Annotated in this window: 111 protein-coding genes, 2 rRNA genes and 1 pseudogene (2 of these 114 running past the window's edge); 51 read left to right on the top strand and 63 right to left on the bottom strand. The window is 70.5% G+C overall.

Annotated features, from left to right (window positions below; genetic code table 11):
* Positions 1-208, bottom strand: partial view of a CarD family transcriptional regulator gene (locus OHO83_RS25055; RefSeq protein WP_003953493.1) — the beginning only. The gene continues 275 nt to the left of window position 1, outside the view; the window shows 208 of its 483 coding nt (coding positions 1-208); the start codon lies at positions 206-208; the stop codon falls past the left edge of the window.
* Between the two features lie 675 nt (positions 209-883).
* Here OHO83_RS25055 and OHO83_RS25050 point away from each other — a divergent pair.
* Positions 884-1,528 (top strand): DUF461 domain-containing protein, encoded by a 645-nt coding sequence (locus tag OHO83_RS25050; protein WP_266671849.1) that lies wholly within the window; start codon positions 884-886, stop codon positions 1,526-1,528.
* A 92-nt stretch (positions 1,529-1,620) separates the two neighbouring features.
* On the opposite strand, the gene OHO83_RS25045 is transcribed toward OHO83_RS25050, so the two are convergent.
* Together OHO83_RS25045 and OHO83_RS25040 are read right to left on the bottom strand one after the other, a co-directional pair.
* On the bottom strand, positions 1,621-2,301 hold the full coding sequence (locus tag OHO83_RS25045) for a response regulator transcription factor (RefSeq protein WP_018527980.1): 681 nt from the start codon (positions 2,299-2,301) through the stop codon (positions 1,621-1,623).
* The gene (locus OHO83_RS25040; protein WP_266671851.1) at positions 2,298-3,575 is read right to left on the bottom strand and encodes a sensor histidine kinase; all 1,278 of its coding nucleotides are present in this window, start codon (positions 3,573-3,575) and stop codon (positions 2,298-2,300) included. The genes OHO83_RS25045 and OHO83_RS25040 overlap by 4 nt, the downstream gene beginning before the upstream one ends.
* A gap of 189 nt (positions 3,576-3,764) precedes the next feature.
* Between OHO83_RS25040 and phoU the strand changes: the two genes are divergently transcribed.
* The gene (gene phoU, locus OHO83_RS25035) at positions 3,765-4,448 is read left to right on the top strand and encodes a phosphate signaling complex protein PhoU (RefSeq protein ID WP_266671853.1); all 684 of its coding nucleotides are present in this window, start codon (positions 3,765-3,767) and stop codon (positions 4,446-4,448) included.
* Positions 4,449-4,537: 89 nt separating this feature from the next.
* Here the strand turns inward: phoU and OHO83_RS25030 are convergent, their stop codons facing one another.
* The 4 genes from OHO83_RS25030 to OHO83_RS25015 form a co-directional block, all read right to left on the bottom strand.
* Complete coding sequence (locus OHO83_RS25030; RefSeq protein WP_266671855.1) at positions 4,538-4,687, bottom strand: hypothetical protein; 150 nt, start codon at positions 4,685-4,687, stop codon at positions 4,538-4,540.
* Between the two features lie 61 nt (positions 4,688-4,748).
* Complete coding sequence (locus OHO83_RS25025) at positions 4,749-6,317, bottom strand: APC family permease (protein WP_266671857.1); 1,569 nt, start codon at positions 6,315-6,317, stop codon at positions 4,749-4,751.
* 86 nt (positions 6,318-6,403) lie between these two features.
* Positions 6,404-7,756: an aminotransferase family protein gene (locus OHO83_RS25020; RefSeq protein WP_266671859.1), complete on the bottom strand. Its 1,353-nt coding sequence runs from the start codon at positions 7,754-7,756 to the stop codon at positions 6,404-6,406.
* A gap of 83 nt (positions 7,757-7,839) precedes the next feature.
* On the bottom strand, positions 7,840-9,303 hold the full coding sequence (locus tag OHO83_RS25015) for an aldehyde dehydrogenase (RefSeq protein ID WP_266671861.1): 1,464 nt from the start codon (positions 9,301-9,303) through the stop codon (positions 7,840-7,842).
* Between the two features lie 115 nt (positions 9,304-9,418).
* On the opposite strand from OHO83_RS25015, the gene OHO83_RS25010 reads away from it, so the two are divergent.
* Positions 9,419-10,033, top strand: coding sequence for a TetR/AcrR family transcriptional regulator (locus OHO83_RS25010; RefSeq protein WP_266671863.1), 615 nt, complete (start codon positions 9,419-9,421; stop codon positions 10,031-10,033).
* On the opposite strand, the gene OHO83_RS25005 is transcribed toward OHO83_RS25010, so the two are convergent.
* The 6 genes from OHO83_RS25005 to OHO83_RS24980 all read right to left on the bottom strand — a co-directional run bounded on the left by OHO83_RS25005 (position 10,011) and on the right by OHO83_RS24980 (position 15,309).
* A complete protein-coding gene (locus OHO83_RS25005; RefSeq protein ID WP_266671865.1) occupies positions 10,011-11,159 on the bottom strand; it encodes a M20 family metallopeptidase in 1,149 nt (382 codons plus the stop codon). The two genes, OHO83_RS25010 and OHO83_RS25005, sit on opposite strands and share 23 nt — an antisense overlap.
* 5 nt (positions 11,160-11,164) lie before the next feature.
* Positions 11,165-11,842, bottom strand: coding sequence for a DUF1028 domain-containing protein (locus OHO83_RS25000; protein WP_266671867.1), 678 nt, complete (start codon positions 11,840-11,842; stop codon positions 11,165-11,167).
* Complete coding sequence (locus OHO83_RS24995; RefSeq protein WP_266671869.1) at positions 11,839-12,261, bottom strand: RidA family protein; 423 nt, start codon at positions 12,259-12,261, stop codon at positions 11,839-11,841. Before OHO83_RS24995 ends, OHO83_RS25000 begins: the two co-directional genes overlap by 4 nt.
* A complete protein-coding gene (locus tag OHO83_RS24990; protein WP_266671871.1) occupies positions 12,258-13,730 on the bottom strand; it encodes a 4-hydroxyphenylacetate 3-hydroxylase family protein in 1,473 nt (490 codons plus the stop codon). The genes OHO83_RS24995 and OHO83_RS24990 overlap by 4 nt, the downstream gene beginning before the upstream one ends.
* Positions 13,727-14,263, bottom strand: a complete 537-nt coding sequence (locus tag OHO83_RS24985; protein ID WP_266671873.1) for a flavin reductase family protein — start codon at positions 14,261-14,263, stop codon at positions 13,727-13,729. The genes OHO83_RS24990 and OHO83_RS24985 overlap by 4 nt, the downstream gene beginning before the upstream one ends.
* Before the next feature lie 137 nt (positions 14,264-14,400).
* On the bottom strand, positions 14,401-15,309 hold the full coding sequence (locus tag OHO83_RS24980) for a LysR family transcriptional regulator (RefSeq protein ID WP_266671875.1): 909 nt from the start codon (positions 15,307-15,309) through the stop codon (positions 14,401-14,403).
* A 169-nt stretch (positions 15,310-15,478) separates the two neighbouring features.
* On the opposite strand from OHO83_RS24980, the gene OHO83_RS24975 reads away from it, so the two are divergent.
* The 3 genes from OHO83_RS24975 (at position 15,479) to OHO83_RS24965 (ending at position 19,223) form a co-directional block, all read left to right on the top strand.
* Positions 15,479-16,915 (top strand): purine-cytosine permease family protein, encoded by a 1,437-nt coding sequence (locus OHO83_RS24975; RefSeq protein WP_266671877.1) that lies wholly within the window; start codon positions 15,479-15,481, stop codon positions 16,913-16,915.
* 480 nt (positions 16,916-17,395) lie between these two features.
* A complete protein-coding gene (locus OHO83_RS24970) occupies positions 17,396-17,746 on the top strand; it encodes a hypothetical protein (protein ID WP_266671879.1) in 351 nt (116 codons plus the stop codon).
* A gap of 193 nt (positions 17,747-17,939) precedes the next feature.
* Positions 17,940-19,223, top strand: a complete 1,284-nt coding sequence (locus tag OHO83_RS24965) for a serine hydrolase domain-containing protein (RefSeq protein WP_266671881.1) — start codon at positions 17,940-17,942, stop codon at positions 19,221-19,223.
* 155 nt (positions 19,224-19,378) lie between these two features.
* Here OHO83_RS24965 and OHO83_RS24960 read toward each other — a convergent pair whose 3' ends face one another.
* Positions 19,379-20,353 (bottom strand): magnesium transporter CorA family protein, encoded by a 975-nt coding sequence (locus OHO83_RS24960; protein ID WP_266671883.1) that lies wholly within the window; start codon positions 20,351-20,353, stop codon positions 19,379-19,381.
* A 239-nt stretch (positions 20,354-20,592) separates the two neighbouring features.
* The gene (locus tag OHO83_RS24955) at positions 20,593-21,354 is read right to left on the bottom strand and encodes a phosphoglyceromutase (protein ID WP_266562789.1); all 762 of its coding nucleotides are present in this window, start codon (positions 21,352-21,354) and stop codon (positions 20,593-20,595) included.
* 211 nt (positions 21,355-21,565) lie between these two features.
* On the opposite strand from OHO83_RS24955, the gene OHO83_RS24950 reads away from it, so the two are divergent.
* Positions 21,566-22,840, top strand: a complete 1,275-nt coding sequence (locus tag OHO83_RS24950; RefSeq protein ID WP_266671885.1) for an MDR family MFS transporter — start codon at positions 21,566-21,568, stop codon at positions 22,838-22,840.
* A gap of 17 nt (positions 22,841-22,857) precedes the next feature.
* On the opposite strand, the gene OHO83_RS24945 is transcribed toward OHO83_RS24950, so the two are convergent.
* From OHO83_RS24945 to mshA, 3 genes are all read right to left on the bottom strand, one after another.
* Entirely contained in the window at positions 22,858-24,531 is a 1,674-nt protein-coding gene (locus OHO83_RS24945) for a glycoside hydrolase family 55 protein (RefSeq protein WP_266676456.1), read from the bottom strand.
* Positions 24,532-24,671: 140 nt separating this feature from the next.
* Complete coding sequence (locus OHO83_RS24940) at positions 24,672-25,166, bottom strand: YbjN domain-containing protein (protein WP_266569343.1); 495 nt, start codon at positions 25,164-25,166, stop codon at positions 24,672-24,674.
* A 7-nt stretch (positions 25,167-25,173) separates the two neighbouring features.
* Positions 25,174-26,523, bottom strand: a complete 1,350-nt coding sequence (gene mshA / locus OHO83_RS24935) for a D-inositol-3-phosphate glycosyltransferase (protein ID WP_266671887.1) — start codon at positions 26,521-26,523, stop codon at positions 25,174-25,176.
* Positions 26,524-26,708: 185 nt separating this feature from the next.
* On the opposite strand from mshA, the gene OHO83_RS24930 reads away from it, so the two are divergent.
* From OHO83_RS24930 to OHO83_RS24920, 3 genes are all read left to right on the top strand, one after another.
* Entirely contained in the window at positions 26,709-27,503 is a 795-nt protein-coding gene (locus tag OHO83_RS24930; protein WP_266671889.1) for a class I SAM-dependent methyltransferase, read from the top strand.
* 246 nt (positions 27,504-27,749) lie between these two features.
* Positions 27,750-28,787: a C40 family peptidase gene (locus OHO83_RS24925; RefSeq protein ID WP_266671891.1), complete on the top strand. Its 1,038-nt coding sequence runs from the start codon at positions 27,750-27,752 to the stop codon at positions 28,785-28,787.
* Between the two features lie 271 nt (positions 28,788-29,058).
* On the top strand, positions 29,059-30,357 hold the full coding sequence (locus OHO83_RS24920; RefSeq protein ID WP_266671893.1) for a PP2C family protein-serine/threonine phosphatase: 1,299 nt from the start codon (positions 29,059-29,061) through the stop codon (positions 30,355-30,357).
* A gap of 43 nt (positions 30,358-30,400) precedes the next feature.
* On the opposite strand, the gene OHO83_RS24915 is transcribed toward OHO83_RS24920, so the two are convergent.
* The 5 genes from OHO83_RS24915 to OHO83_RS24895 all read right to left on the bottom strand — a co-directional run bounded on the left by OHO83_RS24915 (position 30,401) and on the right by OHO83_RS24895 (position 33,505).
* On the bottom strand, positions 30,401-30,742 hold the full coding sequence (locus tag OHO83_RS24915; RefSeq protein ID WP_116512297.1) for a DUF2516 family protein: 342 nt from the start codon (positions 30,740-30,742) through the stop codon (positions 30,401-30,403).
* Positions 30,743-30,870: 128 nt separating this feature from the next.
* On the bottom strand, positions 30,871-31,467 hold the full coding sequence (locus tag OHO83_RS24910; RefSeq protein WP_266671895.1) for a hypothetical protein: 597 nt from the start codon (positions 31,465-31,467) through the stop codon (positions 30,871-30,873).
* 28 nt (positions 31,468-31,495) lie between these two features.
* Positions 31,496-31,924, bottom strand: a complete 429-nt coding sequence (locus OHO83_RS24905) for a helix-turn-helix domain-containing protein (protein WP_266671897.1) — start codon at positions 31,922-31,924, stop codon at positions 31,496-31,498.
* Positions 31,925-32,009: 85 nt separating this feature from the next.
* On the bottom strand, positions 32,010-32,474 hold the full coding sequence (locus tag OHO83_RS24900; RefSeq protein WP_266671899.1) for a helix-turn-helix transcriptional regulator: 465 nt from the start codon (positions 32,472-32,474) through the stop codon (positions 32,010-32,012).
* Between the two features lie 71 nt (positions 32,475-32,545).
* The gene (locus OHO83_RS24895) at positions 32,546-33,505 is read right to left on the bottom strand and encodes a sigma factor (protein WP_266671901.1); all 960 of its coding nucleotides are present in this window, start codon (positions 33,503-33,505) and stop codon (positions 32,546-32,548) included.
* A gap of 107 nt (positions 33,506-33,612) precedes the next feature.
* Here OHO83_RS24895 and OHO83_RS24890 point away from each other — a divergent pair, with 107 nt between their 5' ends.
* The 4 genes from OHO83_RS24890 (at position 33,613) to OHO83_RS24875 (ending at position 37,100) form a co-directional block, all read left to right on the top strand.
* Positions 33,613-34,383: an SDR family oxidoreductase gene (locus OHO83_RS24890; protein ID WP_266671903.1), complete on the top strand. Its 771-nt coding sequence runs from the start codon at positions 33,613-33,615 to the stop codon at positions 34,381-34,383.
* An 81-nt stretch (positions 34,384-34,464) separates the two neighbouring features.
* Positions 34,465-34,950, top strand: a complete 486-nt coding sequence (locus OHO83_RS24885; protein ID WP_266671905.1) for a MarR family winged helix-turn-helix transcriptional regulator — start codon at positions 34,465-34,467, stop codon at positions 34,948-34,950.
* A 162-nt stretch (positions 34,951-35,112) separates the two neighbouring features.
* A complete protein-coding gene (locus OHO83_RS24880) occupies positions 35,113-36,561 on the top strand; it encodes an MFS transporter (RefSeq protein ID WP_266671906.1) in 1,449 nt (482 codons plus the stop codon).
* A gap of 74 nt (positions 36,562-36,635) precedes the next feature.
* On the top strand, positions 36,636-37,100 hold the full coding sequence (locus OHO83_RS24875; RefSeq protein ID WP_266671907.1) for a PPOX class F420-dependent oxidoreductase: 465 nt from the start codon (positions 36,636-36,638) through the stop codon (positions 37,098-37,100).
* Positions 37,101-37,109: 9 nt separating this feature from the next.
* Here the strand turns inward: OHO83_RS24875 and OHO83_RS24870 are convergent.
* The 4 genes and pseudogenes from OHO83_RS24870 to OHO83_RS24855 all read right to left on the bottom strand — a co-directional run bounded on the left by OHO83_RS24870 (position 37,110) and on the right by OHO83_RS24855 (position 42,016).
* A pseudogene (locus OHO83_RS24870) lies at positions 37,110-39,135 on the bottom strand (HelD family protein).
* A gap of 113 nt (positions 39,136-39,248) precedes the next feature.
* A complete protein-coding gene (locus tag OHO83_RS24865; RefSeq protein WP_266671909.1) occupies positions 39,249-39,887 on the bottom strand; it encodes a TetR family transcriptional regulator in 639 nt (212 codons plus the stop codon).
* Positions 39,888-39,942: 55 nt separating this feature from the next.
* Entirely contained in the window at positions 39,943-40,740 is a 798-nt protein-coding gene (locus tag OHO83_RS24860; protein WP_330279786.1) for a hypothetical protein, read from the bottom strand.
* Positions 40,741-40,939: 199 nt separating this feature from the next.
* Positions 40,940-42,016 carry an aminoglycoside phosphotransferase family protein gene (locus OHO83_RS24855; protein WP_266671912.1) on the bottom strand — a complete coding sequence of 359 codons (1,077 nt, stop codon included), beginning with the start codon at positions 42,014-42,016 and terminating at the stop codon, positions 40,940-40,942.
* A gap of 137 nt (positions 42,017-42,153) precedes the next feature.
* Here OHO83_RS24855 and OHO83_RS24850 point away from each other — a divergent pair, with 137 nt between their 5' ends.
* On the top strand, positions 42,154-42,939 hold the full coding sequence (locus tag OHO83_RS24850; RefSeq protein WP_266671914.1) for an HAD family hydrolase: 786 nt from the start codon (positions 42,154-42,156) through the stop codon (positions 42,937-42,939).
* Between the two features lie 28 nt (positions 42,940-42,967).
* Here OHO83_RS24850 and OHO83_RS24845 read toward each other — a convergent pair whose 3' ends face one another.
* The 3 genes from OHO83_RS24845 to OHO83_RS24835 all read right to left on the bottom strand — a co-directional run bounded on the left by OHO83_RS24845 (position 42,968) and on the right by OHO83_RS24835 (position 45,586).
* Positions 42,968-43,837: a GntR family transcriptional regulator gene (locus tag OHO83_RS24845; protein WP_266671916.1), complete on the bottom strand. Its 870-nt coding sequence runs from the start codon at positions 43,835-43,837 to the stop codon at positions 42,968-42,970.
* A 130-nt stretch (positions 43,838-43,967) separates the two neighbouring features.
* Entirely contained in the window at positions 43,968-44,759 is a 792-nt protein-coding gene (locus tag OHO83_RS24840; RefSeq protein ID WP_266671918.1) for an HAD family hydrolase, read from the bottom strand.
* Complete coding sequence (locus OHO83_RS24835) at positions 44,708-45,586, bottom strand: GntR family transcriptional regulator (protein WP_266671920.1); 879 nt, start codon at positions 45,584-45,586, stop codon at positions 44,708-44,710. Before OHO83_RS24835 ends, OHO83_RS24840 begins: the two co-directional genes overlap by 52 nt.
* A 126-nt stretch (positions 45,587-45,712) precedes the next feature.
* Here OHO83_RS24835 and OHO83_RS24830 point away from each other — a divergent pair, with 126 nt between their 5' ends.
* Positions 45,713-45,901, top strand: a complete 189-nt coding sequence (locus OHO83_RS24830; protein ID WP_116512283.1) for a hypothetical protein — start codon at positions 45,713-45,715, stop codon at positions 45,899-45,901.
* Positions 45,902-45,926: 25 nt separating this feature from the next.
* On the opposite strand, the gene OHO83_RS24825 is transcribed toward OHO83_RS24830, so the two are convergent.
* Positions 45,927-46,823: a winged helix-turn-helix domain-containing protein gene (locus OHO83_RS24825; RefSeq protein WP_266671923.1), complete on the bottom strand. Its 897-nt coding sequence runs from the start codon at positions 46,821-46,823 to the stop codon at positions 45,927-45,929.
* 169 nt (positions 46,824-46,992) lie between these two features.
* Between OHO83_RS24825 and OHO83_RS24820 the strand changes: the two genes are divergently transcribed.
* Positions 46,993-47,178, top strand: coding sequence for a hypothetical protein (locus OHO83_RS24820; RefSeq protein ID WP_266671925.1), 186 nt, complete (start codon positions 46,993-46,995; stop codon positions 47,176-47,178).
* A 132-nt stretch (positions 47,179-47,310) separates the two neighbouring features.
* Here OHO83_RS24820 and OHO83_RS24815 read toward each other — a convergent pair whose 3' ends face one another.
* The 3 genes from OHO83_RS24815 to OHO83_RS24805 all read right to left on the bottom strand — a co-directional run bounded on the left by OHO83_RS24815 (position 47,311) and on the right by OHO83_RS24805 (position 50,306).
* Positions 47,311-48,564, bottom strand: coding sequence for a GNAT family N-acetyltransferase (locus tag OHO83_RS24815; protein ID WP_266671927.1), 1,254 nt, complete (start codon positions 48,562-48,564; stop codon positions 47,311-47,313).
* A gap of 74 nt (positions 48,565-48,638) precedes the next feature.
* Positions 48,639-49,601 carry an asparaginase gene (locus OHO83_RS24810; protein ID WP_266671929.1) on the bottom strand — a complete coding sequence of 321 codons (963 nt, stop codon included), beginning with the start codon at positions 49,599-49,601 and terminating at the stop codon, positions 48,639-48,641.
* A gap of 84 nt (positions 49,602-49,685) precedes the next feature.
* On the bottom strand, positions 49,686-50,306 hold the full coding sequence (locus OHO83_RS24805) for an RsiG family protein (protein WP_266671931.1): 621 nt from the start codon (positions 50,304-50,306) through the stop codon (positions 49,686-49,688).
* 140 nt (positions 50,307-50,446) lie between these two features.
* Here OHO83_RS24805 and dtd point away from each other — a divergent pair, with 140 nt between their 5' ends.
* On the top strand, positions 50,447-50,884 hold the full coding sequence (dtd, locus tag OHO83_RS24800) for a D-aminoacyl-tRNA deacylase (RefSeq protein WP_266671933.1): 438 nt from the start codon (positions 50,447-50,449) through the stop codon (positions 50,882-50,884).
* Positions 50,885-50,895: 11 nt separating this feature from the next.
* On the opposite strand, the gene ygfZ is transcribed toward dtd, so the two are convergent.
* The 6 genes from ygfZ to OHO83_RS24770 all read right to left on the bottom strand — a co-directional run bounded on the left by ygfZ (position 50,896) and on the right by OHO83_RS24770 (position 55,842).
* Positions 50,896-51,861, bottom strand: coding sequence for a CAF17-like 4Fe-4S cluster assembly/insertion protein YgfZ (gene ygfZ, locus OHO83_RS24795; RefSeq protein WP_266671935.1), 966 nt, complete (start codon positions 51,859-51,861; stop codon positions 50,896-50,898).
* Between the two features lie 34 nt (positions 51,862-51,895).
* The gene (locus OHO83_RS24790; RefSeq protein WP_266671958.1) at positions 51,896-52,372 is read right to left on the bottom strand and encodes a Fur family transcriptional regulator; all 477 of its coding nucleotides are present in this window, start codon (positions 52,370-52,372) and stop codon (positions 51,896-51,898) included.
* A gap of 89 nt (positions 52,373-52,461) precedes the next feature.
* Positions 52,462-53,034, bottom strand: a complete 573-nt coding sequence (locus OHO83_RS24785; RefSeq protein ID WP_266671960.1) for an FABP family protein — start codon at positions 53,032-53,034, stop codon at positions 52,462-52,464.
* Between the two features lie 233 nt (positions 53,035-53,267).
* The gene (locus tag OHO83_RS24780; protein WP_266671962.1) at positions 53,268-54,260 is read right to left on the bottom strand and encodes a hypothetical protein; all 993 of its coding nucleotides are present in this window, start codon (positions 54,258-54,260) and stop codon (positions 53,268-53,270) included.
* Positions 54,257-55,099, bottom strand: a complete 843-nt coding sequence (locus tag OHO83_RS24775; protein WP_266671963.1) for a hypothetical protein — start codon at positions 55,097-55,099, stop codon at positions 54,257-54,259. Before OHO83_RS24775 ends, OHO83_RS24780 begins: the two co-directional genes overlap by 4 nt.
* On the bottom strand, positions 55,096-55,842 hold the full coding sequence (locus OHO83_RS24770) for a hypothetical protein (RefSeq protein WP_266671964.1): 747 nt from the start codon (positions 55,840-55,842) through the stop codon (positions 55,096-55,098). The genes OHO83_RS24775 and OHO83_RS24770 overlap by 4 nt, the downstream gene beginning before the upstream one ends.
* Positions 55,843-55,944: 102 nt before the next feature.
* On the opposite strand from OHO83_RS24770, the gene OHO83_RS24765 reads away from it, so the two are divergent.
* Together OHO83_RS24765 and OHO83_RS24760 are read left to right on the top strand one after the other, a co-directional pair.
* Complete coding sequence (locus OHO83_RS24765; RefSeq protein WP_266671965.1) at positions 55,945-56,307, top strand: DsrE family protein; 363 nt, start codon at positions 55,945-55,947, stop codon at positions 56,305-56,307.
* Positions 56,308-56,332: 25 nt separating this feature from the next.
* Positions 56,333-56,608: a DUF3099 domain-containing protein gene (locus tag OHO83_RS24760; RefSeq protein WP_266671966.1), complete on the top strand. Its 276-nt coding sequence runs from the start codon at positions 56,333-56,335 to the stop codon at positions 56,606-56,608.
* A gap of 125 nt (positions 56,609-56,733) precedes the next feature.
* Here the strand turns inward: OHO83_RS24760 and OHO83_RS24755 are convergent, their stop codons facing one another.
* The 11 genes from OHO83_RS24755 to OHO83_RS24710 all read right to left on the bottom strand — a co-directional run bounded on the left by OHO83_RS24755 (position 56,734) and on the right by OHO83_RS24710 (position 64,736).
* Complete coding sequence (locus tag OHO83_RS24755; protein WP_266671967.1) at positions 56,734-57,150, bottom strand: hypothetical protein; 417 nt, start codon at positions 57,148-57,150, stop codon at positions 56,734-56,736.
* A gap of 35 nt (positions 57,151-57,185) precedes the next feature.
* Positions 57,186-57,656 (bottom strand): protease inhibitor I42 family protein, encoded by a 471-nt coding sequence (locus OHO83_RS24750; protein WP_266671969.1) that lies wholly within the window; start codon positions 57,654-57,656, stop codon positions 57,186-57,188.
* A gap of 49 nt (positions 57,657-57,705) precedes the next feature.
* Positions 57,706-59,277 (bottom strand): peptidoglycan-binding protein, encoded by a 1,572-nt coding sequence (locus tag OHO83_RS24745; protein ID WP_266671971.1) that lies wholly within the window; start codon positions 59,275-59,277, stop codon positions 57,706-57,708.
* Positions 59,278-59,291: 14 nt separating this feature from the next.
* Complete coding sequence (locus OHO83_RS24740) at positions 59,292-59,675, bottom strand: hypothetical protein (RefSeq protein WP_266671973.1); 384 nt, start codon at positions 59,673-59,675, stop codon at positions 59,292-59,294.
* A gap of 227 nt (positions 59,676-59,902) precedes the next feature.
* Entirely contained in the window at positions 59,903-60,190 is a 288-nt protein-coding gene (locus tag OHO83_RS24735) for a DUF1416 domain-containing protein (RefSeq protein WP_100595620.1), read from the bottom strand.
* 49 nt (positions 60,191-60,239) lie between these two features.
* Positions 60,240-61,079 (bottom strand): sulfurtransferase, encoded by an 840-nt coding sequence (locus OHO83_RS24730; RefSeq protein WP_227295692.1) that lies wholly within the window; start codon positions 61,077-61,079, stop codon positions 60,240-60,242.
* Positions 61,080-61,224: 145 nt separating this feature from the next.
* The gene (locus tag OHO83_RS47040) at positions 61,225-61,305 is read right to left on the bottom strand and encodes a putative leader peptide (protein WP_350203226.1); all 81 of its coding nucleotides are present in this window, start codon (positions 61,303-61,305) and stop codon (positions 61,225-61,227) included.
* Between the two features lie 192 nt (positions 61,306-61,497).
* Entirely contained in the window at positions 61,498-62,226 is a 729-nt protein-coding gene (locus tag OHO83_RS24725) for an LmeA family phospholipid-binding protein (RefSeq protein WP_266671975.1), read from the bottom strand.
* Between the two features lie 126 nt (positions 62,227-62,352).
* Positions 62,353-63,606, bottom strand: a complete 1,254-nt coding sequence (locus OHO83_RS24720; protein ID WP_266671977.1) for a hypothetical protein — start codon at positions 63,604-63,606, stop codon at positions 62,353-62,355.
* 5 nt (positions 63,607-63,611) lie between these two features.
* Positions 63,612-63,866: a MoaD/ThiS family protein gene (locus tag OHO83_RS24715; RefSeq protein ID WP_266671979.1), complete on the bottom strand. Its 255-nt coding sequence runs from the start codon at positions 63,864-63,866 to the stop codon at positions 63,612-63,614.
* A gap of 36 nt (positions 63,867-63,902) precedes the next feature.
* Complete coding sequence (locus tag OHO83_RS24710; RefSeq protein ID WP_266671981.1) at positions 63,903-64,736, bottom strand: alpha/beta hydrolase; 834 nt, start codon at positions 64,734-64,736, stop codon at positions 63,903-63,905.
* Between the two features lie 269 nt (positions 64,737-65,005).
* On the opposite strand from OHO83_RS24710, the gene OHO83_RS24705 reads away from it, so the two are divergent.
* Together OHO83_RS24705 and OHO83_RS24700 are read left to right on the top strand one after the other, a co-directional pair.
* Entirely contained in the window at positions 65,006-65,878 is an 873-nt protein-coding gene (locus OHO83_RS24705) for a response regulator transcription factor (RefSeq protein WP_266671983.1), read from the top strand.
* A gap of 23 nt (positions 65,879-65,901) precedes the next feature.
* Entirely contained in the window at positions 65,902-66,924 is a 1,023-nt protein-coding gene (locus tag OHO83_RS24700; RefSeq protein ID WP_266671985.1) for a LacI family DNA-binding transcriptional regulator, read from the top strand.
* A 63-nt stretch (positions 66,925-66,987) separates the two neighbouring features.
* Here the strand turns inward: OHO83_RS24700 and OHO83_RS24695 are convergent, their stop codons facing one another.
* Entirely contained in the window at positions 66,988-68,742 is a 1,755-nt protein-coding gene (locus tag OHO83_RS24695) for a trypsin-like serine protease (RefSeq protein WP_266671987.1), read from the bottom strand.
* 342 nt (positions 68,743-69,084) lie between these two features.
* On the opposite strand from OHO83_RS24695, the gene OHO83_RS24690 reads away from it, so the two are divergent.
* From OHO83_RS24690 to OHO83_RS24680, 3 genes are all read left to right on the top strand, one after another.
* Complete coding sequence (locus OHO83_RS24690) at positions 69,085-70,185, top strand: S1C family serine protease (protein ID WP_266671989.1); 1,101 nt, start codon at positions 69,085-69,087, stop codon at positions 70,183-70,185.
* A 99-nt stretch (positions 70,186-70,284) separates the two neighbouring features.
* Positions 70,285-71,019: a response regulator transcription factor gene (locus tag OHO83_RS24685; protein ID WP_266671991.1), complete on the top strand. Its 735-nt coding sequence runs from the start codon at positions 70,285-70,287 to the stop codon at positions 71,017-71,019.
* The gene (locus OHO83_RS24680; protein ID WP_266671993.1) at positions 71,016-72,482 is read left to right on the top strand and encodes a HAMP domain-containing sensor histidine kinase; all 1,467 of its coding nucleotides are present in this window, start codon (positions 71,016-71,018) and stop codon (positions 72,480-72,482) included. The genes OHO83_RS24685 and OHO83_RS24680 overlap by 4 nt, the downstream gene beginning before the upstream one ends.
* 25 nt (positions 72,483-72,507) lie before the next feature.
* Here the strand turns inward: OHO83_RS24680 and OHO83_RS24675 are convergent, their stop codons facing one another.
* Together OHO83_RS24675 and OHO83_RS24670 are read right to left on the bottom strand one after the other, a co-directional pair.
* The gene (locus tag OHO83_RS24675; RefSeq protein WP_266671995.1) at positions 72,508-73,773 is read right to left on the bottom strand and encodes an LmeA family phospholipid-binding protein; all 1,266 of its coding nucleotides are present in this window, start codon (positions 73,771-73,773) and stop codon (positions 72,508-72,510) included.
* 90 nt (positions 73,774-73,863) lie between these two features.
* Positions 73,864-75,672 (bottom strand): bifunctional metallophosphatase/5'-nucleotidase, encoded by a 1,809-nt coding sequence (locus tag OHO83_RS24670; RefSeq protein ID WP_266671997.1) that lies wholly within the window; start codon positions 75,670-75,672, stop codon positions 73,864-73,866.
* Between the two features lie 173 nt (positions 75,673-75,845).
* On the opposite strand from OHO83_RS24670, the gene mshD reads away from it, so the two are divergent.
* The 12 genes from mshD to pstB all read left to right on the top strand — a co-directional run bounded on the left by mshD (position 75,846) and on the right by pstB (position 88,532).
* Positions 75,846-76,778, top strand: a complete 933-nt coding sequence (gene mshD / locus OHO83_RS24665; protein ID WP_266671999.1) for a mycothiol synthase — start codon at positions 75,846-75,848, stop codon at positions 76,776-76,778.
* Between the two features lie 116 nt (positions 76,779-76,894).
* On the top strand, positions 76,895-77,281 hold the full coding sequence (locus OHO83_RS24660) for a GntR family transcriptional regulator (protein ID WP_389573216.1): 387 nt from the start codon (positions 76,895-76,897) through the stop codon (positions 77,279-77,281).
* Positions 77,278-78,198, top strand: coding sequence for an ABC transporter ATP-binding protein (locus OHO83_RS24655; RefSeq protein ID WP_266672001.1), 921 nt, complete (start codon positions 77,278-77,280; stop codon positions 78,196-78,198). The genes OHO83_RS24660 and OHO83_RS24655 overlap by 4 nt, the downstream gene beginning before the upstream one ends.
* Positions 78,195-79,223: a hypothetical protein gene (locus OHO83_RS24650; RefSeq protein ID WP_266672003.1), complete on the top strand. Its 1,029-nt coding sequence runs from the start codon at positions 78,195-78,197 to the stop codon at positions 79,221-79,223. The genes OHO83_RS24655 and OHO83_RS24650 overlap by 4 nt, the downstream gene beginning before the upstream one ends.
* Positions 79,220-80,167 carry an ABC transporter permease gene (locus OHO83_RS24645; protein WP_266672005.1) on the top strand — a complete coding sequence of 316 codons (948 nt, stop codon included), beginning with the start codon at positions 79,220-79,222 and terminating at the stop codon, positions 80,165-80,167. Before OHO83_RS24650 ends, OHO83_RS24645 begins: the two co-directional genes overlap by 4 nt.
* Positions 80,168-80,280: 113 nt before the next feature.
* On the top strand, positions 80,281-82,653 hold the full coding sequence (locus OHO83_RS24640; protein WP_405600374.1) for an RNA degradosome polyphosphate kinase: 2,373 nt from the start codon (positions 80,281-80,283) through the stop codon (positions 82,651-82,653).
* On the top strand, positions 82,634-83,701 hold the full coding sequence (locus OHO83_RS24635; RefSeq protein WP_266672009.1) for a CHAD domain-containing protein: 1,068 nt from the start codon (positions 82,634-82,636) through the stop codon (positions 83,699-83,701). The genes OHO83_RS24640 and OHO83_RS24635 overlap by 20 nt, the downstream gene beginning before the upstream one ends.
* Positions 83,698-84,159: an NUDIX hydrolase gene (locus OHO83_RS24630; protein WP_266672011.1), complete on the top strand. Its 462-nt coding sequence runs from the start codon at positions 83,698-83,700 to the stop codon at positions 84,157-84,159. Before OHO83_RS24635 ends, OHO83_RS24630 begins: the two co-directional genes overlap by 4 nt.
* 238 nt (positions 84,160-84,397) lie before the next feature.
* Complete coding sequence (gene pstS / locus OHO83_RS24625; protein ID WP_266672013.1) at positions 84,398-85,528, top strand: phosphate ABC transporter substrate-binding protein PstS; 1,131 nt, start codon at positions 84,398-84,400, stop codon at positions 85,526-85,528.
* A 99-nt stretch (positions 85,529-85,627) separates the two neighbouring features.
* Complete coding sequence (gene pstC, locus OHO83_RS24620) at positions 85,628-86,635, top strand: phosphate ABC transporter permease subunit PstC (protein ID WP_266672015.1); 1,008 nt, start codon at positions 85,628-85,630, stop codon at positions 86,633-86,635.
* Complete coding sequence (pstA, locus tag OHO83_RS24615; RefSeq protein ID WP_266672017.1) at positions 86,632-87,702, top strand: phosphate ABC transporter permease PstA; 1,071 nt, start codon at positions 86,632-86,634, stop codon at positions 87,700-87,702. The genes pstC and pstA overlap by 4 nt, the downstream gene beginning before the upstream one ends.
* A 53-nt stretch (positions 87,703-87,755) precedes the next feature.
* Positions 87,756-88,532, top strand: a complete 777-nt coding sequence (gene pstB, locus OHO83_RS24610) for a phosphate ABC transporter ATP-binding protein PstB (RefSeq protein ID WP_266672019.1) — start codon at positions 87,756-87,758, stop codon at positions 88,530-88,532.
* Positions 88,533-88,647: 115 nt separating this feature from the next.
* On the opposite strand, the gene OHO83_RS24605 is transcribed toward pstB, so the two are convergent.
* Together OHO83_RS24605 and OHO83_RS24600 are read right to left on the bottom strand one after the other, a co-directional pair.
* Positions 88,648-89,646, bottom strand: a complete 999-nt coding sequence (locus tag OHO83_RS24605; protein WP_266672021.1) for an inorganic phosphate transporter — start codon at positions 89,644-89,646, stop codon at positions 88,648-88,650.
* 9 nt (positions 89,647-89,655) lie between these two features.
* Positions 89,656-90,276 carry a DUF47 domain-containing protein gene (locus tag OHO83_RS24600; protein WP_116512248.1) on the bottom strand — a complete coding sequence of 207 codons (621 nt, stop codon included), beginning with the start codon at positions 90,274-90,276 and terminating at the stop codon, positions 89,656-89,658.
* A gap of 188 nt (positions 90,277-90,464) precedes the next feature.
* On the opposite strand from OHO83_RS24600, the gene OHO83_RS24595 reads away from it, so the two are divergent.
* On the top strand, positions 90,465-90,863 hold the full coding sequence (locus OHO83_RS24595) for a metal-sensitive transcriptional regulator (protein WP_323186890.1): 399 nt from the start codon (positions 90,465-90,467) through the stop codon (positions 90,861-90,863).
* A 90-nt stretch (positions 90,864-90,953) separates the two neighbouring features.
* Here the strand turns inward: OHO83_RS24595 and OHO83_RS24590 are convergent, their stop codons facing one another.
* Together OHO83_RS24590 and OHO83_RS24585 are read right to left on the bottom strand one after the other, a co-directional pair.
* Positions 90,954-91,145: a hypothetical protein gene (locus OHO83_RS24590; protein WP_266672023.1), complete on the bottom strand. Its 192-nt coding sequence runs from the start codon at positions 91,143-91,145 to the stop codon at positions 90,954-90,956.
* 97 nt (positions 91,146-91,242) lie between these two features.
* The gene (locus OHO83_RS24585; RefSeq protein ID WP_266672025.1) at positions 91,243-92,100 is read right to left on the bottom strand and encodes a hypothetical protein; all 858 of its coding nucleotides are present in this window, start codon (positions 92,098-92,100) and stop codon (positions 91,243-91,245) included.
* A 95-nt stretch (positions 92,101-92,195) separates the two neighbouring features.
* Between OHO83_RS24585 and OHO83_RS24580 the strand changes: the two genes are divergently transcribed.
* Both OHO83_RS24580 and OHO83_RS24575 read left to right on the top strand, forming a co-directional pair.
* A complete protein-coding gene (locus OHO83_RS24580; protein ID WP_266672027.1) occupies positions 92,196-92,357 on the top strand; it encodes a hypothetical protein in 162 nt (53 codons plus the stop codon).
* A 72-nt stretch (positions 92,358-92,429) separates the two neighbouring features.
* Positions 92,430-93,998, top strand: coding sequence for an FAD-binding oxidoreductase (locus tag OHO83_RS24575; protein ID WP_266672029.1), 1,569 nt, complete (start codon positions 92,430-92,432; stop codon positions 93,996-93,998).
* A 385-nt stretch (positions 93,999-94,383) separates the two neighbouring features.
* Here OHO83_RS24575 and OHO83_RS24570 read toward each other — a convergent pair whose 3' ends face one another.
* Entirely contained in the window at positions 94,384-95,103 is a 720-nt protein-coding gene (locus tag OHO83_RS24570) for a phosphatase PAP2 family protein (RefSeq protein WP_266672031.1), read from the bottom strand.
* 233 nt (positions 95,104-95,336) lie between these two features.
* Positions 95,337-96,359, bottom strand: coding sequence for a C40 family peptidase (locus OHO83_RS24565; RefSeq protein WP_323186993.1), 1,023 nt, complete (start codon positions 96,357-96,359; stop codon positions 95,337-95,339).
* A 193-nt stretch (positions 96,360-96,552) separates the two neighbouring features.
* Between OHO83_RS24565 and OHO83_RS24560 the strand changes: the two genes are divergently transcribed.
* From OHO83_RS24560 to OHO83_RS24530, 7 genes are all read left to right on the top strand, one after another.
* Positions 96,553-97,431, top strand: coding sequence for a hypothetical protein (locus tag OHO83_RS24560; protein ID WP_266672035.1), 879 nt, complete (start codon positions 96,553-96,555; stop codon positions 97,429-97,431).
* Positions 97,432-97,979: 548 nt separating this feature from the next.
* Complete coding sequence (locus tag OHO83_RS24555) at positions 97,980-98,288, top strand: hypothetical protein (protein WP_116512240.1); 309 nt, start codon at positions 97,980-97,982, stop codon at positions 98,286-98,288.
* A 143-nt stretch (positions 98,289-98,431) separates the two neighbouring features.
* Positions 98,432-99,244 (top strand): hypothetical protein, encoded by an 813-nt coding sequence (locus OHO83_RS24550; protein ID WP_266672037.1) that lies wholly within the window; start codon positions 98,432-98,434, stop codon positions 99,242-99,244.
* A complete protein-coding gene (locus tag OHO83_RS24545; RefSeq protein ID WP_266672039.1) occupies positions 99,234-100,586 on the top strand; it encodes a hypothetical protein in 1,353 nt (450 codons plus the stop codon). The genes OHO83_RS24550 and OHO83_RS24545 overlap by 11 nt, the downstream gene beginning before the upstream one ends.
* A complete protein-coding gene (locus tag OHO83_RS24540) occupies positions 100,583-102,142 on the top strand; it encodes an SCO6880 family protein (RefSeq protein WP_266672041.1) in 1,560 nt (519 codons plus the stop codon). The genes OHO83_RS24545 and OHO83_RS24540 overlap by 4 nt, the downstream gene beginning before the upstream one ends.
* 15 nt (positions 102,143-102,157) lie before the next feature.
* Entirely contained in the window at positions 102,158-103,588 is a 1,431-nt protein-coding gene (locus tag OHO83_RS24535) for an ATP-binding protein (RefSeq protein WP_116512236.1), read from the top strand.
* A gap of 86 nt (positions 103,589-103,674) precedes the next feature.
* Complete coding sequence (locus OHO83_RS24530) at positions 103,675-105,219, top strand: TraM recognition domain-containing protein (RefSeq protein ID WP_266676463.1); 1,545 nt, start codon at positions 103,675-103,677, stop codon at positions 105,217-105,219.
* Between the two features lie 6 nt (positions 105,220-105,225).
* On the opposite strand, the gene OHO83_RS24525 is transcribed toward OHO83_RS24530, so the two are convergent.
* Positions 105,226-105,783 (bottom strand): GNAT family N-acetyltransferase, encoded by a 558-nt coding sequence (locus OHO83_RS24525; RefSeq protein WP_266672044.1) that lies wholly within the window; start codon positions 105,781-105,783, stop codon positions 105,226-105,228.
* 104 nt (positions 105,784-105,887) lie between these two features.
* On the opposite strand from OHO83_RS24525, the gene OHO83_RS24520 reads away from it, so the two are divergent.
* Genes OHO83_RS24520 through OHO83_RS24505 form a run of 4 tightly spaced genes read left to right on the top strand, consistent with a single transcriptional unit; the run spans position 105,888 to position 109,534 of the window.
* The gene (locus OHO83_RS24520) at positions 105,888-106,817 is read left to right on the top strand and encodes an ABC transporter ATP-binding protein (RefSeq protein WP_266672045.1); all 930 of its coding nucleotides are present in this window, start codon (positions 105,888-105,890) and stop codon (positions 106,815-106,817) included.
* A complete protein-coding gene (locus OHO83_RS24515) occupies positions 106,814-107,587 on the top strand; it encodes an ABC transporter permease (RefSeq protein ID WP_266672047.1) in 774 nt (257 codons plus the stop codon). The genes OHO83_RS24520 and OHO83_RS24515 overlap by 4 nt, the downstream gene beginning before the upstream one ends.
* Before the next feature lie 37 nt (positions 107,588-107,624).
* Positions 107,625-108,875 carry a sensor histidine kinase gene (locus OHO83_RS24510; protein WP_266672049.1) on the top strand — a complete coding sequence of 417 codons (1,251 nt, stop codon included), beginning with the start codon at positions 107,625-107,627 and terminating at the stop codon, positions 108,873-108,875.
* Positions 108,872-109,534: a response regulator gene (locus OHO83_RS24505; RefSeq protein WP_266672051.1), complete on the top strand. Its 663-nt coding sequence runs from the start codon at positions 108,872-108,874 to the stop codon at positions 109,532-109,534. Before OHO83_RS24510 ends, OHO83_RS24505 begins: the two co-directional genes overlap by 4 nt.
* Before the next feature lie 77 nt (positions 109,535-109,611).
* On the opposite strand, the gene rrf is transcribed toward OHO83_RS24505, so the two are convergent.
* Together rrf and OHO83_RS24495 are read right to left on the bottom strand one after the other, a co-directional pair.
* Positions 109,612-109,728, bottom strand: a 5S ribosomal RNA gene (rrf, locus tag OHO83_RS24500).
* Positions 109,729-109,817: 89 nt separating this feature from the next.
* Positions 109,818-111,569 (bottom strand): 23S ribosomal RNA (locus tag OHO83_RS24495); it runs 1,370 nt beyond the window's last position.

The raw sequence follows: 111,569 nt of genomic DNA, 5'->3' as shown, positions 1-111,569 counted from the left end.
CCCGGTCGAGACCGTCCTGACCGACCACATCACGTACGCCGACGAACTCCGCATTGTCCGCTGGCACACGCACCGTCAGGTCACCCTGCGCGACCTTCAGCACCAAGTAGGTCTTGTCCACGCCTTTGATCTGGCGAGTTTCGATAGCCTCGATCAGCGCGGCCCCGTGATGGGGATAGACCACGGTGTCGCCAACCTTGAACGTCATGTGACAGGTACCCCTTCCGTGGCTATCCAGGGTAACACGGAAACGGCGTCTTCTGAATGGCGTTTTCGCAGGTCAGGGCATATCTCGGGGCTTGACAACCACAACCGGAACGTGCTGCGGAGGGCCTGCGGAAGGGGGTATTCGCAGGTGGGAGCGGCTCTTCGGCAGAGCCGAAACGCGCACGTTACACCTACCTGGAAGGGTCCGCAGGGGGTTGAACGTCCCGGTTTGCGCGGTTCGAAGCGTTGCACTTCCGCTACTCCGTTCGGTGAGTCGGAGACGCGTGCGACCTGAATCCAGAATTGATCACCGTGGCGGGTGATCGATTTTCCGTACCGCCATGCATTCCTTACCGGAAATCCGCAGGAGCGGCCCCGCGGCCTTATGTGAATGGTGAACGGGAGGCCAATGGGGCCTGTCACGTTTGGTGAGGTGAGAGGGGGCGAGGGGGGCGGCGGGGGTGTGATCAAGGGTGGGGCGGGCCGTGCGCGCCGCGGTCGGAGCGGGAGTTCGGCCGGTGCCGAGATCCATCCGAAACCCCCTAGGGGCGGGTCGGGTGCAGCGGCTCGCGAACGGCTCGGTAACCTAAGCCCGCTGACAGACCCTTAGGGCGGCTTTACACCCGTCCAGGGCGTCCAGACCCTTACCGCCCACGTTCAAGGAGTTGCCGCCGCCGTGAGCAGCAGCCTTCGACGCGGCACCCTCGCCGCCGCCGCCCTCGCGTTCTCGATCGCCTCGCTCGCCGCGTGCGGCGCCGGAAACAACGCCCAGACGCTGGAGGTCAAGCCGGACAACGCGGAGACCTCCGTCGGGGACATCCGGATCCAGAACGCCACCGTGATCACGCAGCCCGACCTGAAGTCCACGGGTCCGGCCGTCGTGACCGCGACGCTCTTCAACAATGGCTCCAAGGCCCAGACCCTCGACTCGGTCGTGCTCGACGGCGTCGGCCAGAAGGCCGAGCTGTCGGCCGCCGACGGCAAGAAGTCCGTGACGATCCCGGCCGGCGGCTCCCTCGTGCTCGGCGGGGAGGGCAACGCGTCCGCGCAGCTGCCCAACAGCCGCACCGCCGACCTCGACGGTGACGTGCGGGCGCTGACCTTCACGTTCAGCACCACGGGCGCCGTCAAGATCCAGTCGTTCGTCGTGCCGGCCGAGAGCTACTTCAAGAAGTGGGGGCCGAGCGAGATCCCGGCCGTGCCCAGCACGGAGCCGTCGGAGTCCGCGTCCGGCTCCGCGACGCCCTCCGGGGAGGCCACCCCGTCCGGCTCCGTCTCGCCGTCCGAGTCGGCCTCGGGCAGCCCCGCCGCCGGGCACTGAGCACGTACGTGGCAATCGCGAAGGGCGGGACCCCCGGTGGGGGTCCCGCCCTTCGGCGTTCCGTTGCTGGGTCACCGCCGTGACCCGGCGGTCTACGGCTCGAACTTGTAGCCCAGGCCGCGCACCGTCACCAGGTAGCGCGGGGCTCCCGGGTCGGGCTCGATCTTGGCGCGGAGGCGCTTGACGTGGACGTCGAGCGTCTTGGTGTCGCCCACGTAGTCGGCGCCCCACACGCGGTCGATCAGCTGCATGCGGGTCAGGACGCGGCCCGCGTTGCGCAGGAGCATCTCCAGGAGGTCGAACTCCTTGAGGGGCAGGTCGACCTTGGAGCCGGAGACCGTGACGACGTGGCGGTCCACGTCCATGCGGACCGGGCCGGCCTCCAGGGCCTGCGGGGCGACCTCCTCGGGCTCGCCCCGGCGGCGCAGGACGGCGCGGATGCGGGCGACCAGCTCGCGGGACGAGAAGGGCTTGGTGACGTAGTCGTCGGCTCCTATCTCGAGGCCCACGACCTTGTCGATCTCGCTGTCCTTGGCGGTCACCATGATGACGGGGACGTTGGACCGGCCGCGCAGCTGGCGGCAGACCTCGGTGCCGGGCAGGCCCGGCAGCATCAGATCGAGCAGGACGAGGTCGGCGCCGTTGCGCTCGAACTCGTCGAGTCCGTCCGGTCCGGTGGCCGCGATGGCGACCTCGAAACCCTCCTTGCGAAGCATGTACGACAGGGCGTCGGAGAAGGATTCCTCGTCCTCGACGACGAGCACTCGGGTCACGGAAGGACCTCCGGGGCGGCAGGAATGGGGTCGTATGCGGTTGTCTCGTCGGGCCCGACGGCGTCGTTGCCGTCGTGGTGTCCGTATGCGTCGCCGCCTACGTGTCCTGGGCCGCGGTCGCGGGTCGCGCCTGCCTCCGGCAGCCGCAGGGTGAACGTGGAGCCCTGGCCTTCGGAGCTCCATACGGTGACTTCCCCGCCGTGCGAGGCAGCCACGTGCTTGACGATGGCGAGGCCGAGGCCCGTGCCGCCGGTGGCCCGGGAGCGGGCCGGGTCGACTCGGTAGAAGCGCTCGAAGATGCGCTCCTTGTCCTTGTCGGAGATGCCGAGGCCCTGGTCGGTGACCGCCACTTCTATGAGGTCTCCGCCGGGTGCGCTGACCCGGCGCGCGGCTATGCCCACGCGGGTTCGGGCCGGGCTGTAGTTGACGGCGTTCTCGACGAGGTTGCCGAGAGCCGCGGCGAGCTGGCCGCGGTTGCCCCAGATCTGGAGATCCGCCGTGCCTCCCGCGGCCATGGTGATCTGCTTCGTGCCGGCCTGGTGGCGGCAGCGGTCGATCGCCTCGGCGACGAGTTCGTCGACGCGGACCGGCTCGGCGTCCTCCAGCGGGTCGTCGTTCTGCACCCGGGACAGGTCGATGAGCTCCTGGACCAGGTTCGTCAGGCGGGTCGCCTCGATCTGCATCCTGCCTGCGAAGCGCTCCACCGCCTCCGGGTCGTCGGACGCGTCCATGACCGCCTCGGAGAGGAGGCTGAGCGCGCCGACCGGGGTCTTCAGCTCGTGGCTGACGTTCGCCACGAAGTCGCGGCGGACCGCCTCGATGCGCCGGGCCTCCGTCAGGTCCTCCACGAGGAGCAGGACCAGGCGGGAGCCGAGGGGGGCCACCCGTGCGGAGACCGCGAGGGCGTCCCCGCGGCCGGTGCCGCGGCGGGGCAGGTCGAGCTCGACCTGCCGTATCTCTCCGTCACGGCGGGTGTCCCTGGCCATGAGGAGCATCGGCTCCACGGCCAGCTTGCCGCCTCTGACCAGGCCGAGGGCGTACGCCGCCGAGCTGGCCTTGACGACGCTGTCCGCCTCGTCCAGGACGACGGCGGAGGAGCGCAGTACGGAGAGGACGGTGTCGACGCCGGGCGGAAGGACCGGGTCCGTGTGCAGGGAAGTACGGGTGGGGCGTTTCTGGTCGCGTTCGCTCCAGCGAAACGCCAGCATGGCGATCACGCCGGTGCACACCCCGGCGATCGCTGCCGCTGCGGCGACCGCCGCGTTCACGTCCATGCCCCCAGGTTATGCGCCTCGCAAGCGCTGCCCACAGCCGTCCGAGTGGTAGCTCGAACACTCGTCGCCCAGAGTTCACCTTGGATACAGGGGTGATTCATTTGAGGTGACGGAAACGGACGCGTACAGGGCCGAACGTGGGAGCGTGGGGCACAGCAGCCCCACGCAGTGAGTGAGAGGGACAGTTGTATGCGTGACGCGTACCACGAGGAACTTGACTCGATCGGCGAGGGCCTGGTCGAGATGGCCCGCCTTGTCGGGTCGGCGATCGGGCGCGCCACCACGGCCATGCTCGACGCCGACCTGAAGCTGGCCGAGAGTGTCATCGCGGCGGATCAGAAGGTCGACGATCTGCAGCATGACCTGGAGGCGAGGGCGATAGCCCTGCTCGCGCGCCAGCAGCCCGTCGCCACGGATCTGCGGATCGTCGTGACCTCGCTGCGGATGAGCGCGGACCTGGAGCGCAGCGGTGACCTGGCGCAGCACGTCGCCAAGCTCGCCCGGCTGCGGTTCCCGGACCAGGCCGTTCCGCACGACCTCCACGCGACCGTCCTGGAGATGGGGCAGCTCGCGCAGCGGCTCATGGCGAAGTCCGCCGAGGTCATCATCACCAAGGACGTCGACCTCGCGCTCCAGCTGGAGCAGGACGACGACGAGATGGACCAGCTGCACCGGACGCTGTTCCAGCATCTGATGGACGACCGGTGGAAGCACGGCATCGAGACCGCCGTGGACGTGACGCTGCTGGGCCGTTACTACGAGCGCTTCGCCGATCACGCGGTCTCCGTGGCCAAGCGTGTGGTGTATCTCGTGACCGGTGAGCACGCCGACGAGCTCCAGGCGCCGCAGCCGCAGCCCGTCGACGGCAGCTGAGCCGGCCGCCTCTCGGGGTGACCTGCCGGACGGGGGCCCCGCACCTGTGTGGTGCGGGGCCCCCGTCCTGTTCCGTCATGTCGGCCCGATCAGCCGCCGCACTGGCACGGCGCGCCCGACTGGCAGCCGCAGCCGCAGCCCGAGCCGCAGCCGCAGGCGCCTAGCAGGACCAGCCGGTGCGGCTGCGCGACTTCCGTGGGCTGCTCTACGACGGCTTCGGGGGTGGGGGACTCGGCCATGGTGTTCCCTCCTCGGGGCGAACTGCCTGTCCCTCAGTTCATGCCCAGCCCGACGGGCGCGTCAACGGCGCACACGCGCGCGGGTGTTCGCCTTTCCGGCCACCGCGTGACCGATGGTTCCGATGAGCAGCAGGGCGACCACCGTGCCCAGCGTGAATGCCTCGAACGCCGTCCGCGACACCCCCCACGTGTCGTGGAAGTCGTACGTGATGCCCAGCAGCGCCTCCAGCGTGCCCGGGAACAGGGCCGCCCATGAGCCGGTCAGGATCCACGCGTAGACCAGCGCCGCGCAGATCATGAACCCCTTCGTCCCGAAGGGGACGCGGTACGGGCGCGGCACGTCCCGGTGCCGCAGGCGCAGGACCGCCAGGGCCGGGATCACCGTCAGGTACGAGAGCAGCAGCGTCGTCACCGCGACGGTCAGGACGACCGAGAACACCGCCGCCGCGTCGCCGTCCGCGAGCCGCATCGCCGCCACCATGAACACCGTCGCGATCGCCCCCGACAGCAGGTTCGTGCGTACCGGTGTGCCCAGCGCCGGGTGGAACGCGCCCAGCTTGCGGCTGAAGAAGCCGCCGTCCGCCGCCGCCATCGCCTGCATCCGGTCGCTGACGATCATCCAGGCGCTGCCCTGGGTGAGGAGCGCGAAGACGAAGAGGAGCGCGATCGCCTTCAGGAGTGCGCCGCTTGCGCCTCCGTAGATCGTGAAGATGGTCTGGGCGCCCTCCATGAAGCCGCCGATGCCGGTCACCTTGCCGGGCGGGACCACGGAGAGGATCGCCAGGACGGGGAGCAGATAGCAGGCCGCCGCGATCGCCGCGGAGCGTCCGAGGGCCGTGGGGACGTCGCGCTGCGGGTTGTGCATCTCCTCGCCCGCCGCGTTCGGGGCCTCGAAGCCCACGTACGCGAAGAGGAGTACCGGGACGAGCGCCAGGAAGCCGGCTGTCGTGGGGGTGAAGGTGGCGGTGGTGTGGTCCGCCGTTCCTGTCAGCCCCTGGAAGCCGTGCTCCAGTCCGTACGCCACTGCCGTCGCCGTGAACACGGTGAGCGCGAGGACCTTGGCCGCCGCCCCCGCCGTGGTGATCCATTTGCCTTTGCGCAGCGAGACCACGGCCGTGAGGATCGCCGTCCAGATGAACACCGTCTTGAACGCGTAGTCCGCGAACGTGCCCTGGCCCAGGCGGAACACGAAGCCGTCCCAGGTCTGGGCCGCGAGGAACACGAGCGAGCCGCCCAGCCAGATCGGGTTCGTCACCCAGTAGAAGAGCGTCGTGATCGCCGCCGTCAGCCGGCCGAACGCCAGCTTCACCCAGACGTAGGGGCCGCCCTCCTGGGGGAAGGCCGCGCCGGTCTCCGCGAAGAGCAGCGCGTACGGGACGAGGAACGCGACCGCGATGACCGCCGTCCACGTCACCGCCTCTCCGCCGCCCGTCGCGATCTGGCCCACCGTGTCGAAGGAGATCACCGCGGCCACCGCCATCGCCGTGATGTCGAAGCGGCGGAGACTTCTGTGGAGGTTGGGGGTGGAGAGGGGAGTGCTGTCCGGGTCCGCGGGGGCGCGGCTGCTTTCCGCGTCCGCGGGGGTGGTCGTGCCGGGTGGAGGTGCTGCTTGTTCTTTGTAGTCGGGCACGTCTGTGTCCTCGTGAGCTGGGGACGGGTGGGACGGTGCGGGTGGCTTGGGGGCGCTCGGTGGTTCGTGGGGAAGGGCCCCGGGGGCTACTTGGTGATGTCGCCCGCCGGTGTCGTGCGTTCGAGGACCGAGCGCATCGCCGTCGCCGCCTCCTTCGCCTCCTGCTCCGTCATGATCAGCGGCGGGGACAGGACCAGGCTGTGGGCCGAGTCGCGGACGATGACGCCCGTCTCCCTGCGGATCACGTCGTGCGGCATGCAGGCCGGGTTCATGGGGAGGGGGGCGCGGGTCTCACGGTCCGCGACCAGCTCCACCGCCAGCATCATGCCGACCGAGCGGATCTCGCCGACGATCGGCAGGTCGCCCAGCGCGTCGGTGAGCTGGTGGTGGAGGTACTCGCCCATCGTGACGGCGCGCGACAGGAGGTTCTCCCGCTCGATGATGTCGAGGTTCGCGAGCGCCACGGCCGCCGCCACCGGGTGCCCGTTGTACGTGTAGCCCATCGGGAAGCCGTGGTCCTGGAGCAGCGCCTCGGTCACCTGGTCGGAGACCAGGAGCGCGCCGAGCGGTGTGTAGCCCGACGTGATGCCCTTGGCCGTCGTGATGATGTCCGGCTTCACGTCGAAGTGCTGGGCCGCGAACCATTCGCCCACGCGGCCGTACGCCGTCACCACCTCGTCGAAGATGAGGAGGATGCCGTGCCGGTCGAGGACCTCGCGTACGCGCGGCCAGTAGTCCGCCGGCGGGACCAGCATGCCGCCCACGCCCATGATGGGCTCGCCGATCATCGCCGCGATGTTGGAGGCGCCGATCTCCGCGATGCGGCCCTCCAGTTCGGCGATCAGGAAGTCGGTGGGGTCGGCGTCACCGTAGAGCTCCGTGCGGTACGGCCACGGGGGCGTCAGGTGGCTGACGTGCGGCATCATCGGGGCGAAGCCCTCGTGGTAGACCGGGAAGCCGGTGGCCGAGCCGCCGCCGTAGCCGATGCCGTGGTACGCCTTGTCGCGGGCCAGGATCCAGGTGCGGGAGCCCTCGCCCCGGCGGTGGTGGTAGTAGCGGGCCATCTTGATGGCCGCCTCGTTGCCCTCCGAGCCGCCCGACGTGAAGTAGACGTGGTTGAGGTTGTCGGGAGCCAGCGTGGCGAGGCGTTCGGCCAGGTGGATCGCCTTGTCGTTCGAGAACTCCCAGAAGCTCGTGAAGTATTCGAGCTGCTGCATCTGCGCGTGCGCGACGTCCGCGATCTCCTTGCGGCCGTGGCCGACCTGGGCGAGCCAGAGCCCGCCGGTCGCGTCGAGGTAGCTGCGGCCCTCCGCGTCGGTGAGGCGGCAGCCCTTGCCCTCCGCCATCACCACGCGCTCCTCGGCGGTGCCGGGGAGGTAGGGGTGGATGATGTGCGCCCGGTCCGTGGCGGCGAGCTGCTGTGCGGGGGTGAGGGTCATGGTGTTCGTCCCTTCGGGAGGTCGTGCGGAAGGTCGGGGAGCCGTCCGGGCGGTCGCCGTCGGGCCCGGTTGCGGGTCCGGGTTCACGCGTAGGTGATCCACGTCGTCTTCAGGCCCGTGTACTTGTCGAGGGAGTGGAGCGACAGGTCCCTGCCGTGGCCCGACTGCTTGAAGCCGCCGAACGGCGTGAGCGGGCTCAGCGCGTCGACCGTGTTCACCGAGACCGTCCCGGCGTGCAGGGCGTCCGCCACGCGGTGGGCGCGGGCCAGGTCCCTCGTCCACAGCGAGGCCGCAAGGCCGTACGGGGAGTCGTTGGCGGTCCGTACCGCCTCTGCCTCCGTGGTGAAGGGGTGGACCGTCAGGACCGGGCCGAAGAGTTCCTCGCTCGCCAGGGGTGCGTCGGGGCGCAGGCCGGTGACGATCGTGGGCGTGAGGTACGCGCCGTCGCGTGTGCCGCCCGTGATCACCTTGCCGTCCGATGCCTCGATCGCGCCGAGGACGCGAATGGCCTGGGCTTCGTCCACCAGCGGGCCGAGGTTCGTGTCGGGGTCCAGGGGGTCGCCCGGCACGAAGCGTGCCGCGTGTTCCGCGACGCGGGCCGTGAACTCCTCGGCGATCGAACTCTCCACCAGGAGGCGGGTGTTGGCCGAGCAGACCTGGCCGGCGTTGTACGCGAATCCCCAGGCCGCGCGCTCTGCCGCCGCGTCCAGGTCCGCGTCGGCGAAGACCACGTTCGGGCTCTTGCCGCCCGCCTCCGGCCAGACCTGCTTCATGTTCGACTCGGCGGCGTAGGACTGGAAGAGGCGGGCGACCTTCGTCGAGCCCGTGAAGACCAGGGTGTCGACGTCCTTGTGCAGGCCGAGGGCCCGGCCCGCCGTGTCTCCCATGCCGGGGACGACGTTCAGTACGCCGTCGGGGAGACCCGCCTCCGCCGCCAGTTCGGCCAGGCGCAGGGCCGACAGCGGAGACTGTTCCGCCGGCTTGAGGACGACGCTGTTGCCCGCCGCGAGGGCCGGCGCCAGCTTCCAACTCGCCAGGTCCAGCGGGAAGTTCCACGGGACCACGGCGCCCACCACACCCAGCGGTGTCCTGCGGACCGTCGCCAGATTGCCCGGGGGCGTCGGCGCGATCTCGTCGTACAGCTTGTCCGCGGCCTCCGCGTACCAGGCGAAGACGCCGGCCGCACCGGGCACGTCCGTGCCGTACGACTCGGCGATCGGCTTGCCCATGTCGAGGGTGTCGAGGAGGGCCAGCTCCTGCGCGTTCGCGGTGATCAGCTCGGCGAGCCCGAGCAGGACGCGCTTGCGGGCCGCGGGGTCGGCGCGGGACCAGCGGCCGTCCTCGAAGGACGTGCGGGCCGCGCGGACCGCCGCGTCGATCTCGGGCGCTTCGCCCCGGGCGACGTGTGCCGTGACCTTGCCCGTGGCCGGGTCGACGGTGGGGAAGGTGGCCTGGGACCGCGCCTCGGTCCATGTGCCGTTGATGAACGCCCTGGTGCGTGGCGTCAGTTCGGCTGCTCGGCGCTGCCAGTCTGCGTAGGTGGTCATGCGGCGGCTCCCTCTACTTCTTTGAGACCGGATTCAAACAATGGGGTGCCGGGCCGTCAATGCCCTGGACGCAAGGAACTTGATTTATTTGAACTGAGTAACAGAGAATTAACCCATGGGGAACAAGCCTGGGAGACCGAAGAACCAGACGGCGCGCCGCGAGGCCCTCGTCGACGCGGCGGGGCGCGCCATCGCCGAGCGGGGCCTGGAGGGGCTGCGCATCAAGGACATCGCCGCCGAGGCGGGCATGTCCGCGGGGTCGGTTCTGTACTACTACCCGGAGATGGACGAGCTGGTCCTCGAAGTGCACCGGGGCGCCGTGGAGCGCTATCTGGCCGCGCGGCAGGGGGCCGTGGACGGGGCGACCGGGGCCGCCGCACGGCTGCGGGCCCTCGTGGGGAGCGGACTGCCGGGCGGCTCGGGGGACGCCGTGCACGGACTGCTCTTCGAGCTGCACCGGCGCGCCGACCGCAGCTCCGGGCACGCGACGTTGATGGCGTCGCTCTTCGCACGCGAGGTCGCCCTGTACGCGACGGTGCTCGAAGTCGGATCGGCCGTCGGGGAGTTCACGCTCACCGAGCCCGTCACCGACCTCGCGCGCAACCTCGTCGCACTGGAGGACGGCTACGGGCTGCACATCGTCAGCCGCAACGCCGAGCTGACGCCGGACGTCGCCCGGCGCCTGCTCCTCGGCTACGCGCGGACCGTCACCGGCTGCCCGGAGCTGTGAGCCGGGCCCGCTCCCGGTCGTCGCCCGCGAGGGCCACCGCGGTGAGCGCCATGCCCAGCGCGCCGTCGAGGACCGCCCGGTCCGCGTCCGGGGTGACGCACGCCGCCGCGAACTCCTTCTGGTGGTTGACCGCGGGCAGCGAGTTGATGCCCAGGTAGGGGTGGATGGCGGGCAGGACGCGGGAGACGTTTCCCATGTCCGTGGAGGCCCGGTTCATCCGGGCCTCCGGGGATCCGGAGCTGTCGAAGGTACGGCCGAGGGATCCGGCCGCCTGCCGGTAGGCGGCCAGCATCGCGGCATCGTTGCGGAACTCCGAGTACGGGCGGGACTCCGGCTCTATTTCGAGATCGCAGGCCGAGGCCAGGGCGCCGGCCTCGAAGCATTTCTCGACGCGGGGCTGGAGCGCGGACAGCTCCTCGAGACTGCCCGCGCGCACGTACCAGCGGCCCTCCGTCAGCTCCGGGATCGCGTTCGGGGCCTCCCCGCCGCGCGTCACCATGCCGTGCACGCGCGTGGAGGACGGGAGCTGCTGGCGCAGGAGTCCGATGGCGACCTGGGCGATCGTGAAGGCGTCCGCCGCGTTGCGGCCCCGCTCCGGATAGGCAGCCGCGTGCGCCGCCTTGCCGTGGTAGCGGACCTTGAGGTGCGCGACCGCGTACGGGTCGGCCTCGGCGACGTCCGCGGGACCGGGGTGCACCATCATCGCCGCGTGCACCCCGTCGAAGGCGCCGCGCTCCAGCATGAGGATCTTGCCGCCGCCGCCCTCTTCGGCCGGAGTGCCGAAGACGGTGACCTTGAGGCCCAGCTCGTCCGCCACAGGCGCCAGTCCGGCCGCGGCGCCCACGGCGGCCGCCGCGATGACGTTGTGCCCGCAGGCGTGGCCGAGGCCGGGCAGCGCGTCGTACTCGGCGCAGATCGCGAGATGGAGCGGGCCGCTGCCGACGGTGGCGGTGAAGGCGGTGGGCAGACCCGCGGTGCCGGTCACGACCTCGTAGCCGAGGTCGTCGAGGGCGTACGCGGTCCAGCGCGCCGCCTTCTCCTCCTCCCACGCCACCTCGGGGTTCGCGTGGATGCGACGGCTCAGGGCGAGGAGTTCGGGCGCCGCCTTCGCGACCGCCTCGCGCACGGGCCTCACTCGTCCCCCGGCACGCCGTAGTTCGGTGCCGCGTCCGGGGCGAGCGCCCGTTGTACGTACGCCTCCTGCTGTGGCTCCCACAGTTTCCACAGGTCCGCGAGCTCCGCGATCGGGTCGCCCTCGGTCCAGTCGACGCGCAGGTCCGTCACCGGCCACTGCTGTGCGTCGACGACGAGAAGCCCGGCCGAGTGGACGGGGCCCGCCTCGCCGCCCGCCGCCGCACCCGCGGCCAGCGCGTCGACGAGGCGCCGGGCCAGCGGAGCCTGCGGATCCGCGCCCGTGAACGCGTCGAGTACCGCCCGGGGGACCCCGGGGCCCGACAGGATGTTCCCCGCGGCCACGGCGTCGGGGCCGACCGCCTCGGCGTACGTGCCGAGGGTCCGCGCGCCCGAGAAGACCGCGCCGGGACCGGAGGCGCCGACGGCCGACAACTGCCGCCACTGAGCGTGAGGTTGGGCGGCCACCTCGCGTACGGCCGCCTGCGCGGGCACCCCGGATTCCAGGAGGTCGAGCAGGCGGGTGCCCAGGCGCGGGTCGGTGACGTTCTGGGAGCAGACCGCGCCCACTCCGGGCCGTACGTGTGCGCAGCGCGCGGCGACGGCCGGCGAGGACGAGGTGACGGCCACCCCGAACCGACCCGTGCGCGGGCACCGCGCGGCGATCGAGAACGTCATCGGCGCTCCTTCGGGATGACGGCCGTCGCGTCGATCTCGACGAGCCACTCCGGACGGGCGAGCGCCGAGACGACCAGGCCCGTGGAGACGTAGTGGACGCCCTTCAGCCAGCGGCCCATGACGCGGTAGACGGGCTCGCGGAAGCGGATGTCCGTCAGATAGACGGTGATCTTGACGATGTCGTCGAGGCGGCTGCCGGACTCCTCCAGGAGCGTCGCGATGTTCGCCATGGCCTTCTCGGCCTGGGCGCCGACGTCCCCTACGCCGACGTTCTCGCGGGTGTCGAGATCCTGGCCGATCTGGCCGCGCAGATACACCGTGCCGTCGGCGACGACCGCCTGCGCGAGGTCGTTGGACAGGTCCTGCTCGGGATAGGTGTCCGCCGTGTTGAAGGGGCGGATGCGCCGGTGGGTCGTCACTTGGCCTTCCTCCCGAGGGTGCCGAGGACGTTGTCGCTGAGGCGGGCCGCGTCCTTCACCAGGTCGAGCGGGCCCTCCCAGTCGAAGTTGCGGTACACCGCGCCGAGGTGCGCGAACGGCGGGGACTGCGCGAAGAGCTGGAAGGTCAGCCGGTGGCCCGCGTAGTCCGAGTTGAGCAGGTCACGGGCGTACGCGAGGAGCTTGCGGCGGTCCTCGGCGACCCAGTGCTCGTTGATCGAGTAGAACTTGTCGAGCCACGGCTTGGTGTCCGGGTGGTCGAAGGACGCCTTGTCGGGCGTGATGCAGATCTGCCCGCCGCACAGCTCGCGCGCGATGTGCATCATCTCGTGCAGCTGCGAGCAGGCCAGGACGCGGCCGGTGTACAGCAGCGACTGGTTCGGCATGAGGAGCCCGCCGGGGCTGGGCTCGGCCATCGCGATCGACGCGGTCAGGTGCGCGTTGATGCCCTCCCGGTAGCAGGCCAGCGTCGCCAGCTTCTCCTGTACGGCCTGCTGCTTCTCCAGGCCCGTCTGCTTCACGTTCCACAGCGCGGCGCCGATCATCAGGTCCGCGAGCCGCAGGTTGCGCTGCGTGAACGCGAACGCGCTGTAGCGGTGGAGCGTGGCGCGGATGAAGGTCGCGGCCTTGGTGTCCCGGTAGAAGAGGACGTTCTCCCAGGGGATCTCGACATCGTCGAAGACGACCAGGGTGTCGACCTCGTCGAAGCGGCTGGAGACCGGGTAGTCGGCGGGCGGCTTGGTGCCGGCGAAGCCCGTACGGCAGATGTACTTCAGTCCCGGCGAGCCCATGTCGGCGATGAAACCGAGGGCGTAGTCGGAGAGTTCGGAGTCGCCCCAGTTCGCGATCGTCGGCTTCGTGAACGCCTGGTTCGAGTAGGCGGCGGCCGTCTCGTACTTGGCGCCGCGCACGACGATGCCACTGTCCGTCTCCCGCACGACGTGCAGGAGCATGTCCGGGTCCTGGTCCTGGGGGCGCTTGGAGCGGTCGCCCTTCGGGTCGGTGTTCGCCGAGACGTGGAAGGGGTCGGCGTACAGCGCGTGGTCGATGTGCCGCTTGACGTTCTCCGCGTACGCCGGGTTGATCGCGTTGAGGACGTCCTGGCCGTCGATGAGCGACCAGACCTCGCCGATCGTCTCGTCCCCGACGCGCGTGACGACCCCGCCGACATCGCTCAGCACGGCGTCCGTCGCTGCCCGCTTCGCGTCCCAGTCCTCGCGGGTGCGCGGCGGCTTCTGCTGGATCGCGTTGACCTCACCGGTCGACGCGTCCTCGTATGTCATGGAGTCCCGGGTCGCCGGGTCGTGCGCCATGTCGTAGATGCGGGCGCGTATGTCGACCAGCGGCTTGAACGCGGGGTGCGTGGTCACGTCGGTGACCTTCTCGCCGTTCATCCATACGTCGCGGCCGTCGCGGATCGACTCGCGGTACTGGTCTCCGGTGCGGATCATGCGCCGTGCTCCTTGAGGGAGTTGAGGGGGCTCGGGGTGGCGTACGTACGGGCGTGGTGGACGAGCGGGTGGGCGCCGGACGCCGCGGAGGCGACGACGGCGCCGAACAGGACCTGGTGGGTGCCCCGCGTGACGGAGTCGGCGAGCCGGCAGTCGAAGACGGCGGCCGCGCCGCGCAGGACGGGGGCGCCGGTGGCGAGCACGTCCCACTCGGCGCAGTCGAAGTCGTACGGGCCGCTGCCCTGGGCGGGGCGGCCCGCGAACACGTCCGAGACGTGGGCCTGGCCGGTGGCGAGGACGCTCACGGCGACGACGCCGTTGCGCACGGCGGCCGCGGCGAGGGGGCTCCGCTCGTTCACACAGACCAGCAGCGAGGGCGGGTCGGCGGAGACGGAGCACATGGCGGACACGGTCTGGGCGAAGCGACCGGCCGGTCCTTCTGTGGAGACAACGGTCACGCCCGTCGCGGCGTTCCCCATCGCGGCCACGAAGTCCTGGCGGGATGTGAGGAGTTGGTCCGGAGCAATGGTCATGAGCGGCCTCCCTCGGAGCGAGTGGGCTGTGGTGCGACCACTATGCGAGGGGAAGCCTGCATCCGTACAACAGATCTTTTCGTGCTACTGGATCTGTTTTGAAGATAGCTTCGGACGTACCGCCCTGAGCTGGGCTCTCAGGACCTGAGCGCCTCCCGGCACGCCGTCGCGAACGCCTGCGCGCGGCCCGTCAGCCGGACCCCGCGCAGCTTCGCCAGGACGACGGGGAGCGCGGGCAGCGCGTCGGCGAGCGGCAGGGCGACGACGCTCGAACCGTCGTACGTGCGGTCGTGCGCGGGCCGCTGATTGAGCAGCGACCAGCCGTATCCGGCGGCGACGAGGGCGCGCACCGTCTCGTAGCTCCTCGTGCGGTGGCTGACACGCGGCTCGACGCCGGCCTTGGCGGCGACGGACCGGAAGTAGTCGCGGCTGGCGGGCAGGTCGAGCAGGATCATCGGCTCGTCCGCGAGGTCCGCGAGGCGGGCCCGGCCGCCGCCCGCGAGCCGGTGGCCCTCGGGGACCAGGGCGTAGGGCGGGGCCATCGCGAGGACCTCGCACTCGATGTCGGCGTCGAGGTCCATGTCGTAGAGCAGCGCCAGTTCGCAGGCGCCCGTGCGCAGACTCTCCTGCACGGCCGGGATGTCGCCCTCGACGACCTCGACGCGCACGGCGGGCTGGCGCTCGCCGAACTCCCGCAGCAGGCGGGGCAGATAGAACGGGGCGAGCGTCTGGAAGCAGCCCACCGCCAGCTCGCCCACGAGGTCGGCGCCCAGGCTCCTGGCCGATTCGGCGAGTTCGTCGGCGTGGGTGAGGAAGCCGCGCAGCTCGTGCAGGAACCGCTCCCCCGCGGCCGTCAGCTCCAGCCCCTTCGCGTGCCGGCGGATCAGGAGCTGCACACCGAGCTCGCGCTCCAGGTGGTGCACGGCGGTGGAGACCGCGGACTGCGAGACGTTGATGCGGTGCGCGGCGGCGGTCATGCCGCCGAGCTCGGCGGCGGCGAGGAAGTACCTCAGCTGCACGAGGGTGAAGTTCGCGTCCTTGGCCATGGCGGGATTGTGCCCCGGGCGCCCGCGAGCTGTCTGCATCTCGAAAACAGATGTAACTCCCGGGAAATCGATGTTTGACCGGGGATTGCGAGGGTGGCGAGACTCCCCAACCGACCCGCATGCCCGAACACCCCCGCCCGCCCTCTCGTTTTCCGGACAGGGAGTCCGTATGCCCGCCACACCCGAGGCGGCCCCGGCCGTCGAGCAGCACACCATCGACCACGTCCCCGAGAACGAGCGCCACGGCCGCGTCCGTGACCTGTTCACCATGTGGTTCGGCACGAACATCGCGCCGCTGCCGCTGGTCACCGGCGCCATGGGCGTCCAGGTCTTCCACCAGTCGTTCTGGTCGAGCGTCGCGGCGATCCTGGTGGGCCAGCTCGTCGGCGCCGTCTTCATGGCGCTGCACTCGGCGCAGGGCCCGCAGCTCGGCGTCCCGCAGATGATCCAGAGCCGGGCGCAGTTCGGCAGCGTGGGCGCCCTGCTCATCGTGGTCGTGGCGGCCGCGATGTACATAGGCTTCTTCGCCTCGAACATCATCCTGGCGGGCAAGTCGCTGCACGGCCTCGCGCCCGCCGTGCCCGTCGACGCGGGCATCGTGCTGGGGGCGGTCGGCTCGGCGCTGATCTGCTGGGTCGGCTACCGCCTCATCCACACCCTCAACAAGATCGCGACGTGGGTGCTCGGGGCGGGCATCCTGGTCGGCCTTGCCATGGTGGTCGCGCGCGGCCTGCCCGGCGGCTTCTTCTCCGCGGGCTCCTTCACGTTCGCGGGCTGGCTCGCGACGGTGTCCCTGAGCGCCCTGTGGCAACTGGCCTTCGCCCCGTACGTCTCCGACTACTCCCGCTACCTGCCGCGCACCGTACGTACGGCGTCGACCTTCTGGGCCACGTACTGGGGTTCGTGTCTCGGCTCGACGCTGCCGTTCCTCGCGGGCACGGTGATCGGCCTCGCGTCGCCCGGCACGGACGACACCGTGGCGGGCTTCGACAGCGCGGCGGGCGGTTTCGGCCCGGTCGTGCTGCTCCTCTTCCTCTTCTCGGTCATCAACCACAACGCGCTCAACCTCTACGGCGCGGTGCTGTCCCTGATCACCGTCTGCCAGACGTTCCGCCCCGCGTGGACCCCGCGCCAGAGGGCACGCGGCGTCGTCTCCGCGGCGGTCCTCGTGGGCGCGCTGCTCATCGCGACGGCGCTGTCCAGCGACTTCGTCTCCAGCTTCGTGAACCTCGTACTGGTCCTGCTCGTCGTCCTCGTCCCTTGGACGGCGATCAACCTCATCGACTTCTATCTCGTCCACCGCGGGCGCTACGCCCTCGGCGACCTCTTCGCGCCCGACGGCGGGCGCTACGGCCGCTTCAACCCGGTGGCCCTGACCTCGTACGCGATCGGCATCGCGGTCCAACTCCCCTTCGTCGCCACGTCGCTGTACACGGGCCCCCTGGTCGCCCCGCTCGGCGGCGCGGACCTGTCCTGGCTCGTGGGCCTGGTGGTGACGGCTCCCGTGTACTACGTGTGGGCGCGCCGGGTGGCGATGCGGGGCGGGACCGCGGTGACGGAGGCCGACACGACAGCGAGGACGCGGTCCGCTTCCGCGACCGCGTGACGGCGGCCCGCCGAGCCGGGCACCGCGAACCACCCCCATCCCACCTGCGTCCACACGCAGAACAGCGCATCGGGGACTTCACTTCGCCGACGTCGTAGCCCGAGGCGAGGGCCCATCCGCTCGTCCGGAACCGGGCCCTTCGCGCAACCGCCGCCGCCCCGGACAGTGTCTGTGAGCCTGAAGGCCACGCGTCTGGCCAACAGGTCCCGGGAGAGGGCGGGTTCATCGATGGCATGGGCCGGACGGGACGGAACCCGCACCGACATCGGACGCAATGGGGATGCACGGTGAAGGTGCGGCCCTCCTCGATGCCCTCCGTGCGGGGCTTGTCCGCCGGTGCGCTGGGCCTCGCGGTCTTCGCCCTGATCTCGGCATGCTCGGGGGGCGGCGCCGGCGCCGGGCGTGATGCCGGTGCGGATGGTCGTCGGCAAGTCCCCACCTGGACATCAGGCGTGACCCCCCGCCGAGGTGGGCGATCAGATGCGCGTACCGATTCCTGACGAGGCCACCGACCGGCGGGCCGCCCACCAGAACGGGTTCCAGGACGACGGGCTCCTTCTGGCCTTCACGGTGCCGACCGCGCGCGTGGACGCGTTCTTGACGCGGCTCGCCCCCGAGCAGCCACTCACCCACCGCGCCGAGGCCCTGACCCGGTCGGTGAAGCCCATGACGCCGTTCGCGCACCTCGGGCTGAAGGAGCCGGAGACGCTTGCGGACGTGCGCGGGGGGCCGGTGTGCGCGCCCTGCGCGGGCGAGTTGAACTCCCTTGAGGTGGCGGTGCATCCGATCGATGCGCAGCGCAGCCGGGTCTGCCTGCGTGGGGTCGACTGACCCGGCCGTGTCCACCGGCCCGCGGGCACCGGGTGCCGGTGGCGATGAGCGGGGAGCCGTCGGAGAGGCGGTGACCACGCTGTCCCCAGTGACTACAGGGGCTGTGGTGACTGGAGAGGCGGTGCGTGGGGCCCCGCCCTACGATGGTCTGGGTTCTTCCTGTGGGTTCTCCTCACGTGGTTGGAGTCAGCTCATGACGCGTTCGCCCAGGGGATTGCGCAGGGGGGCTGTGACCGCCGTAGCGGTGGGGACGCTCGCGGTGCCGACAGCGGGTGGGTCCGCGCTCGCCACGCCGGCCTCCGTTTCCGCCGGCCCCAGCTCCGCCTCCGTCGTCCGCGCCACCGACCCGCCCTCGCCGACCGATTCCGGGTCGGCGACGCCGGGCCAGGTTCAGAAGCTCACTCCCGCCGTGGAGAAGGAGCTCGACACCGCCGTGCAGAAAGTCATGGACGAGGCGAACGTTCCGGGTGTGACCGTCGGTGTGTGGACGCCGGACAAGGGCGAGTACGTGAAGTCCTTCGGCGTGGCCGACAAGAGCACCGGCCAGAAGATGTCGCCCGACCTGCACATGCGTATCGGCAGCGAGACCAAGACCTTCACCGTCACCTCGATCCTGCAACTGGTCGACGAGAAGAAGGTCGGCCTCGACGACCCGATCGGGAAGTACATCGACGGTGTCCCCAACGGGGACAAGATCACGATCCGTCAGCTCGCCGAGATGCGCAGCGGACTCTTCAACTACTCCGAGGACGACGGCTTCTACAAGGCGCTGACGTCGAATCCGGAGCGGCCGTTCACCCCGCAGCAGCTCCTCGACTACTCGTTCAAGCACCCCGTGCTGTTCGAGCCGGGCAAGCAGTTCTACTACTCCAACACCAACCTCATCCTGCTCGGCCTCGTGGTCGAGAAGGAGAGCGGCCGGCCGCTCCACGACTACATCCAGGACCACATCCTCACCCCGGCCGGCATGAAGCAGACACTGTTCCCGACCGGCAACGAGTTCCCGCAGCCGCACTCGCAGGGCTACACGAACCAGACCGCGAACGGGAAGATCGAGGACACGGCCGACTGGAACCCTTCCTGGGGCTGGGCCGCGGGCGCGATGATCTCCACGCTCAACGACCTGCGCATCTGGGCACCCACGGTCGCCACGGGCACGTTCCCCGACGGTGACGCGATGATCAGCCCCGCCACGCAGAAGCAGCGCCTCATCACCCCGAAGACCACGATCCCGGGCGCGGGCTACGGCCTCGGCATCTTCAACGTCCAGGGCTGGATAGGCCACAACGGCTCCCTGCCCGGCTACGAGTCCCTGACGATCTACCTGCCGTCGGCCAAGGCGACGCTCGTGGTGGTCCTGAACACGGACATCAACCACGACAACGCGGAGCCGAGCACCCTCTTCGGCCAGGCGATCACCAAGATCATCTCCCCGGACAACGTGTTCAACCTGCCGGCCCAGCCCGCGGCGAGGTGACGAACCCGAAATCCCCCGGCCCCGCTCATGAAGATGCCTCCCGTCCGCGCCGCCTGCGCGGGTGGGAGGCCCGATCGTGGAGTCCGCTCCTTGCCCTCATCAACGACACGGGCGCAACGTGGACACATGATGGGCCGGATCGGACGGTCCCCGTCCTAGTCCTCGTCCCGCAGCCGCCGCCAGATGCGGGTGCGGTGCAGTACGTAGAAGGCCACGAACAGGACGGCCACCTGAAGCCCCACGGCGAGCAGCCAGAAGACGACCTTGCTCTCCAGTTCGTCGGTCAGGTAGGTGAAGTTCATGCCGAAGAACCCGCTCAGGAACGTCAGCGGCAGGAAGATCGTCGACACGATGGCCAGCCGGTTGATCACGCCGTTCTGCTCGCCCGCGGCGAGGGAGGAGTAGCTGGCGAAAGCGCGACGGGAGGCGTCCTGGAGGGACTCGATGTCCGTCAGGACCAGCCTCGCCGCGTGCTGGAACTCCTGGGCGAGCCTTTGCCGCTCCGCCGGAAAGTTTGGGTTCAGCATCCGGCGGGTGAAGACCTCGTCCACCACCTGAAGGTAGGGAAGCAGGGAGTGGTGCAGCAGGGCGGAGCGCCGTCGCAGCTTCGACAGGCGGTAGACCTGCTCGGGGCGCCGTTGCTGGAACATGTCGTCCTCGAGTTCCTCCGTCAGCAGCAGGTCCTGCACGGCGGCCCGCCGGAAGGTCGCCAGCGCCTCCTGGAAGAGCAGGAAGAGCACAGCCACGACGTCGGGTGGCCTCTCGTGCCGGAGCTGCGCGGAGAGGTTCGACGCCATGCCCGCCCAGCCACGGTGAACGGTGACCAGGAACTGCTCGGTCACCAGCGCGTGGACGTAGGCGATCTGGTCGTCGTGGACCACGGGCACGACGAAGCCGGCCTTCTCCCCCAGGAAATCGGCCCGCGCGGGCTCGTCCTTCCTGCCGAACCAGGCCAGGTCGTCAGCCTCCAGGCCGAGCTGACGGGCCACGCCCCCGCCATCCGCCGGCGCATCCTCCGGCAGCTCGACGTCGACGATCAGAAAGCGGGCCGCGGCGAGCCGCTCACGTGCCTCGGACAGGTGCGTACGGGTCACGGTCGCGTCCGGCATCGACACCATCGTTACGATCATGGCCCTCACCGTTGGTTACGACTCCGACGGTCCCAGCGTGCGTGCGGTCCGGTGGCTGCGCACCCGGACACCGTCATGTGCGGCACCGTGCGGACCGGACGGGTGACGAGATCACTCGCGGGAGAGGACGAGGGGGCCTGCCCCGCTGGGTGCGGACGGAAAGCCCCAGGGAGGTTCCCGCACATGAAAATGCCCCCAAGCCGCGCTGTATGCGCAGCTCAGGGGCATGATCGCAACGGCTACTTCTTCTTGCCCTGGTTCTTGACCGCCTCGATCGCCGCCGCGGCCGCGTCCGGGTCCAGGTACGTGCCGCCCGGGTTCAGCGGCTTGAAGTCCGCGTCGAGCTCGTAGGACAGCGGGATGCCCGTCGGGATGTTCAGGCCCGCGATGTCGGCGTCGGAGATGCCGTCGAGGTGCTTGACCAGGGCGCGCAGGCTGTTGCCGTGCGCCGCCACCAGGACCGTCTTGCCGTCCAGGAGGTCCGGGACGATGCCGTCGAACCAGTACGGGAGCATGCGGACGACGACGTCCTTGAGGCACTCCGTCTGCGGGCGCAGCTCCGGCGGGAGGGTCGCGTAGCGCGCGTCGTCGAACTGGGAGTACTCCGCGTCGCGGGCCAGCGGCGGCGGCGGGGTGTCGTACGAGCGGCGCCAGAGCATGAACTGCTCCTCGCCGAACTCGGCCAGCGTCTGCGCCTTGTCCTTGCCCTGGAGCGCACCGTAGTGCCGCTCGTTCAGGCGCCAGGAGCGGTGGACGGGGATCCAGTGGCGGTCCGCGGCCTCCAGCGACAGCTGGGCCGTGCGGATCGCGCGCTTCTGGAGCGAGGTGTGGACGACGTCGGGGAGCAGGCCTGCGTCCTTGAGCAGCTCACCGCCGCGGACTGCCTCCTTCTCGCCCTTCTCGTTGAGATTGACGTCCACCCAACCGGTGAACAGGTTCTTCGCGTTCCATTCGCTCTCGCCGTGGCGGAGGAGGATCAGCTTGTACGGTGCGTCGGCCATGGCTCTGAGCCTAATCCAAGCCTCCGGCGCCCTGCGCGCCCGGCCACGGGCCGGACGGTACGGAGGCGGGTCCCGCCGACGATTGACGGCCACCGTCAATTGAGTGGCCGCGGCCGCTCTCCCCCACGTAAGTTACGGACATGGCCGGCGCCGCTTACAGGCCCATCAGGCCGCACCCACGCCGCTCGCGCCCCAGGGGGGATCCGTCCCGATGTCCGTCACCGCACTCAGACGGGCCGCACACGAGAGTGTGTCCGGTCTGCCGCGCCAGTTCTGGTGGCTGTGGACCAGCACCCTGATCAACCGCCTGGGCGGCTTCGTCCTCACGTTCATGGCGCTGTACCTGACCACCGAGCGCCACTTCTCCGCGTCGTACGCGGGTCTGGTCGCCGCGCTCATCGGGCTCGGCGGCATGATCGCGTCGCTGCTCGGCGGGGTGCTCGCGGACCGGATCGGGCGGCGCCCCACCCTCCTCGCCGCGCAGCTCGCGACCGCCGCGACCGTCGCCGTCCTCGCCTTCGTGCGCGACCCCGCCGGGATCGCGGTGACCGGCTTCCTGCTCGGCGTCGCCTCCAACGCGTCGCGTCCCGCCGTGCAGGCGATGATGGCCGACCTCGTCGCGCCGAAGGACCGCGTGCGGGCCTTCTCCCTCAACTACTGGGCCATCAACCTCGGCTTCGCCGTCTCCTCCGTCTACGCCGGTTTCCTCGTCGCCGCCAGCTACACCGCCGGCTTCCTCCTGGAGTCCGCGATGACGCTGGCCTGCGCGGTCCTGGTGTTCGTGAAGGTGCCCGAGTCGCGGCCCGAGCGGGCCGAGCCGAAGCCCGACGCGGCACCCGTCGCCGACGTGACCATGCTGACCGTCCTGCGCGACGGCCGGTACATGCTGATGGTGGGGCTGTCGTTCCTCATCTCCGTCGTCTTCACGCAGTCCTCGTCCGGGTTGCCCATCGTCATGGGGCAGGCGGGGCTGAGCAGTTCGGACGTCGGGCTCGTCGCCGCCGTCAACGGCATCGTCATCGTGGCGCTGCAGATCCCGCTGACCCGCTTCATCGAGAAGCGCGACGCGGGCCGGCTCCTGACGGTCTCCTCCCTCCTCATCGGCTACGGCTTCGCGCTCACCGCTTTCGCCGGGTCGATGGCCGCGTACGCCCTGATCGTCGTCGTGTGGACGCTCGGCGAGATGGTCAACGCGCCCACCCAGTCCGGCCTGGTGGCGCGGCTCGCCCCGACCCACGGGCGCGGCCGCTACCAGGGCATGTACTCCATGTCGTGGTCGGTGGCGGCCCTGGTCGCGCCGCTCGCGTCGGGCGTGACGATCGACCGGTTCGGCGCGGGGTGGCTGTGGGCGGGCTGCGCGGTGATCGGGACGGTCGCGGCGGCCGGGTACTGGATCCTGATGCGGGGGCTGCCCGCGGACGACCAGCTCATCACTCCCGTCCCCAGCCCCGAGAAGGCCGGGGCCGAGCCCGAACTCACCGCCTGACGTTCACCGCCTGACGTTCACCGACCGACCGACGACCGCTGCGCGTCGTACAGGTTCCGCGGCCGGACCGTGTCCGACACCCCGTCGCCGTAGAGCTCCAGCCGCGCATGCAGATCCCCGGTGAAGTCCGGGACGTCGGTCTGGTCGAACTCGCGGACCGTGTTGACGGCGACGGTCGCGCTGTACGGCGCGAGTCCGTCGAGGCGCATCAGACCGGCGCGCTGGTTCGTGACGCGGATGTTCCAGTGCGTGAAGCGCGCCCCGAAGAGCGGTCCCGCCGAGGCGTCCCCTCCGTGGCGGCCGTTGTTGTTCACCGTGATGTCCGTGCGCACGTTCGCGAAGGGCATGCCGCGGTGCGAGTCGAACGTGCCCATCTCCATCTCGCCGCGCGACCACACGTTGTACGACGACAGGCCCTCGACGTTGATGCCGTGCAGCTGCGTGCCCGCGGGGGCGGGGACGGTGCGCTGCTCGATCGTGAACGACTCGACGAGGTTGTCGTGGGAGCCCTCACGGCAGAAGTACGGGTGGTGCGAGCCGCGGCCCGCGACGCGCGTGCGGCGCAGCGTGCACGCGGACGCGGCGACCAGGCCGAAGCCGTTGTCGACGTGGCGCACGGTGACGTCGTCGGCCCAGCAGTCGTACGCGCACTGGAACGCGACGCCGTTGTAGCCCTTGTCGAGGAGGTGCTGCGACTGCGGGGTCTCGACGGCTTCGAGGGTCAGCGCCTCGACGCCCGAGCCGGTCAGCGCGCCGATGTGCGTGGTCAGCCGGGGGTCCCACTCGGGGCGTATGTCGAGGGGGAGCGGGCGTTCGAAGGTGACGCGGCGGCCGTGCACGGAGGCGATCCGTACGGGCCATTCGTAGGGCACGTACGAGGTGAGCTTGGTCTTGTCGTCCCAGTAGTACGCCTCGGGGCCCGGGCCGCCGCCCGCCATGTGTTCGAGGAGGGTGTGGCCGGGGTCGTCGGCGAGGCGCAGGAGGACCAGGTCGCCCCGGGAGAGGCGGGACGCGTCCGCGACGGTCACCGACCAGGAGCCGCGGGTGGCGGGCCCGACCGCCGTCAGCGTGTCCCACTCGTCGCGCTTGTTGCCCGTCCAGCCCTCGAAGGGCCAGGCCTTCGCCCTGATCGCGTCGGTGAGGGTGCGGAAGCGGTCCTCGGGGCAGAGCCAGATCAGGCCGCCCGCCCAGGACCAGCTGGACTTGTCGCCGCCGTAGCGGGAGCCGTAGACGCCGATGAGTTCGGTGAGGCTGCGCGTCGCGTACAGCTTGGTGCGGGTGCTGCCCGCGCCGCGCAGGACGACGCCGGAGTGGCCGATGCGGATGAGGTCGTCGATGCGGTACGTGCCCGGGGGCAGGTGGACCGTGCCCCCGCCGGCCCGTCCGGCGTCGGCGAGGGCACGGTTGATCGCGGGGGCGGCGTCGGCCGAGCCGTCGGGGCGCGCGCCGTAGTCGCGTACGACGTCGGCGACGACGCGGGGGCGGGCGAAGCCCTGCCGGCCCGCGCGGTACCCGGCCCGTCCGACGTACGGGATCTGCGGGTGCGTGTAGGGGGTGCGGGTGAACTCGCGCCAGATGGGCGGGACTTCACCGGGCTGTGCCGTGGCGGCCCGCGCGCCGGTTCCCGTCACCGTCACGGCCGCCACCGCTATCGCGCTGCCCAACAACCCGCGTCGACTGAGGTTCTCCACCGTCGCCACCCTCCGCACGATCCAGTTCGAGGACGTTCAAAGATGTGAACGTCGTTCATGTCTGCGTCGGTCGCGAGCATGCCACGGCGACCCCTGTGGCGGAAGGGGTCGCGCACCGGTCAACCGGCAGGAGAAGGGCGCTACTTGGCGGGGCGCTGGGTCAGATTCGTGAACGCGTCGAGGTTGCGCGTGGACTCCCCGCGCGACACCCGCCAGGCGTACTCGCGGCGGATCGCGCTCGCGAAACCGAGCTCCAGGAGCGTGTTGAACGCGCCGTCAGCGGCCTCCAGGACCGAGCCGAGGAGGCGGTCGACCTCGTCCGGGGTGACGGCCGCGAGGGGCAGCTTGCCGGTGAGGTAGACGTCTCCGAGCTGGTCGACCGCGTAACTCACGCCGTAGAGACGGAGGTTGCGTTCCAGGAGCCAGCGGTGGACGCCCTGCTCGTTCTCGTCCGGGTGCCGGATCACGAACGCGTTCAGCGAGAGCGAGTGCTTGCCGACGAGCAGCGAGAGCGTCGTCGACAGCTTGCGCGTCCCGGGCAGCTTCACGACGTACGACGAGCCGGGCTCGGGGCTCTCCCACTCGAGCTCGGCCTCGGTGAGGACCTGCTCGATGACCGCCGCCGCGCCGGCCATGGTGCTGTCAGCCATGCAGCGAGGGTACGTGACGGGGGTGGCGGTGCTCGTAGGTGGCCGCCGTGTACACATCGGCCGTCGCGGAGGCCGCGGTGTCCCAGCCGAAGCCCTGCGCGTGCGCCGCGGCGGCGGCGCCCATGCTGTCCACAAGCTGTGGACGGTCGGCGAACTCGCCCAGCCGGCGTGCGTACAGCGCCGGGTCGTGGCCCGGGACCAGGAAGCCGGTCGTCTCGTCGCGCACGGCGACGGGCAGACCGCCGACCGCGGCCGCGATCACCGGCGTACCGGCCGCCTGCGCCTCTATGGCGACGAGCCCGAAGGACTCGCTGTACGACGGCATCACGAGGACGGAGGCAGCGCGGAACCAGTCCGCGAGCTGGTCCTGCCCGACCGGCGGGCGGAAGCGGACGACGTCCGCGATGCCGAGCTTGGCGGCGAGCTTCTGCAGCCCCTCCGGCTTGGCCAGACCGCTGCCGCTGGGGCCGCCCACCACGGGCACGACCATCCGCGAGCGCAGCTCGGGCCGCTCGTCGAGGAGGACGGCGACGGCCCTGAGCAGGATGTCCGGCGCCTTGAGGGGCTGGATACGGCCCGCGAAGACCGGAATGAGGGCGTCCTGGGGCAGGCCGAGGCGGTGCCGGGCGGCGGCGCGGCCGTCGGCGGGACGGAAGCGGTCCAGGTTCACGCCGGGGTGGACGACGGCGACCTTGGCGGCGTCCGCCTCGTAGTGGCGTACGAGCTCGTCGGCCTCCTCCGCGGTGTTCGCGATGAGGCGGTCGGCGGCGCGGACGATCTGGGTCTCGCCGATGACGCGCGCGGCGGGCTCGGGGCTGTCCCCCTCGGCGAGCGCGGCGTTCTTGACCTTGGCCATGGTGTGCATGGCGTGCACGAGGGGGACACCCCAGCGCTCGGCGGCCAGCCAGCCGACGTGACCGGAGAGCCAGTAGTGCGAGTGGACGAGGTCGTAGTAGCCCGGCCGGTGGCCCGCCCATGCCTGCATCACGCCGTGCGTGAAGGCGCACAGCTGGGCCGGCAGCTCCTCCTTGGCGAGACCCTCGTACGGGCCCGCGTCCACGTGCCGGACCAGGACGCCGGGCGCCAGCTCGACGGAGGGGGGCAGCGCGCCGGTCGTGGCGCGCGTGAAGATCTCGACCTCGATGTTGATCGCGGCGAGGCGCTTGGCGAGCTCGACGATGTAGACGTTCATGCCGCCCGCGTCGCCCGTGCCGGGCTGGTGGAGCGGTGACGTGTGCACGCTGAGCATGGCCACGCGACGCGGTCTGCGGTGCGCGCCGGGGAACCTGAGCCGCGGGGACGAGGTCCCGGAACGGCGGAGCCTGGACACGTACTGGCTCACGTGGCGGTCCTCCTTGCTGCGGGCACGGCTCGTGGAGGGCGGAACCTCGGGCGCGGAGCCCGGGCACGAACCCTCCTTCAGCCCCTCCAACACCGGAGGTCTCCGCTCCATTTCCGTTTTGCCGAATCATTACCGTCGGGGACTCAACCCTGGGGCGCCCGGGGCGGGCGCATACCCTCGTACCCATGAGCCCGCGCCCCCCGTCCCGCCCCGTGGGAACGGTCACACGCGGGACCACCAACCCCAATCGACTGCGCCGCATGGACCGCTGGATCGCGGCCACGCACGGTGCCGCCCTGCGCCGCGCCGACCACCCTGTCGCCGTCGACCTCGGCTACGGAGCCGCGCCCTGGACCGCGGTCGAGCTGCTGCACCGACTGCGCACCGTGGCGCCACGCGCGCGCGTGGTGGGCATCGAGATCGAGCCGGCGCGGGTCGCCGCCGCCCTCCCCTATGAACAGGACGGCCTCACCTTCCGCCACGGCGGCTTCGAGGTGCCCCTCCCCCACGACCCGCTCCTGATCAGGGCCGCGAACGTGCTGCGCCAGTACGACGAGGACCAGGTCGCCGACGTATGGCGGCGGCTGACCGCCCGGCTCGCGCCCGGCGGGCTCCTGGTCGAGGGGACCTGCGACGAGATCGGCCGCCGCCACGTGTGGGTGGCGCTCGGACCCGAGGGCCCCCGCACGGTCACCTTCGCGACCCGCCTCGGCTCCCTCGACCGCCCGTCCGACCTCGCCGAGCGCCTCCCCAAGGCGCTCATCCACCGCAACGTGCCGGGCGAGCCGGTCCACGCGTTCCTGCGCGACTTCGACCGCGCCTGGGCGGCGGCCGCCCCCTACGCCTCGTACGGGGCGCGGCAGCGGTGGATCCGGACGGCACGGGCGCTGAGCGCGGACTGGCCGGTGCTCGACCGGCCCGCGCGCTGGCGGCAGGGAGAAGTGACGGTCGCCTGGGGGGCGTTGGCTCCCCTTCGCTGACGAAGGCGCGTCCGGAGCCCGAGGGAACGATCTCCGGGGGTCGTACGTCAGACGGTGCGGGGCAGGGGCGTGCGGGACCGATGGGGCGGGCCGGGAGCGGATAGGGAGTTGTTGCCCGGCTCTGTCACATTCGGCGCCGGCGTGGCACCATCCCTGGGCATCCGTAAGTTACTGACGGTAAATCAGTTTTGATGGGTCTTCACGACTTGGGGGCGGAGCGCGATGAGCAGGCGGAGCACGACAGTCATGGCGGCCGTGGCACTGGTCAGCGCGTTGACCGTACTGACGGCGCCAGGCGCCGCGTACGCGAGTCCCGCGCGGCCCGCGCCGCCGTCAACGTCCGACAGAGGCGCGGACCTTGAGCAGGTGCGCGCCCGGCTCGACGGGCTCTACCACGACGCGGCCGTCGCCACGGAGGCGTACAACGCGGCCGAGGAGAAGGCCGAGAAGCAGTCGGGACAGATCGTCCAGTTGGCCAAGGACATCGTCGCCGGCCAGAAGAAGCTGGACCGGCTGAAGTCCCGCGCGGGCGCCGCGGCCCGCCAGCAGTACCGCGACGGCGGTATGCCGCCGGAGGCGCAGCTGATGCTCTCGGACGACCCGTCGCGGTTCCTGGACGGCGCGGACCGGATGCGGCAGGGGCAGCACGCCACCAAGGGGCTCCTGGGCGAGATGGCCCGGACGCAGGAGGACCTGCAGACGTACGCCCAGGACGCCACGCGGAACTGGAAGAAGCTCGAGGCCGGCCGCAAGGAGAAGGCCCGGGCGAAGAAGAAGATCAAGAGCAAGATCGCGGCCGCCGAGAAGCTCGAGTCGCAGCTCGAGAAAGAGGAGCGGGAGCGGCTGAAGAAGCTGGAGCAGCAGGCCGAGTACAAGCGGCAGACGGCCTGGCTCGGCTCGGGGGTCCTGAAGGACATCAAGGGCAGCGCGTCGGCGCAGGGCAAGAAGGCGGTCGCGTTCGCCACCGGCCAGCTCGGCAAGCCCTACGTGTGGGGCGCCGAGGGCCCCGGCTCCTACGACTGCTCGGGCCTGACCTCGCGGGCGTGGTCGGCGGCCGGACGGCCGATCCCGCGGACCTCGCAGGAGCAGTGGAAGCAGCTCAAGCACATCGACATCAAGGACATGCGCCCCGGCGACCTGATCATCTACTTCGGCGACGCCAGCCACGTCGGGATGTACATAGGGGACGGCGCCATCGTGCACGCGCCGCGCCCCGGGCGGAACGTCACGGTCGCGGGCGCGGGCTCGATGGCGATCCTCGGGGTCGTCCGCCCCGACGCGTAAAGGACTGCGGGGGCGTCGTCGTGAGCTGGGCCACGTGACCCACCGCACTCCGGCGCCTCCGGTTGCAGTGAACCGACGTGACCTTCGTCATCCCCGAATCGGCCGATGGGCCCTCTGGCGTGCCCAATTCCGTTAACTGATGCGGCATATGACAGTGGCGGTTTGCCTCTCACCATTCCGTTGCGACGCCGCCTACCGCTAAGGTCCACCGTCGGTGGTGCGACGATCCTTCGCTCCACCACGCCCTCGGGGGGAGGGAAGGAACCGAGCGATGCCCGTACCCGTACCGCGGCAGAGAGCTATCCCGGCCGTGGAAGGTGGTCAGGCTCCGACAGTGCCGACGCCGCCCGTCACGCTGCCCCGGCAGCCCACGGCCTCCGGCGCCCAGAGCGGCGGAGGTGGCCCTCTGACGCTCCTCGTCATCGAGGACGACCCCACCGCCTCCCTCGGCGTGCCCGAACTGACCGACTCGGCGGGCAAGCCGATCCGCGTCCGTACCGCCCGCAACCTCACCGAGGCCGAGCGACTCCTCACCGACGACGTCCACTGCATCCTGCTCGACCTCGCCCTGCCCGCGCCCGGCGCGGCCACGGACGCCGACGAGCTGGAGACGCTCCGGCACGTCCTGCGCCTCGCGCCGCGGCACGCCGTCCTCGCTCTCACCGCGTCCGGCGACGCGGAGCGCGGCGCCGAGGCCGTGCGCGTCGGTGCCCAGGACTATCTGTTCCGCGACGAGCTGGACGGCCGCCTGCTGGGCCGTGCGGTGCGCTACGCCGTCGAGCGCAGGCGCGCCGACGTCGCCCAGCGCAAGCTCGCCGAGTCCCGGCTGCGCGCCCAGGAGAACGCCCGCCTGGAGCGCGGCCTGCTCCCGACGCCGCTCCTGGACGGCTCCCCGCTGCGTTTCGCGGCCCGCTACCGCCCGGGCCGCTCCCGCGCGCTGCTCGGCGGTGACTTCTACGACGCCGTCCGCACGCCCGACGGCACGGTGCACGCCATGATCGGCGACGTCTGCGGGCACGGCCCCGACGAGGCGGCGCTCGGTGTCGAACTGCGCATCGCCTGGCGGGCGTTGACGTTCGCCGGCCTGTGCGGCGACGAGCTGCTCTCCACGCTCCAGCAGGTCCTCGAACATGAGCGGGCGGACGACGAGATCTTCGCGACGCTGTGCACGGTCGACATCTCCGCCGACGGCCGCCGCGCGGGCCTGTGCCTCGCGGGCCACCCGTCGCCGCTGATTGCGCGCCCGGGGCGGCGCGCCGAGCTGCTCCCGTACGAGGACAACGGCCCGGCGCTCGGTCTGCTGCCGCGCGCCCGCTGGCCGCGCCGTCAGGTCGAGCTCGGCCCGACGTGGAGCCTGATGCTCTACACGGACGGCCTGATCGAGGGACGGGTCGGCGGCGGCAAGCAGCGCCTGGGCCAGGACGGCATGGTGGACATGGTGCGCCGCAAGGTCGCTGAGGGACTGCGCGGCGAGGAACTCATCGACGCGACGGTGAACGAGGCCCGCGACCTCAACGGCGGCGACCTCACGGACGACGTGGCAGTCGTCCTCCTGGACCGGGGGAACTAGCCCCTGATCCGGGGGGGCGGTCGCCCCCCGGATGCCGGAGGGCTCAGCGCCCGCCGTTGTACGGCCCGTACGGACCGTCACTGCTGGAGCCGCCGCCACGGCGGCCCCGGCCGCCGCCCGACACCTGCTGGAGCGCGGGCCGCACGTCCACGAAGAAGACGATCGTCGCGACGAGCCCCGCGAGCTGGAGGAACAGCATCGGGACGAGCAGATTCACCGCGACCGCGATGCCGAGGATGATCAGCCAGAACATCTTGTTCTGCTTGTCCGCGGCGCGGAACGCGTCCTCGCGCGAGAACGCGGCCATCACCAGAGCAACCACCGCGAGCACGAGCATGGCGGTGTAGAGCAGCCACATCAAGCCGCCGAAAGCCGACATCAGCACAACGCCCACCACCCGAGTCAGGTCAGTCCTACGCGGTCACCGTACCCGGTGAACGGGCCGGACACCCGGTAAGTGCCCGGCCCGCCCCTCGGTACGCTCCGTACCGCTTTGTTCACCCCGCCGTGCCGCTACTTGCCGGAGGGCGCGGTCTTCTTCACGGTCGTCGTCTTCTTGGCCGGGGCCTTCTTCACGGCCACCGGCTTCTTGGCGGACGCGTCGGCCGGCCCGGGCTTCGCGGTGGCCGGCTCGTCGGCCACGGCCACGGACTCCGCGCCGGGCTCGACGGCCTCGGCGACCTCGAGGATCTCGTCGGCCGCCTCACCGCGCCAGGCCCGCACGGTCTCCTCGCCGTGCTCGGCGACCTTCTCGTAGGTCTCGCGGGCCTTGACGGCATACTCGGCGGCGACGCCCACACCCCGCAGCGCGAGGTCCTGAGCGGACTCGCCGATCTTCTTCAGGTCGGTGTCGAGCGTGCCGAGCACCTCGGTGACCTTGGCCTGGATGGCCGCCTGGGCCTCCTTGGCGCGGCCGGCCGCCTTCTCCTGGACGTCCTTCGGGTCGGTGTTGCGCACGGCCTCGAACCGGGCCGGGGCCTCGGCGCGCAGCTGCTCCACGATGCCGGGCACCTTCTTCGCCTGCTGATAGGCGAGCTCGGCCGTGCCGGCGGCGAAGTAGAGGGGGGTCGGGTTGCTGAGGGTCTTGCGCAGGTCGTCGGTGATGGCCATGGCGTGGTCCTCCCGGATCACATCGGCTTCAGCTTGAGGGTTCGGCACCGCTGCTCCCGGCCGTGCGGGGGCCGTCGGCGGGGTGTTCGTGACTGTCGTGCTGCACCTCGGTCCCGTTCTCTTTCCTGAAGGACTCGTAGATCTGCAACAGCACTTGTTTCTGGCGCCCGTTGAGCGAGGGGTCGGCGAGGATGACGGCGCGCGTCTCCACCTCTTCCCGCTCCCGCTCCGCATCGAGAATCCCGGCTCGCACGTACAGCGTCTCCGCGGAGATCCGCAGGGCCTTGGCCACCTGCTGGAGGACCTCCGCGCTCGGCTTGCGAAGACCGCGCTCGATCTGGCTCAGATACGGATTGGACACCCCGGCGGCATCGGCGAGCTGCCTGAGCGAGAGCTGCGCACTGCGGCGCTGCTCGCGCAGGTACTCACCGAGATTGCCGACGTTGAGCGATGCCATGTTCCGATAGTGCCTCGCCGGTGCTAACTATTGCAAGCGGCCGCTTGCAAAAGTGCTCCACGCCACCCGGAAGGCGGCGTGAGGCCTACGCGCGAGGGCCCGTTTCCGGTTCTCCGTCGAGGACTTGGGCGTCGAGGACGTGCCCGCCCCCGGCCGGTCCTTTGCGGACGGGGCGGGTGAGGATCTTGGACACGCACGCGGGTATGACCGCGCCCGGCTCGTGACTGCGGGCCCGGTACGCGCTCGGGGTCTCGCCGACCAGCTCGGTGAAACGCGAGCTGAACGACCCCAGCGACGTACAGCCGACCTCGAAGCAGACCTCCGTCACGCTCAGATCGCCCCGCCGCAGCAGCGCCTTGGCCCGCTCGACACGGCGGGTCATCAGATAGCTGTACGGGGTTTCGCCGAAGGCCGCCCGGAAGCTGCGGGAGAAGTGCCCGGGCGACATGTGCGCGGCACGCGCCAGGGCCGGGACGTCGAGGGGCTGCGCGTAGTCGCGGTCCATCATGTCCCGGGCCCGGCGCAGCCTTACGAGGTCATCGAGCGTCACGCTGCCAGCGTACGGCCGGGCCCGTGCCCGCGTCCGGCCACTCGCCGCGAGCCTCCGTTCCTCGTACCGCCCTATTCCCCGTGCGGACCGCCCGGATCACCGTCGAGAACGGTGATGTCCAGGTGACGCAGGCGCTCCGGTTCCGCGATCACGTCGATGCCCGTGATCAGGTCGCCGGTGACCGTGAAGACCAGCACCAGGAACAGGCGGCCGCCGGGTGCCATCACGAGGCCGGCCGTGCCGTCGATCAGCGCGGGACCGGTGAACAGGGCGCGGCCCGTGGCGGCCATCGCGCCGCGGGCCACCGTGGCGGCGCCGCGGACCACGACGGGCTCGGGGGTCGGGACGACCGTGCGGTCCGCGCGGAGCACCACGTCCGGGTGGAGCAGGGAGACCAGCGCGTCGAAGTTCCCGCCGCGCGTGGCGGCCAGGAACGCCTCGACGACCTGGCGCCTGCGCGGCAGATCGGCGCCGGGCGCCGGGGCGACGCCCCTGACCCGGCGGCGGGCGCGGCTGGCGAGCTGCCTGGTCGCGGCCGGGGCCCGCTCGATCAGCGGCCCGATCTCGTCGAACGGCACGGCGAACATGTCGTGCAGCACGAAGGCGAGCCGCTCGGCGGGGGTCAGGGTGTCGAGTACCACGAGGAGGGCGACGCCGACCGAATCGGCGAGCAGCGCCTCCTCCTCGGGGTCACGCCCGCCCTCCGGGGCGGCGTCCGGATCGGGGACGTACGCGTCGAGAGGGTCCTCGCGGCGGTTCTCGCGGGCGCGCAGCATGTTGAGGCACACACGCGACACGACCGTGGTCAGCCAGCCGGTGAGGTTCTCTATGCCGGCGGGCGCGTCCCCGTCTCCCCTCTCCTCCCCCTCCGCGTCATGCGAGTGCGCGTCGGCCGTGCGGCTGAGGCGCAGCCAGGTCTCCTGCACCGCGTCGTCCGCCTCGGTCACCGAGCCGAGCATCCGGTAGGCCACCGCGCGCAGCCGGGTCCGGTCCTTCTCGAAACGCTCGGTCAGCGATGCGTTCTCGTCCATCGGTCACATTCCTCGCTCGGCGCGGGTCAAAGAAGCAGACGTCGAGAACCTACCGACCCGGACGGGGGCGCCGAAGCCCCGGTCCGCGCAAACAAACGGGAGTAGCCATGACTGCACCGATCCTGGTCACCGGCGGCACGGGCACGCTGGGCGGCCACGTCGTGCCCCTGCTGCGCAAGGCCGGCCACCCGGTCCGCGTGCTCAGCCGGCACGGCCGCGAGTCCGCCGACGGCGTCGAGTACGTGAGCGCCGACCTGCTCGACGAAGCAGACCCGGGACTGCGGACGGCGCTGACGGGGACCGAGATCGTCCTGCACCTCGCGGGCGGCCCCAAGGGCGACGACGTGGCGACCCGGAACCTGGTGCGGGCGGCACAGCAGGCCGGGGTGAAGCACCTCGTCCTCATCTCGGTGACCGGCGCGGACACGGTCCCGGTGGCCTGGCTCAAGAACAAGCTGGCCGCCGAGCGGGCCGTCGCCGAGTCCGGCATACCGTTCACGACGCTGCGGGCCGCCCAGTTCAACGACCTCGTCCTCGGCGTGGTCGAGAAGATGACGAAGCTGCCGGTGCTCCCCGTCCCGGGCGGGCTCCGCTTCGAACCGGTCGACTCGCGCGACGTCGCCGCCCGCCTGGTGGAGCTGGCACTCGGCGAGCCGGCCGGCCTGGTACCGGACCTGGCCGGTCCCAGGGTGTACGGGATGGCCGAACTGAGCGCCGGCTACCTCCGGGCCAAGGGCAGGCGCCGGCCGAAGCTGCCAGTCCGCATCCCCGGGAAGGCGGGTCGCGCGTACCGGGCCGGGGCGAACCTGGCGCGCGCGGGTGCGGCCAGGGGCGAGCGGACGTGGGAGGCGTTCGTCGGCGAGCGGGTCGGCGGGTGACGGAGCGCACCGGACGGGCGCCCCAGGGTGCGCCAGGTTGCAGATAATCCGTAACGGATCAAATTGGCTACCCTGGCACTCATGACCTCCATGGCGCCCACCCGCACCGAACCGGACCTCTCCTTCCTGCTCGACCGCACCAGTCATGTACTGCGTACGCAGATGGCGGCGGCCCTCTCCGAGATCGGCCTCACGGCCCGGATGCACTGCGTACTGGTGCACGCCTTGGAAGAGGAGCGCACCCAGGCGCAGCTCGCGGAGATCGGCGACATGGACAAGACCACGATGGTGGTGACGGTCGACGCCCTGGAGAAGGCGGGCCTCGCCGAGCGGCGCCCGTCCGCGCGGGACCGGCGGGCACGGATCATCGCGGTCACGGAGAAGGGCGCGCAGGTCGCCGCGGAGAGTCAGGCGATCGCCGACCGCGTACACGAAGAGGCGCTCGGCTCGCTCCCCGGGACGGAGCGCGAGGCGCTGCTGCGCGCGCTGAACCGCCTGGTCGACGGCCACCTGGCCACCCCGCCCGAGAGCCCGCACCCGGCTCCCCGGAGAGCGCGCCAGCGCTAGCCACCCACACCACCCGACACCAGCCACCCACTCACGCCCGCCCGCCTACCCACTCACGCATGCATCCGTAAAAGATAGTCTGCAACAAAACTATCTGCTACGGTCATTTCTGTTGGCCCGCAGCGGCTCCCGCCGTGGCCCTTTGACAGGAGATGACCGCAGATGCCTGCCGTTTCCGCACCGCTCCGCGCCCTTCCGGCACTCCTCACCCCCCGGCGCTCCAGGTGGCCGGCCCTCGGCGTCCTGGCCACGGGGATGCTGATGACGGTCCTCGACGGCAGCATCGTGACCGTGGCGATGCCGGCCATCCAGAGCGATCTGGGGTTCACCCCGGCCGGCCTCAGCTGGGTCGTCAACGCCTACCTGATCGCGTTCGGCAGCCTGCTGCTGCTCGCCGGGCGGCTCGGCGACCTCATCGGACGCAGGCGGCTGTTCCTCGTAGGCACGGCGGTCTTCACCGGGGCCTCGCTCCTGGCGGGCGCGGCCACGAGCCCCGCGGTCCTGATCGCCGCGCGGTTCCTCCAGGGCGCCGGCAGCGCGCTGGCGTCCGCCGTCAGCCTCGGCATCCTCGTCACGCTGTTCACCGAACCCCGTGAACGCGCCAGGGCCATCGCCGTGTTCAGCTTCACCGGCGCAGCCGGAGCCTCGATAGGGCAGGTCCTCGGCGGCCTGCTCACCGACGGCCTCAGCTGGCACTGGATCTTCTTCATCAACCTGCCCATCGGGCTCGCGGCCCTGGCGGTCGCCGTGCCCGCCCTGCCCCGCGACCGAGGCCTCGGGCTCACGGCGGGTGCCGACACGGCCGGCGCGCTGCTCGTCACCGGCGGCCTGATGCTCGGGATCTACTCCGTCGTCAAGGTCGAGGAGTACGGCTGGACTTCGGCGCGCACGCTCGGGACCGGGGCCGTCGCCGCGCTCCTGCTCGCCGGGTTCTTCGTCCGGCAGGCAAAGGCCCGTACGCCGCTCATGCCGCTGAGGATCCTGCGCTCGCGCAGCGTCGCCGGGGCGAACCTGGTCCAGATGCTGATGGTGGCCGCGCTGTTCTCCTTCCAGATCCTGGTCGCCCTCTACCTCCAGCGAGTCCTCGGCTACGGCGCCGCGGAGACCGGCCTCGCCATGCTCCCCGCCGCCGCCGTCATCGGCGCGGTCTCCCTCGGCGTCTCGGCCCGCCTGGTCGCCCGCTTCGGCGAACGGAACGTGCTGCTCACCGGGATCGCGCTCCTCATCGGCGTACTCGGACTCCTCGCCCGGGTCCCCGTGCACGCGCACTACGCCACCGACGTCCTCCCGGTGATGCTCCTCGCGGCCGGTTTCGGCCTCGCCCTGCCCGCGCTGACCTCGCTCGGCATGTCCGGGGCGAGCGAGGCCGACGCCGGGCTCGCCTCCGGTCTCTTCAACACCACCCAGCAGATCGGCATGGCCGTAGGCGTCGCCGTGCTCTCCACGCTCGCCGCGTCCCGCACCCGCTCGCTCACCGCACAGGGCGGCACCCGCGCCGAGGCCCTCACCAGCGGCTACCACCTGGCGTTCACGGTCGGTACGGGTCTGCTCGTCGCCGCGTTCGTGATCGCGTACGGGGTGCTGCGCGGCCCCCGCAAGACGACGGCCTGACCCTCATCCCCCGCCTCGCGTCCCCCACCAGCCGCATCACACACCGGCTCGAACCCGATCCCGATGGAGTTGTCATGGCAGCGAAGAGCGGTCCCGCGCCCCGGGGCCTCACCGACGAAGAGCTCCACCTGCTGCTCGACCGGGGCCGGTTCGGGACGCTGGCGAGCGTCCGGCGCACCGGGCACCCGCACCTGTCCACCGTGCTCTACCACTGGAGCCCCGGCGAGCGCGTCCTGCGCTTCTCCACCACGACCGACCGCCTCAAGACCCGTCAGCTGCGGAGCGACCCGCATGCCGCGCTGCATGTCAGCGGCCCCGACGTGTGGTCGTTCGCCGTCGCCGAGGGCGAGGCCGAGGTGTCGGACGTGACGGCCGCGCCCGGGGACGCCGTCGGGCGCGAACTGCTCGCCATGACAGCGGGGTTCGACGACCCCGCGCAGGAGGCGGAGTTCCTCGGCCGGCAGGTCGAGGAGGGCCGCGTGGTGATCAGGCTCCGGGTGACCCGGCTCTACGGGACGGCGCTCGACATCCCGAAGTGAGCGGACGGCTCAGGACGCCGCGGCGAACGGAAGCGGCCGGCTGTGCACGACGTCGAGGCGGGACACCGCGCGGGTCAGGACGACGTACAGCCGGTGCAGGCCGCGGCGCTCGGCCTCGGCCACGGCGGCCGGCTCGACGGCGACGACATGGTCGTACTCGAGGCCCTTGGCGACGGACGCCGCGAGAACGGTCACGCGAGCCCGCTGATCATCCGGTCCGCCCACCTCGATCCCCTTGTCCGTCAAGGCAGTGCGCAGCATCCGCACCGTCTCGTCATCGGCCGCGACGACGCCCACGGACCCCTCGTGCTCCAGCGCCTCGCGCACGGCGTCGACGGTCTCGGCGATGACGTCCTGTGTCTGACGGATCCTCACCTCGCCGTCGCGGCGCAGGGAACGGGCGGGCGGCACGTCCACGTCGAGGAGACCGAGGAGGCGGTTGGTGAGGGCGACGACGGCGCCGGGGACGCGGAACCCCGTCGTCAGGGGCGCGATCAGGGCGTCGGGCTTGCCCAGGTGGCCGAGCAGCTCACCCCAGGTGCGGGCCGCCCACGGGGTGGTGCCCTGCGCGAGGTCGCCGAGGACGGTGAGCGAACCGTACGCGGCGCGGCGCGCGATCGAACGGGCCTGCATCGGGGAGAGGTCCTGGGCCTCGTCGACGACGATGTGTCCGTAGCCGGCGGGGTGTTCGAGGAGCCCGGCGACCTCGTCCAGGAGGACGAGATCGGCCGCCGACCAGGAGGCCGAGCGGAAGGAGCGCGGGGGCTTCGCCCAGAGGATCGCCCGCTGCTCGCCGGCGTCGAGGATCCCGTCCGCCGCGGCGGCCAGCGCGCCCGCGTCGCCGAGGAGCCCGGCCACGACCTCCTCCGGCCGCACCCTGGGCCACACCGCCTCGACGTAGGCGCTCATCGGCCGGGATCTGCCGGCCTTCTGCAGCCAGAGGTTGTTCACCGGCCCCGACCTGCGTTCGGCCTGCTCCTGGAGGTGCCGCACGGCCCGGCTGCGCACGCGCTCCCGCCCGACCGCGTACGGCGGTTCCTCCTCCCGCACACCCGCCACGATCCGCGCGAGCACACCGGCCGGCACGCGCCAGCGGTACGAACCGTCGGGGACGGCGAGCGAGTCGGTGACGGCCTCGGGGCGCACCCGGGAGTACAGGGCGCGGCGCAGGACCTCGGCCATGCGGGCGTCGTGCTTCACGGCGGCCGCGGCCTCCGCGTCCTCGTACGTCCGCGCCCTGGCCACCGCCGTACTGCTCTCCTCCACGAGGATCTCCTCGATGGTGGACTGCCGCACGCCGCTCTCGCCGTGCGGGCAGCACCTCGGAGATGTAGGTGAGGAAGGTGCGGTTGGGTCCGAGGATGAGGAGTCCGCCGCGCTGGACGCGCTGGGGGTGGGTGTAGAGGAGGTACGCGGCCCGGTGCAGGCCGACCGCGGTCTTGCCGGTGCCGGGGGCTCCCTGCACACAGACGGAGGTGGCGAGGTCGGCGCGGACGAGGTCGTCCTGGTCGGGCTGGATGGTGGCGGCGATGTCGCGCATGGGGCCGACACGGGGGCGCTCGATCTCGCGGGCGACGATACGGCTGCCCTCACCGGAGGCCGCGGCGGGAGCGGACCCGGCCCCTTCTGCGGGCCCGCCGTCCACCGTGAGCCACTCGTCCTCCAGGCCGGTCAGATCGGCGGAGTCGCCCTTGCTCGCGGGAGCCCATCCGAAGCGGCGCCGGACCGCGACGCCTTGTGGATCCTGGGGCCCGGCCTGGTAGAAGGCGCGCGAGACGGGGGCGCGCCAGTCGACGACGAGGGGCGGGGCGGCCGGGTGCTCGACCACGCGCCGCCGTCCCACGTGGTAGCTCTGCCCGGCGTGGTCGCCGGCACCGTCCGCGAAGTCGAGGCGCCCGAAGAAGAGCGGCACCTCGGGCAGTTCGTGCAGCTCCTTGGCCTTGCTGCGCAGCTGGTATCCGAGCACTTCGGCGTCGGCTCCCGAGGCGGAGGCGTTCTCGCCGATGACGACCTGTTCGTCGGCGCCCTCGATCATCGCGGCGAGGGCGGCGCGGCAGAGGTCGTGGTGGTGGCGTTCCTGGACGAGGGCACGGAGATCGGCGGAATCGGTCACCGAACGAGAATAACGTAACCGAGTAACATTTTTTACTAAACCTCAAAACGCCTGAGCGCGCCGAGCCCACCCTCCAGCTGCCGGAACCCCAGCTCAGCGGCCTCCACGGCATCCGGCCACACCTCGTCGGCACTCTCCCCCGCCGCGATCCGCCGCCAGTTCTCCATGGCGAGAACCCGCTGTACGGCAAAGATCTGCCCGGCCGCGAGCGCCGCACCGACCCCCTCACCGAGCGCGCCGGCCAGGATCTTCTCCGACCGCTCCTGATAGCCGTAGGCCCGCGCGACCAGTGAAGGGGTGCCGTAGAGCAGTCGGTGAAAGGCGAGCACCGCGGGGTGGTCGTTCAGCCCGGTCACCGGGTCGCGCCGCTCGAGCCCGTCGAGGAAGTGCGCCCGCAGCGCGGCGAGCGGCGTCACGTCCTCGCTCCGCCCGGCGACGACGCGTGCGGCCTCGTCCTCATGATCGGCGAACCGGTGCAGGACCAGGTCCTCCTTGGTGGGGAAGTACCGGAACAGGGTCGGCTTGGAGATCTCGACGGCGGCCGCGACCTCGGCGACGGACACCTTGTCGAACCCCTTCTCCAGAAACAGCCCGATGGCCGCCTCGGAGATCGCCTGATACATCCGCCGCTTCTTCCGCTCACGGAGGCCCATCCCGCCGGTGTCGCCACTCATGGGCGAAAGCGTACGCAGGGCGGTCGTGCCCGCTTACCGCGCGAGCCTCCACGCCTCAACGCGTGGGCGGTCCCTGGCGGCGCCAGGGCGGGACGGCAGCAAGCGCCCACAGGTCGTTGAAGTGCTTGGTCCACATCACCACGCCTTCCGCGCCGTCCGCGCCCTCCCGCAGCGACCACACGGACAAGTCCGTCTGGAAGCCCTTCGGGTCGTAGTACCGCTCTCCTCGCCAGCGCATCGTGACCGACACGTCATAGAGGCCGTGCAGCACGAGTGACTCATTGAAGATGCAGATCTTGTCCCTGGGGACCCCGTGGTAAAGCCGGTACTCACAGGTAACTCTTACGCCTCTGAACTGGTCGAACTCCTCTATTTTCGCCTGGAGTTGATCGTCGTACTCCTGGCAGAGATCTGCCAGGCGGTCCCTGAAACCGGGATCGTCGACCGGCTCCCCGCCAGGCCCCACGCGAGACGGCAGGGCCATCGGCCGGCCGAAGTCCGGCACCAGCATCCGTATGGACACGTCTCTGGCCTGGCCGTTGCCGTCCAGCAACAGATTCAGCCGTTCATAGACGGCCTCCTTCAAGGTCTCCCCGGTGTAGCCGAGGAAGCAGATGTCGACCTTCCGCGCACCGAAGGCTTCACGCACGTATTCGGGAAGGTCGCTGGACCGCACGCGACTGCGGGCAGGCGCCCTCTCGACGGATGCGGCCAGGTCCTTCACCGCGTCGTACAAGACGTATCCCACGAGGCTGAGGAGCGCTCCACCGACGAAGGTCCGGCCCTGCAGAGCGTCTCCCACCGGTTTGACGAACTCGGCGACCATCCCGGTGACAAAGATCCCGAGCAACATGCCCCGGACCGCCACGCTCTCGAACCGCGCCAGCCTTCAACCACGCGACCACACCCCGGCCGCCGACTCCCCCGTTACGTGCCACGCGTCCCCCTTTACGCATCCCGTGCCGCCCATGGTCACCACCCCCGGGTGAAGGAGCAAGACAGACGGCGACCTCGGCAGCCCCAGCACACGGGGCTCGTGCAGGCGGCCAGTCTCAGCGGCCGGTGAGCCAGCGAGCCAGTACTTCGGCGATCCGGGCAACGGAGGGGACGGACTCCAAGCCCAGGGGGACTGCCGCCGCGGACACGATGCCCCGCAGCTTGACGGCCGTCAGCCAGAGCAGCGACCCGTCCCGGGCCGGGGAGGCGCTGAGCTTCGTCGCGGACCTGATCACATCCGTGTACACCGACTGCGCCCTCTTGAAGTCGATCAGGAGCGGAAGGTCCTTCTCCCAGCCCTGGGAACTTCCCGCCCTGACGTCCTCGACGCTTTGGCGCCATGAGGTGACGACACCGGACGCCTGCGGTTCCGGATATCGCATGAGATACAGATGCGTTGCCAGGTCATACAAGGGATCACCGAACATCGCCAGTTCCCAGTCGATCGCCCAGAGCCGGGACGACGGGTCCACGATCAGGTTCTCGCGGTGGAGATCGGCGTGCAGGAGACAGAAGGGACGCTCCACCAGCCCCAGAACGTGCTTCCGCAGGCGTGTGAAAGCGTCACCGTTCAGACCCAGATGGCCGAAGAGCCCGCCGAACCGCTCCAGGTTCTTTTCGTATACCTGCTTTTCGGCGAACCTGATCAACCGCTCCAGAAACTCCGCGGAGTCCCCCTCCGGCGCCTGATCCTCTTTTGTGCATTTTCTGGCGATGGAGAGCGAATCGGGTCGCACCTCGGCCATTTCCCGAAACAGCGAGCCCAGCTGACCGATCAGGTCGGAGGGAGCGGGCTCGCCCCTTTTCTCGAGGGATCCGAGCGTGCTGCCCTCGATGAACTGCTGCAGCTTGGCACCTTCGACCTCGACCACCTCAGGAATACGCGAGATGCGCCCCGACAGGGCACTGAGCAGTGCTTCTTCAGATTCGAAGCACCGGCGGTCGAACCAGAAGAGGCCGCTGCGGGGATCCCGGCACTTCCACCGACCGGTCCGGGGCAGATCTCCCGCACACAGAAAGGGGAGGACATATGTTTCATGGTGGTAACCCTTGAGCGGCCCTTCGATTGACTGTTCGCCACCACTCAATGCGACAGCCCGTCGCCAGGCTGTCGTGGTCGGGTCCGTTGCCATCGCCATTCTTTCGCCAGGAGTAGCACCAGCGTTATTGAAGAGGAGGCGTACGGTACTCCGCCGGGCGGCAGCATCCCAGAACCCACTCAGGTACCGCTCGCACCGCCCGGGTGAGCCGTACGTGGCAGACTGACCGAATGAGGACCCGGCAGAACTCCGCGGGCCGGACCGACGGCCGCCAGAAGAGCCTGCACGGCCTGCTCACGGCAGCGCAAGCGGTGCTCTTCGACTTCGACGGCCCTGTCTGCGGCCTCTTCGCCAGGAACCCGACGGCACCGGCCGCCAAGGAGATCCAGGATCTGGTCCGTGCGGACTGGGGCGAACTGCCGCCCTCCGTCGAGCAGTCACAGGACTCGCACGGCATCCTGCGCGCGCTTCGCCAGGACATGTTCGAGGAAGCTTCCCCGGCCGGCCGGCGCCTGGAGACGCTCCAGCGGGCGGAGGACGTGGTGACGCAGTACGAGTGGCTCGCCATCCAGGATGCCGACCTCGAACCGCACGTCGAGGAACTCCTGGGCCATCTGTCCCACTTGGGCAAACGCATGGCCGTCGTGAGCAACAACGCCGAGGAACCCATCCGGAAATACCTCGACGCGAACGGCCTGCTTCGCCACTTCGAGGCAGTCATCGGCCGCGACCACGACGAGCTGCGGAACATGAAGCCGAACCCGTACGGCGTCCTGCGTGCGGTGGACTTGCTGGACCTCTCCCCGGGGTCCTGCCTGATGGTGGGCGACCAACTCAGCGACCTCCACGCCGCCGAGTCGGCGGGCGTTCCCTTCTTGGGGACCACGGACAACGATCAACGCCGCGCGGAAATGAGCGCGTTGGGAGCCGACTCGGTGGTGGCCACACTGGAGCCGGTCGCAGCATGTGCGAAGTCGCTGGCTGAACGCGCCGTACAGCGGTCTGACCAGGACTGACCGGAGCAGGGGCCTGATCCGTCACTCTTCACCGCTCGGCGATCAGGTTCCAGACGGAGTCGAACCAGGCCCCCATGCTCTCCACGAAGACGGATCCGCGGGAGTTGGGATCGCCGTCCCTCACGTAGTGCGTGAGCGTCGCCCCCAGGCCCAGGACATCGAGAGCCAGTATTTCCTCGCCGCTGTCCAGCACGATGGGACGCTCGATCACTTCGTACGGACCGTGCAGCGCCTCGCCCCCGTTGAGCAGGTAGAGCTTGAAGGCCGGCGTCAGAGGGACGTGGCGGACCTGGAATTCCGCCACGGGAACAAGGCCCTCCGCCCGCAGCTGCCGAAGCTCCCGCCGGATGGACACGGTGTGCCGTCGGGTGATGCCCAGCAGACGCTCCCGCAGACGCAGACCGTCCGGATCGTCCTTGGCCTGTGGATAGGGCAGCTTGAGGGATTCGGACGGCAGCAGGATTCGGATCTCGACCTTCTCCGGGGCGATCTCGCCCGAGCGGATCCGCTCGGCCTGAACCCTGATGTGCGTGTCGAGTGACTCCGAGGTGAGCGTGTAGACGTCGAGGGTCACCTCGGGCTGCTCGAACGCTTCGCTGATGAGCGGTCCGAGCGACACGCGGCCCTCGTGGGACGCCTTCGCCGTGTACGACTGGATGCGCTGGTTCTTGAGTACGCGGGACCCACTGCCCTGGCGGGACTCGATCCAGCCCTCACCGGCGAGTTCCTTGAGCGCCCGCTGCACGGTGTCCCGCGAGACGCGGAACCGGTCGGCCAGCTCACGCTGCGGCGGAATCAGACTCCCGACCGGATAGGTGCCGTCGGCCAACCGGGCGCGCAGCTCTTCGGCGACGCGCCAGGCCTCCCTGCCGCCGTCACGTCCTCGCCCACCGGCCATGAAGGGACCGTACCCCTCTCGGGCCGGTGAGCATCCCCATGCCGATCAAGCCCTTGCCAGCACGTGCTGTTGCGTGCCAATGGGGCTGACAGGTGACGGCTGAATGCCCACCTCCATGAGACGACCGCAGTCACCCCCGCTCCCGCAGCACCCTCAGCAGCGGCTCCAGGGACGACACCACCGTCTCCGCCCCCGCCTCCCTCAGTACCTTCGCCTTGCGTTCGTTGCGCGCGTAGCCGAGGAACGCGATGCCGGCCGCGGTGGCCGCCTCGAAGTCCGAGGGGGTGTCGCCGATCATCAGGGACGCTTCGGGGGTGGCGCCCAGGGCGCCGAGGGCGCGTTGTACGCAGTGCGGGTGGGGCTTGAGGAGGTGGAGGTCCTGGGTCCGGCCGTAGATGTGCGGGGCGAAGCAGCTCGTGAGACCGCGCGTGGCCAGGTAACGGGACGCCACCGCCGGGGAGTTGTTGGTCGTGACGGCCAGGTGGGCACCCAGCGCGTACCACGTCCTGATCAGCGGGTCGGCGTACTGCGTGGGCCACGCCGAGGCCACCGCCGTGAGCTCCTGCTGGGTGAGGCGCTCCTCCAGCTCCACGACCAGGTCGCTGCCGGGGCGCCGGCGGTCGACGGCGCGCAGCACGGCGTGGGGGTCAGGTTCCGCGCGCTCCTCCTCGGTGAGCAGACCGTGCAGGCCGCGTTCCTCGAGCCACCGCACCTGTTCGACGGCCACCCGCTCCGCCGAGTGCCCCGCGAAGAGCCGGCAGATCGGCCCGTCGAAGTCGAAGAGCACGAACCGCGCCCTTGTGATCAGTTCCCGAAGTGATTCCGTCGCTTCAGCCACCGGAACAGTCTGCTTCGTTGCATCAGAAGTCACTAGGAGAGTGTCAGGTCCGTGGTGATGGTTTCCCAGAGGGCGTCGAACCACTTCTGCGATTCCTCCACGAACGCCGTGTCCCGCTGCCCCGCCCGCTTCTCGAACGAGAACAGCAGCGACTCCGTGCCGAGCGTGTCGTACATGTCGAGCGTGCCGCTCTCGATCTCCTCCTCGCGCCGCGTGACCAGGTAGTACGAGAGGAGCGCCTCGTTCCCGTTGAGCAGGTAGAGCTTGACCGGCGGGGTGAAGGGCAGCGCTCGGAAGGTGACCCGTACGTCGATGCCGTGCGAGGACCGCAGCGAGCGCAGATTGTGGCGCAGAACCTGGCCCTGCGCGTTGCGCTGGTCGAGCCAGCGCTTGTGGACGAGCGCGGCGTCGCCCTCCTCCGTGGCCGACACCGGGAAGGCGAGATTGATGTCCCTGCCCGGCAGCAGGATGCGCACGTCGACCGAGTCGGGGCGTATGCGGCCCTCGTGGATGTAGCGCAGCGGCTCGCCGAGCGCCAGCATCAGGGTCTCCGCGGTGAGGCAGACGGCGTCGATCCGCACTTGCGGAGACGCGAACGCCTCGGACAGGCGCGGGGCCAGGCCGACCATCGTGCGCTGCGGCTCGTGGCGCGCCGGGGCCTGCTCGGCGATCCTCGGCGGGCTCCCCTTGCTCACGTTGCTGAGCAGGCCGTCCTCCTGGAGGGAGCGCAGGGCCTGCCGTACGGCGCCGCGTTCCACGCCGAACTCCTCGGCCAGCTCCGCCTGCGTCGGCAGCCGCTCGCCCGCGCGGAGCTCACCCGCCTTGATGCGCTCCCGCAGGACGTCGGCGATCTCCTGGGGCGAGGACCTTCTGCTGCCGTTCACTGCAACGCTCTCCTGAGTCACAACCAAACGCTACAACTAACCATCACTTGGCGGGAGTTGTTGAGGAGTTGTTTATTCACACTGACCAAGTGGGGACAACTTCATAGTAGTTGGTTACCAACTTGGAGCAAGATGGCCGAAGGAGGAACCACCATGCCCGTCCTCACCTTCTTCTCCGCGGTGTTCGTGATCACTTTCGAGCAGCTGGTCCAGTGGCGCTACGGCCCTGTCGGGATCACCGGTCTGCTGCTCCTCACGATCGGCGTCAAGGCGAAGAGCCCCACCTGCAGCTCCATCGGGGCCGTACTCCTGGCCCTGATGCTCGCCGGACCCGCGCTCTGACGCGGGTCCGCGGGTTCGCGGGCCCTCACGGTGTGAGCGTCAGGTCCGAACTGATCGTGTTCCAGAGGCTGTCGAACCACAGGTGGGACTGTTCGACGAACGTCGTCTCCCGCAGCCCCCGCCCCTGTTCGAACGGGAAGAGCACCGACCGCGTGCCCTGCACCCCGTACGTCTCCAGGTACTCCTGGTCGATCTGCTCGCCCCGCCTGGTCAGTGTGTAGTACGCGAACAGCGCCTCGCTGCCGTTGAGCAGATAGAGCTTGATCGGTGGCGTGAACGGCAGCGCCCTGAACGTGATGCGGGCGTCGATCCCGTGCGTGGAGCGCAGGGCCAGGAGGTGGTGGCGCAGAACCTGCCCCTGCGCGTTGCGCTGCGCCAGCCAGTTCCGCTTGAGCCGGGCGTCCGTCGCGCCCACCCGCGTCGGGAACGCGAGGTCGATGTCGCGGCTCGGCAGCAGGATGCGGACGTCGACCTTGGCCGGATTCGAACGGCCGGCGTGGATCTCGCGGAGCGGCTCGCCCATCGCGAGCGTCAGCGAGACCGCGGTCAGGCACAGGGCGTCGATCTGGACGTGCCGGGCGCCGAACGCGGCGGTGACCCGCGGGCCGAGCCCCACCATCGTGGGCTGGGGCGACGCCCCGGGGCCGGCGAGGGCGGGACCCGTGTGCTGCGCGACGGTGGCCGGGGTCCCCCTGGACACATCGGCGAGCAGGCGTTCCGAGCGCAGGATGCTCAGGGCCTGGCGCACAGCGGCGCGCTCCACGCCGAACTCGTCGGCGAGACGGGCCTGGGTCGGAAGACGCTCGCCCGGCCGCAGCCGGCCCGCCCTGATCCGGGCGCGCAGCTCGTCGGCCACCTGGCGATACGTCGCCGGTGGCTCCCGGCGGCCGCCGGCCGCGGCATGTTCCGGACCCACGAACAAACCCTACAACTTCCCGCCATCTTTGGGGAGTTGAGGGAATGGTGGTTATGAGTCGGCGCTAGGCGGAGATAAGTTCAGTGGAGTTGGTTGCCAACTTGAGCCACATGGTCAGACATCCTCAATGGTTGGCCCGGTTGGTCATCGCTCCCGAACTGAAGGGGGACCAGACATGCCGTTCATCGCCATCGCCGTTGCAGCCCTCGCCATCGGGTTCGAGCAGCTGATCCAGTGGAAGTACGGGCCGATGGGCATCATCGCGTTCGTCGCGCTCTCCATCGGACTCAAGGCCAGGAACAACCTCATCAGCGGCATCGGGGCCGTGATCCTCGTGATGCTGCTGGCCCAGAGCGGCTGACCGGGCTCCCTTCCGGAGGGGAGCCGGGAGCCCGGTCACGCCACGGCGTCACAGCGCGCCGGAGCACCACAGCACGCCGGCACCACAGCACGGTTCGGAAGACGCACGCCGGCACATCTCGGCGCGTGCGCCTCAGAAGATGTCCGGGCACCACGGGCGCCCGGACGTACGCAGCAGGGCGTCGGCAAAGGCGGCGGCGCCCGCCCTCTCCTCCCTGACGCGGCCGAGCGCGGCGAGCCGCACCGCGGACTCGTCGCCCAGCCACAGCGTCCCCAACTCGCTCACGTCCAGCGTGAGTCCGGGTTCCTCCGAGGTCGGTGCGCACACCGCACCCCCGGGCTCCGCGTCCAGCCGGTAGCGGCCCCCGGAGAGGCCGGCCGCGTCGCCGACCTCGAGGACCAGCGATCCCGTCCCCGCGTACGTACGCGCCTCCAGGGCCCGTACGACATCCAGGATCCGCACCCACAGCCAGTCCGCGTGCGTGACGACGCGGGCCGCGCGCGGGTCGGGCAGCAGATGCGGCAGCAGGTCGTCCGGGGCCCGGTGTCCCGTGCGGACGGTCGCGATCCAGTCGACGGAACAGACGTAGTGCCACAGCGCGCGCTCGGCGGCCGGTGTGACGGCGATCAGGTCGCGCACGGTCGCCGTGTTGTGCGGCTGCTTGGTGTCGCCCCAGTTGTCGTCGACGGTGTAGACGATCAACCCCTCGGCCTCGCCGTCCGGCGCGCGGTAGACCGCGTAGAACGGCTCCTTCCAGGGCTCTTCCGGGGTTTCGAGGAGTCCGGTGTTGCGGCGCCACCAGAACCCGTCACGGTCCACGACTCCCGGCCGGCTCGCGCGCAGCCGCTCGTGCAGCTCCGGGCCCGTCTTGCGGACGTCCTCGCCGTCGACGAGATCGATACGGCCCCCGTCGTCCGGGACCGGCCGGCGCGGGTCGAGCCCGGCACGCGGCACGTCCACCGCCCACTCGGTGAGCGACGTGGCGGGCCCGAAGCCGAACCGGCCGTAGATCGGGTACTCGGCGGCGATGAGCGTCGCGACGACGTCACCGCGGTCCTTCGCCTCGGCGAGGTCACCCGCCATCATCCGGCTCAGGAGGCCGCGCCGGCGATGCGTGGCGCTGACCGTGACGTTCGAGATCGCGTCGGCGGGGACGGCCGCGCCGCCCGGCACGGTGAGCTCCTGCGGGAACGAGCGGAAGGTGGCGACGCAGCGCCCGCCGTCGAACGCGCCCAGGATCCGTGAGCCGCGCGCCTGTTCCCTGCGTTTGCCGAGGGTCTCCCGCGAGTCGGGGGTGCTCCGCAGGAAGCCGGTGTTCAGCGCGCGGGACCAGTCGGCAAACTCGTCATCCGTGATGGGCCGTACGTCGATGTCGTCGCGGGTCATCCCGTCACGCTAGGCGGGAGGCGCGGGGCGGGGCCACCTGATTACCGCGCCGCCCGGCCCCCGTGGCGACAGTCCTAGAAGACCGCGCGGATCTCCCCCACGACGCCCCCGCCGCCGTGCAGCGGTGCCTCGCCGATGCGGGCCACGATCTCGCCGTCCACGCCCAGCATCCGCAGCGCGCGGGCCAGGACCGGGCCGAGCGCGCGCGTCGCGCCGTCGTCGATCTTGAAGGCGAGCGCCCTTCCGTCCGGGAGCGCCACGGCCTGGACCGCCTCCGCGCCCATCTTCGACAGGACGCCGGGCACCTCGCGCATCAGCCAGGTGTCGGGGCGGCGCGTACCGGCGACGTACTCGGGGTGCGTGCGCATCGCGTCGGCGACCCGGCGCTCCGCCGAGCCCTCGGGGGCGAGCACGAAGTGGCGGAAGGCGCGGGCGAGGCCGGTGAGGCTGATCGCCATCAGGGGCGCCCCGCAGCCGTCCGTACCGACCGCGGCGACGGGCTCGCCCGCGGCCTCCTCCACGACCTCGTGGATGAGCTTCTGGAGCGGGTGCTCCGGGTCCAGGTAGGAGTCCTTGGGCCAGCCGTTCACGTCGCAGGCGGCCAGCATCGCCGCGTGCTTGCCGGAGCAGTTCATCGTGACCCGGTCCCGTACGGCGCCCGCCGCCAGGTACGTCTCGGTCTCGACGGGGTCGAGCGGCAGGTCGGGCGGGCACTGGAGCTCGGCCGGGGACAGCTCGTGCTCGGACAGCATCTTCTGGACGAGATCGCGGTGGAAGGTCTCACCGGAGTGGCTCGCGGCCGCGAGCGCGAGCCGCTCGCCCGACAGGTCGAGGCCCGCGCGCAGCACGCCCGCCGCCTGCATCGGCTTGTTCGACGAGCGGGGGAAGACGGGAGCGGTCACGTCCCCCAGGGCGAGCTCCACGGTCCCGTCCGCGGCGAGCACGACCAGGCTGCCTCGGTGATGGCCCTCGACGAAGCCGGAACGGACGACCTCGGCGAGGACCGGGGGTATGGCGGCGGCGGAGGAGGGGGACATCGTTGGCCTTCCGGGGCGGGTCCATGGCGGGCCATGGACAGACCCGCCCCGCAGCGGGCCACCGGGGTCACCGGTGCGGCCGCGTCACGCGAGCAGGTCGTCTACTTGTGCTTCGCCTTCACGGTACCTGCGGGCGATCTCGGCGCTGCAATCGTCGGCCGTCGACTGGAGCAGGTGGCGGCGGCGCGAGACCTGCTGCTCGTAGCGCACGAGGCGGCCCATCGCCGTGTGCAGCTCATCGTCCGTTCGGGCGTCCAGGTCGGACAGCTCGACCTCGGCGAGCATCTCGGCGGCGAGGCCCCGGTACTCCTCGCTGCGGGGCGTGCCGAGGGTGACGTGGCGGGCGGAGGAGCGGTGCCGGGCGGCCTTGTCGGTGAGGATCTCGGAGAGCCGGTCCACGACCGGCGCCTCGGGGTCCCTGCGGCGGGCGATCTCGGCCCGCAGGATGTCGATCCGGCCCTGGAGCAGCCGTCGTACGTAGCTCAGGTCGGCCTCGTCCTGCTGGGCGTCGCGGCGCAGCGTGCGCAGCTCGGGAAGGCGCAGCGCGGACAGGTCGTGCTCGGGCGCCTGTGGCAGCTCGGGGCTGCCGACCCGCTGCGTGGGCGGGCGCGCCGTGCTGAGGCGGTTCGTACCGGTGATGCGACTGGCGTGCGTCAACGAAACGGGGGCCCCTGGAGGCTGCCCGATGCTCGATGTGTGGCTCATTGCGTCCCTACCGTCCCCTCGACCGGACCGACGCGGTGCACCGCGTGGGAGCATCGTGCCACCCCGAGTGGCCGCTCTGTGCACGAGTGCCCCTAATCCGCCCCGGATGGGCGGTTCGGGAGCACGGCATGATGGTCCGTATGCGTGCAGTGGTGCAGAGGGTGGACGGCGCGAGCGTCGTCGTGGACGAGGACGGCCAGACAAAGATCGTCGGCGAGATCAAGGGCGAGGGTCTGTGTGTCCTCGTGGGGGTCACCCACGAGGACACCAAGGAGAAGGCCGCCCAACTGGCCCGCAAGCTCTGGTCCGTACGGATGCTCGCCGACGAGAAGTCGTGCAGCGACATCGACGCCCCGCTCCTGGTGATCAGCCAGTTCACGCTCTACGGGGACGCCCGTAAGGGCCGCCGCCCCACCTGGAACGCGGCGGCGCCGGGGCCGGTGGCCGAGCCGCTGGTCGACGAGGTCGTGGCGCAGCTGCGGGCCCTGGGCGCGACCGTGGCGACGGGCCGGTTCGGGGCGAAGATGCGGGTGTCCCTGACGAACGACGGCCCGTTCACGGTGCTTCTGGAGATGTAGCCACGGCGCGGCTAGGGCTCGACGACGACTTCCTGCGCGGCCGCGGTCGTGTCCACGATGAGGTCCGCGTCCACCGGCACGTTCCGCTTCACCAGGGCGAGCGCGATCGGACCGAGTTCGTGGTGGCGTACGGACGTCGTCACGAAGCCCAGCTTGCGGCTCTCGGGGCCGTCGGACGCGAGACGGACCGGGGCGCCGTGCGGGGGCAGGTGCACGTCACTGCCGTCCAGGTGCAGGAAGACGAGGCGGCGCGGGGGCTTGCCGAGGTTCTGCACGCGGGCGACGGTCTCCTGGCCGCGGTAGCAGCCCTTCTGGAGGTGGACGGCGGTGCCGATCCAGCCGAGCTCGTGCGGGATGGTGCGGTGGTCGGTCTCGAAGCCGAGGCGCGGCCGGTGGTTCTCCACGCGCAGCGCCTCGTGGGCGAGGAGCCCGATCGCGGGCCCGTTCTGCTCCGCGTACGCCTCCAGGCCGGCGCGCGGCAGGAACACGTCGCGGCCGTACGCCGTCTCGCGCACCGCGACACCGTCCGGGACCGGCGCGATCGAACCGGCCGGCAGCTGGACGAGGGCGAACTCGTCGGTGCGGTCGGCGACTTCGACCCGGTAGAAGAACTTCATCGACTCCAGGTAGGCGATCAGCGCCTCCTGCGTGCCGGGCTCGACGTGCGCCCACGTCGTGGTGCCGTCGTCGACGATGTAGAGGGCGTGCTCGATGTGGCCGTGCGCGGAGAGGACGAGCGCTTCGGTGGCCTGGCCGGCCGGGAGGTCGCTGACGTGCTGCGTGAGGAGCAGATGCAGCCAGGCGAGCCGGTCGTCGCCGGTGACGGTGATGACGCCGCGGTGGGAGAGGTCGACGAGGCCGTTGCCGTCGGCGAGGGCGCGCTGCTCGCGGAACAGGTCGCCGTAGTGCGCGGCGACGCCTTCGTCCACGCCCTCGGCGGGAACGGCGCCGGGCAGGGACAGGAGGGGGCTCTTCATGTTCACAGACACTACGACGAGCACACGGACGCGCTTATTCCTGCGGAGCCGCGGATTCCTGCGGGCTCTCCTGCTTCTTGGCGTCCTGGCCGTCCCGCTGGGAGCAGTCGGTGCAGCGGCCGAAGATCGCGAAGTGCTTGAGGTCCGTGTCGAAGCCGAAGGTGTCGCGCAGCTTCGCCGTGAACTCGGCGGCGACCTCGACGTCGGCCTCGATGACGTTCGTGCAGTCCCGGCACACCAGGTGGATGTGGTGGTGCCGGTCGGCGAGGTGGTACGTCGGCGCACCGTGCCCGAGGTGGGCATGGCTGACGAGCCCCAGCTCCTCCAGCAGCTCGAGGGTGCGGTAGACCGTCGAGATGTTGATCCCCGACGCTGTCTTGCGCACTTCGCAGAGGATGTCGTCGGGGGTCGCGTGCTCGAGGGTGTCGACGGCCTCGAGGACCAGCTGACGCTGGGGCGTCAGCCGGTAGCCGCGCTGCCGCAGGTCGCTCTTCCAGTCGGTGCTCACCACACCGCCGAGTGTAGGTCCACTTGCCGGGGACGACTTCGGGACTGCTCGAAGAACGGGAACGGGACCGGGAACGGGACCGCTCGTCGGGACTACTTGAAGAAGGCGATGCCGTCGTCGGGCAGGTCCGGAAGGTTGCGGGCCATCTCGGCCACGTCGTCCGGGGAGACGACCTTCTTCAGCTGGGCCGACATGTAGGGGCGCAGCTCGACCTCGGGGGTCTGCTTCTCGCCGACCCACATCAGGTCGCTCTTCACATAGCCGTAGAGCCGCTTGCCACCGGTGTACGGGCCCGCGGCCGCGGTGCGCGCGACGGCGTCCGTGACCAGGTCGATCTGCGGCTTCTTGTCGGCGAGCTCGCCGTACCAGACCTCGACGACGCCGTCGTCACGGACCATGACGACCTCGACCTTGCGGTCCTTGTCGATCCGCCAGTACCCGGACTCGGACTCCAGGGGCTTCACCTTGTTGCCCTCGGAGTCGAGGATCCAGGTGTGCGAGTGGTACTCGAGGAAGTCCCGCCCGTCGTGGGTGAAGGAAGCCTCTTGCCCGAAGTTCGCCTTCTCGGCGCCGGGGAAGTCGGTGACACCCGCGCCCGCCCAGTTACCGAGGAGGAACACCAGGGGGACGAGGTCGGGGTGCAGGTCGGACGGGATCTCGATCATGGTCTGCGAAGCGTCTCTCTGGTGGGGGTCAGCGCTGGCCCTGGTACAGCTTCTTCACGGTCAGCCCGGCGAACGCGAGAACGCCGACGCAGACCAGGACGAGCAGAGTGGAGAAGAAGGCCTCAAGCACGGGGTGCTCCTCGGTGAGCGGTGGTCGGTACAGAGCCGGGCCCCACCTTAGTCGGGTGGGGCCCGGCTCTCTCGATGAGGTCACCCAAGCGGGGTGCGGGCCGTCAGCCGAGGAGCTGGCTCTGCAGGACGACGGTCTGCTGGAAGGTGATCCGGGGCGGCAGGGCCGCCTTCCCGGACTGGACCACCAGGGCGATGACGTCACCGGCCTCGATGTAGGCGTATCGCACGGCCGTCCTCCCGTACGGCTTCGCCTCCGTGAAGACGTTCCGCTTCGTGTACTGGGCGCCGGCCTTCTCCGCCCAGCCGCCGTACTCCTCGTCGGCGTACGGCGCGTCCGCCGGGGAGGCCACGTTGTCCGTCAGGTCGGCGTGGACGATCCGTGTGAAGGCCGCCGAGGTGAAGCGCAGCGCGTAGATCCGCGTACGCGTCCCGTCGGGCGTGGTCCAGCCGCGGGCCGCGATCTGCCGCAGCCCGTCGTCCTTGAGCTGCTGCCCCAGGTCCTGGCGCGCGTCCTTCTCGTACGCGTCGAGGTACACGGACGTGGGCAGCCACCCGTCCTTCCCGGCCAGTGCCGCGTCCGGCGTGGCGCCCCGGGGCAGGGGCAGCACCAGTTTGCGCAGATCGGCGTAGTGGGTCTCGCTGTCGTTGCCGTCGGCGAAGGGCGCCGGGGAGCCCTCCGGCAGCGGAGGCTTCTCGATCGCCGGATAGGTCCACCGGCCGTCACTCGCGGTGGCCAGGCCCGGCAGATCGGTGCGCTTCTGCTCGGTGACGCCGTACGCGGTGGCCGCGCCGATCACGCCGAAGACGGCGACGGCGGCGGTCCAGCGCAGGACGGCGCGCAGGACGCGCCGGTCCCTGGGGGCGGGCGGGGCCGCCTCCTCGGCGGGGACGAGACCCGGCTGCTGCGGGGAACCGTCGGCAGCGGCGGGCTGCTGCGGCTCCTCGGACCACGCGGCCTCGGCCTGCGGCAGTGCCCCGGCCTGCTGCTGCGGCTCCTCGGGCGGCTGCGGCGACGCGGCCTGCGGCAGTGCCCCGGCCTGGTGCGGCGTCTCCGCCTGCTGCGGCTCCTCGGCCGGCTGCAGTGTCTCGCTCATACGAGCTGCCCTCCCTGCGACGTCAGACGGTCGAGCTGCTGGGCGAGCAGGTCGGCGACCTCGGCGGTGTTGAGCGGCCTGGGGCCGTAACCGGTGGCGGTGACCAGGACGTCGTCCTCGTACGCGCTGCAAAGGACCATCGCGAGCTTGCCCTTGCGGTCCTTGGGTGCGAGGAAACAGTCGGCGTTGCGATGGCCCTTGACCTTCGGCCCCTTGGGGAACACACCGACCGAGCGCAGGAACTCGCTGCGGAACTCCTTGAGCTGACGCCCGGCTCTGCGGTTCTGCATCTGGGCGAGCTGCATTTCGACGACGAGGGACTTCTGGTTGTCGTCCATCCCGAATCCTATGGAGCCGCTCAGCTGGTAGCTGCGCATGGCCATGCCCCTGAGCTTCAGCTTGTCGATGGCCTTGTCCTGCGCCTCGCGCTGGCGGGACGGCAGGTTGCGCGTGCCCCTCTTGAGGCGGGCGGCGGCTTCGCTGCCGGTGAGGGTCTTGTCGTTGCCGTACTCGTCGATGTCCGGGCCCGGCCGATACGCCTCGGGGACCGGGAGCAGCCGGGCGCTGAGCCCCTGGGCCTTGGCCCGGCCGGGCTTCGCCTGCTTCTGCTCCTTCGGCTTCGCCCACACCGTGGTGGGCGCCGAGCGGTCGGCGGCGTCGACCTTCATGACGGTGAGGCCGGTGCCGGCCCCGACGGCGAGCACGACGGCGCAGGCCACGGCCGCCACCACGGCGGGCCGGCGGCGGGCCGCACTCCCCGCTACGGGAGCGGGAACCGTGGCGGGGGTGGGATCCGGGGTGGGCCCGGGTTCCGGAAACTGTGGGTCCAGGTCGCTCACAGTCGCTCCAACTGGCGCTTCGCGAGAGACATCACGGTCTTCTCGGGGATCGGCCTGGTGTCGTACACCCGGATGTCCATGACGATGTCGCCACGGGCGGCGAGCGCCCTGGCCTGGTAGATCGGGAGGTAGCCGGCCTCGGTGTGCGGCTTGTCGTAGACGTAGACGCGCCCGTTGCCGCTGCCGGTGAGCGGCACCCCGTCGTTGCCCGCCCAGTCGCTGTCACTCATGTAGCCCTGCTGGCCGTCCAGGAACTTGCGCGAGCCGGAGTCGGTGTCGTCCCGGAACTGGATGAGCTGGACCTCCGTCGTGGACTGACCGCGCCGCCAGGCCTCGATCGTGGCCCGGCGGAAGCCGCCTTCGGCGAGCTGCCCGAACATCCAGCGCGGATCTTTGAAGCCGTTCGCGAAGTCGTACTGGTTCAGCCAGCCCTGCCGCGCGTCCGCCTTCTGCGTCCCGGCCGGCCTGGGCGCGAGGAGCTTGCGCAGATCGCCGTCCTGAGCGCGGGGTGCCGGCTTGGGCCCCTCGCCCTTCGCCTGCCCGACCACCGCCAGGGACAGCGGCGGCAGCGCCGTCGGCTCCCGGTCCGCCTGTACGACGTAGCCGGTGCACACGCCCGCGACGGCGCCGAGCAGGGCGGCACAGGCGATCAGCAGGGTGGTGCGGCCGCGGCGCCGCGGTCTCTCCGGCACCACGGGCACGGACAGCTCCGGCGCCCCCTGCGGTATTCGTTCGTCATCCAACGGGTCCCCCCACGGAACTCGAAGCGCGGATTCCGTATCCGCGCGCACAGGAGACCCACAGGCAACATCCCTGGTTGTACGGGAGTTGATTACGATTCAGCCATGGCGAACAAGCTCGTGATCAAGGTGACCGCGGGGGCCGATGCCCCCGAACGCTGCTCGCAGGCCTTCACGGTCGCGGCGGTGGCCGTGGCCAGCGGCGTGGAGGTCTCGCTCTGGCTGACCGGTGAGTCGTCGTGGTTCGCGCTGCCGGGCCGCGCCGCCGAGTTCGAGCTGCCGCACGCCGCGCCGCTGCCCGACCTGATCGAGTCGATCCTGGCGGCCGGGCGGATCACGTTGTGCACGCAGTGCGCGGCCCGCCGTGAGATCACGGAGAAGGACGTCGTCGAGGGCGTACGGATCGCCGGGGCGCAGGTCTTCGTGCAGGAGGCGATGGCGGACGGGACGCAGGCGCTCGTCTATTGACGCGGCGCGGACCTACGCTTGAAGCATGTACTCGCGGCGTCGTCACCTGTACTTCGCCATGATGGGCGTCTGCATCGGTCTGTTCGTCCTGGCCTGGGCCGTCGTGCGCCTCTGGTCCGTGCCCGCCGCGGTGGCGATGTGCATCGTGGCGATGGTGATTCCGCCCGTCGCCGCGATCGTCGCCAACCGCCGAGGGCCCGACGACCGCTGGTGGGACGACCCCTCCGGCGACGCGAAGTCCGACGAGTGGTGGGACGAGCTGGACGGCAAGAAGCGCCCCCAGGACCCGTACGAGCATTAGGCCAACCCAGGAGCCGCCCTGGGACCCGTACGACCATGAGGCCGCCCAAGGAGCCCTAGGACCTGTAGGGCCCTTAGGAGCCCTGGCCCCCTAGGAGTCCTGGGCCCCGCAAGGCCCCGAGGACCCTAGGAGCTCTCGGCCCCCTCACCCTCATCCTCGTCCCGGCCGGCGCGGCGCATCGCGACGATCTCCGCGACCTCCTCCAGCCACCGCGCCGCGCGCGTCTCGTCACCCGGCGCCCCGGCCACCTGGGCCGCCGCCTCCAGCCAGTCCCGCAGGCAGGCGGACGCCTCACCTGACGGCAGCGGCTCGGGCAGCGCGGCCGCGTACGCGAGGCCGCCGGCCCGGACGATCTTCGCCACGTACGTCACCGAGCGCGGCAGCACGCCGAGCCGGTCGAGGGTGACGGCGGCGGCGATCGCACCGTCACCGAAGAGCGCGGTGCGGAAGGTGTCGCGGGTGAGGCCGTGGCGCAGCAGCGTCGCGACGTCGGTGGCGGCGAGCACCTCGTCGTCGGTGCGCGGGGAGCGGTCGTGGACCATGGTCATTCCGTTCCGTCGTTCCGTTCCCGTGCAGGTCAGCGGACGGTGATCGTGTAGACGTAGTAGGCGACCTCGTCGTCCGACTTCGCCGGGGCCGCCGTGTCAGCGGCGGTCGGGACCGGGCTCGCGCTCACCTCCGCGGCGCTCCCGCACAGGCCGTGCGGGCAGAACAGCAGCTTCACCGTCGTCCTGCCGGCCGCGCGCGCCTTGAAGTCGAAGAACTGGGCACCGTCACCGCTGCCGATGAGGTCCTCGTCGCCCCCGTCCTCCTCCTCGCGCCGGCCCTGGTAGGTGACGACGCCCTGGTCGGGGCGCGGGCTCGCCAGGTACCAGTTCTGGCCGAGGGCGGGGCTGGCCGGGACCTCGAGAGTGAACGTGTCGCCCTTGTCGACGGAGACGCTCCGATCGCCCGGCCCGAAGGCGGTGGGCCCGGTGGAGCCGCCGCATCCGGAAAGGGTGACGAGGGCGGCGGCCGAAGCGGCCGCGGTACGCACAAGGTTTCGCATTTGCACGGTGTTTCGCATTCGCACGGTGGGTTCAGTTCGCACGGTGGGTTCAGTCCTGCTGGATGTAGACGCGGTTGACGTCGCCGTGGTGGGCCTTGGAGTAGCGGTCGTCGGCTACGGACTCGAGATCACCGTTGATGAAGTCGTCCTCGCTGATCCAGGACGTGGTGCCCCACGGGTTGTAGACCTGCAGCTTGCCGTCCTCCTGACCGATGATCATCAGGCTGTGGCCATGGCGGTCGCCGTTCTCGTCGACGCGCGTGATGTTGATGGGCACGGGCTTGCCGTCGGCGACGGACTTCTCGATGTCGGGCAGGACGCCACGCCGGTCGTCGGCGCCGTCCATCTCCTTCTGGTCGTACTTGTCGCCGGTGTGCGGGCCGAGCTCCTTGTCGGAGATCTCCTCCTGACCGTCGGAGTCCATGCCGGCCGGGTGCCGGTCCCACCACCAGCCGTCCATCTCGCCGTCGCCCTCGTCGTTCATCCGGAACTGCTCGTCGTGCAGCCGCTTGCGGAAGTGGTCCGGGTCGTCGTCGGTGCCGTCGGGGCCGCCGGTGAGTTCGAGGGCGTACACCGGGTCGACGAGGGCGCGGGCGGTGACCGTCGAGGACGGGACGCAGGTCTCGTCGTCCTGGTCCCACAGCTCGCCGCGGAAATCCTGTTGCTCCTTGCCGCCGCCGACGGACTTCGTGGTGACCGGTGTCAGGTGCTCCGAGAGCCACGCCGGGTCCTTGCCGTGGATCTTCCCGCCGAACTTCTCGACCTCGCCGACGCCGTAGCCCGAGGCGAGGGCCTTCATGAGGTACGCCTTCTCCTGCGGGCTCGACGCGTTCGCCAACAGCCTTTCCATGCGGGCCCGTTCGGCGGGCGACATGTCCTCCATGGCGCGGCCCGAGCGTTCGAGGTCGTTGGCGCTGAGGATCTCGTTCAGTTCGAGGTCGCCGCCGGGGTTGGCGGTGTCGGCGAGGGCGAGCCGGTCGGCAGCGGTCAGTTCGTCGGTGCCCATCTGGCCGGCGCGGGCCTCGGCGGCGAACTTGTTGAGGTCGCGGGCCGCGACGCGGGCGGCGTCGTCGGCGTCGGCGGCGGCCTTGTGCAGGTCGTCGGCGCCGTGGGAGGCCAAAGAGCGGGCCTTCAGACGGAGGGCTTCCTCGTCGTCGTCCTCGTGCCAGTCGTCGAACCAGCCGTCCCTGCCGCCGAGCATGCCGCGGGCGTCGCGAAGCTTGCCGCGTCCCGTGCCGTCGAGGGTCTGCGCGCTCTCCAGCGCGTCGGACAGCGCGATCAGGGCCTTGCCGCCGCCCTGGAACGCCTCGATCATCTGCTGGGCGTCGCGGGAGGCGGCGCCCACCACGTCGGAGGCGAGGACGCTCGTGTCGCCGACCCAGACCTGCGGCAGACCCTTGCGGGCGATCTTGTCGATCCGGTCGCTCACGGCGTCGGCCTCGTCGGTCTGGCCGGTGTAGCGCTTGCCCAGTGCCTCGATCACCTTCGGATCGCCGACCGGGCCCGAGACGCCGAGGGCGTCCTCGATCGCGTCGATCAGGTCGTTCTTGCTGCCGGCCGAAGAGATCCTCGCGCGCAGGCCGTCGAGTTTCTGCCTGCGGTCGTTCGTGGATTCCGTCACGGTCGCGGGCCCCGTCAGTAGGCGGACAGCGCGGACGGGCGCTCGGCGTACGCCGGCATCGTGCCGACGCGCTCCTCGGCCGCCGGGCCGACGGACACGGACTTCGCCCCGTTGCGTACGCCGATGTCGGAGCCGGAGTACGCGCGGCTGGAGAGGCGGACCTTGTCGGCGAGTTCGTGCAGGGCCGCTTCGAGGACCTTGGTCTCTGCCTCCCAGGCTGCCGCGAACGTGTTGAACGCGGGAGCGGTGTCGGAGCCGCCGAGCGCGTCCTGCGAGTAGCACATCGTGCCGGCGACGGCCTTGCCGATCTTGCCGACGTCACTGCCCGCGCCGTCGAGTTCGCCGGCCTGGCCCGACATGCCCTTGTGCCCGACCTGGTAGCCCTCCGCAGACGTCATGGCTGTTCCCCCGATTTCCTTGAGTCCACGACCTCGACGCGCCTTCCGCACAAGGAAGTTGAGTCAGGTCACAGCCTTCAAGAAATTAGCAGAATGCCGCCATGTACACGCCTTTCAGCACGGGCTCCACACAAGCCGAGGGACCGCACCTCGATTCCGTAGGCGTCCAACCCCCGGAGGTGCGGCCCCTCGGCCGTATCTGCGCCGCCGTCACACGGCGAGCCGTGTCAGACGGCGATGGCGACCTCGGAGAGACCACCGGTCTGGGCGACGACCGTGCGGTCCGCCGAGCCGCCGGGGACCAGGGCGCGCAGCGTCCACGTGCCCTCGGCCGCGTAGAAACGGAACTGGCCCGTCGCCGAGGTGGGGACCTCGGCCGTGAACTCGCCGGTCGAGTCCAGCAGGCGCACGTAACCGGTGACGGGCTCGCCGTCGCGGGTCACCTGGCCCTGGATGGTGGTCTCACCGGGCTTGATCGTCGAGGCGTCGGGGCCGCCGGCCTTCGCTCCACACATGTGTTTCTCCAAAAAGGTCGGTCAGGTCTGGCTGAGGGGTCCGGGAGGGTTACTTGTTGGCGCCGAGCTCGATCGGCACACCGACGAGGGAGCCGTACTCGGTCCACGAGCCGTCGTAGTTCTTGACGTTGGCCTGGCCGAGCAGCTCGTGCAGGACGAACCACGTCAGGGCCGAGCGCTCGCCGATGCGGCAGTACGCGATGGTGTCCTTGGCCAGGTCGACCTGCTCGTCCTCGTAGAGGGCCTTGAGCTCGTCGTCCGACTTGAAGGTGCCGTCGTCGTTGGCGTTCTTCGACCACGGGATGTTGCGCGCGGACGGGACGTGGCCCGGGCGCTGCGACTGCTCCTGCGGGAGGTGCGCCGGCGCGAGGAGCTTGCCGGAGAACTCGTCGGGGGAGCGCACGTCGACGAGGTTCAGGCTGCCGATCGCGGCGACGACGTCGTCACGGAAGGCACGGATCGAGGTGTCCTGGGCCTTGGCCTTGTAGTCCGTGGCGGGGCGCTGGACGATCTCGGCGACGAGGTCGCGCGAGTCGAGCTCCCACTTCTTGCGGCCGCCGTCGAGGAGCTTGACGCTGTCGTGGCCGTAGAGCTTGAAGTACCAGTAGGCGTAGGACGCGAACCAGTTGTTGTTGCCGCCGTAGAGGACGACCGTGTCGTCGTTGGCGATGCCGCGCGAGGACAGGAGCTTCTCGAAGCCGGCCTGGTCGATGAAGTCGCGGCGGACCGGGTCCTGCAGGTCCTGCTGCCAGTCGACCTTGACGGCGTTCTTGATGTGGTTCTTGTCGTACGCCGAAGCGTCCTCGTCGACCTCGACGATGACGACCTTCGGGTTGTCGAGGTTCGCCTCGACCCAGTCGGCGTCTACCAGGACGTCGCTGCGGCTCATGTTTTCTCCTCCGGGGCAGTTGCGGCGGGGTGCGGGAGTGCGGGTGCGATGCGGGCACGGCCACTGCTTGCGAACAGGGGCGGCATTCGGCGCGCGCGGGGGGAGGCCTCAAAGGGGCCTGGGGAAACGGGAGTTGCCGTCCCGCTCAGACGGTGCGACAGAGCATGGCGGCGACGCGGCACAGGTCTACTGCCCGCCGCTTCGTGAGATCCGCCTGTCGCTTCATGCCACCGATCGTAGGTACGCACGGGCGGCCATGTCACCGGCGTGTCGCATTGTGAGACACGATCGTCCGCAATGCGAGACGAGCGCGGCCCCGGAGCCTCTTCCTCCGGGCTCCGGGGCCACTGCGGCTCCGCCGATCGCTGCTGTATGGACGGCGCCGTCTCGCAGTGCGGACGCGCCGTTCTCCGGGTGCCTACCCGACGAGGTCGAGCTTCGAACCCTTCACCGAGATCTCGACGCCGTCCTTGACCGCCTCGACCCGGTCCAGCTTGATCCCGGCCGGCAGGTCGTCGATCGCCTGCTGGAAGTCGGTGACGGCGCGGACCCTGCCCTCGGCCAGGTCGAACGCGCCGACCTTGGGCAGGCTGTCGGCACGCGCCGAGACCTTGCCGTCGGTGACCTTGATCGAGCTGAGGACGGTGGGGTGCAGGGTGCCCACCGGCGTGTGCACGGTGACCGCGACCTTGACCTTGTCGCCGCCGCCGTAGGAGAGGCCTTCGATCTGCGCCGTCACGCCCGGGGCGACCTGGGCGGCGTCCTGCTTTCTGACGGCCTTGAGCAGCTCGGCGTAGGAGATGCGGGCGGTGCCGGTGGCCGAGTCGGCGGTGGCGGAGCTGAAGTCGCCGGCGAACTCCACGCCATGCATCTCGGCGTTCAGATCGGCGATCCGGATCGACTCGCCGCCGCTCTTCGCGTCGTAGTCCTTGATGCCGATCTCCACGTCGTCCAGCGTGCCGCCCGCGAGCTGGGTCAGGAAGGGGAAGCCCTTGATCGACACGTCGGGCGTGCGGGCCAGGCCCTCGTTGGCGCGCACGCGGTCGGCCGCCTCGCCCTCGGCGAAGTTCACCGCGACCCGGTCGGCGATGACGAACAGGCCGCCCAGGATCACGACGACGATCAGAAGTATCCGCAGAGCACGCATGGCCCGGTGCTTCCCCCCACCTGGACGACAGTTCCTGATCGCGAGCGTACGGGCCGGGCCCCCCGGAAGGGGGCCCGGCCCGATTCTTGTCGATCAGCTGTGACAGGCCGTACGCCCGCCGGACGCTCAGCCCACGACCCGCCCGAGCAGGTAGACGGCCGGGGCCGCGGCGGCGAGCGGCAAGGCCACGCCCGCCGTCATGTGCACGAAGCGGGACGGATAGTCGTAACTCGCGACGCGGTGGCCGACCAGGGCGCAGACACCCGCGCCGAGGCCGAGGAACGCGCCCTTCGACCCCATGTCCGTCATACCGCCGGCCGCGATTCCGGCGCCCGCGGCGGCGAGCAGCGCGACGGCCACGGAGGCGGGCGTCGGCAGCGGCAGCGCCCGTGCGAGGACGGCGACAGCCACGGCCACGGCGCCGACGGTCACGGCGTCCGGGTCGGCCGCCAGATGTCCGGTCGCGACGATGGCGAGCGCCGCCGAGGCGACCGTCGCCATCAGGCCGTACATGCGCTCGTCCGGTGCCGCGTGACTGCGGAGCTGGAGGACGAGCGTGAGCAGGACCCAGACGCCGAGGGTGCCGAGGATCGCGGCGGGCGCGTTCTCCCGGCCGGTGACGAGCAGCGCGGCGTCGGCGGCGAGGCCGCCCGCGAAGGCGAGCGCGATGCCCTGCCGCGCCGGCCACATGCCGTTGAGCCGGAACCAGCCGGCGGCCGTGACGGCCTGGAGCAGCACGAGCGGGACGAGCAGCGCGTACTGGCCCACCGCGGCGCCGCCCGCGAGGAGCAGCCCGAGCAGCGCGGTCAGCGCGGCGGGCTGCATCCCCGGCTCGATGATCGGCGACCGCCCCTCGGCACGGGCGCGCTGCGCGTCGGTGACGCGGGGGTTGCCGGTGACGGTGGCGGGCCCGTAGGCGGCCGCCTCCGGCTCGGCGGCGGGCAGCGGCTGGGCTGCCGCCACCGTCCCGAAGACCTGCGTCTGCTGGTCGACAACGGGGCTGTGGGGGGCCTGCCCGTACGGGGCCGGTTCGCCGTACGCGGCATGCGCGGGCGGCGGCGTGGTCTGTCCGCCCGACGTCTGCACCGCCGGCCCGTGCCCGTACGGCGCCTGCCCGTAGCCGTAAGACTGCTGGTCACCGCCGTACGCCTGCTGGTCGCCGTAGGCCTGCTGGTCGCCACCGGTCTGGCTCACCGGGCCCTGCCCGTACGCGCTCTGCCCGTACGCGGCCTGCCCGTACGGAGCCTGGCCGGGCTCGAACTCCTGGGGCTGCGGGTACGTCGACTGGACCTGGGTGTCCCACGTCTGGCCCTGCCACTGCTGGGTCTGCTGGGGCGGCTGCTGCTGCCCGTACTCGTCTTCGTACGGCTCGTTACTCATCGCGGTCACCCTCCTGCGAACGGCGGGAGCACCTCGACCGTGCCGCCCTCGGCAAGCCGTACCGTCTCATGCCCGCGCTTGCCGACGGGATCGCCGTCGATCAGGAACGAGGAACGCTGCAGGACACGCACCAGGTCCCCGGGGTGTCGCGCACGCGCGCCCTCCAGCGCGTCGGCCAGCGTCTCGGCCTCGTACGGCTCCTCGGCGACACCGGCGGCCGACTTGGCCGCGGCCCAGTAGCGGATGGTCCCGTTGGCCATGTGCGGCGTTCCTCCCATGCGGTATGTCCATGCGGTCTATTCGGCGGTTGCCGTCGTCCATGATGCCGTGGCCCAGCCGCCGATCCGCGCGAGGAGCCCGTCGTCCGCCGCGTGCTCGGCGTGCCCCATGCCCGGTTCCAGCCACAGCTCGGCCCCGCCGGACGCGGCCGCCGCGAGCATCCGCGGGTGGTCGACGGGAAAGTACGGGTCCCGGTCGCCGTGCACGATCAGGAGCGGCGTCGGCGCGATCAGCGGCACGGACTCGACCGGCGAGAGCGGAACCGGGTCCCACTCGTGCGGGTGAATGCGGGTGCGGAGTCCGACACGGCCCACGATCCGGCCGGCGGGCCGCGTCACCAGCCAGTGCAGCCGCCGCATCGGCGCGGTCCCGCGGTAGTACCAGCGGGCCGGGGCACTCACCGCGACCACTGCGTCGGAGCGCGCTTCCGTGCGCCCCCTGTGCAACGCGGCGTGCCGCAGGACGACGGAACCGCCCATCGAGAAGCCGACGGTCACCACTCGTTCATGCCCGAGTGACCTCGCCCACTCCACGGCGGCCACCAGGTCGAGTACCTCCCGGTCACCGACGGTGGACCGCCCGCCCGACCGCCCGTGCCCGCGGAACGAGAACGTGACCACGGCGGCACGCTGCGCGAACACCCGCGCCGCGCGCCGGACGTGCGGCCGTTCCAGATCGCCCGTGAACCCGTGCGCGACCACGATCACCGGGCCGCCGGCGGGGCCCGGCCCGGGGTCGTGGGCGGCCTCGATCAGGACCCCGTCCCGCGTGCGCAGCATCACACGCCGTGAGCGGACAGTGATCGGCTGCACAGAAGATCGTGCGTCTTGACCTGCCGGACCGGAACTCATGTGGGCTATTCTCCTAGGGAGAGGATCCGGGCAGCGAAGCCCCCGGGTCCTTTTGTGCTTTCGGACCGCGTTGTATACGAACGCCGGCCGCGAGGCGCACAGGGCCCCGGGGCGCGGGACCCGAAGCACCGCGAAACAGCACGAAAAGCAGTACGAACAAGCAGTACGAAGCAGTGCCGTAAACGTCCTCGCAGGGACCGAGGAGGAACCGACGTTATGGGCGAGCGAAACGTGCACGACCGTAGGACGACCCAGGCAGGTGGGCCGCGATGAGTTCATTGCTGCTCCTCACGAATGCCCTTCAGCCGTCGACGGAGGTGCTCCCCGCTCTCGGCCTGCTGCTGCACAACGTGCGGGTCGCCCCCGCCGAGGGCCCGGCTCTCGTCGACACCCCCGGTGCCGACGTCATCCTCATCGACGGGCGCCGCGACCTCCCGCAGGTACGCAGCCTGTGCCAGCTTCTGCGCTCCACCGGGCCCGGCTGTCCGCTGGTCCTCGTCGTGACGGAGGGCGGCCTCGCGGCCGTCACCGCCGACTGGGGCATCGACGACGTACTTCTCGACACGGCGGGACCGGCCGAGGTCGAGGCGCGGCTGCGTCTCGCGATGGGCCGCCAGCAGATCGTCACCGACGACTCCCCGATGGAGATCCGCAACGGCGACCTGTCGGTGGACGAGGCCACCTACAGCGCGAAGCTGAAGGGGCGGGTCCTCGACCTGACCTTCAAGGAGTTCGAGCTCCTCAAGTACCTCGCGCAGCACCCGGGCCGTGTCTTCACGCGCGCCCAGCTGCTGCAGGAGGTGTGGGGTTACGACTACTTCGGCGGCACCCGCACCGTGGACGTCCACGTGCGGCGCCTGCGCGCGAAGCTCGGGCCCGAGCACGAGTCGCTGATCGGCACCGTGCGCAACGTCGGCTACCGCTTCGTGACGCCGGAGAAGGTCGAGCGGGCGGCGGACGGGGCGAAGGCCCAGGCGGCGACCCCGAGGCCGGACCAGGCGGAGCACGCGGCACCGGCGGAGCACGCTGCACCCGCCGGTCGCACGGACTCCGCGACGGAATCCCGTGCCGGGCGGGAGCCGGCCGAGCAGCCCCGGGCGGGCGCTCGTCAGGCCGCCGCCGGACGCCCTGCCCAGCGGTAGGTCCATCCGCGTAGACTCCGCGCGTGGCCAAGGTGACTCGGGATGATGTGGCGCGACTGGCGGGTACTTCGACCGCGGTCGTGAGCTACGTCATCAACAACGGACCTAGGCCGGTTGCCCCGGCCACGCGCGAGCGTGTACTCGCCGCGATCAAGGAACTGGGGTACCGGCCCGACCGGGTCGCCCAGGCCATGGCGTCGCGGCGGACCGACCTCATAGGCATGATCGTGCCGGACGCGCGCCAGCCGTTCTTCGCGGAGATGGCGCACGCCGTCGAGCAGGCGGCGTCCGAGCGCGGAAAGATGGTCCTCGTCGGCAACTCCGACTACGTCGAGGAGCGCGAGGTCCACTATCTGCGGGCCTTCCTCGGCATGCGGGTGTCCGGCCTCATCCTCGTCAGCCACGGCCTGAACGATCTGGCCGCGGCCGAGATCGAGGCCTGGGACGCGCGCGTGGTCCTGCTGCACGAGCGCCCCGAGGCGATCGACGACGTCGCCGTCGTCATCGACGACGTCGGCGGCGCCCAGCTCGCCACCCGCCATCTGCTCGAGCACGGCCACCCGTACGTCGCCTGTCTCGGCGGCACCGCCGAGACGCCGTCCGTCGGCGACCCGGTCTCCGACCACGTCGAGGGCTGGCGCCGGGCCATGCACGAGGCGGGACTCTCCACCGAGGGCCGGCTGTTCGAGGCGCCGTACAACCGCTACGACGCCTACAAGATCGGGCTCGAACTGCTCGCCGGGCCCCAGCGGCCGCCGGCGATCTTCTGCTCCACGGACGACCAGGCCTTCGGCATCCTGCGGGCCGCGCGCGAGCTGCGGATCGAGGTGCCGGGCGAGCTGGCCGTCGCCGGGTTCGACGACGTGAAGGAGGCGGGTCTGACGGATCCGCCGCTGACGACGGTCGCCTCCGACCGCTCGGCGATGGCCCGGTCCGCCGTCGACCTCGTCCTCGACGACTCGCTGCGCGTCGCCGGATCCCGGCGTGAGCGCCTGAAGGTGTTCCCCTCGCGGCTGGTCGTCCGCCAGTCCTGCGGCTGCCCCTGACCTCACACCATCGCGCGCCGGCCCGGGACACCGGACCGGCGCGCGTGCTGTGTTCCGGGTCGCTCAGAACATCAGGTTGTACTGGTTGAACCCGGTGCCCAGGCTCTTGCGGGCGCCGAAGACGTCGGCGGACGCCTTGTTGGTGCCCGGGTAGAGCCAGAGCGTGCCGCCCGAGTCGCGGGCCATGACGTCGGCGATGCCGTCGCCGGTCACGTCGCCGCTCGTCACGTACGAGGTGAAGTTCCAGCCCGTGCGGGCCTGGATGCGCGCCGCGAACGGGGTGTGCTCGACCTGCGTGCCCCGGTAGAGGTACAGGACGCCGGAGCTGTTGCGGACCAGGAGGTCGGCCTTGCCGTCGCCGGTCAGGTCGCCGTGGCCGAAGATCTTCACGCCCTTCCAGGCCTTGTCGACGACCTTGACCTTGCCGTAGAACTCGCCGTTGCCCTTGCCCGGGTAGAGGTACGTCGAGCCGTCGGCGTCCACCGCGACCAGGTCGGGGCGGGAGTCACCGGTCATGTCGCCGGGTATGGCGTACGACTTGTAGCCGCCCCACACCGAGGCGATCTGCATCCACTCGAAGGCGTCCGACGCGTGGTTGTAGTAGCTGCGGTACAGCTTGCCGTCGGTGCTGTCGCGGATGACCACATCCTGGAAGAAGTCCCGGTCCAGGTCGGCCTGGAGGGCCCAGCTCGCGGTCTGCCAGCCGGCGCTCTGGTAGGCGCGCGTGGCGAGCGACGTGCCCTTGCTGTCCTGCTCGAACAGGCCCCCGGAGGGGGTGCGCGCCAGCAGGTCGGCCCGGCCGTCGAAGCTCAGGTCCGTGTCGTCGATGCGCGGCTGGGCCGCCCAGACGTACGAGGACACCTTGGTGAAGACGGGGTAGGCGCCCTTCGCGGTGCAGCCGGAGACGCCCCACGAGACGACGCCGACGACGCGGCCGCCGACGATCACCGGACCGCCGGAGTCACCGCTGCAGGTGCTCTTGGTGCCCTCGTCGGTGCCCGTCGCCGGGGTGCCCGCGCAGAACATCGAGCCCTCGACGAAGTCGTCCTCGCCGAGGACGGACTGCATCGCGGCGTTGCAGGTGGAGTCGGAGACCAGCGGCAGGGTCACCTTGCGCAGGGTCGCCGACAGGTCGGCGTCCTGCGCGCCCGAGGTCAGGCCCCAGCCGTAGACGGTGGCGGAGGTGCCGGCCTTGTAGGACGCGGTGTCGTTGCTCTGGACCAGCTTCGTCCACTGGTCCTCCAGCGGACGGTCCAGCGTGAGGACCGCGATGTCGTTCTGGATGGTGTCGGCGTTGTACCGCGGATGGTTCCACTGGCGCCAGACGCCCGCGACGGTGCCGTTGGCGCTGTCGAGCAGGCCGGTGGCGCCGGCCACGACGGCGCCGTTGTTCACCCAGTCCAGACCGGCGACGCAGTGGGCCGCGGTGAGGACCTTGTTCGGGGCGACGAGGGTGCCGCCGCAGAAGTAGCCGTCGCCGGACGCGGCGTCGTAGTACGAGAGCTGGACCATCCAGGGCGCGGAGGAGATCGACGTCTCGGTGCCGCCGATGATGAACGGCGTCTTCTTGGGCTTCGTCTCCGGGGTCGCCCGGGTCTTCGCGGCCTCGACGACCCGCTTGCGCAGTTCGGCGTCGGAGGCGGAAGGGGCCGGACTCGCGGTGCGGGCGATGCTCGCGCCGGGCAGTCCGGGCGGATCGTCGGCCGCGGTGGCGGGGTGCGCCACGAGGGCGCCGGCGCAGCTCAGCGCCAGCGCGAGAGCGGCCGTGGACAGCGCCGTGACGGGGCGTCTCCAGCGGTCGCGCAGGGCAGGTATCACTCAGGGCTCCTGGGGTGAAGAGTGGCTTCAGGGCCCGAGAAGAGGCATACGGCGCGCACCACGGCAGATACCGGACACCGAGCGGACAGAACATCGGATTCGGGCTCGGACCCAGGCGCCGCCGCAGACCCCCCTCCGGCGCACGGATCGTAGATCCCACGGGTCTCTCGACACACGACCTTCACGGCAGGCAGGTGAGAGTTGTCCCGGCGCCCTCCCGCACCTCACCCTCAGTCAACCCGCCGTTCTCCAAGGCATCTTTATTTCGGGCAAACAGGGTTCTCGCGGGACTCTCAGGGCACGCTCAGGCGACTCTCATGAACGCGGTTCAGGCTTGCTGCCATGACCGAGAGCTTCCGCCGAAGCGGCGAGTACCCCCAGGGCCGGCAGCAGCACGCGCAGTCCTCGTATCCGGGGACCCCCGAGGCGGGCGGCGCCTTTCCGCCCCCGCCCGCCCACGACCCGCCGCAACCGCTGAACGCCGCCCCGGGTTCGGCGATGTGGCCCGCTCCCACGCCGGAGGCCTCCCCCGCGCCGCCCGCCCCGCCCGCACGCCGGCGGCGGGTCAGGGGTCCGCTCGGGCTGCTCGCCGCGGTCGCCATCGCCGCCGCGGCCGTCGGCGGCGGCACCGCGTACGCCTTCCAGGAGCTGACCGGCAAGCAGTCCACGTCCGCCTCCGCCGGCACGAGCGTCGTGCCCACCAGCCAGAAGGGCACCGTCTCCGGTGTCGCCGCGGCCGTCAGCCCGGCCATCGTGGAGATCAACGCCACCTCGAACGCGGGCAGCTCCACCGGCTCCGGTGTCGTCATCACGAGCGACGGCGAGATCGTCACCAACAACCACGTCGTCTCCGGCGCCTCGACGGTCAAGGTGCGGACGAGCGACGGCAAGACCTACACCGCCGAGGTCGTCGGCACCGACGCCAAGAAGGACCTCGCCCTCATCAAGCTGAAGAACGCGTCCGGCCTCAAGACCGCGTCCCTCGGCGACTCCGACAACGTCAAGGTCGGCGACGAGGTCGTCGCCATCGGCTCCCCCGAGGGCCTGACCGGCACCGTCACCAGCGGCATCGTCTCCGCCCTCGACCGCGACGTCACCGTCTCCACGGACGAGGAACAGCAGCAGCAACAAGGCGACGGCGGCGACGGCCGGTGGCCGTTCGAGTTCGGCGGGCAGCAGTTCAACGGCGACACGGGCTCGTCGAAGACGACGTACAAGGCCATCCAGACCGACGCGTCCCTCAACCCCGGCAACTCCGGCGGCGCCCTCATCGACATGAACGGCAACATCATCGGCATCAACTCCGCGATGTACTCGGCCAGTTCGGACAGCGGGTCGGGATCGTCCGGCGCGGGCAGCGTCGGACTCGGCTTCGCCATCCCCGTCAACACCGTCAAGGCCGACCTCGACTCGCTGCGCAGCGGGGGCACCTCCGGCAGCTGACCCCGGCCGCGCACCGCCGCGCCGCACGCACCCGCAGCGCCGCCGTGCGAGGCTGATACCGGCCCCCCACCCCCTCCGCATCCCCGAGGAAGCCAGCCCATGAGTCCCGCCGAAGGCGACCGCGAACCCCAGCGCATTCTCATCGTCGACGACGAACCCGCCGTCCGCGAGGCACTGCGGCGCAGCCTCGCCTTCGAGGGGTACGGCACGGAGGTCGCGGTCGACGGCGCGGACGCGCTCGACAAGGCGGCCGCGTACCAGCCCGACCTGGTCGTCCTCGACATCCAGATGCCGCGCATGGACGGCCTCACGGCCGCCCGGCGGCTGCGGGCCGGCGGGTCCCGCACCCCGATCCTCATGCTCACGGCCCGCGACACCGTCGGCGACCGCGTGACCGGACTCGACGCGGGCGCCGACGACTACCTGGTCAAGCCCTTCGAACTGGACGAACTGTTCGCGCGGGTCAGGGCGCTGCTGCGGCGCAGCGCCTACGCCTCCGCGGCGGGCCCGGCGGACGACGCGGGTGACGTCCTGTCCTTCGCGGACCTGCGGATGGATCTCGCGACCCGCGAGGTCACGCGCGGCGCGCGCACCGTCGAACTGACCCGCACGGAGTTCACGCTCCTGGAGATGTTCCTGGCCCATCCGCGCCAGGTCCTCACCCGCGAGCAGATCCTCAAGGCGGTGTGGGGCTTCGACTTCGAGCCCAGCTCCAACTCCCTGGACGTGTACGTGATGTATCTGCGGCGGAAGACGGAGGCGGGCGGCGAGCCGAGGCTCGTTCATACGGTTCGGGGTGTGGGGTACGTGCTGCGCTCGGGCGGGAGCGAATGAACCGGGTCGTCCGCTACTTCCGGAAGCTGCCCCTCAGATCACGGCTCTCGGTGTTGTCCGCCGTCGCCGTGGCGTTCGCCGTGGCCGCGGTGTCGGTGACCTGCTGGTTCATCGTGCACGACCAGCTGTACAGCAAGCTCGACGACGACCTGCGCGACGCCATCCCGGGCGCGCAGGCCGCCCAGTACGCCGAACTGGTGTCCCACTGCACCACGACGACCGCCGAGGACAACGGCTTCGGCCACCCCCAGGTGTACTACGTCCAGGTCGTCGACAGCCACGGAACGGTGTGCGTCGCCCCGAACTCGCTCGGCACCGTCGAGGCCACCTCCAGCGACCGGGACATCGCCCGGCGGGGCGACGCCGATCACGTCTACTTCCGCAACGGCGTCGACAGCGACGGCAAGTCCCTGCGTGTCGCCACCCGCGCCGCGGTCACCGACGGCCCCGCGCGTGCCGTGGTGCAGAACCTGGCTCTCACGGTCGCCGTGCCCCTGACGGACACGGACAGGACCCTCAACCACCTCGCGCTGGTCCTCCTGATCATCGGGGGGATCGGAGTCGTCGGCGCGGGAGCCGCCGGACTGTGGGTGGCCCGCACAGGGCTCCGCCCCGTCGACGAACTCACCGACACCGTCGAACACGTGGCCCGTACCGAGGACCTCACCGTCCGGATCCCCGTGGAGGGCGACGACGAGATCGCACGCCTCTCCGCGTCCTTCAACTCCATGACCGCCTCTCTCGCCTCCTCCCGCGACCTCCAGCAGCAGCTGATCGCCGACGCCGGGCACGAGCTGCGCACCCCGCTCACCTCCATGCGCACCAACATCGAGCTGCTCACCCGCAGCGAGGAGACCGGACGCGCGATCCCGCCGGACGACCGCAAGGCGCTGATGGCCTCGCTGAAGGCGCAGATGACCGAACTGGCCGCGCTCATCGGGGACTTGCAGGTGCTGTCCCGTACGGGGCTGGCCGGCGGGGACGGCCCGCTCAAGGTCGTCTCGCTGCACGACACGGTCCGCACGGCGATCGAGCGGGCGCGGCTGCGCGGACCCGAACTGACGATCACGTCCGATCTGGCCCCCTGGTACGTACGGGCCGAGCCCGCCGCCCTGGAGCGCGCGATCGTCAATCTGCTCGACAACGCCGTCAAGTTCAGCCCGCCGGAAGGAACCCTCGAGGTCCACCTCATGCGCGGCCGGCTGACCGTGCGCGATCACGGTCCCGGCATTCCGGCCGATGAACTCCCGTACGTCTTCGACCGGTTCTGGCGTTCGCCGACGGCGCGGGCGCTGCCGGGCTCGGGCCTCGGCCTGTCGATCGTGGCCCGCACGGTGGAGAGCTACGGCGGCACCGTCGAGCTCGGGGCCGCGGAGGGGGGCGGCACGGTCGCGACGGTGCAGCTGCCGGGCGCGCCCACGCCTCCGCCGGAGGTCCCCGAAGAGGCCGCGGGCCCCGCCTGATCCGGACAACGGGCCCAGGGACCTCCTACCGGCCGAAGCCGAGGCCCTCCCCCGTCAGGCCGACCCGGATCCCGTCCTTCTCGACCCGCACGTCACTCAGCCGGACGTCACCCCTGCCCGCGCCCGGCAGTTTCGGCAGCCGGAACGCCAGCGAGAGGCGGTCGGCGAGTTCGGGGCGGGTGAGGCGGGTGAGGCCCTGGAGCAGTGCCGGGTCGAGGCCGAACTTCTTCAGGAGCGCCGGGTGCGCGAGCGCGAGGTCGACCAGGTTCAGGGACATCAGCTGGTGCACGAAGCGCGGCGATCCGGTGAGTTCGCTCAGCCGCCGGTCGCTGCGCAGCGCCGCGCGTACGGCCGAGTCGGGCACGCCGAGCCGGTGCACGAGGGACGGCACGGACAGCAGGGCCTTCGCCTTCGCGGTCTCGCTCGCGAGGCGCGCCACGGAGCGGCGGCTCAGATGCAGGCCCTCGGAGGGACGCGTGCCGGGCCGGTACGTGGCGAGGTCGCCGATGTCGAGCCGCATGCCGCCGATGTCGGTGGCGATGCCGGTGTCGCCGATGCGCCGGATCGTGGCGTCGGCACGCACCTTCAGGTCGTGTCCGGCGACGGGCAGTGTGCCGCGCGCGAGGACCCGGTCGCGGCCCTGTCCGCTGAACGTGACCTGGGAGGCGCCGAGTTCACGGTTCAGGTCGTCGAAGGTGAGCAGGACCTCGCCGGTCATGCCGCCGATGCGGGCGCCGCGCACGTCGGTGGGCCCGTCGCCGTCGATGCGTACGTCGCGGACGGTCGCGGAGACCTTGGCGAGGGAGACGCGGCTCGCGGCGACGTCGGGGACGGTGACCTTCACCTCGTCCAGGCGCCGGTCGGCGAGCTGGGTGAGGAACGGGAAGCCCTCGATGTCGACCTCGGGCGCGGCGCTCAGATGCAGCTGGTCCTTGAGCCGGTCCGCGGCGCGGTGCTCGGCGTAGAGGAGGGCCCAGCGGTCCGCGAGGGTGACGAAGGCGGCGAGGACGAGGATCCCGACGACAGCCTTCGTGGCGAGCGGCAGCCCGGCGAACCGGTTGCGGCGGCGGCTGCCGCGGCGGTGGTTGGGCCTGGACCAGGGCTGGTCGTCGGGCCCCGCCTCGGGGTCTTCCTCGTGGAGGAACTCGTCGAGCGGATTGTCCGCGAGGGCGCCCAGCTCGTCGTACGGGTTGTGCGGCACAGTGCCCGATGGAACGGATTCCTCCGTACGCCCATCAGACAGTTCGGCGGACTCGGACGTGAACATGGCTATGCGGTGGGGGGAACGCATCGTGAGATTTCACCACACGTCCCGACCCCACCGCTAAGCATTACTCCCAGTAAGGGACGATTCAGGCCCCCAACTCGGCCGTGCGATACGTCACTTCACGATCGTGATCCGGTCCGCCTTCGGGGGCGCGATCGGTGACGCGGCCGACGAGTTGGCCGTCAGGTAGTCGTTGAACGCCTTCAGGTCGTCGCTGCCGACCAGCGGGTTCTTGCCCTGGCCGAGCGCTGCGAAGCCGTCGCCGCCGCCCGCGAGGAACGAGTTCATCGCGACGCGGTACGTCGCCGCCGGGTCGATCGCGGTGCCGTTCAGCCTGATGGAGTCGACGACGACGCGGGCCGCGCCCGTCTTCGTCATGTCGAGCGTGTACGTCAGGCCCGCCGACGGCTGGAGGATCTTCGGCGAGGCCTCGTTGGAACCGCTGACCTGCTGCTGGAGCGCGGTGATGACCTGCGCGCCGGTCAGGTCGGCCAGGTTCACGGTGTTGCTGAAGGGCTGCACGGTGAAGCCCTCGCCGTAGGTGACGACGCCGTCGCCCTCGCTGCCGCTCGCCTTGTACACGAGGTCGGAGCGCACGCCGCCGGGGTTCATCAGGGCCAGCGAGGTCTTCGGGTCGAGGGTCTTGCCGTGCGCCAGCTGCGCGTCCGCGATCAGATCACCGAGCGGCTCCTCCGGCGAAGCGGCGCCGCGGCCCGGGATGTCCGCCGAGATGTACCCGACGGGCTGGCCGGCGACGGGCGCGGCGAGCTTGTTCCAGCGGCCGATGAGCGCCGTCATGTCCGCGGCCTTCGGCTGCGTGCGGCTCACCACGTGGTTGGCCGACTTCACCGACGTACGCACGATGTCCTTGGTGCGGCGGTCGTACGTCAGTGTCGTGTCCGTGTAGAGCTTCCCGTACGAGGACGCCGAAGTGACCATGCGGGGCTTGCCGGACGGGTCGGGGATCGTGCAGACGTACGCGTTGTGCGTGTGCCCGGTGACCAGGGCGTCGACCTTCGGTGAGATGCCCTTGGCGATGTCGACGATCGGGCCCGAGATGCCGGCGCCGCCGCTCGGGGAGTCGCAGTCGTAGTTGTACGAGCCGGAGGCCGGCACGCCGCCCTCGTGGATGAGCGTGACGATCGACTTCACGCCCTGCCGGTCGAGGATCTTCGCGTACTTGTTGACGGTCTCGATCTCGTCGTGGAACTTCAGGCCCTTGACGCCGTCCGCGGAGACGATGTCGGGGGTGCCCTCAAGGGTCACGCCGATGAACCCGATCTTCACGCCGTTGTGCTGCCACACCCAGTAGGGGGCGAGGATCGGCTTGCCGGTCTTCTCGTCCGTCACGTTGGCGGCGAGGTAGGGGTAGTCGGCGCCCCTGAACTTCTTGCCGTCCTCGAAACAGCCGTCCTTGGGGTGGCAGCCGCCGTTCTGCATGCGCGCCAGTTCCGTGGCGCCCTCGTCGAACTCGTGGTTGCCGACGCTCGTGACGTCGAGGTCGAGCTTGTTCATCGCCTCGACGGTGGGCTCGTCGTGGAAGAGCCCCGACAGCAGCGGGCTGGCCCCGATCAGGTCGCCGGCCGCGGCGGTGACGCTGTACGGGTGACTCTTCCTGGCGGTCCGCAGGGACGTGGCGAGGTACTCGACGCCGCCCGCGTCGACCTTCCTCGTGGTGCCGTCCGGCAGGTTCTCCGTGACCTGGCCCGACGAGCCGGCCGGGGGCTCCAGGTTGCCGTGGAAGTCGTTGAAGGAGAGCAGCTGCACGTCGACCGTGCGGCCGCCCTTGCCCCCGTGGTGCCGGTCCTGCGTGGCGTTCGCGGGCAGCGCCGCGACGAGCGCGCCGACGGTGGCGAACCCGGCCGCCGCGGCGAGTATCCGCGATGCGCGACGTCCGGGCCTGTGCGGTGTCAGCGAATTCATGGGTGCGTCCCCCTGTGTGGGTGCTGTGAGACGGAAGTGCCGGCGGTGTGTCGTGACCAAGTCGGCAGCCTAAGGTCAACGCGCGTAGCACGACAGGTGTTTGCCGGTTACGAGCTGATTGCCATCACCCGGCAGCAGGCCCGGCGCGGGCCCGTCGCCGTACCCTCTTGTCCATGACCAGCGATGCCGTGCCCACCGCCCCCGACCGCCAGATCAAGACGCTCACCGCCCTCACTCCCGACCAGGCGGAAGCCGTCCTGGAGCTCCTCTCGGACGCCGCCCGCGCCGACGGGCAGCAGGCGGTGTCGGAGCAGGGCAGGCTGCAGCTGCGCGGCGGCCCCAGGGAGGGCGTGCGCCACTTCCTGCTCACCGTCGACGGTGAGCTGATCGGGTACGGCCAGCTGGAGGACACCGACCCGATCGAGGCACCGGCCGCCGAGCTCGCCGTGCACCCCGCGTACCGCGGGCACGGGCACGGGCGGGCGCTCGGCTCGGCGCTGCTCGGCGCGTCCGGCAAGCGGCTGCGGGTCTGGGCGCACGGCGGCCACTCGGCGGCCCGGCACCTCGCGCAGGTCCTCGGCCTGACCCTGTTCCGCGAACTGCGCCAGATGCGGCGCCCGTTGGCCGAGGGCCCCGAGCTCGCCGAGCCGGTGCTGCCCGCGGGCGTCGCCATCCGCACCTTCGTGCCCGGCGAGGACGACGCGGCCTGGCTCGCGGTGAACGCGGCGGCGTTCGCCCACCACCCCGAGCAGGGCTCGCTGACCCAGCGCGACCTGGACGACCGCAAGGCCGAGCCGTGGTTCGACCCGGCCGGCTTCTTCCTCGCCGTACGGGAGAGCGACGGCGAGGTCATCGGCTTCCACTGGACGAAGGTCCACGCCGAGGAGCAGCTCGGCGAGGTGTACGTCGTCGGGGTCGCGCCGGGCAACCAGGGCGGCGGCCTCGGCAAGGCGCTCACCGCGGTGGGCCTGCGGCATCTGGAGAGGTCGGGTCTGCCGACGGCGATGCTCTACGTGGACGCCGACAACAAGCCCGCGGTCACGGTCTACGAGCGCCTCGGCTTCGTCACCCACGAGACGGACCTGATGTACCGCACGGAGTCGTAGTCCGCAGGACCGGCGAGCGGCCGGCAGGCACCCGAGGGGCAGTCGTCACTTGACACTGCCCCTCTCTTGCACCACCCTTTCACTACTTGATTAGTGAAAGGGTGGTGTTGAGGAACGTGGTCGAGTACCGGATCGACCGGCGCAGCGGCGTCGCCACCTATCTCCAGATCGTCCAGCAGACCCAGCAGGCCCTGCGCCTCGGTCTGCTGGAACCCGGCGACAAGCTGCCCACGGCCCGCGAGGTCGTCGAAGCCACCGCGATCAACCCGAACACCGTGCTCAAGGCGTACCGCGAACTGGAGCGAGAGGGCCTGGTCGAGGCCCGCAGAGGTCTCGGCACCTTCGTCCGCAGGACGCTCGGCGCGGCCCCGGCCGACTCGCCGCTGCGGGCCGAACTCGCGGACTGGGCCCGGCGGGCCCGCTCCGCGGGCCTCGACCGCGAGGACGCGGCCGCCCTGTTCGGCGCCGTACTGGACGAAAACTTCCCGAAGGGGGATCAGTGAGTTCCACCAGCAGCACCCCGGCCGTCGCCATCGAGGCGACAGGGCTCTGCAAGCGCTACGGCCGCCACGGTCACGCCGCGCTCGACCAGTGCTCCTTCCGGCTGCCCGCCGGGCGGATCAGCGCCCTGGTCGGGCCCAACGGGGCGGGAAAGTCCACCCTCCTCGCGATCGCCGCCGGGCTCCTGCGCCCCACCTCCGGACACCTCACCGTCCTCGGCGCCGCCCCCGGCGTGCACCGCGACCGCGTCGCCTACCTCTCGCAGGACAAGCCGCTGTACCCGCAGCTCTCCATCGCGGACACCCTGCGCATGGGCGCCGAGCTGAACCCGGGCCGCTGGGACGCCGCGTACGCCGACAGGATCGTCGAGCAGGGCGACCTCGACCCAGGGGCCCGGGTCCGCTCGCTCTCCGGCGGACAGCGCACCCGCGTCGCGCTCGCCCTCGCGCTCGGCAAGCGCCCCCAGCTGATGCTCCTCGACGAGCCGATGGCGGACCTCGACCCGCTGGCCCGCCACGAGCTGATGGGCACGCTGATGGCGGACGCCGCCGAACACGGCACCACCGTCCTGATGTCGTCGCACATCGTCGCCGAACTGGCCGACGCCTGCGACCACTTGCTGCTCCTGGGCGCCGGCCGCATCCGGCTCGGCGGCGGCATCGACGACCTGACGGCCGCGCACAGCCTGGTCACCGGGCGCGGCGCGGCCGCCGACCTCGCCCCGCACACCGTGGTCGAGTCCCGCGCCGCCGGCCGGGGACTGACCGCCCTCATCCGCCGCGACGGCCCGCTCGACAGCGCCTGGGAGGCGCAGGAGCCGTCCATGGAGGAGCTGATCCTCGCCCATCTGCGCAACCCCGGCGCCCCGGCCCTGATCACCCCGGGCACGACCGCGTCCGCCGTGGCGGTGACGGCATGACCTCCGCGACCCCGACCGCCGAGCGTCCCGCCGAGAGCCCCGCCCGGCGCCGCGTCCCCGGCCCCGACGGCCTCGTCCGGACCGTGCTGCGGCTGCACCGCACCGCACTGTGGGTGTGGAGCGCCTACGTCGTCATCACCGTGGGACTGCTCCTGTGGCTGTGGGGGCCCGGCGCGAACGCGGCACAGAAGGCGTTCGACACGTTCGGCTACTCCGGGGCGCAGGACAACGCGTACCAGGGGTCGGCCCCGATCATCCGCATCGGTGGCTCGTTCGACTCGCTCTTCTACGAGCCGTCCTCGCTGATAGGCATCGCGTCGTGCGCCATCGCCGTGTTCGCCGCGGGACCGCTCATCGCGCGCGAACTGGAGCTGGGGACCGCCCAGCTGGCGTGGACCCAGTCCGTGTCGCCCGCCCGGTGGCTGGCCGCGAAGCTGGCCGTGCCCGCGGTGTTCGTCGGTCTCGGCACGGGCCTGATCGTCGTCCTGTACCGGCTCGTGTGGAACGCGCACAACCACCTGCTGATCGCGGGCATCGGCCCCCGCTCGTTCTCCTTCTCCATCGGCCCCGCCACCGTCGCGACCGCCCTGTTCGGCCTCGCCGTCGGCGTACTCGCCGCACTGGTCCTGCGCCGCACGCTGCCCGCCCTCGTGGCCGCCGGTGCCGTGCAGCTCCTGACCGGCGCGCTGCGCGGCAACAACTGGCCCTTCCAGCACTCGCCGTTCTCGCGCCTGCAGCCCGAACTGCCCGTGTACAGCAAGGCGATCACGTCGTCGGGCGCCAGGGTCCCCGACCCCGGCTGCTACCTGAGCCAGAAGTGCCTCGACCGGCACGACATCACCGGCTTCACCCGCACCTACCTCCACTCCCCCGACTACTGGCCGCGCCAGCTCACGGAGACGGGCATCCTGCTCGCCCTGACCGCGCTCGCCGTCGTCGGCGCGTTCCTCGTCCTGCGCAGGTACCAGCCGCGCACGCGCCGCCCGAAGAACACGCACGAGCCGAAGAAGGAGACCGCCGCATGAGCACCGCCACCTTCTCCCCCTCGACCGGGCTGACCTGGACCGTGCTGAAGGTGCACCGGCTCGCCCTGTGGCTGTGGGTCGCGTACGTCGCGATCACCGCGGCGATGCTGCTGTGGCTGTGGGGACCGGGCACCTCCGGGATCCACATCACCGGCAGGTGCGTCGCGGGCGTCATGAACACCTGCACGGCCACGGGGCCGGGAGCCGGCACGTACGAGTTCGTCCTGCCGCTCACCACGAGCCTCATCACGCTCGTGCCCGGGATCGCGGCCGCCTTCGCGGGCGGGACCCTCTTCGGCCGCGAGCTGGAGCGCGGCACGGCCGCCCTCGCCTGGACGCAGTCCGTCTCCCCGGCCCGCTGGCTGGCGACGAAGTTCGCCGTCCCGGCCGCCTTCCTCGTCGTCGGCACCGGCATCCTCGTGGTGCTGCGCCGCCTGGTGGCGTCGAGGGCGAGCGGCCTTCCCGAGAACCGGTGGTTCACCGACGGCGTCTACGGCGCCCTCGGCCCGACCGCCGTCGCACTCCCGCTGCTCGGCCTGGCCCTCGGCGCGCTGGTGGCGTTCATCGCCCGCAGCGTGATCACCTCCGTCTGCGTGTCCCTCTGCCTCACCGGCATCGCGATCACCGCGCTCGGCGAGGTCCGCGGCCGCCTGTGGCCCCCGGTGACCGTCACCGGGAATGTCCGCGAGGGATACCGGGGCTTCACCGGCCTCTTCCTCGACGAGGGCGCGGTCACCGGAAGCGGCGCCCACATCGCGGACCCCCTGTGCGTCGACGACAAGAGCTGCCTGGTCGAGCACAACGTGACGGGCTTCTACCGCGAGTTCCAGCCCCCCTCCCACTTCTGGCCGCTCCAGCTCGTCGAGACCGGCATCCTCCTCGCCCTGACGGCGCTCGCGGTGACGGCGGTCTTCGCCCTCCTGCACAGGAACCAGCGGCCCTGACGGCGTCCGGGGCATGGCGGGGCGTCCCGGAGACGTCCGTGGGACGCCCCGCCATGCCCCGCACGTCATGTCGCCGTAACCAACCATTCAGACGGGCTTGCCACCCTCTCAGAATGCAGCCCGCCGCGCCCGACCCCACCGGGGCCCCGGCGGAGCACTCCCCGAACGGGAGACTCCGCCTCACGCCCGCGCTCTCCGACGCGCCCATCGTGGTCCGGGCGCGGAAGAATGGGTCTATGAGCCAGCAGAGCGCCCAGGACCAGGCATCCGACCGGCAAGCGCAGCCGTCCGTAGGTTCGATAGCCGCGCACCGCCCGCACACGGTCGCGGGCGGTGACTTCGAACCCGAGCTCCCCGAGCTCACGGCAGACATCGACGCCGACCCCGACGAGTTCGAGGACTACAGCGCCGAGCTGCCCCAGGGCCGCTTCCTCGACCGGGAGCGCAGCTGGCTCGCGTTCAACGAGCGCGTCCTCGAACTGGCCGAGGACCCGGACACCCCGCTCCTGGAGCGGGCGAACTTCCTGGCGATCTTCGCGTCCAACCTGGACGAGTTCTTCATGGTCCGCGTGGCCGGACTCAAGCGACGTATCGCGACGGGCGTCGCCACCCGTTCGGCCTCAGGGCTCCAGCCCCGTGAAGTCCTCGAGCTGATCTGGAACCGCTCGCGCGAGCTCATGGCCCGGCACGCCGCCTGCTACCAGGAGGACGTCGCCCCCGCGCTGGCCGACGAGGGCATCCACCTGGTGCGCTGGGAGGAGCTCACCGACAAGGAGCAGTCCCGGCTCTTCACGCTGTTCAAGCAGCAGATCTTCCCGGTGCTCACCCCGCTGGCCGTGGACCCCGCGCACCCGTTCCCCTACATCTCCGGCCTGTCCCTGAACCTCGCCGTCGTCGTGCGCAACCCGGTCTCCGGGCACCGCCACTTCGCGCGCGTCAAGGTGCCGCCGCTGCTCTCCCGCTTCCTGGAGGCCTCGCCGCAGCGCTACGTCCCCATCGAGGACGTCATCTCGGCGCCCAAGCACCTGGGTGAGCTGTTCCCCGGCATGGAGGTCCTGGAGCACCACATGTTCCGGCTGACCCGGAACGAGGACCTGGAGGTCGAGGAGGACGACGCGGAGAACCTCCTCAAGGCGCTGGAGAAGGAGCTCATGCGGCGCCGCTTCGGACCGCCGGTGCGGCTGGAGGTCGAGGAGACCATCGACCGGTACGTCCTCGACCTCCTCGTGCGCGAGCTGAAGATCAGCGAGTCCGAGGTGTACCCGCTGCCGGGTCCCCTGGACCTCACGGGCCTCTTCGGCATCTCCGGCCTCGACCGGCCCGAACTGAAGTACCCCAAGTTCATCGCGGGCACCCACCGCGACCTGGCCGAGGTCGAGTCCTCGTCCGCGCCCGACATCTTCGCCGCCCTGCGCGAGCGGGACGTGCTGCTCCACCACCCGTACGACTCGTTCTCCACGTCCGTGCAGGCGTTCCTGGAGCAGGCCGCCTCCGACCCGGACGTCCTCGCCATCAAGCAGACGCTGTACCGGACCTCGGGCGACTCGCCGATCGTCGACGCGCTGATAGACGCCGCGGAGTCCGGCAAGCAGGTCCTCGTCCTCGTCGAGATCAAGGCCCGCTTCGACGAGCAGGCCAACATCAAGTGGGCGCGCAAGCTGGAGGAGGCCGGCTGCCATGTCGTGTACGGCCTCGTCGGCCTCAAGACGCACTGCAAGCTGTCGCTCGTGGTGCGTCAGGAGGGCGACACCCTGCGCCGCTACTGCCACGTCGGCACGGGCAACTACCACCCGAAGACGGCCCGCCTCTACGAGGACCTGGGCCTGCTCACCGCCGACTCGCAGGTGGGCGCCGACCTCTCCGACCTCTTCAACCGGCTGTCGGGCTACTCGCGCCGCGAGACGTACCGCCGTCTCCTCGTCGCCCCCAAGTCCCTGCGCGACGGCCTCATCTCGAGGATCAACAACGAGGTCCAGCACCACCGCGCCGGCCGCCCCGCCTACGTCCGCTTCAAGGTCAACTCGATGGTCGACGAGGCCGTCATCGACGCGATGTACCGGGCGGCGCAGGCCGGCGTGCCCGTCGACGTGTGGGTCCGCGGCATCTGCGCCGTGCGGCCGGGCGTCGCGGGCCTGTCGGAGAACATCCGCGTACGGTCCGTGCTCGGCCGCTTCCTGGAGCACTCCCGGGTCTTCGCCTTCGGCAACGGCGGCGAGCCCGAGGTCTGGTTCGGCAGCGCGGACATGATGCACCGCAACCTCGACCGCCGGATCGAGGCCCTGGTCAGGGTCTCGGACCCGGCTCACCGCGGCGCCCTGAACCGGCTCCTGGAGACGGGCATGTCCGACACCACCGCCTCCTGGCATCTGGGACCGGACGGGAACTGGGTCCGGCACGCCAAGGACGCGGAGGGCCGGCCCCTGCGGAACGTACAGGAGATGCTCATAGACGCCCGGAGGCGCCGGCGTGGCACAGCAACACCTTGAGACGACGGGAGCGGAGGGTTCCGCGGGCGAGGTCGTCGCGGCCTATCTGCGCGAGCAGGCCACGGAGTTCCTGCGCTCCCTGCGGCAGCACCGCGAGAGCGGTGGCTCCGCGCCCGGGGGAACCGCCGAGGAGGCGGCCGAAGCGGCGCGCGCCCTGCGCCGCTCGGCCCGCCGCATCAGCGGCACCCTGCACACGTTCCGCCCCCTGCTCGACCCCGAGTGGTCCGACGCGCTGCGCCCCGAACTGGCATGGCTCTCGGGCACGTTGGCGCAGGAGCACGCGTACGCGGGCCGCCTGGAGCGGCTGCTGTCGGCGCTGCACCGGCTCTCCGGCGCCCACGCGGTACCGGCCCAGACCCCCGCTGCCGCCCCGGGGCGGGTGGGCACGGCCCAGCTGCACCGGACCGAGCACACGGCGTCGGGGAATCTGACCGTGGGCGCCGCAAAGGCGGGCGCCCTGCTCGAGCGCCAGCTCACCCTCGCCCGGACCAGAGCCCACTCCACGGCGCTGCAGGCACTCGGCTCGTCCCGCTTCCACGCGGTCGCGGACAACGTCGCCGTACTCGCCAGCGAGGTCCCGCTGCGCGCCACCACGGCCGACCTCGACGCGCTGGCCGCCTCCGCCGAGTCCCGCCTCGCCGAGGCCGTCGCCGCGCTGCCCCTCCACCGGGCGGGCCACCCCTACAACGCGGAGGCCCTCGTGCAGGGCCTCACCGCCGACACGGCACCCCCGTCCCAGGACGCCCCCTGGCACCACGTACGCCTCCTGCTGCGGCTGCACCGCTACGCCCAGGAGGTCGTGCCGTGCGCATCCGGTACCGGCGGCGGGCCGGCCGACGCGGAGACCGAGGCGGCCGCCGCGCTGGACCGGCACCGGGACGCCGCCGAGGCCGCGGCCGCCGCCGCCCACGCGGCCCGCACCCCGCGTATCGCCCCGGCGACGGCCTACGCGCTCGGCGTCCTGCACGCCGACCAGCGCCACGAAGTGGAAGCGGCCCGTTTCGCGTTCCAGCGGGCCTGGCTGAAGGAGACGGTCCGCACCCCATGAGCAGCGGCGACAACGACGTCGTCCGCGCCGCCGGCTGTGTCCTGTGGCGCCGCCCCCCGTACGACGACGTTCCCCAGGCCCTCGACTTCGTTCGAGCGAGGGAGGACCCGATCGAGATCTGCCTCGTGCACCGGCCCAAGTACGACGACTGGTCGCACCCCAAGGGCAAGCTGAAGCGAGGCGAGGAGCCCCTCGCGGGCGCGCTGCGCGAGGTCGAGGAGGAGACCGGCTTCCGGTGCGCTCCCGGCGCCCGCCTCCCCACCACCCGCTACGTCGCAGGCGGCCGTCCCAAGCGCGTCGACTACTGGGCCGCCGAGGCGACGGACGGCGGGTTCAGGCCGAACCGCGAGGTCGACCGTGTCGCCTGGCTCTCGCCGACCGCGGCCCGCCACCGTCTGACCCAGCCCCGCGACAGGACGCTCGTCGACGCCCTGCTGAGCGCCCTCCACCTGGCATAGTCGCAGCGTGTGCTCGCGTCATCACAAAACGTCACACAGTACCTCACCGCACCGACCGCCGAGGTTCACCCGCCGTTCACTCATGCCCATCGGTCGCTTCACCTGTCCTGCCTAATTTCGGCCTTACACGGTGCGAGTCGCTCACACGGGCGAACACCGCACCGCCTACCTGGAACGAACAGACTTCGCACGCCGTCCCGGATCACCGACCGGCGGCTCCTGGAAGGAACATCCGAAAGTGAAGCTTCAGCGCAAGAACCGGCTCCGCGCCCTTTCGCTCGGCGCCATCGCCGTCTCCGGCGCCCTGGCCCTCACGGCGTGCGGCTCGGACGACACGAGTGCCAACGGCGGCTCGAGCAGCGGCCCGACGGCCAAGGCCGGCAGCATCAAGTGCGGCGACGCCAAGGGCCAGCTGCTCGCCAACGGTTCCTCCGCGCAGGCCAACGCCATCCAGGCCTGGGTCAAGGCGTACACCGCCGAGTGCAAGGGCGTGCAGATCAACTACAAGCCCGAGGGTTCGGGCGCCGGTGTCACGGCGTTCACCCAGGGCCAGGTCGCCTTCGCCGGCTCGGACTCCGCTCTGAAGCCCGAAGAGGTCGCCGCCTCCAAGAAGGTCTGCTCCGGCGGCCAGGGCATCGACCTCCCGATGGTCGGCGGCCCGATCGCGGTCGGTTACAACGTCCCGGGTGTCGACAACCTGGTCCTGGACGCCAAGACCCTCGCCCAGATCTTCGACGGCAAGATCAGCACCTGGGACGACGAGGCCATCGCCAAGCTGAACCCCAAGGCGAAGCTGCCCAAGACCAAGATCCAGGCGTTCCACCGCTCGGACGAGTCCGGCACCACCGACAACTTCACCAAGTACCTCAAGGCCGCCTCCCCGGCGGACTGGAAGTACTCGGGCGGCAAGGCCTGGCAGGCCAAGGGCGGCCAGTCCGCGCAGGGCTCCTCCGGCCTCGCCCAGCAGGTCAAGCAGACCGCCGGCGCGATCTCCTACTTCGAGCTCTCCTACGCCAAGGACGGCATCAAGACGGTCGACCTCGACACGGGCGCCTCCGCGCCGGTCAAGGCCACCGTCGAGAACGCCACCAAGGCGATCTCCGAGGCCAAGACCGTGGGCACCGGCAAGGACCTGTCCCTCGAGCTGAACTACGCGACGAAGGCCGACGGCGCCTACCCGATCACCCTCGTCACCTACGAGATCGTCTGCGACAAGGGCAACAAGGCCGACACCTTCCCGGCCACCAAGTCCTTCCTCACCTACATCGCGAGCCAGGACGGCCAGGACTCCCTGGCGGCCCTCGGCTACGCGCCGATCCCCTCCGAGATCAACACCAAGGTCCGCGACACCATCGCGAGCCTGAGCTGACCCAGCGTGCGGCCCGCCCCTCACCGGGGGCGGGCCGCACCGTCCGGTGCACCGCCGCCTGGAGCCGCCCGACCGCGGCTCCGCAGACCGGAGAACCCCATGGATATATCCACGAAGACGACTGCTCCACCCACCCCCGCCGACCCGCCCACGCCCGCGCTGCAAAAGAGCGCGTCCCGCGGCGCCACCCGCCCCGGTGACCGGATCTTCCTCGGTCTCTCGCGCGGCTCCGGCATCCTGCTTCTGGTGATCATGGCCGCCATCGCGGCCTTCCTCACCTACCGCGCCTCGTTGGTGCTGTCCAAGAACGACGGCAACTTCCTCACGACCTTCGAGTGGAACGCCAACGCGACCCCGCCGGTCTTCGGCATCGCGGTCCTCGCCTTCGGCACGATCGTCTCCTCGGTCATCGCCATGGCGATCGCCGTCCCGGTCGCCGTCGGCATCGCGCTGTTCATCACGCACTACGCGCCGAAGAAGATCGGCGGCACGATCGCGTACGTCGTCGACCTGCTCGCCGCCGTACCGTCCATCGTGTACGGCCTGTGGGGCGCCCTCTTCCTCGTGCCGCACCTCACCGGCTTCTACAGCTGGCTCGACGACTACTTCGGCTGGACCGGCATCTTCGAGTGGCAGGGCGGCGCCCCGCGCACCCTCCTCGCCGTCGGCATCCTGCTCGCGATCATGATCCTCCCGATCATCACGAACGTCAGCCGTGAGGTCTTCCGGCAGGCGCCCCTGATGCATCAGGAGGCCGCACTCGCGCTCGGCGCCACCCGCTGGGAGGTCATCCGCATGTCGGTGATCCCCTTCGGCCGCTCCGGCGTCATCTCCGCCTCGATGCTCGGCCTCGGCCGCGCGCTCGGCGAGACCATGGCCGTCGCGACGGTCCTCTCCCCCAGCTTCGAGATCAACGCCAGCCTGCTCGACCCGGGCGGCGGCACCTTCGCGCAGAACATCGCCGCGAAGTTCAGCGAGGCCACCGAGCAGGGCCGTGACGCGCTCATCGCCTCCGGTCTGGTCCTGTTCATCATCACGCTGGTCGTGAACGGCGCGGCCCGCGCGATCATCGCCCGCCGCAAGGAGTACTCGGGGGCCAACGCATGAGCAACGCAACGATGACCCCGCCGGCCCCCGGCACCAACTCCCTCAGCGCCGCGCGCCTGCCGCGCTGGTCCCCGTACGCCATCGCCGTCGGCGCCGTCGCGATCGGCTGCGCGATCGGCCTGGGCGCCGGACTCGACAGCCAGATCCAGTGGGGTCTGATCGCCGCGGTCCTGTTCGTGCTCGGCACGTTCGGCATCGCCACCGCGGTCGAGGGCAAGCGCCAGGCCAAGGACCGCGTCGCGACCAGCATCGTCTGGGTCGCCTTCATCCTCGCCGTGATCCCGCTGGTCTCCCTGATCTGGGAGACCGCCTCGCGCGGCGTGAAGGTCCTGGACGTCTTCTTCCTGACGCACTCGATGGGCGTCGTCACCGACTACGAGCCGGGCGGCGGCATCTACCACGCCATCATCGGCACCCTGGAGCAGGTCGGCCTCGCCACTCTGATCTCCGTGCCGATCGGCCTGCTCACCGCGATCTACCTGGTCGAGTACGGCCGGGGCAAGCTCGCCAAGGCGGTCACCTTCTTCGTCGACGTCATGACGGGCATCCCGTCGATCGTCGCGGGCCTGTTCATCCTCAGCTTCTGGATCCTGATCCTCGGCTTCAGCTACTCCGGCTTCGCCGGGTCGATGGCCCTTTCCATCCTGATGATCCCGGTCGTCGTCCGCTCCACCGAGGAAATGCTCAAGCTCGTCCCGAACGAGCTGCGCGAGGCCTCCCTCGCGCTCGGCGTACCGAAGTGGCGCACGATCCTCAAGGTCGTCCTGCCGACGTCGATCGGCGGCATCACGACCGGTGTGATGCTGGCCATCGCCCGTATCGCCGGTGAGACCGCGCCCGTGCTGCTCCTGGTGTGGGGCAACCCGCTCATCAACACGGACCCGTTCCAGGGACCCCAGTCCTCGCTGCCGCTGTACATCTACCAGCAGTACCAGAACAGCGGCGGCAGCCCGGCGGCGTACGACCGTGCCTGGGCGGCGGCTCTCGTCCTCATCGCCTTCATCATGATCCTCAACCTGGTGGCCCGCGGCATCGCCCGCTGGAAGGCACCAAAGACGGGCCGCTGAAGCGGCCATCCTCAGCGACCCTCAGCACTTCCCTTCCGAAAGCAGTGATCCCCATGGCCAAGCGAATCGACGTATCGGGCCTGACCGCGTACTACAGCTCCCACAAGGCGATCGAGGACATCTCGATGACCGTGGAGCCCCGCTCCGTGACGGCCTTCATCGGCCCGTCCGGCTGCGGCAAGTCCACCTTCCTGCGCACCCTGAACCGCATGCACGAGGTCACCCCCGGTGGCCGCGTCGAGGGCAAGGTGCTCCTGGACGACGAGGACCTCTACGGCACCCACGTCGACCCGGTCGCCGTGCGCCGCACGGTCGGCATGGTGTTCCAGCGCCCGAACCCGTTCCCCACCATGTCGATCTTCGACAACGTGGCGGCGGGCCTGCGCCTGAACGGCTCGTACAAGAAGAGCGAGCTCGGCGACATCGTCGAGAAGTCCCTCAAGGGCGCCAACCTCTGGAACGAGGTCAAGGACCGCCTCAACAAGCCCGGCTCCGGCCTCTCCGGCGGCCAGCAGCAGCGTCTGTGCATCGCCCGCGCCATCGCGGTCGAGCCCCAGGTGCTCCTCATGGACGAGCCCTGCTCGGCCCTCGACCCGATCTCGACCCTCGCCATCGAGGACCTGATCGGCGAGCTCAAGGAGCGCTTCACGATCGTCATCGTGACGCACAACATGCAGCAGGCGGCCCGCGTCTCGGACCGCACGGCGTTCTTCAACCTGTCCGCGGTCGGCCAGCCCGGCAAGCTCGTCGAGATCGACGAGACCGAGCGGATCTTCTCCAACCCGTCGGTCCAGGCCACCGAGGACTACATCTCGGGCCGCTTCGGCTAGACACCACCTGCTCCTTGCGGTGCTGCATGGCGGTGCCACCGCAAGGCAAAGGGCCCGCCCCCTGGCTCCCGGGGGGCGGGCCCTCTTTCGTTCGTACGCCTGCGTACGGGACGTGCTAGCCGAAGGCCAGGTTCACGACCCAGAAGCTCCCCGCCGCGACCAGCGCCGCGGCCGGCATGGTGATGAACCAGCCGAGGACGATGTTCTTGGCGACGCCCCAGCGGACCGCGTTCACACGCTTGGTCGCGCCCACGCCCATGATCGCCGAGGTGATGACGTGCGTCGTCGAGATCGGCGCGTGGAACAGGAACGCCGAGCCGAACATGATCGACGCACCGGTCGTCTCGGCCGCGAAACCCTGCGGCGGGTCCAGCTCGATGATCTTGCGCCCGAGGGTGCGCATGATGCGCCAGCCACCCGCGTACGTACCGAGGGACAGCATCAGCGCGCAGACGAGCTTGACCCAGACCGGGATCGGGTCGCTGTAGGTCTCGTGCCCGGAGATGACCAGGGCCATCACCACGACACCCATCGTCTTCTGCGCGTCCTGGAGACCGTGGCCGAGCGCCATGCCGGCCGCCGACACCGTCTGCGCGATACGGAAGCCGCGCTTGGCCTTGTGCGGGTTGGAGCGCCGGAACAGCCACAGGATCGCGCACATGACGAGATAGCCGACGATCAGACCGATCACCGGCGAGGTGAGCATCGGGATGACGATCTTGTCGAGCACGCCGGTCCAGTGGACCGCCGTCCCGCCGGCGAGCGCCGCGCCGACCATGCCGCCGAACAGCGCGTGCGACGACGAGGACGGCAGCCCGAAGTACCAGGTGACGAGGTTCCAGATGATCGCGCCGACGAGCGCCGCGAAGAGGATGCCCATCCCCTTGTCGCCTTGCGGCGTGGCGATGATCCCCTCACTCACCGTCTTGGCGACGCCGCTGCCCATGAAGGCACCGGCGAGGTTCATGACCGCGGCCATCGCGAGCGCCGCGCGGGGCGTCAGCGCACGCGTGGAGACCGACGTGGCGATCGCGTTCGCCGAGTCGTGAAAGCCGTTCGTATATGTGAATCCGAGCGCGACGCCAATCGTCACGATCAGTGCGAAGGTGTCCATGAGAAGGCCTCAGGACTCCTTGACGGCGATGGTCTCCACCGTGTTCGCCACGTGCTCGAAGGCATCCGCCGCCTCTTCGAGCACATCCACGATCTGCTTGAGCTTCAGCACCTCCATGGCGTCGTACTTGCCGTTGAAGAGCTGCGCGAGCAGCTTGCGGTGGATCTGGTCGGCCTGGTTCTCGAGGCGGTTGACCTCGATCCAGTACTCGGTGAGGTTATCCATGGTCCGCAGGTTCGGCATGGCCTCGGCGGTCAGCTCGGCCGCGCGCGCCAGAACCTCGATCTGCTGCTCGACACCCTTGGGCAGCTCTTCGACCTGGTAGAGGACGACGAGGTCGACGGCCTCCTCCATGAAGTCCATGATGTCGTCGAGGGACGACGCGAGGTTGTAGATGTCCTCGCGGTCGAAGGGCGTGATGAACGAGGAGTTCAGCTGGTGGAAAATCGCGTGGGTGGCGTCGTCACCGGCGTGTTCCGCTGCCCGCATCCGCTCCGCGATCTCGGCCCGGGCGGAGGAATCCGCCCCGAGCAGTTCCATCAGGAGTTTCGAGCCCGTGACGATGTTGTCCGCGGATGCGGCAAACATGTCGTAGAAGCTCGTCTCCCTGGGGGTCAGACGAAAGCGCACGTGGGGTCCTCGGGGTGCTTTGGATTCGGTCAGGCTGATGCTAGGCGCATCATCCGGCCACGGCTAACCGGCAATACCCCAGTGTCGCCCATCAGACACTGTGATCAGCACTGGGTCCCGCGAACCCGTCGGACCCCCTCGGAATTCGGTACCATATACCCACCAGGGGTATACAACGGGAGGACGCGATGACCACGGAGGCGACCGAGATCGTGACCGACCACGACGGTGAGAACGTGACGGACCACGACGGTGAGAACGTGACGGACCACGACGGTGAGAACGTGACGGACCACGACCGTGGAATCCACGGGTACCACCACCAGAAGGCCGAGCACCTCAAGCGCCTGCGCCGCATCGAGGGCCAGATCCGGGGCCTGCAGCGCATGGTCGACGAGGACGTCTACTGCATCGACATACTCACGCAGGTCTCCGCTTCCACCAAGGCCCTCCAGTCCTTCGCGCTCCAGCTCCTCGAGGAGCACCTGCGCCACTGCGTCGCCGACGCGGCGGTCAAGGGCGGCGACGAGATCGACGCGAAGGTCGAGGAGGCGACGAAAGCGATCGCGCGGATGCTGCGCACCTGAGGCGCCCGGGACGCGCACCGCGCTCCCTGCCCCTGTGAGATACGTGACCCGGAGCCGGGGCGCGCCGGCCCCGGCGCGCCCCTCACGGGTTCAGGACTCCCCGGAACCCTCGTCCCGGGGCCACCGCTCCTCGGCGACCCTGAGCACCTCGTCGATACGGTCCGCACTGAGCCGGTCCTCATCCGCGGCCGACGCCGCGATGATCAATTCACCGCACAGCTCGATCTCGGCGAGGGCGACGTGGTCATGAACCGCCGTGCCGCCCACCGGAGCCACGTTCATCACCTCTTCCAGCCGTAAGCCGTAGCCGTAACCGACTTCCTAGAGTAGGGAGCGGCCTACGCGCCGCGCATGGCACGGACGGACCATTTCCGGACGGCTAATTCTCGGCGATCTTCCCGGCGAAGATGTCCTTTGTGTCGGGAAGTTCGATATTCGCCGAAATCCCGAAGCCGTCGAGAAGAGTGGTGGACGCCACATCGACGACCTCCCTCTTCCCGCCCTTCCCCTTCACCGCGGCCGTCACCTTCGTATTCACGAAGCTGAACCGGTGGCACACCTTCCTGATCCGGCCCTCGGCGTCCAGGTACACGTCGAACGGCACCTGGTCCTTGGCGAACCCTTTCGCCGCGGCCTCCAGCGCCGGCCGGCCGGCCGGGGAGGCGGCGCGGGCGGCGGCCGCCATGTCGACGGTCCCGCGGTAGTGCCGGACCTCCGCCCCGGCGAGCTCGCTCTCCCCCACGTACGTCACCTTGCGCGCGCCCCGCAGCAGTTCGGCGGCGGCCAGCGGATCCGTGGCCCCGCCCGTGACCAGGTTCCCGTCCGACATGGTGGCCGTGTCGACCCGCACCCACTTGTCGGCCGGCACCCCCGCGCCCCGGTTCTTCATGTACAGGGCGCCGGGCGCCAGGAGTTCGGTGATGGGCCGGTGTTCCTCGGCGCCGGAAGGATCCTGCGGAAGCACGACCTTCAACTGCCCGACGCGCGCCCGGTAGTCGTAGACGCCCTCGCCCCTGATCGTGACGCGGGTCCCGCCGCTCGCCATCTCCATGGACGTACGGGCTTTGGAAGTGCCCGCCCTGACCAGGCGGTCGGCCGCGTCGTGCACGGCGGCGGCGGACTCGGCCGGGCTCTCGTTGTCCGCCTCGGCGGCGGCCGAACAGCCGGTGGCGAGGCCCATCAGTCCGACCGCCGCGGCCGCCGCGACCGCCCGTGCTGCGTGTCCGTGCTGCACCATCGCCTGTCTGCCCCCATGCCTGTCCGAGCGTCCGCGGCCCCTCTGTCGACCGGATAACGACGGTTGCCTGTACCCGTCACGCGTACCGTTGAGCTGTGGCACACGAGCAGTCCGAACTCCCCGGGACCCACCGAACGACCACGGCCGAACAAGGCCGCTTCTGCCTGGCCCGCTGCACATGCGGCTGGCGCGGCCCCTCCCGCAGAGCCCGCTCGAAGGCGAGAACCGACGCCGAGGAGCACACGGCCCACCCCTGACCCGACCGCCCGGCATGGAACCCCCCGCTTCCTGGAGACGTCTCGTACCCCGGGAAACAACGGGAGGCGTCCATGGAACGGCGTACGTTCATCGCAGTCGGCGCGGCCACCGTCGCGGCAGGCGCGGCCACGGCATGCAGCACCGGCGCGGCGGGGGCCGGGGGGCGGACCACGCCCGGCGCGACGAGCAGCGCGCCCATCCGCACCACCGGCGCGAGCGCCTCCGCCGCGGCGAACCTCAAGGCACTCGCCAAGGACCTCGACGGCACCCTCGTCACCCCCGGCCAGGCCAAGTGGGCGGCCGCGCGCCAGCTCTACAACACCCGCTTCGACAGCCTGAAGCCGACCGCCGTCGCCTACGTCGCCCACCCCGACGACATCCGCACCACGCTCGCCTACGCGCGGGCCCACCACGTCCCCGTCTCGATCCGCAACGGCGGCCACTCGTACGCGGGCTGGTCGTCCGGCGACGGCCGCCTGATCCTCGACGTGTCCAAGCTCTCCGCGATCAGGGCCTCCGGGAGCGAGGCCGTGGTCGGCGCGGGCGCCAAGCTCATCGACATGTACCGGGCGCTCGCCGCGAAGGGCGTCACCGTCCCGGCCGGCTCCTGCCCCACCGTCGGCGTCTCCGGCCTCACCCTCGGCGGCGGCCACGGCGTCGTCTCCCGCGCCTACGGCCTGACCTGCGACAGCCTCACCCAGGCCACGCTGATCACGGCGGACGGCAAGCAGGTCGTCGCGAACAAGAGCGAGAACAAGGACCTGTTCTGGGCCCTGCGCGGCGCGGGCAACGGCAACTTCGGCGTGGTCACCGAGCTCCGCTTCCGCACGCACCCCGCCCCGCAGGCCGTCTCCGCGTACATGACCTGGCCCTGGTCGAAGGCCACGGCCGTCCTCAAGGCCTGGCAGGAGTGGGGCCCTTCGCAGCCCGACGAGATCTGGTCGTCCTGCCACATAGCCAACGCCGCGGGCGGCCGGCCGACCATATCGATCGCCGCGTTCTCCCTCGGCACGTACCGCGAGCTCCAGAACGCCGTCGACCGCCTCGCCGACGGCCCCGGCGGCCCCGGCCCCGCGTCGAACGTCTCCCTCAAGCGGCGCTCCTACGAGGAGTCGATGGAGGTGTACGCGGGCTGCTCGGCGTTCGCCGAGGACGCGATGTGCCATCTGCCGGGCACCACCCCGGGGCGCAGCACACAGGGGGCGCTGGGGCGCGAGACGTACGCGGCCCGCTCGGACTTCTTCGACCGCTCCATCTCCTCGGCCGGCATCCGCGCCATGTTCGCCAAGATGGAGAACGTCACCTCGGGCGCCGGCAGCATCGCGCTGACCGCGCTCGGCGGGGCGATCAACCGCGTCGACCCGACCGCCACCGCCTTCGTGCACCGGCGCTCCCGGATGCTCGCGCAGTACATCGTGTCCTGGCGGGCCGGAACATCCGGCTCCACCGCCCGTGGCTGGCTCGATTCCACCCACGCGGCGATGCGCCCGTACGCGTCGGGGGCGGCGTACCAGAACTACACGGACCCGACGCTGACGGACTGGCGCAAGGCGTACTACGGCGACGCGGCCGCGCGCCTGACGACGGTCAAGAAGCAGTACGACCCGAACCGCTTCTTCACGTTCCCGCAGGCACTCTGAGGGCCCCTTCGTTCCAGTGCGCCCTGATCCGCGCCCCCTGAGGGGCGCGGGGACTGCGCGCCCAGCCACCACCGCGCCGACGCCGACGCACGACCGTCGCGGCGGCGAGCGCCCCCCGGACGGCTCAGGGAAACACGCCCTCGGCTGGCCCAAAGGAGGGCGCCGGGGTCCGCTGGAACCATGAACAAGCCCCGGATACCCCGCATAGCCGCCGTCTTCGCGATCGCCGCCGCCGCGTTCGCCCTGGGCATCACGACCGCCGCCGTCACCGACGACGGCTCGGACCACCCCGCTGCCGGCTCCCTGGCGGTCACGTCCGGCGCCGTGGCGCTCGCCGGTGCCGCGGGCGGCACCGTCCTCCTGTGCCGACGTGCGGCAGAAGAGGCTAAGCCGCCAGGTCCCGCTCTTCCGACTCCCGAGGCTCAGGAACCTCCACCGTCTCCTGAGCCGGCGAAGCAGCGGTAGGCGACCACACCAGCCACCGCAGCCGCGTCGTCCGGCCGACGGCGCGCGCCAGCGGGGTCAGCAGCGCGGACGCGAGCGGTGACAGGAGCAGCGCCACCGCCGTGCCGAGGGCGAATCCGCCGACGACGTCCGTCGGGTAGTGCACGCCCATGAAGACCCGGCAGAACCCTTCGAGCACCGCGAGTCCCAGCCCGATGAGCCCGAACTTCCGGTGGGCCACGAAGAGGCCGGCGCCGATGGCCATGGCGAGCGTCGCGTGATCGCTGACGAAGGAGAAGTCCGACTTGCCGCTGACCAGGACGTCGAGGCCGTCGTGATCGGTGAAGGGCCTGGGACGCTCGACGAAACTGCGGATCGGCACGTTCACCAGGACGGCGATCCCGGCGGCGAGCGGCGCCCACACGACGGAGGCGACGGACGAGGCGGCGTCGTCGAGCGAGTCCCGCTTCCGCACGCCCCACCAGCACCACAGCGTGAGCAGCACGAGTGCGAGCAGCAGCCCGTACTCACCGACGAACGCCATGGCGCTGTCGACCCAGCCGGGGGCGTCCTTCGCCAGGCCGTTGATGTCGTAGAGCAGACCGACGTCGGGGTTGGACCCGGAGGCCCCGAGTGCCGAGAGTCCAGCCAGTCCAGCCATCTCGCCGCGGCCCCTTCGTCTTGCTGCTCAGTGGGCGCACACGGTCGTGCGCCGCTCGTCCACCCCCGTGGTCAGATCCGCGGCCTTCGTCGATCCGCGATCGGCTCAGGAAAAGGAACGCACGGTCCCCTCTCCTTCGTTCCACAATCCACCGAATGATCACGCAGACGTTATCGAAGAGAGACACGAAGCCGCAGCTCAGGGCAGGGCTCTGACGGAGAGTTCCGGCCACGTCACACTTCGGGGTTTCCGTCCGCCCTCGCGCTCGGCACGGCCTTCGCACCATCTTCGGTCACCCGCGTCGCCCCGAAATAGTCGGGTGTGTCGACCGGGTCGAACCGGATCACGGCACCCGGACGCGGCGCGTCGATCATGTAGCCGCCGCCCACATAGATCCCGACGTGCCGGATCGCACGGCTGTTGGTGAGATCGTCCGAGAAGAAGACGAGGTCCCCCGGCAGCAGCTCGTCCCGCTTGGGATGCGGCCCGGCGTTGTACTGGTCGTTCGCCACGCGCGGCAGCTCGATCCCGACCTCCCGGTACGCGGCGAGCGTCAGCCCCGAGCAGTCGAACCGGCCGCCCTGATCGGCGGTCCCGTTCCCGCCCCAGAGATACTCGGTCCCGAGCTTCTTCTGCGCGTAGTAGATGGCACCCGCCGCCTGCTGCGACGGCTGCACCCGGCCGACCGGCCGCGCGAAGCTCTTCTCCAGGTTCGTGATCGTCTTCACGTAGTTCTGCGTCTCGCGGTACGGCGGCACGCCCCCGTACTTGATGACGGCGTACGCGCCCGCGTTGTACGCGGCAAGCATGTTCTCGGTCTGATTGCCCGGCGCGTCCTTCACGTACTTGGCGAGCGAGCAGTCGTACGAGGCGGCTGACGGAATGGCGTCCTTCGGGTCCCAGATGTCCCGGTCCCCGTCCCCGTCCCCGTCGACCCCGTGCGCGGCCCACGTCCCCGGGATGAACTGCGCTATCCCGAGCGCCTTCGCCGGGCTCTTCGCGTTCGGGTTGAACCCGCTCTCCTGATACAGCTGCGCGGCGAGCAGCGCCGGATTGATCGCGGGGCAGAGGTTCCCCCACTCCTGCACGATCGACTGGTACGCACTGGGCACGGCACCCTTGGCAAGCCCCACGGCCCCCTTGCCGACCCCGCTCGCGAGACTGCCGGCGGCCATGAACGTACCGACGACGAGCAGCGTCACGAACCCGGTCCCCCCGGCGGCGAGCGCGCCCCCGACAACCCACGCCTTACGCACCGTCAACCGCCCTCCGTAGCAGGGCCATCAGTCTAGATGCGGGCCCGTCGGACGAGGGGGGAACAGCTCCACGCTCCTTGTTCGAGCAGGCCACATACAGGAGTATCGGCGTCACTTGAGGGCTCGCAGTGGCGGGTCCGATCGTTCCTGGGGAGGGCTTGTGCGGGTGCGGGTGCGGGTCGCATGCTGTGCGGTGACCGTCGGTCTGCTGATGACGGCGGGGTGCGGCACGAAGAGCGCGGGACCTGGCGCGGACGGCGGCAGCAGGACGCCCTCCGCCACGCCCTCCTCCGCCACGCCCTCGTCGCCGCGCAGCACCGCGCCCCCCGAACCGGATCTCGGCGCGCTCCCGACGCCGTCGCACCCGGTGGCCGGGGTGGACGGATCACCGGGCGCAGGGCGGACGTTCAACGTCGCGCAGGTCAAGAGCGCGCTGCTGCGGCCCGGGGAGATCCATCCCTCCGGGACCACCGAAGCGGAGGTGTACCAGGGCGATATCAACCAGTGGTCGGGGCTGGCCGCAGGCTGGCAGGACTGCGGGACGCAGGCGAGCGGCCTGCTCAAGGAGCTGGGGGGGTTGCACGGCCCGCGCGCCCAGTACATTGCGCGGCGGCCGCTGACCGCCGAGGAAGCGAGCAAGCGGCCGCCGGACGGCAGCCGTACGGCCGTCGGGTTCGAGCGGGTGGCCTCCCTGCCGGACCCGCAGGCCGAGCGCTATCTCGAGCTGCAGTATCAGCTGCACAAGGCCTGCCCCCGCTACATGAGGGACACGGACGGTGCGCCGGAGTCGGAGTTCCGTGCGGCGGAGCGGCTCACCGGTCTCGGCGACCAGGCGATCCTCGCGGCGCGCGGGAGGAGTACCAACCCGAATGACCCGGAGAACAGCGGCGTGAGGTGGTCGTACACCGTCGAGGTGCGCATCGGCACCCTCCTCGTCACCGTCACCACCGAGCAGGCCGCGGAGGGCAGTCCCGACGACGTCGTGGCCCTGGCGGCCAGGGCGGCCCAACACGTCCGGGACACGCTTCACGCCCAGGCGCCGACGCCGACCTCATCCGGCGGCGCCGGCTGACGGGCACCACCCCAGTGCGGCCTCGGATGCAACGTGGGGCTGCCGAGTGCGGATCGTGCGCGCGGGACACCTGGCCCGGCCACTCCCACGGATTCCGACCGGGCCCGCACGGCGCCGCGGGGGGCGGTCCGGCCGTGTGGTCGGCTCGGCCACCACGTTCGTGCCAGACGGTGGATCACTCAGTACCCGCCACATCGCCGTAGGCCCGGTCTCCGAACACCAGCCCCTCGAAGGGAGTTGAGGTGAGGAAGCGACCACCCGGCTCGACCGGGCCCCTGACGGATCCGGTGACCGCCAGTGAGTGGCCAACGAACCGTCACCGTTCAGGTCACGGCGCAGACCTGACGTTCATTGCCCGGAGTGACGCAGCGTGATACACAGAGTAACCGTACGTTCCGTCGTATACGCAACCCTGTGAAGACGTTGGAACTCAGCCAAGGAATGGCGCCAAGTCGGCAGGCATCCGCGGCGATCTGGGCAAGAATGGGCCTGACCTCTGCGCTGCGGCGGGGGCGACAGAACTACCCACATGGGGCGGTGAGTTACACATGCTGCTGGCAGCCGGCAAGGGCAACATCGACACCATCATCGGCGGGATCGCCCCCGACTGGGGCCCATTCCAGAACCTGGGCAAGGAAGCACAGGTGATGGTCGAGGTCGTGATGGCGGTGGCGATCCTGCTGTGCCTGGGCATCGCCATCTGGGGCGCGGCCAAGCAACGGATCGGCGCGACGGCCCTGCGCGACACCTTCAGCGCCGAGCAGGGCAAGGGCCTCATCATCGCGGGCCTGACCGGCGTATTCATCATCGGCTCACTCGGCACGCTCTTCACCATCGTGTACGGCATGGCGATCTAGCCCCTGTTCCGCCCGCTCCGGTCTCATCTGCACTGAGGTTGCAACTCCCTGATGTCGAGTCACTACACCGCGCCCGCGCGGAAAGCAGCGCGGCTACCGTCGTACGTGACGGTTCAGCACGAGCCTGAGGGGGCGTACGCGGGATGAGTCCGGGCGACGGCAACGACGACGACCTCTACGGCGGCACAGGTCAGACCCGCACGCGCCTGCCCGACGGGGGTCAGGGCGACGCCTACGGGGGCGCTGCGCGCAGACCTGCCCGCTCTTCGTCGCGCAGTCTCATCACGGTGGTCGGAGTCGTGGTCCTCCTCATCGCGGCGATCGCCTTCGCCAACCGCGGCGGGGACGAGTCCTCTTCGGGGGGCGGCGACAGCAAGAAGCCGGGCGCATCCGCGACGGCCCCCACGGGGACGAAAGCGGTCGCGTCGGGCTTCGCCCATGACAAGCAGGGGGCGCAGAGCGCTGCGGCGAATTATGCGGTGGCCTTGGGCGGGGCCGAGATGTTCAGCGATTCCCGCCGGCACGAGATCGTTCAGGCGCTCGCTGATCCGAGCGCGCTGAACCGCCTCCAGTCCGGCTTCGACGCCGACTATTCGGAGGCCTTCCGGAAGAAGATCGGCCTCAACTCCGACGGCACTGCGCCCAACGGCAGCACGTTCGTCAATCGCACCCTGCCCGCAGGTACCAAGGTCACCAAGTACTCCGCGCAGAGCGCGAGCGTAGAGGTCTGGTGCAACGGTCTCTTCGGGCTCACCGGTGAGGGCTCCACCAACCCTGTTACTGCCAGCTGGTTCACCGTGACGCTGACACTCAACTGGACCGGCGGAGACTGGAAGGTCCAGGAGACTCGGCAGAAGACCGGCCCCACACCCGTCACCGGCGACAACCCGGTCTCAGGATCGGACGACATCAGCAAAGCGGTCGAGGAGTTCGGAGGGTTCACGTATGCCCGATAGTCCGCGCCGCCTACTGAGAGTCAGCGCCGTCGTCGCGGCCACGCAGACCACACTGGTGCTGCTGGCCACCCGCGCTTTCGCTGCCCCGGACCCCAAGAAATCCGACGACCCCTGCAGCCTGATCGCCGGCCCTGCCAGGAAGTACTGCGAGCGGGACGGCGGGGGAGGCTCCGGTGGCGGATCCCCCGCCACACCCCCCGGCACCACCAACCCCCTGGACCCCCTCTCCTCCCTCGCCAAGGGCTGTGCCGACGCCGCTTCCTGGACTGTCGACATGCTCAGCAAGTCCATCAAGCAGAACGCCAACGTCGACTTCACCAACCCGAAGTTCCTTCAGCAGTACGCCATCGTGTTCGCGGCGTCGGCGATTCTCACGCTGCTGCTGTGGCTGCTCGCCGTGGCCAAGAGGGCCGTCCGGGGTGTCCCCCTCGGTACCGCCCTCTCCGAGGCCATCGGGTTCCTCTGGCTCACGGTCATCGCGTCCGCGTTCACGCCGCTGATCCTCTACACCGTCGTGTCCGCGACGGACGGTGTCTCGGACGTGCTGGCGAAGGCGACAGGAGATCAGACGGACGCGTTCTTCGGAACGTTCTCCGGGGCGCTGAAGAAGGGCGACGACATAGGGGGCGGGCCGATCATGCTGATCGTCGTCTCGCTCGTGTCGATCCTCGCCGCGGGTGTGCTGTACCTGGAGCTGTACCTGCGGGCCGTGCTGCTGTACGTGGGCGCGCTGCTCGGGGTCGTGGTGTACGCGGGGCTCGTCGACAAGAACCTGTGGGGGCACGTCCGCCGCTGGGCCGGGGTGATGATCGCCGTGATCCTCGTGAAACCGGTGATCGTCATCGTGCTCGGGCTGGCCGGCGCGTTGTCCGGCTCGGAAGGGCCGGACTCCCTCGCCGCCGTCGTCTCCGGACTCGCCATCGTGCTGCTCGCGATCTTCGCCAGCGGCATGATCTACCGCTTCGTACCCGGCTTCGGCGACGAGATCGCCAACGGCCGTAACAACCGCATCATGCGCGGCGCCGAGAGCAAGGCGGCCGCGGTCATCAGTTCGCCCGCCGCACTCGTCTCGCAGGGCATCAAGACGCACAGCGCCCGCGCGGACGGTGGCGGCGGCAGCGGTGGCGGCCAGTCCCAGGCCCGCCCCGCGAACCCCGTGTCGGGAGGCGTGGCCGCACACAGCACACGCCCCTCCTCCGGGGGCAGTGGCGGTGGCGGCGGATCTGTCCCCTCCGCCGCACCTCCGCCCCGTACGAGTCCCACGAACACGCCGCACGCGAGCAATACGCGCAGCGGTGGTAACACCGGCCACAGCAATCGGCAAGGAGGTGCAGGGCGTTGACGACCCAGTCCCATGTGTCCCCATCGGTCACGCCCCGCCGTACGTATCTGATCGGCCGTGCCCGGCCGAACGCCATCGTCGGCAAGAACCGCGAGACCGGCGAGATCGCCCTCATCATCGGGGGCGCTTTCCTGGGCATGATGTGCGGGCTCCTCGTCCCCGCCCTGTCCCTGCGCATCACGCTGCTCCTGGGCTTCCCGCTGATCGCGCTCGCGGCCGTCTACATCCCGTACAAGCACCGCACCTTCTACAAGTGGTTCGAGATCAACCGCAGTTACAAGCGCCAGCTCAAGAGGGGTACGACGTACCGTTCGCGGGCCATGGACGCGGGGGTGCGGCTGGACGGGCGCGAGGTGGAGATCGGGCCGCCGCCCGGCATCGGCCGGCTGACGTGGCTGGCGGCGCCGTTCGGGCCGGACGAGATCGCCGTGCTGCTGCACGCCGACCGGCGCACGGTCACCGCCGCGATCGAGATCGAGGGGCCCGGCGTCGGGCTGCGGGACAGTGAGGACCAGGAGGCGCTGGTCGACCGGTTCGGCACGCTCCTGAAGCACGTCGCCAATGGGGACGGCTTCGTCACGCGGCTCCAGATGCTCGCCCGTACGCTCCCCGCCGACCCCGACGCGCACGCCAAGGACGTCGCCGTGCGCGGGGACGACCGTACGCCGGGCTGGCTGCAGCAGTCGTACAACCAGCTCCAGTCGATGGTGTCGACGAGCAGCGAGCAGCACCGCGCCTACCTCGTGGCCTGCATGCACTACACCCGCGAGCTGGCCGCCGAGGCGCACGCCATGGCCCGCGCGGCCCGTCCCCACAGCGGCCGCAAGGTCGACCGGGACGCCGGGCTCGCGGTCGTCATGGCGCGCGAGCTCACCGACATCTGCTCGCGCCTCCAGGAGGCCGACATCCGGGTGCGGCAGCCGCTCGGGCAGGGGCGCCTCGCCTCGCTCGTGCACTCCATGTACGACCCGGACCATCCGATCGACCACATCCAGGCGATGACCAAGCGCAATGCCTGGCCGGCCGAGCTCGACGCGATGGAGCCGACGTACCTCCAGGCCAAGACGCGCGAGTCGTCGACGCGCGCGCCCTGGTGCCACGCCACCGCCTGGGTCAAGGAGTGGCCGATGACGCCGGTCGGCGTGAACTTCCTGGCGCCGCTCCTCGTCCACACCCCCGACGTCATCCGCACCGTGGCCGTCACGATGGACCTGGAACCCACCGAGGTCGCCATCGAGCGGATGCTCACGGAGAAGACGAACGACGAGGCGGAGGCCAGCCGCGCCGCCAAGATGAACCGGACCGTCGACCCGCGTGACGTCGCCGCCAACACGCGCCTCGACCAGCGCGGCGAAGACCTCGCGAGCGGCGCGGCCGGGGTCAACCTCGTCGGTTACATCACCGTCTCCTCCCGCTCGCCGGAGAGCCTCGCGCGCGACAAGCGCACGATCCGCGCCTCCGCCGGCAAGTCCTATCTGAAGCTGGAGTGGTGCGACCGCGAGCACCACAGGGCCTTCGTCAACACATTGCCGTTCGCGACCGGCATCCGACGGTAGAGGCAGGGCTCTGAGATGCGGGATCCGCTGTCCATGGCCACGGACGCCTTCACCTCCTTCCTGTTCGGGAAGGTGGAGACGACCCGGCTTCCGGTCCGTACGTCGACGGGGCAGGCCCAGGCGGTCTACCTGCCGACGGCCGCCCCCGGCCTCGGCGACTCGGGCGTCATCATCGGCCGCGAGGTGTACTCCGGCAAGGGCTACATCTACGACCCCTTCCAGCTGTACGGGCAGCAGCTGCCCGCCCCGCACTGGCTGGTCCTCGGCGAGTCCGGCAACGGCAAGTCCGCGCTGGAGAAGACCTATGTCCTGAGGCAGCTGAGGTTCAAGGACCGACAGGTCGTCGTCCTCGACGCGCAGGGTGAGGACGGGGTCGGCGAATGGAACCTCATCGCCCAGGAGCTGGGTATAACTCCCATCCGGCTGGACCCGACGGCCGCTCTGGACATGGGGATCCGGCTCAACCCGCTCGACCCGGCGATCACGACGACCGGGCAGCTCGCCCTGCTCCGGACGATCATCGAGGTCGCCATGGGGCACGGCCTCGACGAGCGCTCGGGCTTCGCCCTCAAGGTCGCGCACGCCTACGTCAACGAGACCATCGTCGAGCGCCAGCCCGTCCTGACCGACATCGTCGAGCAGCTCCGCCACCCGGAACCCGAGTCGGCGGAAGCCATGAACGTGGCCATAGACGACGTACGGGCGTGGGGACTTGATGTCGCCCTGGTCATCGACCGTCTCGTGGACGGTGATCTGCGCGGCATGTTCGACGGTCCGACGACGGTCGGTATCGACCTCGACGCCCCGCTGATCGTCTTCGACCTCTCCCACATCGACCGCAACTCCATCGCGATGCCGATCCTGATGGCGATCGTGGGTGTGTGGCTGGAGCACACCTGGATCCGGCCGGACCGCAAGAAGCGCATCTTCCTGGTGGAGGAGGCCTGGCACATCATCAACTCGCCCTTCGTGGCGCAGCTGTTCCAGCGGCTCCTGAAGTTCGGCCGGCGTCTCGGTCTGTCGTTCGTGGCCGTCGTCCACCACCTCAGCGACGTGGTCGACGGGGCCGCGGCCAAGGAAGCGGCCGCGATCCTGAAGATGGCCTCGACCAGGACCATCTACGCCCAGAAGGCCGACGAGGCACGGGCCACCGGTCTCGTGCTCGGCCTGCCACGCTGGGCCGTGGAGATCATCCCCTCGCTGACCCCGGGCATCGCGGTCTGGGACGTGAACGGGAACGTCCAGGTCGTGAAGCACCTCATCACCGAGACGGAACGGCCCCTGGTCTTCACCGACCGCGCCATGACGGAGTCCTCCGCCGAGACGCTCGGCGACGACGACGCCATGCGCGCCGCCGACCTGGAGGCGGAGGAGCGGGCGGCCGCCTTCGTGGAACAGCACATGGGCGACCGGCTGAAGGACTCCTCGGAGTCGACGGTGGCCTGAGGTCTGAGGTCTGGGTTCTGAGGCCGGAGGCCTCAGGTCCGCGGCCTGGGAAGTTACTGGTGGGGCTCGGCGAGAGCGAGAGCGGCATGCGGCGGCACGACGCCTACGAGCAGGACGACAGGTACGGGGACCGGGGCCGTGGTGGCCCCGCCCCGCGGGAACGGGAACGCGGCATTCCCGACGGGCTGCTCCTCGGCGTGCTCGCGTTCCTGCTCGGCATGACCGTCATGGTGTGGACGGCGACGGGCCTGTCGGGCCTGTTCTCCAAGGGCGCCTGGCCGGACGGCGTGACGATCCGCCACACGCCGGTGGCGATGCGCTCCCTCATCGGCCGCCCGCACGACCTGCCGGGCGCGTGGCCGGACACCCCGGACGGGCAGCTCTCCGGGTACGGGCTGTTCTGGGGCCTGTTCATCGGCCAGGTCCTTGTGCTGATCGTGCTCACGGTGTTCGTCGCGGGGACGGTGGCGCGGTGGCGGGCCGTGCGGCGGAGGGGCCGGGCGGAGGCGGCCGCCGCTGCTTCGGCCGAGCCGGCGCCCTTGGCCGCCCCCGCTCCCCGGGCGCCGGTCTCCGAGGTCCCGGTCGCCCAGGCCCCGGTCTCCGAGGTCCCCGCAGCCGGACCGGAGCCCCATGAGAGCCACGAGAAGCCGGAGCGTCAGGAGAGTCCCGCCGCCCCGGCCGCCCCCACGACCGTCCCCGCCCCCCGCGGTCCCGTCGTCCTCGGGCCCGCCGAGACCCGCGCTCCCCGGGCCATCCAGGCCATCAGGGACGCGGAGGGTCCCGTCCTCGTCGTCACGTCGTCGGCGAGCGTCTGGGCGGAGACCAAGGACGCCAGGTCGAAGCTCGGCCCCGTCCTCGTGTACGACCCCACCCATCTGTGCGACACCCCGGCCCGCCTCCACTGGAACCCGGCGCAGGGCTGCGAGGACAAGCCCACGGCCGCGTCCCGTGCGGCGGCCCTCCTCGCCCCGATCCGGCCCACCGCCAAACTCGACACGGCCACCGCCGACACGGCGGAGACGCTGCTGCGGAGCTTCCTGCACGCCGCCGCCCTGGACACGAAGCCGTTCCGGCACGTGCACCGCTGGGCGCAGGGCACCCAGGTCCAGGAGGCCGTACGCATCCTGCGTACGAGCCCGAAGGCGGCGGCGGGCGCCGCAGGCGAGCTGGAGGCCGCGCTCACCTCGCACCCCGAACGCCGGGACATGGCGCAGGAGTTGACGGCCCGCGCACTGTCCTCTCTGTTCTCCGTCCACATCCGGGAGGCGTGCACCCCAAACCGAACTGATGCGCTCACCCTGGATTCTTTCGCGAACGAAGGGGGCACGCTTTATGTGGTGGGTGAAGCCATCGAGGATCCCAAGGCGGACCCGGGCGCGATGCCCCTCCTCACGGCCCTCGCCTCAAGCGTGGTCGAGCACGGCCGGCGCATGGCCGAACGGTCATCTGCCGGTCGGCTCGACCCACCAATGACGCTCGTCCTCGACGACGTCGCCGCGGTGGCTCCGCTTCCCCAGCTTCCGGAGCTGCTGTCCACCGGAGCGGACCGGGGTCTGCCGACCCTGGCCCTCCTCCGGTCCCGGGAGCAGGGCCGGGCCCGCTGGCCGCACGCCGAACTCCCGGCCCCTTGAGGCCTGTCACCGACGCTCCAGCACCATCTCGTACTCGACCTTCGCCGGGTCGCCCGGCACCGCCACGCTCGCCCCGCTGCGGCCGAAGCCGAACCGCCGGTAGAACGCCTGCGCCCGCGCGTTGTCCTGGTGCACGTACAGGCGCACCCGCTCCAGGCCCTCCAACGAGTGCGCCCACTCCACGGCCGCGCGGAACAGCGCCTCGGTCACGCCGCTCCCCCGGTGCTCGGGCCGCACGTACACGCCGACGAGATGCGCCTGCCGCACCTCGCTCGTGTCGCCGAACACGAGCGGCGCCCCGGCCTCCTCCACGCGCACGGTCACGGACCCCCACCAGCGGCCGTCCGCTCCCTCGGCGACGAACTGGTTTCCGGAACCGTCGAGTTCGAACCGTCCGGCCCGGTCCCGCCAGAACTCCTCGGGCCGCGCGACCGCGGTCTCGTACGTCTCCAGGAAGGCGATCGGCGCCGCCGGATCGCGCAGGGCGGCGAGCCGGATCTCCCGCACCGCCGCCCACTCCTCCGGCCGGACAGGACGTACGACGTACTTCTCGGCAGGCTCCATGGGCCGGACCCTACGGGACCGTCGTACCGGGGTACTACAGCATTTCGGCAGCTCCGGACCGCGGTCGGACGCCCTGCCCCCGCCCTTCTCCCTACCTTCGGAGCATGACGATCAGGGCACACGGACTCACCAAACGCTACGGCGACAAGACCGTCGTCCAGGACCTCACCTTCACGGTCCACCCGGGCACCGTCACCGGCTTCCTCGGCCCGAACGGCGCCGGCAAGTCCACGACCATGCGCATGCTCCTGGGCCTCGACGCCCCCACCGCGGGCCACGCCACCGTCGGCGGCCGCGCCTACGCCGCCCACGCCGCGCCCCTGCACGAGGTCGGCGCCCTCCTGGAGGCCCGCTCGATCCACCCGGGCCGCACCGCGTTCCACCACCTCATGGCGCTCGCCCACACCCACGGAGTGCCGCGCTCCCGCGTCGACCACGTCCTGGCTCTCACCGGCCTCACCGACGTCGCGGGAAAACGCGTGAAGGGCTTCTCCCTCGGCATGGGCCAGCGCCTCGGCATCGCGGCCGCGCTCATCGCCGACCCGGCCACCGTCATCCTGGACGAGCCGGTCAACGGCCTCGACCCGGAGGGCGTCCTGTGGGTCCGCAACCTCCTCAAGTCCCTTGCCGCGGAGGGCCGTACAGTCCTCGTGTCCTCGCACCTGATGAGCGAGACGGCCCTGACCGCCGACCACCTCGTCATCATCGGCCGCGGCCGCCTCCTCGCCGACACCACCGTCGCCGACCTCGTACGCGAATCCGGCGCGGCCTACGTCAAGGTCGTCACGCCCGAAGCAGCACGCCTGCGTGAGCTCCTGTCCGACGCTCCCGGCGTCGAGGTCACCGGTGAGTCGCCCGACACCCTGCACATCCGTGGCACGGACGCCCCGCACGTCGGCCGCACGGCCGCCACGCACGGCATCCCCCTCTTCGAACTCACCCCGCAGACGGCCTCGCTGGAGCAGGCGTTCATGGACCTCACCCACGACTCGGTCGAGTACCAGGCCACGGCCATGACGGGAGCGGCAGCATGACCACCGCAGTCCCCTACCGCGTCACCACTTCCCGCGTGCTGCGCTCCGAGTGGCACAAGTTCTGGACCCTGCGCTCCACATGGATCACCCTCGCCGTCGCGAGCGCCCTCGTCCTCGCCGTCGGCATCACCATGGGTTCGACGTACGACGGCGACGACTCCGAGATCGACACGGTCGTCTTCGTCCTCCTCGGCACCCAGCTCTCACAGCTCTGCGTCGCCGTCCTCGGCATCCTGGTCACGGCGAGCGAGTACTCGACAGGCATGATCCGCGCCTCCCTGACAGCGGTCCCGCGCCGGCTGCCCGTGCTGTGGTCCAAGGCCGGCGTGTTCGCGGCCGTCGCGTTCACCCTGGGCCTCCTGACGAACGTGGTCACGTTCCTCGTCGCGCAGATCTGGCTCTCCGACAGCGACAAGGCGACCTCGCTCACCGACCCGGGCGTCCTCGGCGCCCTCGCGGGCAACGCCGCCGGGATCACCCTCATGAGCCTGATCGCCCTCGGCCTCGGCGCCCTTCTCCGCTCGGTCCCGGCGGCGATCGGCGCGTTCGTCGGCGCCGTGCTGATCCTCCCCGAGATCCTCGGCATGCTCCCGTACGACGCCGTGGCCAGCGCCGTGAACCACTTCCCGACCCGGTCCGCCGAATCCCTCGGCTCCGCCACCCACCTCGCCGGCGCGGTCTCCCCCGCCATGGGCCTCCTCTCCCTGTCCCTGTGGGCCGCCGCGGCCCTCACCGCCGCGGCCCTGCTCCTCAGGCGCCGCGACGTATGACCCCCCTCGGAACCCTTTCCCGTACGAGGATGAACCGGTGACGGACGACAGGACCCAGGGGCCGGAACGAGCCCCCTTCCCCCTCACCGCGTACGTCCAGCGACTCACCGAGCGGGTGCGCGCCTTCGACCGGCGCCGCCCGCTCGGCTGGGACCTGGTCCTGACGGGCTTCTTCGTCATCGCCGCCCTCGTCGACTACACGGGCGGCGGCTGGCGCAACATCGCCCACAACACCGACGTACCGAGTCCGCTGGTCCTGTTCCTGAGCCTCGCCCTGACGGTGCCCCTGCTGGGGCGCCGCACGCGTCCGATGACGGCACTCGCGGTGATGGTGGCGGCCGGGGTCGTCAACAGCTGGACGGGTGCGCTGCTCCAGGCGGCCCTGGTCCAGCTCATCGTCGTGTTCAACGTCGCGCTGCGCCGCCCGCTGAAGCTCCTCGCGACCGCCTGCGCGCTGACGCTGGTACCGGTCGTCGTGGGCGTCGTCCGCTATCCGAAGGGCAGTTGGGACCAGCAGATCGTCCCGCAGGTGTGGGCGATCACCCTGGTGGCGCTGCTCGGCATCGCGGTCCGCAGCCGCCAGGAGTACACGTCGTCCCTCGTCGAGCGCGCCCGCCGGCTCGAAGTCGAGCGCGACCAGCAGGCCCAGCTCGCCGCGGCGGCGGAACGCACCCGCATCGCCCGCGAGATGCACGACATCATCGGCCACAACCTCTCCGTCATCACGGGTCTCGCCGACGGCGGCTCCTACGCGGCGGCCAAGAACCCCGAACGCGCGGGACAGGCACTGGACGCCATCGCCACCACGAGCCGTCAGGCCCTCGCGGAACTGCGCCGTCTCCTCGACGTACTGCGCGAAGAGGCCACGCCCACCACCGAGTTGGCACCCCAGCCGGCACTCACGGACCTGGACCGGCTCGTCGACGGCGTCCGCGCGGCGGGCCTGCCCGTACGTCTCGCACTGCACGGCCGGCCCGACTCCCTCGCCCCCGGAAAGGAACTGACGGTGTACCGGGTCGTGCAGGAGGCGCTCACCAACACGCTCAAGCACGCCGGTCCTGGCGCCGCCGCGGCTGTCGACGTCACGTACGGGGACGACGGGGTACGCGTCAGCGTCACGGACACGGGCCGCGGAGGTCCGGCGCCGGAACCGGGCGCGGGACGCGGCCTGACCGGCATGCGCGAGCGAACTTCCCTCTACGACGGCACACTTGAGGCAGGCCCGCTGCCCACGCCCCCGGGCGGCTGGCGCGTCCATCTCCACCTCCCGAAGGAACCCTCCCCGTGACCAGCGTGCTCATCGTCGACGACCAGCCCATGCAGCGCTTCGGGTTCCGCATGCTGCTGGAGAGCCAGGACGACCTGACGGTCGCCGGTGAGGCGGGCGACGGCGCCGAGGCGGTCCGCCTCGCGGCGCGCCTCCACCCGGACGTCGTCCTGATGGACATCCGCATGCCGACGCTCGACGGCATCGAGGCCACACGCCGCATCGTCGCGTCCGGCGACCGCACCCGGGTCCTGATCCTCACGACGTTCGACCTCGACGAGTACGCGTACGACGGCCTGCGTGCGGGAGCGTCCGGATTCCTCGTCAAGGACGCACTGCCCGAGGAGCTCCTCTCCGGGATCCGCGCGGTGGCGACGGGCGACGCGGTGGTCGCGCCGAGCCTGACGCGCCGTCTTCTCGACGCGTACGCACAGCACTTGCCGGCCACGCACGCGCCCCAGGGCCCCGACCCCCGGATCGCCGCCCTCACGGACCGGGAGCGCGAGATCCTCACGGTCATCGCCCAGGGCTGGACGAATTCGGAGATCTCCGCACGCCTGCACCTCGCCGAATCGACGGTGAAGACGCATGTGAGCCGCATTCTGGCGAAAACGGGGGCCCGGGACCGGGTGCAGGCGGTGATTGTGGCGTACGACGCGAAGCTGGTGGAGCCGGCGTGAATCCGAAAGTACCGGAACGCAAAAAAGCCTCGTTCCCCGAGTTTTCACTCGGGGAACGAGGCTTTTTATCAAAAATAGTTCGGCGGCGTCCTACTCTCCCACAGGGTCCCCCCTGCAGTACCATCGGCGCTGTGAGGCTTAGCTTCCGGGTTCGGAATGTAACCGGGCGTTTCCCTCACGCTATGACCACCGAAACACTATGAAACTGTCAACCGCACCACGCTCTGTGACAAACGTGGGGTTGTTCGTGGTTTCAGAACCAACACAGTGGACGCGAGCAACTGAGGACAAGCCCTCGGCCTATTAGTACCAGTCACCTCCACCCGTTACCGGGCTTCCAGATCTGGCCTATCAACCCAGTCGTCTACTGGGAGCCTTAACCCCTCAAGGGGGTGGGAATACTCATCTCGAAGCAGGCTTCCCGCTTAGATGCTTTCAGCGGTTATCCTTTCCGAACGTAGCCAACCAGCCATGCCCTTGGCAGGACAACTGGCACACCAGAGGTTCGTCCGTCCCGGTCCTCTCGTACTAGGGACAGCCCTTCTCAATATTCCTACGCGCACAGCGGATAGGGACCGAACTGTCTCACGACGTTCTAAACCCAGCTCGCGTACCGCTTTAATGGGCGAACAGCCCAACCCTTGGGACCGACTCCAGCCCCAGGATGCGACGAGCCGACATCGAGGTGCCAAACCATCCCGTCGATATGGACTCTTGGGGAAGATCAGCCTGTTATCCCCGGGGTACCTTTTATCCGTTGAGCGACGGCGCTTCCACAAGCCACCGCCGGATCACTAGTCCCGACTTTCGTCCCTGCTCGACCCGTCGGTCTCACAGTCAAGCTCCCTTGTGCACTTACACTCAACACCTGATTACCAACCAGGCTGAGGGAACCTTTGGGCGCCTCCGTTACTCTTTAGGAGGCAACCGCCCCAGTTAAACTACCCATCAGACACTGTCCCTGATCCGGATCACGGACCCAGGTTAGACATCCAGCACGACCAGAGTGGTATTTCAACGACGACTCCCCCTGAACTGGCGTCCAGAGTTCAAAGTCTCCCACCTATCCTACACAAGCCGAACCGAACACCAATATCAAACTGTAGTAAAGGTCCCGGGGTCTTTCCGTCCTGCTGCGCGAAACGAGCATCTTTACTCGTAGTGCAATTTCACCGGGCCTATGGTTGAGACAGTCGAGAAGTCGTTACGCCATTCGTGCAGGTCGGAACTTACCCGACAAGGAATTTCGCTACCTTAGGATGGTTATAGTTACCACCGCCGTTTACTGGCGCTTAAGTTCTCAGCTTCGCACACCCGAAAGTGCACTAACCGGTCCCCTTAACGTTCCAGCACCGGGCAGGCGTCAGTCCGTATACATCGCCTTACGGCTTCGCACGGACCTGTGTTTTTAGTAAACAGTCGCTTCTCGCTGGTCTCTGCGGCCACCCCCAGCTCATGAAGTAAATTCAATCACCGGTGATGGCCCCCTTCTCCCGAAGTTACGGGGGCATTTTGCCGAGTTCCTTAACCATAGTTCACCCGAACGCCTCGGTATTCTCTACCTGACCACCTGAGTCGGTTTAGGGTACGGGCCGCCATGAAACTCGCTAGAGGCTTTTCTCGACAGCATAGGATCATCCACTTCACCACAATCGGCTCGGCATCAGGTCTCAGGCACAAGCTGTCCGGATTTACCTAGACAGCGCCCTACACCCTTACCCCGGGACAACCACCGCCCGGGCTGGACTACCTTCCTGCGTCACCCCATCACTCACCTACTACAAGTCTGGTCCGTCGGCTCCACCACTTTCCTTTCCCCGAAGGGTCCGGAACGGCTTCACGGACTTAGCATCGCCTGATTCAATGTTTGACGCTTCACAGCGGGTACCGGAATATCAACCGGTTATCCATCGACTACGCCTGTCGGCCTCGCCTTAGGTCCCGACTTACCCTGGGCAGATCAGCTTGACCCAGGAACCCTTAGTCAATCGGCGCACACGTTTCTCACGTGTGTATCGCTACTCATGCCTGCATT

This window comes from Streptomyces sp. NBC_00569, from assembly GCF_036345255.1.
GTDB lineage: Bacteria > Actinomycetota > Actinomycetes > Streptomycetales > Streptomycetaceae > Streptomyces.
Note: the sequence above shows the minus strand (reverse complement) of the source record. Positions and strands in the feature narration are given on the sequence as shown.

Coding starts and splice junctions, on each gene's coding strand:
- OHO83_RS24735 (WP_100595620.1), bottom strand. CDS start 60,190: ATGTGTGGAGCGAAGGCCGGCGGCCCCGACGCCTCGACGATCAAGCCC.
- OHO83_RS24705 (WP_266671983.1), top strand. CDS start 65,006: ATGAGTTCATTGCTGCTCCTCACGAATGCCCTTCAGCCGTCGACGGAG.
- pstA (WP_266672017.1), top strand. CDS start 86,632: ATGAGCAACGCAACGATGACCCCGCCGGCCCCCGGCACCAACTCCCTC.
- OHO83_RS24805 (WP_266671931.1), bottom strand. CDS start 50,306: ATGAGCCACACATCGAGCATCGGGCAGCCTCCAGGGGCCCCCGTTTCG.
- OHO83_RS24595 (WP_323186890.1), top strand. CDS start 90,465: ATGACCACGGAGGCGACCGAGATCGTGACCGACCACGACGGTGAGAAC.
- OHO83_RS24590 (WP_266672023.1), bottom strand. CDS start 91,145: ATGAACGTGGCTCCGGTGGGCGGCACGGCGGTTCATGACCACGTCGCC.
- OHO83_RS24730 (WP_227295692.1), bottom strand. CDS start 61,079: ATGAGCCGCAGCGACGTCCTGGTAGACGCCGACTGGGTCGAGGCGAAC.
- OHO83_RS24675 (WP_266671995.1), bottom strand. CDS start 73,773: ATGCGTTCCCCCCACCGCATAGCCATGTTCACGTCCGAGTCCGCCGAA.
- OHO83_RS24740 (WP_266671973.1), bottom strand. CDS start 59,675: ATGACGTCTGCGGAGGGCTACCAGGTCGGGCACAAGGGCATGTCGGGC.
- OHO83_RS24830 (WP_116512283.1), top strand. CDS start 45,713: ATGCCCGTCCTCACCTTCTTCTCCGCGGTGTTCGTGATCACTTTCGAG.
- OHO83_RS24720 (WP_266671977.1), bottom strand. CDS start 63,606: ATGAGTAACGAGCCGTACGAAGACGAGTACGGGCAGCAGCAGCCGCCC.
- OHO83_RS24990 (WP_266671871.1), bottom strand. CDS start 13,730: ATGATCCGCACCGGAGACCAGTACCGCGAGTCGATCCGCGACGGCCGC.
- OHO83_RS24690 (WP_266671989.1), top strand. CDS start 69,085: ATGACCGAGAGCTTCCGCCGAAGCGGCGAGTACCCCCAGGGCCGGCAG.
- pstC (WP_266672015.1), top strand. CDS start 85,628: ATGGATATATCCACGAAGACGACTGCTCCACCCACCCCCGCCGACCCG.
- OHO83_RS24880 (WP_266671906.1), top strand. CDS start 35,113: ATGCCTGCCGTTTCCGCACCGCTCCGCGCCCTTCCGGCACTCCTCACC.
- OHO83_RS24550 (WP_266672037.1), top strand. CDS start 98,432: ATGAGTCCGGGCGACGGCAACGACGACGACCTCTACGGCGGCACAGGT.
- OHO83_RS24515 (WP_266672047.1), top strand. CDS start 106,814: ATGACCACCGCAGTCCCCTACCGCGTCACCACTTCCCGCGTGCTGCGC.
- OHO83_RS24910 (WP_266671895.1), bottom strand. CDS start 31,467: ATGGCCATCACCGACGACCTGCGCAAGACCCTCAGCAACCCGACCCCC.
- OHO83_RS24890 (WP_266671903.1), top strand. CDS start 33,613: ATGACTGCACCGATCCTGGTCACCGGCGGCACGGGCACGCTGGGCGGC.
- OHO83_RS24950 (WP_266671885.1), top strand. CDS start 21,566: ATGTCCGTCACCGCACTCAGACGGGCCGCACACGAGAGTGTGTCCGGT.
- OHO83_RS24930 (WP_266671889.1), top strand. CDS start 26,709: ATGAGCCCGCGCCCCCCGTCCCGCCCCGTGGGAACGGTCACACGCGGG.
- OHO83_RS24575 (WP_266672029.1), top strand. CDS start 92,430: ATGGAACGGCGTACGTTCATCGCAGTCGGCGCGGCCACCGTCGCGGCA.
- OHO83_RS24845 (WP_266671916.1), bottom strand. CDS start 43,837: ATGGCCGGTGGGCGAGGACGTGACGGCGGCAGGGAGGCCTGGCGCGTC.
- OHO83_RS24855 (WP_266671912.1), bottom strand. CDS start 42,016: ATGGCAACGGACCCGACCACGACAGCCTGGCGACGGGCTGTCGCATTG.
- OHO83_RS24640 (WP_405600374.1), top strand. CDS start 80,281: ATGCAGCCCGCCGCGCCCGACCCCACCGGGGCCCCGGCGGAGCACTCC.
- OHO83_RS24885 (WP_266671905.1), top strand. CDS start 34,465: ATGACCTCCATGGCGCCCACCCGCACCGAACCGGACCTCTCCTTCCTG.
- OHO83_RS24715 (WP_266671979.1), bottom strand. CDS start 63,866: ATGGCCAACGGGACCATCCGCTACTGGGCCGCGGCCAAGTCGGCCGCC.
- OHO83_RS24530 (WP_266676463.1), top strand. CDS start 103,675: ATGCGGCGGCACGACGCCTACGAGCAGGACGACAGGTACGGGGACCGG.
- OHO83_RS24970 (WP_266671879.1), top strand. CDS start 17,396: ATGCGCGTACCGATTCCTGACGAGGCCACCGACCGGCGGGCCGCCCAC.
- OHO83_RS24965 (WP_266671881.1), top strand. CDS start 17,940: ATGACGCGTTCGCCCAGGGGATTGCGCAGGGGGGCTGTGACCGCCGTA.
- OHO83_RS24750 (WP_266671969.1), bottom strand. CDS start 57,656: ATGCGAAACCTTGTGCGTACCGCGGCCGCTTCGGCCGCCGCCCTCGTC.
- OHO83_RS25015 (WP_266671861.1), bottom strand. CDS start 9,303: ATGACCACCTACGCAGACTGGCAGCGCCGAGCAGCCGAACTGACGCCA.
- OHO83_RS24955 (WP_266562789.1), bottom strand. CDS start 21,354: ATGGCCGACGCACCGTACAAGCTGATCCTCCTCCGCCACGGCGAGAGC.
- pstB (WP_266672019.1), top strand. CDS start 87,756: ATGGCCAAGCGAATCGACGTATCGGGCCTGACCGCGTACTACAGCTCC.
- dtd (WP_266671933.1), top strand. CDS start 50,447: ATGCGTGCAGTGGTGCAGAGGGTGGACGGCGCGAGCGTCGTCGTGGAC.
- OHO83_RS24785 (WP_266671960.1), bottom strand. CDS start 53,034: ATGATCGAGATCCCGTCCGACCTGCACCCCGACCTCGTCCCCCTGGTG.
- OHO83_RS24520 (WP_266672045.1), top strand. CDS start 105,888: ATGACGATCAGGGCACACGGACTCACCAAACGCTACGGCGACAAGACC.
- OHO83_RS24755 (WP_266671967.1), bottom strand. CDS start 57,150: ATGGTCCACGACCGCTCCCCGCGCACCGACGACGAGGTGCTCGCCGCC.
- OHO83_RS24780 (WP_266671962.1), bottom strand. CDS start 54,260: ATGAGCGAGACACTGCAGCCGGCCGAGGAGCCGCAGCAGGCGGAGACG.
- OHO83_RS24645 (WP_266672005.1), top strand. CDS start 79,220: ATGAGCACCGCCACCTTCTCCCCCTCGACCGGGCTGACCTGGACCGTG.
- OHO83_RS24820 (WP_266671925.1), top strand. CDS start 46,993: ATGCCGTTCATCGCCATCGCCGTTGCAGCCCTCGCCATCGGGTTCGAG.
- OHO83_RS24940 (WP_266569343.1), bottom strand. CDS start 25,166: ATGGCCGGCGCGGCGGCGGTCATCGAGCAGGTCCTCACCGAGGCCGAG.
- OHO83_RS24980 (WP_266671875.1), bottom strand. CDS start 15,309: ATGGCCAAGGACGCGAACTTCACCCTCGTGCAGCTGAGGTACTTCCTC.
- OHO83_RS24570 (WP_266672031.1), bottom strand. CDS start 95,103: ATGGCTGGACTGGCTGGACTCTCGGCACTCGGGGCCTCCGGGTCCAAC.
- OHO83_RS24975 (WP_266671877.1), top strand. CDS start 15,479: ATGCCCGCCACACCCGAGGCGGCCCCGGCCGTCGAGCAGCACACCATC.
- OHO83_RS24650 (WP_266672003.1), top strand. CDS start 78,195: ATGACCTCCGCGACCCCGACCGCCGAGCGTCCCGCCGAGAGCCCCGCC.
- OHO83_RS24960 (WP_266671883.1), bottom strand. CDS start 20,353: ATGATCGTAACGATGGTGTCGATGCCGGACGCGACCGTGACCCGTACG.
- OHO83_RS25010 (WP_266671863.1), top strand. CDS start 9,419: ATGGGGAACAAGCCTGGGAGACCGAAGAACCAGACGGCGCGCCGCGAG.
- OHO83_RS25020 (WP_266671859.1), bottom strand. CDS start 7,756: ATGACCCTCACCCCCGCACAGCAGCTCGCCGCCACGGACCGGGCGCAC.
- OHO83_RS24670 (WP_266671997.1), bottom strand. CDS start 75,672: ATGAATTCGCTGACACCGCACAGGCCCGGACGTCGCGCATCGCGGATA.
- OHO83_RS24555 (WP_116512240.1), top strand. CDS start 97,980: ATGCTGCTGGCAGCCGGCAAGGGCAACATCGACACCATCATCGGCGGG.
- OHO83_RS25000 (WP_266671867.1), bottom strand. CDS start 11,842: ATGACGTTCTCGATCGCCGCGCGGTGCCCGCGCACGGGTCGGTTCGGG.
- OHO83_RS24985 (WP_266671873.1), bottom strand. CDS start 14,263: ATGACCATTGCTCCGGACCAACTCCTCACATCCCGCCAGGACTTCGTG.
- OHO83_RS24725 (WP_266671975.1), bottom strand. CDS start 62,226: ATGCGTGCTCTGCGGATACTTCTGATCGTCGTCGTGATCCTGGGCGGC.
- OHO83_RS47040 (WP_350203226.1), bottom strand. CDS start 61,305: ATGAAGCGACAGGCGGATCTCACGAAGCGGCGGGCAGTAGACCTGTGC.
- OHO83_RS25040 (WP_266671851.1), bottom strand. CDS start 3,575: ATGGACGTGAACGCGGCGGTCGCCGCAGCGGCAGCGATCGCCGGGGTG.
- OHO83_RS24545 (WP_266672039.1), top strand. CDS start 99,234: ATGCCCGATAGTCCGCGCCGCCTACTGAGAGTCAGCGCCGTCGTCGCG.
- OHO83_RS24850 (WP_266671914.1), top strand. CDS start 42,154: ATGAGGACCCGGCAGAACTCCGCGGGCCGGACCGACGGCCGCCAGAAG.
- OHO83_RS24535 (WP_116512236.1), top strand. CDS start 102,158: ATGCGGGATCCGCTGTCCATGGCCACGGACGCCTTCACCTCCTTCCTG.
- OHO83_RS24765 (WP_266671965.1), top strand. CDS start 55,945: ATGGCGAACAAGCTCGTGATCAAGGTGACCGCGGGGGCCGATGCCCCC.
- OHO83_RS24680 (WP_266671993.1), top strand. CDS start 71,016: ATGAACCGGGTCGTCCGCTACTTCCGGAAGCTGCCCCTCAGATCACGG.
- OHO83_RS25030 (WP_266671855.1), bottom strand. CDS start 4,687: ATGGCCGAGTCCCCCACCCCCGAAGCCGTCGTAGAGCAGCCCACGGAA.
- OHO83_RS24875 (WP_266671907.1), top strand. CDS start 36,636: ATGGCAGCGAAGAGCGGTCCCGCGCCCCGGGGCCTCACCGACGAAGAG.
- OHO83_RS24905 (WP_266671897.1), bottom strand. CDS start 31,924: ATGGCATCGCTCAACGTCGGCAATCTCGGTGAGTACCTGCGCGAGCAG.
- OHO83_RS24920 (WP_266671893.1), top strand. CDS start 29,059: ATGCCCGTACCCGTACCGCGGCAGAGAGCTATCCCGGCCGTGGAAGGT.
- OHO83_RS24585 (WP_266672025.1), bottom strand. CDS start 92,100: ATGGTGCAGCACGGACACGCAGCACGGGCGGTCGCGGCGGCCGCGGCG.
- OHO83_RS24605 (WP_266672021.1), bottom strand. CDS start 89,646: ATGGACACCTTCGCACTGATCGTGACGATTGGCGTCGCGCTCGGATTC.
- OHO83_RS24630 (WP_266672011.1), top strand. CDS start 83,698: ATGAGCAGCGGCGACAACGACGTCGTCCGCGCCGCCGGCTGTGTCCTG.
- phoU (WP_266671853.1), top strand. CDS start 3,765: ATGCGTGACGCGTACCACGAGGAACTTGACTCGATCGGCGAGGGCCTG.
- OHO83_RS24860 (WP_330279786.1), bottom strand. CDS start 40,740: ATGTTGCTCGGGATCTTTGTCACCGGGATGGTCGCCGAGTTCGTCAAA.
- OHO83_RS24925 (WP_266671891.1), top strand. CDS start 27,750: ATGGCGGCCGTGGCACTGGTCAGCGCGTTGACCGTACTGACGGCGCCA.
- ygfZ (WP_266671935.1), bottom strand. CDS start 51,861: ATGAAGAGCCCCCTCCTGTCCCTGCCCGGCGCCGTTCCCGCCGAGGGC.
- OHO83_RS24685 (WP_266671991.1), top strand. CDS start 70,285: ATGAGTCCCGCCGAAGGCGACCGCGAACCCCAGCGCATTCTCATCGTC.
- OHO83_RS24865 (WP_266671909.1), bottom strand. CDS start 39,887: ATGAGTGGCGACACCGGCGGGATGGGCCTCCGTGAGCGGAAGAAGCGG.
- OHO83_RS24760 (WP_266671966.1), top strand. CDS start 56,333: ATGTACTCGCGGCGTCGTCACCTGTACTTCGCCATGATGGGCGTCTGC.
- OHO83_RS24895 (WP_266671901.1), bottom strand. CDS start 33,505: ATGGACGAGAACGCATCGCTGACCGAGCGTTTCGAGAAGGACCGGACC.
- OHO83_RS24710 (WP_266671981.1), bottom strand. CDS start 64,736: ATGAGTTCCGGTCCGGCAGGTCAAGACGCACGATCTTCTGTGCAGCCG.
- OHO83_RS24810 (WP_266671929.1), bottom strand. CDS start 49,601: ATGTCCCCCTCCTCCGCCGCCGCCATACCCCCGGTCCTCGCCGAGGTC.
- OHO83_RS24815 (WP_266671927.1), bottom strand. CDS start 48,564: ATGACCCGCGACGACATCGACGTACGGCCCATCACGGATGACGAGTTT.
- OHO83_RS24525 (WP_266672044.1), bottom strand. CDS start 105,783: ATGGAGCCTGCCGAGAAGTACGTCGTACGTCCTGTCCGGCCGGAGGAG.
- mshD (WP_266671999.1), top strand. CDS start 75,846: ATGACCAGCGATGCCGTGCCCACCGCCCCCGACCGCCAGATCAAGACG.